106 protein-coding genes are annotated in these 114,216 nt (G+C 69.2%); 65 read left to right on the forward strand and 41 right to left on the reverse strand.

The window, feature by feature from the left end:
• The first annotated feature begins 127 nt into the window (after positions 1-127).
• Together nucS and APZ21_RS35295 are read left to right on the forward strand one after the other, a co-directional pair.
• A complete protein-coding gene (gene nucS / locus APZ21_RS00005) occupies positions 128-811 on the forward strand; it encodes an endonuclease NucS (protein WP_054811128.1) in 684 nt (227 codons plus the stop codon).
• A gap of 58 nt (positions 812-869) precedes the next feature.
• A complete protein-coding gene (locus tag APZ21_RS35295) occupies positions 870-1,172 on the forward strand; it encodes a hypothetical protein (protein WP_054811129.1) in 303 nt (100 codons plus the stop codon).
• Between the two features lie 189 nt (positions 1,173-1,361).
• On the opposite strand, the gene APZ21_RS00015 is transcribed toward APZ21_RS35295, so the two are convergent.
• Together APZ21_RS00015 and mce are read right to left on the reverse strand one after the other, a co-directional pair.
• On the reverse strand, positions 1,362-2,363 hold the full coding sequence (locus tag APZ21_RS00015) for a coiled-coil domain-containing protein (RefSeq protein ID WP_054811229.1): 1,002 nt from the start codon (positions 2,361-2,363) through the stop codon (positions 1,362-1,364).
• Positions 2,364-2,449: 86 nt separating this feature from the next.
• Positions 2,450-2,908 carry a methylmalonyl-CoA epimerase gene (mce, locus tag APZ21_RS00020; RefSeq protein WP_054811130.1) on the reverse strand — a complete coding sequence of 153 codons (459 nt, stop codon included), beginning with the start codon at positions 2,906-2,908 and terminating at the stop codon, positions 2,450-2,452.
• A 174-nt stretch (positions 2,909-3,082) separates the two neighbouring features.
• On the opposite strand from mce, the gene APZ21_RS00025 reads away from it, so the two are divergent.
• The 3 genes from APZ21_RS00025 (at position 3,083) to APZ21_RS00035 (ending at position 5,625) form a co-directional block, all read left to right on the forward strand.
• Positions 3,083-4,267: an acetyl-CoA C-acetyltransferase gene (locus APZ21_RS00025; RefSeq protein ID WP_054811131.1), complete on the forward strand. Its 1,185-nt coding sequence runs from the start codon at positions 3,083-3,085 to the stop codon at positions 4,265-4,267.
• A gap of 100 nt (positions 4,268-4,367) precedes the next feature.
• Positions 4,368-4,724 carry a DUF3817 domain-containing protein gene (locus APZ21_RS00030; protein ID WP_054811230.1) on the forward strand — a complete coding sequence of 119 codons (357 nt, stop codon included), beginning with the start codon at positions 4,368-4,370 and terminating at the stop codon, positions 4,722-4,724.
• A 61-nt stretch (positions 4,725-4,785) separates the two neighbouring features.
• The gene (locus tag APZ21_RS00035; protein ID WP_054811132.1) at positions 4,786-5,625 is read left to right on the forward strand and encodes a tetratricopeptide repeat protein; all 840 of its coding nucleotides are present in this window, start codon (positions 4,786-4,788) and stop codon (positions 5,623-5,625) included.
• A 39-nt stretch (positions 5,626-5,664) separates the two neighbouring features.
• Here APZ21_RS00035 and glgB read toward each other — a convergent pair whose 3' ends face one another.
• The 3 genes from glgB to APZ21_RS00050 all read right to left on the reverse strand — a co-directional run bounded on the left by glgB (position 5,665) and on the right by APZ21_RS00050 (position 10,123).
• Positions 5,665-7,839 (reverse strand): 1,4-alpha-glucan branching protein GlgB, encoded by a 2,175-nt coding sequence (gene glgB, locus APZ21_RS00040; protein ID WP_054811133.1) that lies wholly within the window; start codon positions 7,837-7,839, stop codon positions 5,665-5,667.
• The gene (locus APZ21_RS00045; protein WP_054811134.1) at positions 7,836-9,842 is read right to left on the reverse strand and encodes an alpha-1,4-glucan--maltose-1-phosphate maltosyltransferase; all 2,007 of its coding nucleotides are present in this window, start codon (positions 9,840-9,842) and stop codon (positions 7,836-7,838) included. Before APZ21_RS00045 ends, glgB begins: the two co-directional genes overlap by 4 nt.
• A 68-nt stretch (positions 9,843-9,910) precedes the next feature.
• Positions 9,911-10,123 carry a hypothetical protein gene (locus APZ21_RS00050; RefSeq protein ID WP_054811135.1) on the reverse strand — a complete coding sequence of 71 codons (213 nt, stop codon included), beginning with the start codon at positions 10,121-10,123 and terminating at the stop codon, positions 9,911-9,913.
• Positions 10,124-10,230: 107 nt separating this feature from the next.
• On the opposite strand from APZ21_RS00050, the gene glgP reads away from it, so the two are divergent.
• The 6 genes from glgP (at position 10,231) to APZ21_RS00080 (ending at position 16,837) form a co-directional block, all read left to right on the forward strand.
• Positions 10,231-12,807 (forward strand): alpha-glucan family phosphorylase, encoded by a 2,577-nt coding sequence (glgP, locus tag APZ21_RS00055; RefSeq protein WP_054811231.1) that lies wholly within the window; start codon positions 10,231-10,233, stop codon positions 12,805-12,807.
• Between the two features lie 375 nt (positions 12,808-13,182).
• Positions 13,183-13,404 (forward strand): hypothetical protein, encoded by a 222-nt coding sequence (locus tag APZ21_RS35300; RefSeq protein WP_239476418.1) that lies wholly within the window; start codon positions 13,183-13,185, stop codon positions 13,402-13,404.
• 169 nt (positions 13,405-13,573) lie between these two features.
• Positions 13,574-14,203, forward strand: a complete 630-nt coding sequence (locus APZ21_RS00065; RefSeq protein WP_054811232.1) for a DUF3558 domain-containing protein — start codon at positions 13,574-13,576, stop codon at positions 14,201-14,203.
• A 70-nt stretch (positions 14,204-14,273) separates the two neighbouring features.
• Complete coding sequence (locus APZ21_RS00070; protein ID WP_054811137.1) at positions 14,274-14,663, forward strand: hypothetical protein; 390 nt, start codon at positions 14,274-14,276, stop codon at positions 14,661-14,663.
• 3 nt (positions 14,664-14,666) lie between these two features.
• On the forward strand, positions 14,667-16,031 hold the full coding sequence (locus APZ21_RS00075) for a PPE domain-containing protein (protein ID WP_054811138.1): 1,365 nt from the start codon (positions 14,667-14,669) through the stop codon (positions 16,029-16,031).
• 44 nt (positions 16,032-16,075) lie between these two features.
• On the forward strand, positions 16,076-16,837 hold the full coding sequence (locus APZ21_RS00080; protein WP_054811233.1) for an ESX secretion-associated protein EspG: 762 nt from the start codon (positions 16,076-16,078) through the stop codon (positions 16,835-16,837).
• A 49-nt stretch (positions 16,838-16,886) separates the two neighbouring features.
• On the opposite strand, the gene APZ21_RS00085 is transcribed toward APZ21_RS00080, so the two are convergent.
• The 3 genes from APZ21_RS00085 to APZ21_RS00095 all read right to left on the reverse strand — a co-directional run bounded on the left by APZ21_RS00085 (position 16,887) and on the right by APZ21_RS00095 (position 20,447).
• Entirely contained in the window at positions 16,887-17,597 is a 711-nt protein-coding gene (locus tag APZ21_RS00085) for a class I SAM-dependent methyltransferase (RefSeq protein WP_054811139.1), read from the reverse strand.
• A 204-nt stretch (positions 17,598-17,801) separates the two neighbouring features.
• Positions 17,802-19,841 carry an ATP-dependent DNA helicase gene (locus tag APZ21_RS00090; protein ID WP_054811140.1) on the reverse strand — a complete coding sequence of 680 codons (2,040 nt, stop codon included), beginning with the start codon at positions 19,839-19,841 and terminating at the stop codon, positions 17,802-17,804.
• Between the two features lie 54 nt (positions 19,842-19,895).
• A complete protein-coding gene (locus APZ21_RS00095; protein WP_054811141.1) occupies positions 19,896-20,447 on the reverse strand; it encodes an isochorismatase family protein in 552 nt (183 codons plus the stop codon).
• Positions 20,448-20,546: 99 nt separating this feature from the next.
• Between APZ21_RS00095 and APZ21_RS00100 the strand changes: the two genes are divergently transcribed.
• A complete protein-coding gene (locus APZ21_RS00100) occupies positions 20,547-20,768 on the forward strand; it encodes a hypothetical protein (protein WP_054811142.1) in 222 nt (73 codons plus the stop codon).
• 111 nt (positions 20,769-20,879) lie between these two features.
• Here APZ21_RS00100 and APZ21_RS00105 read toward each other — a convergent pair whose 3' ends face one another.
• Positions 20,880-22,190 (reverse strand): nicotinate phosphoribosyltransferase, encoded by a 1,311-nt coding sequence (locus tag APZ21_RS00105; protein WP_156370500.1) that lies wholly within the window; start codon positions 22,188-22,190, stop codon positions 20,880-20,882.
• An 81-nt stretch (positions 22,191-22,271) separates the two neighbouring features.
• On the opposite strand from APZ21_RS00105, the gene clpS reads away from it, so the two are divergent.
• The 10 genes from clpS (at position 22,272) to rdgB (ending at position 29,156) form a co-directional block, all read left to right on the forward strand.
• Positions 22,272-22,592: an ATP-dependent Clp protease adapter ClpS gene (gene clpS, locus APZ21_RS00110; RefSeq protein ID WP_054811143.1), complete on the forward strand. Its 321-nt coding sequence runs from the start codon at positions 22,272-22,274 to the stop codon at positions 22,590-22,592.
• Positions 22,593-22,637: 45 nt separating this feature from the next.
• Entirely contained in the window at positions 22,638-23,207 is a 570-nt protein-coding gene (aosR, locus tag APZ21_RS00115) for an oxidative stress transcriptional regulator AosR (RefSeq protein WP_054811144.1), read from the forward strand.
• 38 nt (positions 23,208-23,245) lie between these two features.
• Positions 23,246-24,301, forward strand: a complete 1,056-nt coding sequence (locus APZ21_RS00120; RefSeq protein WP_054811145.1) for a P1 family peptidase — start codon at positions 23,246-23,248, stop codon at positions 24,299-24,301.
• Positions 24,302-24,424: 123 nt separating this feature from the next.
• Positions 24,425-24,847 carry a M67 family metallopeptidase gene (locus tag APZ21_RS00125; protein ID WP_054811235.1) on the forward strand — a complete coding sequence of 141 codons (423 nt, stop codon included), beginning with the start codon at positions 24,425-24,427 and terminating at the stop codon, positions 24,845-24,847.
• Between the two features lie 45 nt (positions 24,848-24,892).
• Entirely contained in the window at positions 24,893-25,165 is a 273-nt protein-coding gene (locus tag APZ21_RS00130) for a MoaD/ThiS family protein (protein WP_054811146.1), read from the forward strand.
• A gap of 8 nt (positions 25,166-25,173) precedes the next feature.
• The gene (locus APZ21_RS00135; RefSeq protein WP_054811147.1) at positions 25,174-26,136 is read left to right on the forward strand and encodes a PLP-dependent cysteine synthase family protein; all 963 of its coding nucleotides are present in this window, start codon (positions 25,174-25,176) and stop codon (positions 26,134-26,136) included.
• Positions 26,137-26,197: 61 nt separating this feature from the next.
• Positions 26,198-26,911, forward strand: a complete 714-nt coding sequence (locus APZ21_RS00140) for a rhomboid family intramembrane serine protease (RefSeq protein WP_239476419.1) — start codon at positions 26,198-26,200, stop codon at positions 26,909-26,911.
• Positions 26,912-26,980: 69 nt separating this feature from the next.
• Entirely contained in the window at positions 26,981-27,745 is a 765-nt protein-coding gene (locus tag APZ21_RS00145; protein ID WP_082392700.1) for a cyclic nucleotide-degrading phosphodiesterase, read from the forward strand.
• A 20-nt stretch (positions 27,746-27,765) separates the two neighbouring features.
• Positions 27,766-28,536, forward strand: a complete 771-nt coding sequence (gene rph, locus APZ21_RS00150) for a ribonuclease PH (protein ID WP_054811149.1) — start codon at positions 27,766-27,768, stop codon at positions 28,534-28,536.
• Positions 28,536-29,156 (forward strand): RdgB/HAM1 family non-canonical purine NTP pyrophosphatase, encoded by a 621-nt coding sequence (rdgB, locus tag APZ21_RS00155; protein ID WP_054811150.1) that lies wholly within the window; start codon positions 28,536-28,538, stop codon positions 29,154-29,156. The genes rph and rdgB overlap by 1 nt, the downstream gene beginning before the upstream one ends.
• On the opposite strand, the gene APZ21_RS00160 is transcribed toward rdgB, so the two are convergent.
• Genes APZ21_RS00160 through APZ21_RS00170 form a run of 3 tightly spaced genes read right to left on the reverse strand, consistent with a single transcriptional unit; the run spans position 29,144 to position 30,883 of the window.
• Positions 29,144-29,515 (reverse strand): DUF3817 domain-containing protein, encoded by a 372-nt coding sequence (locus tag APZ21_RS00160; protein WP_054811151.1) that lies wholly within the window; start codon positions 29,513-29,515, stop codon positions 29,144-29,146. The genes rdgB and APZ21_RS00160 overlap by 13 nt on opposite strands.
• A complete protein-coding gene (locus APZ21_RS00165) occupies positions 29,512-29,955 on the reverse strand; it encodes a hypothetical protein (RefSeq protein WP_054811237.1) in 444 nt (147 codons plus the stop codon). The genes APZ21_RS00160 and APZ21_RS00165 overlap by 4 nt, the downstream gene beginning before the upstream one ends.
• A gap of 52 nt (positions 29,956-30,007) precedes the next feature.
• On the reverse strand, positions 30,008-30,883 hold the full coding sequence (locus APZ21_RS00170) for an oxidoreductase (RefSeq protein ID WP_054811152.1): 876 nt from the start codon (positions 30,881-30,883) through the stop codon (positions 30,008-30,010).
• A 276-nt stretch (positions 30,884-31,159) separates the two neighbouring features.
• Between APZ21_RS00170 and APZ21_RS00175 the strand changes: the two genes are divergently transcribed.
• From APZ21_RS00175 to APZ21_RS00215, 9 genes are all read left to right on the forward strand, one after another.
• On the forward strand, positions 31,160-31,789 hold the full coding sequence (locus tag APZ21_RS00175) for a TetR/AcrR family transcriptional regulator (protein ID WP_054811153.1): 630 nt from the start codon (positions 31,160-31,162) through the stop codon (positions 31,787-31,789).
• A 203-nt stretch (positions 31,790-31,992) separates the two neighbouring features.
• On the forward strand, positions 31,993-32,244 hold the full coding sequence (locus tag APZ21_RS00180; protein WP_054811154.1) for a S1 RNA-binding domain-containing protein: 252 nt from the start codon (positions 31,993-31,995) through the stop codon (positions 32,242-32,244).
• Positions 32,245-32,382: 138 nt separating this feature from the next.
• Positions 32,383-33,060, forward strand: coding sequence for a PadR family transcriptional regulator (locus APZ21_RS00185; RefSeq protein WP_054811238.1), 678 nt, complete (start codon positions 32,383-32,385; stop codon positions 33,058-33,060).
• Between the two features lie 167 nt (positions 33,061-33,227).
• On the forward strand, positions 33,228-34,436 hold the full coding sequence (locus APZ21_RS00190; RefSeq protein ID WP_054811155.1) for an FAD-dependent monooxygenase: 1,209 nt from the start codon (positions 33,228-33,230) through the stop codon (positions 34,434-34,436).
• A 215-nt stretch (positions 34,437-34,651) separates the two neighbouring features.
• Positions 34,652-35,092, forward strand: a complete 441-nt coding sequence (locus APZ21_RS00195; RefSeq protein ID WP_054811156.1) for an AMP-binding protein — start codon at positions 34,652-34,654, stop codon at positions 35,090-35,092.
• A 327-nt stretch (positions 35,093-35,419) separates the two neighbouring features.
• Positions 35,420-48,670, forward strand: a complete 13,251-nt coding sequence (locus tag APZ21_RS00200; RefSeq protein WP_054811157.1) for a non-ribosomal peptide synthetase — start codon at positions 35,420-35,422, stop codon at positions 48,668-48,670.
• Entirely contained in the window at positions 48,667-49,641 is a 975-nt protein-coding gene (locus tag APZ21_RS00205; RefSeq protein WP_054811158.1) for a daunorubicin/doxorubicin resistance ABC transporter ATP-binding protein DrrA, read from the forward strand. The genes APZ21_RS00200 and APZ21_RS00205 overlap by 4 nt, the downstream gene beginning before the upstream one ends.
• Positions 49,638-50,456, forward strand: a complete 819-nt coding sequence (locus APZ21_RS00210) for an ABC transporter permease (RefSeq protein WP_054811159.1) — start codon at positions 49,638-49,640, stop codon at positions 50,454-50,456. Before APZ21_RS00205 ends, APZ21_RS00210 begins: the two co-directional genes overlap by 4 nt.
• Positions 50,456-51,268 carry an ABC transporter permease gene (locus tag APZ21_RS00215; protein WP_054811160.1) on the forward strand — a complete coding sequence of 271 codons (813 nt, stop codon included), beginning with the start codon at positions 50,456-50,458 and terminating at the stop codon, positions 51,266-51,268. The genes APZ21_RS00210 and APZ21_RS00215 overlap by 1 nt, the downstream gene beginning before the upstream one ends.
• A gap of 3 nt (positions 51,269-51,271) precedes the next feature.
• On the opposite strand, the gene APZ21_RS35305 is transcribed toward APZ21_RS00215, so the two are convergent.
• The 4 genes from APZ21_RS35305 to APZ21_RS00235 all read right to left on the reverse strand — a co-directional run bounded on the left by APZ21_RS35305 (position 51,272) and on the right by APZ21_RS00235 (position 54,448).
• A complete protein-coding gene (locus APZ21_RS35305) occupies positions 51,272-51,739 on the reverse strand; it encodes a hypothetical protein (protein ID WP_239476420.1) in 468 nt (155 codons plus the stop codon).
• A 20-nt stretch (positions 51,740-51,759) separates the two neighbouring features.
• A complete protein-coding gene (locus APZ21_RS00225; RefSeq protein ID WP_054811239.1) occupies positions 51,760-52,539 on the reverse strand; it encodes an HNH endonuclease family protein in 780 nt (259 codons plus the stop codon).
• A 240-nt stretch (positions 52,540-52,779) separates the two neighbouring features.
• Positions 52,780-53,322, reverse strand: a complete 543-nt coding sequence (locus APZ21_RS00230; RefSeq protein ID WP_054811161.1) for a YaeQ family protein — start codon at positions 53,320-53,322, stop codon at positions 52,780-52,782.
• 115 nt (positions 53,323-53,437) lie between these two features.
• Complete coding sequence (locus tag APZ21_RS00235) at positions 53,438-54,448, reverse strand: NAD-dependent epimerase/dehydratase family protein (RefSeq protein ID WP_054811162.1); 1,011 nt, start codon at positions 54,446-54,448, stop codon at positions 53,438-53,440.
• A 101-nt stretch (positions 54,449-54,549) separates the two neighbouring features.
• On the opposite strand from APZ21_RS00235, the gene APZ21_RS00240 reads away from it, so the two are divergent.
• The 3 genes from APZ21_RS00240 (at position 54,550) to APZ21_RS00250 (ending at position 56,585) form a co-directional block, all read left to right on the forward strand.
• A complete protein-coding gene (locus APZ21_RS00240) occupies positions 54,550-55,152 on the forward strand; it encodes a TetR/AcrR family transcriptional regulator (RefSeq protein ID WP_082392701.1) in 603 nt (200 codons plus the stop codon).
• A 442-nt stretch (positions 55,153-55,594) separates the two neighbouring features.
• Positions 55,595-56,026: a hypothetical protein gene (locus tag APZ21_RS00245; RefSeq protein WP_054811163.1), complete on the forward strand. Its 432-nt coding sequence runs from the start codon at positions 55,595-55,597 to the stop codon at positions 56,024-56,026.
• A 163-nt stretch (positions 56,027-56,189) separates the two neighbouring features.
• On the forward strand, positions 56,190-56,585 hold the full coding sequence (locus APZ21_RS00250; RefSeq protein WP_054811164.1) for a PIN domain-containing protein: 396 nt from the start codon (positions 56,190-56,192) through the stop codon (positions 56,583-56,585).
• A gap of 31 nt (positions 56,586-56,616) precedes the next feature.
• On the opposite strand, the gene APZ21_RS00255 is transcribed toward APZ21_RS00250, so the two are convergent.
• Positions 56,617-57,288 carry a phosphate signaling complex PhoU family protein gene (locus tag APZ21_RS00255; protein ID WP_054811165.1) on the reverse strand — a complete coding sequence of 224 codons (672 nt, stop codon included), beginning with the start codon at positions 57,286-57,288 and terminating at the stop codon, positions 56,617-56,619.
• Positions 57,289-57,388: 100 nt separating this feature from the next.
• Between APZ21_RS00255 and APZ21_RS00260 the strand changes: the two genes are divergently transcribed.
• Positions 57,389-58,192: a transglutaminase-like domain-containing protein gene (locus APZ21_RS00260; RefSeq protein ID WP_054811166.1), complete on the forward strand. Its 804-nt coding sequence runs from the start codon at positions 57,389-57,391 to the stop codon at positions 58,190-58,192.
• A 19-nt stretch (positions 58,193-58,211) separates the two neighbouring features.
• Here APZ21_RS00260 and APZ21_RS00265 read toward each other — a convergent pair whose 3' ends face one another.
• Positions 58,212-58,583 carry a DUF4377 domain-containing protein gene (locus APZ21_RS00265; RefSeq protein ID WP_162240286.1) on the reverse strand — a complete coding sequence of 124 codons (372 nt, stop codon included), beginning with the start codon at positions 58,581-58,583 and terminating at the stop codon, positions 58,212-58,214.
• Between the two features lie 384 nt (positions 58,584-58,967).
• On the opposite strand from APZ21_RS00265, the gene APZ21_RS00275 reads away from it, so the two are divergent.
• On the forward strand, positions 58,968-59,393 hold the full coding sequence (locus APZ21_RS00275) for a hypothetical protein (protein WP_156370502.1): 426 nt from the start codon (positions 58,968-58,970) through the stop codon (positions 59,391-59,393).
• Positions 59,394-59,430: 37 nt separating this feature from the next.
• The gene (locus tag APZ21_RS34920; protein WP_156370504.1) at positions 59,431-60,078 is read left to right on the forward strand and encodes a hypothetical protein; all 648 of its coding nucleotides are present in this window, start codon (positions 59,431-59,433) and stop codon (positions 60,076-60,078) included.
• Positions 60,079-60,131: 53 nt separating this feature from the next.
• Here APZ21_RS34920 and APZ21_RS00285 read toward each other — a convergent pair whose 3' ends face one another.
• Entirely contained in the window at positions 60,132-61,298 is a 1,167-nt protein-coding gene (locus APZ21_RS00285; protein ID WP_063125187.1) for a cytochrome P450, read from the reverse strand.
• Positions 61,299-61,708: 410 nt separating this feature from the next.
• On the opposite strand from APZ21_RS00285, the gene APZ21_RS00290 reads away from it, so the two are divergent.
• Together APZ21_RS00290 and APZ21_RS34925 are read left to right on the forward strand one after the other, a co-directional pair.
• Positions 61,709-62,158 (forward strand): hypothetical protein, encoded by a 450-nt coding sequence (locus tag APZ21_RS00290; RefSeq protein ID WP_054811172.1) that lies wholly within the window; start codon positions 61,709-61,711, stop codon positions 62,156-62,158.
• Positions 62,159-62,194: 36 nt separating this feature from the next.
• Positions 62,195-62,350 carry a DUF6131 family protein gene (locus APZ21_RS34925; protein WP_169812109.1) on the forward strand — a complete coding sequence of 52 codons (156 nt, stop codon included), beginning with the start codon at positions 62,195-62,197 and terminating at the stop codon, positions 62,348-62,350.
• 41 nt (positions 62,351-62,391) lie between these two features.
• Here the strand turns inward: APZ21_RS34925 and APZ21_RS00295 are convergent, their stop codons facing one another.
• From APZ21_RS00295 to APZ21_RS00305, 3 genes are all read right to left on the reverse strand, one after another.
• Positions 62,392-63,072, reverse strand: a complete 681-nt coding sequence (locus APZ21_RS00295; RefSeq protein ID WP_054811173.1) for a phosphoribosyltransferase — start codon at positions 63,070-63,072, stop codon at positions 62,392-62,394.
• A 133-nt stretch (positions 63,073-63,205) separates the two neighbouring features.
• A complete protein-coding gene (locus APZ21_RS00300) occupies positions 63,206-63,919 on the reverse strand; it encodes a VIT1/CCC1 transporter family protein (protein ID WP_054811240.1) in 714 nt (237 codons plus the stop codon).
• Between the two features lie 56 nt (positions 63,920-63,975).
• A complete protein-coding gene (locus APZ21_RS00305; protein WP_054811174.1) occupies positions 63,976-64,341 on the reverse strand; it encodes a hypothetical protein in 366 nt (121 codons plus the stop codon).
• A gap of 120 nt (positions 64,342-64,461) precedes the next feature.
• Here APZ21_RS00305 and APZ21_RS00310 point away from each other — a divergent pair, with 120 nt between their 5' ends.
• The gene (locus APZ21_RS00310; protein ID WP_156370509.1) at positions 64,462-65,196 is read left to right on the forward strand and encodes a hypothetical protein; all 735 of its coding nucleotides are present in this window, start codon (positions 64,462-64,464) and stop codon (positions 65,194-65,196) included.
• Here APZ21_RS00310 and APZ21_RS00315 read toward each other — a convergent pair.
• A complete protein-coding gene (locus APZ21_RS00315) occupies positions 65,193-66,200 on the reverse strand; it encodes an AraC family transcriptional regulator (protein WP_054811176.1) in 1,008 nt (335 codons plus the stop codon). The two genes, APZ21_RS00310 and APZ21_RS00315, sit on opposite strands and share 4 nt — an antisense overlap.
• A 69-nt stretch (positions 66,201-66,269) precedes the next feature.
• Here APZ21_RS00315 and APZ21_RS00320 point away from each other — a divergent pair, with 69 nt between their 5' ends.
• A complete protein-coding gene (locus APZ21_RS00320) occupies positions 66,270-67,778 on the forward strand; it encodes a flavin-containing monooxygenase (RefSeq protein ID WP_054811177.1) in 1,509 nt (502 codons plus the stop codon).
• Between the two features lies 1 nt (position 67,779).
• Here the strand turns inward: APZ21_RS00320 and APZ21_RS00325 are convergent, their stop codons facing one another.
• Together APZ21_RS00325 and APZ21_RS00330 are read right to left on the reverse strand one after the other, a co-directional pair.
• The gene (locus tag APZ21_RS00325) at positions 67,780-67,989 is read right to left on the reverse strand and encodes a hypothetical protein (protein WP_054811178.1); all 210 of its coding nucleotides are present in this window, start codon (positions 67,987-67,989) and stop codon (positions 67,780-67,782) included.
• Between the two features lie 116 nt (positions 67,990-68,105).
• Positions 68,106-70,724 carry a winged helix-turn-helix domain-containing protein gene (locus APZ21_RS00330; protein ID WP_054811179.1) on the reverse strand — a complete coding sequence of 873 codons (2,619 nt, stop codon included), beginning with the start codon at positions 70,722-70,724 and terminating at the stop codon, positions 68,106-68,108.
• Positions 70,725-71,073: 349 nt separating this feature from the next.
• Here APZ21_RS00330 and APZ21_RS00335 point away from each other — a divergent pair, with 349 nt between their 5' ends.
• Both APZ21_RS00335 and APZ21_RS00340 read left to right on the forward strand, forming a co-directional pair.
• Positions 71,074-71,490, forward strand: a complete 417-nt coding sequence (locus tag APZ21_RS00335) for a DUF7144 family membrane protein (RefSeq protein WP_054811180.1) — start codon at positions 71,074-71,076, stop codon at positions 71,488-71,490.
• Positions 71,491-71,642: 152 nt separating this feature from the next.
• Entirely contained in the window at positions 71,643-72,035 is a 393-nt protein-coding gene (locus tag APZ21_RS00340; RefSeq protein ID WP_054811181.1) for a hemophore-related protein, read from the forward strand.
• Positions 72,036-72,074: 39 nt separating this feature from the next.
• Here APZ21_RS00340 and APZ21_RS00345 read toward each other — a convergent pair whose 3' ends face one another.
• Together APZ21_RS00345 and APZ21_RS00350 are read right to left on the reverse strand one after the other, a co-directional pair.
• Positions 72,075-73,238, reverse strand: a complete 1,164-nt coding sequence (locus APZ21_RS00345) for a sensor histidine kinase (RefSeq protein ID WP_169812108.1) — start codon at positions 73,236-73,238, stop codon at positions 72,075-72,077.
• Positions 73,235-73,891 (reverse strand): response regulator transcription factor, encoded by a 657-nt coding sequence (locus APZ21_RS00350; protein WP_054811242.1) that lies wholly within the window; start codon positions 73,889-73,891, stop codon positions 73,235-73,237. Before APZ21_RS00350 ends, APZ21_RS00345 begins: the two co-directional genes overlap by 4 nt.
• 137 nt (positions 73,892-74,028) lie before the next feature.
• Here APZ21_RS00350 and APZ21_RS00355 point away from each other — a divergent pair, with 137 nt between their 5' ends.
• Positions 74,029-75,036 carry a TIGR03617 family F420-dependent LLM class oxidoreductase gene (locus APZ21_RS00355; RefSeq protein ID WP_054811243.1) on the forward strand — a complete coding sequence of 336 codons (1,008 nt, stop codon included), beginning with the start codon at positions 74,029-74,031 and terminating at the stop codon, positions 75,034-75,036.
• 11 nt (positions 75,037-75,047) lie between these two features.
• Here APZ21_RS00355 and APZ21_RS00360 read toward each other — a convergent pair whose 3' ends face one another.
• The 3 genes from APZ21_RS00360 to APZ21_RS00370 all read right to left on the reverse strand — a co-directional run bounded on the left by APZ21_RS00360 (position 75,048) and on the right by APZ21_RS00370 (position 77,886).
• On the reverse strand, positions 75,048-75,533 hold the full coding sequence (locus APZ21_RS00360; protein WP_054811182.1) for a hypothetical protein: 486 nt from the start codon (positions 75,531-75,533) through the stop codon (positions 75,048-75,050).
• Positions 75,530-76,606: a DNA polymerase III subunit beta family protein gene (locus APZ21_RS00365; protein ID WP_054811183.1), complete on the reverse strand. Its 1,077-nt coding sequence runs from the start codon at positions 76,604-76,606 to the stop codon at positions 75,530-75,532. Before APZ21_RS00365 ends, APZ21_RS00360 begins: the two co-directional genes overlap by 4 nt.
• A 224-nt stretch (positions 76,607-76,830) precedes the next feature.
• Complete coding sequence (locus APZ21_RS00370; protein WP_054811184.1) at positions 76,831-77,886, reverse strand: cation diffusion facilitator family transporter; 1,056 nt, start codon at positions 77,884-77,886, stop codon at positions 76,831-76,833.
• Positions 77,887-78,148: 262 nt separating this feature from the next.
• Between APZ21_RS00370 and APZ21_RS00375 the strand changes: the two genes are divergently transcribed.
• Positions 78,149-78,958, forward strand: coding sequence for an SAM-dependent methyltransferase (locus APZ21_RS00375; protein WP_054811185.1), 810 nt, complete (start codon positions 78,149-78,151; stop codon positions 78,956-78,958).
• A 31-nt stretch (positions 78,959-78,989) separates the two neighbouring features.
• On the forward strand, positions 78,990-80,285 hold the full coding sequence (locus tag APZ21_RS00380; RefSeq protein WP_054811186.1) for a sensor domain-containing diguanylate cyclase: 1,296 nt from the start codon (positions 78,990-78,992) through the stop codon (positions 80,283-80,285).
• A gap of 16 nt (positions 80,286-80,301) precedes the next feature.
• On the opposite strand, the gene APZ21_RS00385 is transcribed toward APZ21_RS00380, so the two are convergent.
• Positions 80,302-80,709, reverse strand: a complete 408-nt coding sequence (locus APZ21_RS00385) for a hypothetical protein (RefSeq protein ID WP_156370513.1) — start codon at positions 80,707-80,709, stop codon at positions 80,302-80,304.
• Between the two features lie 325 nt (positions 80,710-81,034).
• On the opposite strand from APZ21_RS00385, the gene APZ21_RS00390 reads away from it, so the two are divergent.
• The 3 genes from APZ21_RS00390 (at position 81,035) to APZ21_RS00400 (ending at position 83,700) form a co-directional block, all read left to right on the forward strand.
• Complete coding sequence (locus APZ21_RS00390; protein ID WP_054811244.1) at positions 81,035-81,928, forward strand: bile acid:sodium symporter family protein; 894 nt, start codon at positions 81,035-81,037, stop codon at positions 81,926-81,928.
• Between the two features lie 114 nt (positions 81,929-82,042).
• Positions 82,043-83,329, forward strand: coding sequence for a hypothetical protein (locus APZ21_RS00395; protein WP_156370515.1), 1,287 nt, complete (start codon positions 82,043-82,045; stop codon positions 83,327-83,329).
• 59 nt (positions 83,330-83,388) lie between these two features.
• Positions 83,389-83,700 carry a hypothetical protein gene (locus APZ21_RS00400; RefSeq protein WP_239476421.1) on the forward strand — a complete coding sequence of 104 codons (312 nt, stop codon included), beginning with the start codon at positions 83,389-83,391 and terminating at the stop codon, positions 83,698-83,700.
• A 65-nt stretch (positions 83,701-83,765) separates the two neighbouring features.
• Here APZ21_RS00400 and APZ21_RS00405 read toward each other — a convergent pair whose 3' ends face one another.
• On the reverse strand, positions 83,766-85,256 hold the full coding sequence (locus tag APZ21_RS00405; RefSeq protein ID WP_054811190.1) for an aldehyde dehydrogenase family protein: 1,491 nt from the start codon (positions 85,254-85,256) through the stop codon (positions 83,766-83,768).
• 27 nt (positions 85,257-85,283) lie between these two features.
• Positions 85,284-86,942, reverse strand: coding sequence for a GMC family oxidoreductase (locus APZ21_RS00410; RefSeq protein ID WP_239476422.1), 1,659 nt, complete (start codon positions 86,940-86,942; stop codon positions 85,284-85,286).
• A 109-nt stretch (positions 86,943-87,051) separates the two neighbouring features.
• On the opposite strand from APZ21_RS00410, the gene APZ21_RS00415 reads away from it, so the two are divergent.
• Positions 87,052-88,080, forward strand: coding sequence for an AraC family transcriptional regulator (locus APZ21_RS00415; RefSeq protein WP_204249020.1), 1,029 nt, complete (start codon positions 87,052-87,054; stop codon positions 88,078-88,080).
• Positions 88,081-88,083: 3 nt separating this feature from the next.
• On the opposite strand, the gene APZ21_RS33555 is transcribed toward APZ21_RS00415, so the two are convergent.
• The 4 genes from APZ21_RS33555 to APZ21_RS00435 form a co-directional block, all read right to left on the reverse strand.
• The gene (locus APZ21_RS33555; RefSeq protein WP_156370517.1) at positions 88,084-88,374 is read right to left on the reverse strand and encodes a hypothetical protein; all 291 of its coding nucleotides are present in this window, start codon (positions 88,372-88,374) and stop codon (positions 88,084-88,086) included.
• Positions 88,375-88,942: 568 nt separating this feature from the next.
• A complete protein-coding gene (locus APZ21_RS00425) occupies positions 88,943-95,029 on the reverse strand; it encodes a non-ribosomal peptide synthetase (protein WP_054811193.1) in 6,087 nt (2,028 codons plus the stop codon).
• 363 nt (positions 95,030-95,392) lie between these two features.
• Positions 95,393-96,115, reverse strand: coding sequence for a Mut7-C RNAse domain-containing protein (locus APZ21_RS00430; protein WP_054811246.1), 723 nt, complete (start codon positions 96,113-96,115; stop codon positions 95,393-95,395).
• A gap of 57 nt (positions 96,116-96,172) precedes the next feature.
• On the reverse strand, positions 96,173-98,185 hold the full coding sequence (locus APZ21_RS00435) for a putative bifunctional diguanylate cyclase/phosphodiesterase (RefSeq protein ID WP_239476423.1): 2,013 nt from the start codon (positions 98,183-98,185) through the stop codon (positions 96,173-96,175).
• A gap of 271 nt (positions 98,186-98,456) precedes the next feature.
• Here APZ21_RS00435 and APZ21_RS00440 point away from each other — a divergent pair, with 271 nt between their 5' ends.
• Complete coding sequence (locus APZ21_RS00440; protein ID WP_054811195.1) at positions 98,457-99,263, forward strand: SAM-dependent methyltransferase; 807 nt, start codon at positions 98,457-98,459, stop codon at positions 99,261-99,263.
• Positions 99,264-99,267: 4 nt separating this feature from the next.
• Here the strand turns inward: APZ21_RS00440 and trxA are convergent, their stop codons facing one another.
• Positions 99,268-99,600 carry a thioredoxin gene (gene trxA, locus APZ21_RS00445; RefSeq protein ID WP_054811196.1) on the reverse strand — a complete coding sequence of 111 codons (333 nt, stop codon included), beginning with the start codon at positions 99,598-99,600 and terminating at the stop codon, positions 99,268-99,270.
• Positions 99,601-99,717: 117 nt separating this feature from the next.
• Between trxA and APZ21_RS00450 the strand changes: the two genes are divergently transcribed.
• Positions 99,718-99,993 carry a DUF2277 domain-containing protein gene (locus APZ21_RS00450; protein ID WP_054811197.1) on the forward strand — a complete coding sequence of 92 codons (276 nt, stop codon included), beginning with the start codon at positions 99,718-99,720 and terminating at the stop codon, positions 99,991-99,993.
• Between the two features lie 45 nt (positions 99,994-100,038).
• Here the strand turns inward: APZ21_RS00450 and APZ21_RS00455 are convergent, their stop codons facing one another.
• On the reverse strand, positions 100,039-100,515 hold the full coding sequence (locus tag APZ21_RS00455) for an NUDIX hydrolase (protein WP_054811198.1): 477 nt from the start codon (positions 100,513-100,515) through the stop codon (positions 100,039-100,041).
• Between the two features lie 88 nt (positions 100,516-100,603).
• Here APZ21_RS00455 and ilvD point away from each other — a divergent pair, with 88 nt between their 5' ends.
• The 3 genes from ilvD to APZ21_RS00470 all read left to right on the forward strand — a co-directional run bounded on the left by ilvD (position 100,604) and on the right by APZ21_RS00470 (position 103,584).
• Positions 100,604-102,313 (forward strand): dihydroxy-acid dehydratase, encoded by a 1,710-nt coding sequence (gene ilvD, locus APZ21_RS00460; protein ID WP_239476424.1) that lies wholly within the window; start codon positions 100,604-100,606, stop codon positions 102,311-102,313.
• A 78-nt stretch (positions 102,314-102,391) separates the two neighbouring features.
• A complete protein-coding gene (locus tag APZ21_RS00465) occupies positions 102,392-102,994 on the forward strand; it encodes a ClpP family protease (RefSeq protein ID WP_054811199.1) in 603 nt (200 codons plus the stop codon).
• Positions 102,991-103,584 carry a ClpP family protease gene (locus APZ21_RS00470; protein ID WP_054811200.1) on the forward strand — a complete coding sequence of 198 codons (594 nt, stop codon included), beginning with the start codon at positions 102,991-102,993 and terminating at the stop codon, positions 103,582-103,584. Before APZ21_RS00465 ends, APZ21_RS00470 begins: the two co-directional genes overlap by 4 nt.
• Positions 103,585-103,594: 10 nt before the next feature.
• Here APZ21_RS00470 and APZ21_RS00475 read toward each other — a convergent pair whose 3' ends face one another.
• Both APZ21_RS00475 and APZ21_RS34930 read right to left on the reverse strand, forming a co-directional pair.
• Positions 103,595-103,963 (reverse strand): helix-turn-helix domain-containing protein, encoded by a 369-nt coding sequence (locus APZ21_RS00475; protein ID WP_054811201.1) that lies wholly within the window; start codon positions 103,961-103,963, stop codon positions 103,595-103,597.
• Between the two features lie 87 nt (positions 103,964-104,050).
• Entirely contained in the window at positions 104,051-104,623 is a 573-nt protein-coding gene (locus tag APZ21_RS34930; RefSeq protein WP_174553634.1) for an aggregation-promoting factor C-terminal-like domain-containing protein, read from the reverse strand.
• 186 nt (positions 104,624-104,809) lie between these two features.
• On the opposite strand from APZ21_RS34930, the gene APZ21_RS00485 reads away from it, so the two are divergent.
• The 10 genes from APZ21_RS00485 to APZ21_RS00530 all read left to right on the forward strand — a co-directional run bounded on the left by APZ21_RS00485 (position 104,810) and on the right by APZ21_RS00530 (position 114,001).
• Entirely contained in the window at positions 104,810-105,409 is a 600-nt protein-coding gene (locus APZ21_RS00485) for a sulfite oxidase-like oxidoreductase (protein WP_054811202.1), read from the forward strand.
• On the forward strand, positions 105,379-106,116 hold the full coding sequence (locus tag APZ21_RS00490) for a ferredoxin reductase (protein WP_054811203.1): 738 nt from the start codon (positions 105,379-105,381) through the stop codon (positions 106,114-106,116). The genes APZ21_RS00485 and APZ21_RS00490 overlap by 31 nt, the downstream gene beginning before the upstream one ends.
• A 2-nt stretch (positions 106,117-106,118) precedes the next feature.
• Positions 106,119-106,418 (forward strand): DUF6510 family protein, encoded by a 300-nt coding sequence (locus APZ21_RS00495; protein WP_054811248.1) that lies wholly within the window; start codon positions 106,119-106,121, stop codon positions 106,416-106,418.
• Positions 106,419-106,782: 364 nt separating this feature from the next.
• A complete protein-coding gene (locus APZ21_RS00500) occupies positions 106,783-107,328 on the forward strand; it encodes an MSMEG_0572/Sll0783 family nitrogen starvation response protein (RefSeq protein ID WP_054811204.1) in 546 nt (181 codons plus the stop codon).
• A gap of 8 nt (positions 107,329-107,336) precedes the next feature.
• A complete protein-coding gene (locus APZ21_RS00505) occupies positions 107,337-108,395 on the forward strand; it encodes an MSMEG_0568 family radical SAM protein (protein WP_054811205.1) in 1,059 nt (352 codons plus the stop codon).
• A gap of 1 nt (position 108,396) precedes the next feature.
• On the forward strand, positions 108,397-109,854 hold the full coding sequence (locus APZ21_RS00510) for an MSMEG_0567/sll0787 family protein (RefSeq protein WP_082392705.1): 1,458 nt from the start codon (positions 108,397-108,399) through the stop codon (positions 109,852-109,854).
• Positions 109,851-110,780: a carbon-nitrogen hydrolase family protein gene (locus APZ21_RS00515; protein ID WP_054811206.1), complete on the forward strand. Its 930-nt coding sequence runs from the start codon at positions 109,851-109,853 to the stop codon at positions 110,778-110,780. The genes APZ21_RS00510 and APZ21_RS00515 overlap by 4 nt, the downstream gene beginning before the upstream one ends.
• Positions 110,777-112,045, forward strand: a complete 1,269-nt coding sequence (locus tag APZ21_RS00520) for an MSMEG_0569 family flavin-dependent oxidoreductase (RefSeq protein ID WP_082392706.1) — start codon at positions 110,777-110,779, stop codon at positions 112,043-112,045. Before APZ21_RS00515 ends, APZ21_RS00520 begins: the two co-directional genes overlap by 4 nt.
• A gap of 13 nt (positions 112,046-112,058) precedes the next feature.
• Positions 112,059-112,910: a carbon-nitrogen hydrolase family protein gene (locus APZ21_RS00525; protein ID WP_054811207.1), complete on the forward strand. Its 852-nt coding sequence runs from the start codon at positions 112,059-112,061 to the stop codon at positions 112,908-112,910.
• Complete coding sequence (locus tag APZ21_RS00530; RefSeq protein WP_054811208.1) at positions 112,907-114,001, forward strand: MSMEG_0565 family glycosyltransferase; 1,095 nt, start codon at positions 112,907-112,909, stop codon at positions 113,999-114,001. The genes APZ21_RS00525 and APZ21_RS00530 overlap by 4 nt, the downstream gene beginning before the upstream one ends.
• The last annotated feature ends 215 nt before the right edge of the window (positions 114,002-114,216 follow it).

Here is a 114,216-nt window from a genome sequence, read left to right on the forward strand (position 1 = left end):
CTACCGGCGTTTGGGGCGTATTTCCGCCCGCACCACGCAGCCGCGTCCATGTTCGCGGTATTCCCCACTGGGGGAACGACACTGAGCGGATTCGGGTGCGCGGAGCGGAGGGCCTACACTCGTCCGGGTGCGCCTAGTGATTGCTCGTTGCCAGGTCGACTACGTCGGTCGTCTGACCGCCCATCTTCCGATGGCCCGCAGGCTGTTGATGCTCAAGGCCGACGGCTCGGTGCTCGTGCACTCCGATGGCGGCTCGTACAAGCCGCTGAACTGGATGAGCCCGCCGTGTTGGCTGGAGGAGCGCCCCGATGACATCCCCGAGGGCGCGAAGGCGTTCTGGGTGGTGACCAATAAGGCGGGCGAGGAACTGCGCATTACGATCGAAGAGGTCGAGCATGACTCCGCCCACGACCTCGGTGTTGATCCGGGGTTGGTGAAAGACGGTGTGGAAGCCCACCTTCAGGAACTGTTGGCCGAGCACGTCCATACGCTCGGCGCAGGCTACACCCTCGTTCGCCGCGAGTACATGACGGCCATCGGCCCGGTGGATCTGCTGTGCCGTGACGCCGATGGTGCGACGGTCGCGGTCGAGATCAAGCGCCGCGGGGAGATCGACGGCGTCGAACAGCTCACCCGCTATCTGGATCTGCTCAATCGCGATCCGTTGCTCGCGCCGGTGTCGGGCGTCTTCGCGGCCCAGCAGATCAAGCCGCAGGCGCGCACACTCGCCGAAGATCGCGGTATCCGTTGTCTCACTCTCGATTACGATGCCCTGCGCGGCACGGAGAGCAACGAATTCCGGCTGTTCTGATCAGGTTGTGGACGTGCGCGGTCGTCGGGCTGTGGGGCACGCCGCTTACCCTTGACGAATGCCCCGTCGGAAACCGCGCGCACATGACCGGGATCACCGGTCGGGAACCGTCCCGCTCGCCGACGTCTTCGGTCGCACCGAGCCGGGGCCCGATCACGACGAGACCTATATCGTGCGCACCGTGGCGGGCAGCCGCGCCGTCAAGACCTATCGCTGCCCCGGGTGCGATCACGAGATCGCACCCGGCGTCGCTCATATCGTGGCGTGGGCCGTCGACGGTGGGGAGGACGATCGCCGACATTGGCACCGGGGATGTTGGAATGGTCGCCGGACGCGGCGAATCACCCGTCGTTGGTCATAAAAGAAACTGAATCGATGCTGAAAAGTTATTGTTCGGCAATCTGTTCGGATCGTACATTTGTGCGCGCAATCCCGGGCGCTCGGGAGAAATCAGCCGGACCCCGGAATTAGGGAAGGCCGCTCCCGGACGGGAACGGCCTTCGGATGAACTCAGAACTGGTAGAGCGTCGTCGCCTGATGGTTTCGGACGTCAGTTGGAGATATCGGCGTTTTCGCGCTCCTCCGCGTCGATGTCCTCGTCGTCGTGGGCGACCTCGGGGATCGCCTTGGCGCGCGAACCGGTGACCGACTTGGTGGCGCCGCCGATGGACTTGCGCTGGTCGGGCATGCCGTCGAGCAGTTCGCTCTCCCGGTTGACCGCGGCGAGCATCGCGGGCACGGAGTCGAGCTGACCGCGAATGCCGAGCAGCTGGGCCAGGACGCGCCCCCGCAGCACGCGCATCTCCTCGGCGAGTTCCTTGGCGTGCGCGATCTTGCGCTCGGAGGTCTGGGTAGCCGAGGTGATGAGGCGGTTGGCCTCGTCGGTGGCATCCTTGATGCGCTGCGCGGCCTCGGCGCGGCTGGTGGCCTCGAGTTCTTCCATCGCGCGGGTCAGCTTGGTGCGCCGCTCCGCCATGGTGGCCTCGAAGTCCTGCTGGGTGGCCTTGCGCTTGGCATCGGCTTCCTTGCCGAGGCGATCGGCCTCGGCCTGGGCGGCCTCGATGATCTTGGCGGACTCGGTACGCGCGTTCGCGAGGGTCTGCTCGAATTCGATCTCGAGCGCCTCCCGCTTCTCCTTCGTCTCCGCGAGCAGCGACTCGTACTTGCCGCGCATCTCGGTGGCCTGCTGCTCCGCGATGGAAACCATCTCGGCGGCCTCGGCCTGCGCGAGCGCGCGGACCTCGGAGGCCTCGTCGGAGGCCAGGCGCAGCATGCGGGAGATGCGGTCGGACATGCCTTCCGCGGTGGTCGGCGGGACCGAGAGTCGATCGACCTCCTTGCGGAGTTCATCGATCTCGTCCCGCGCGTCCTCCAGTTGGCTTGCGAGGTTACGGGCCTGCGCCGCGGCGGCGTCGCGGTCGGTGGCGGTGACCCTCAGCTCGGCGTCGAAGCGGTCGAAGTAGTTGCGTACCTCGTCTTGCGCATAACCCTTGCGCACAACGGTGAAGGGCAGTGCAACGAAGCGATTGCGATCGGACTCAGGTGACGACATGGCACACAAACTACAGCCTATGGCTGGAAGATGGTGACTCGACCGCGAATGTGATTCGTATCAGTTTTGCAGGTCCGATCTTGATACTAGTGCGTAACGTTCGGATTTGGTTCGACCAACTCGATCAGCACACCGCCAGCATCCTTCGGGTGGATGAAATTGATGCGAGAATCGGCGGTTCCATGGCGCGGTGCGTCGTACAGCAAACGAATACCACGATCACGCAGGTGAGCGGACACGGCTTCGAGATCGGTGACGCGGTAGGCGAGTTGCTGGAGTCCGGGGCCGCTGCGGTCGATGAACTTGGCGATGGTCGACTCGGCGTTCAGGGGCGCCAGCAACTGGAGGGCAGTCGCGGAATCGGGTGCGCCGGGCAGCGAGAGCATGGCCTCGTGCACGCCCTGGCTCTCGTTGACCTCCCGGTGGGTCTCGATCATGCCGAGATTTTCGGCGTACCAGGCGATCGCGGCGTCCAGATCGGGGACCGCGATGCCGACATGGTCGACGGCGGTGACGTAGTCGCCGGGGATGATCGCGGGAGTCATTGCGGAAGTCTCTGTGGTGCTCACTACTCGACGGTAGCGCGGACCTCGGGGGCCACGCCCGCGACGGGACAAGCTACCGTTGAGTACGGAACGCTCGACGGCGCGCTCGCCGATGGCGGGCCGTGCCCGCTCGGCGTTGCATCGAATGCCTGAACTAGGAATGCGAGGCTCGTCGTGACCACAACCGTGATCGTCTCCGGTGCGCGCACCCCGGTCGGCCGCCTGCTCGGCGGACTCAAGGACTTCAGCGGCTCGGACCTGGGCGGATTCGCCATAGAGGCGGCTCTGGAACGGGGCGGCGTCGCGCCGGAGCAGGTCGACTACGTGATCATGGGCCAGGTGCTCACCGCGGGCGCGGGGCAGATACCGGCCCGCCAGGCCGCGGCCGCCGCGGGCATCCCCATGGATGTGCCCGCTCTCACACTGAACAAGGTCTGCCTGTCCGGCATCAACGCCATCGCGCAGGCCGATCAGCTCATCCGCGCGGGCGAGTACGAGATCGTGGTCGCGGGCGGCCAGGAGTCGATGAGCCGGGCGCCGCATATGCTCGAAAAGAGCAGGGAGGGATTCAAATACGGCGACGTGACGCTGCGCGATCACATGGCCTACGACGGTCTGCACGACATCTTCACCGATCAGGCCATGGGCGCGCTGACCGAGCGGCGCAACGACGACGACTACGTCAGTCGCGCGGATCAGGACGCGTTCGCCGCCGCCTCGCATCAGCGCGCCGCCGCCGCGTGGAAGAACGGACTCTTCGACGACGAGGTGGTTCCGGTCGCGGTCCCGCAGCGCAAGGGTGATCCGGTGCTGGTGAGCGCCGACGAGGGCATCCGTGCCGACACCACCGTGGAGTCGCTGGCGAAGCTTCGCCCGGCCTTCCGCAAGGACGGCACCATCACCGCGGGCACCGCCTCGCAGATCTCCGACGGCGCCGCGGCGGTCGTGGTGATGAGCAAGGCCAAGGCCGAGGAACTCGGCCTGAGCTGGATCGCCGAGATCGGCGCCGCGGGCGTGGTGGCCGGGCCGGATTCCACCCTCCAGGATCAGCCCGCCAACGCCATTGCCAAGGCGTGTGCGCGGGAGGGGATTTCGCCCGCCGACCTGGATCTGGTGGAGATCAACGAGGCGTTCGCCGCGGTCGGCATCGCCTCGACCCGCAAGCTCGGCATCGATCCGGCGAAGGTGAATGTCAACGGCGGCGCGATCGCCATCGGTCACCCGCTCGGCATGTCCGGCGCGCGGATTCTGCTGCATCTGGCGCTGGAGTTGAAGCGTCGCGGCGGTGGTATCGGCGCGGCCGCGCTGTGCGGCGGCGGCGGTCAGGGTGACGCACTGATCGTCAAGGTCGCCTCCTAGTCACGTGACACCGCCGCCGAATTCGGCGGCGGTGTCCGTTTCGCCCGAGTGTGATGTGTCCAACTACAGGTCGTCGTAGTGATGCGGCACAATGGACGGCATGGGTTTCTTCGATCTGCGCGGTGTCGCCGGTAGGTTCCGTTTCTTCGCCGTACTCGAGGCGCTGTCGTGGCTGGGCCTGCTGACCGGAATGGCGTTCAAGTACATTCCGGATCCGGGCAACGAGATCGGCGTGAAGGTCTTCGGGCCGATCCACGGCGCGATCTTCATTCTCTTCGTGCTGACCGCGCTGCTGGCCGCGCGCGAGCTGAACTGGAACTGGAAGACCACGTTGCTGGCGCTGGCCTCGAGCATTCCGCCCTTCTTCACCGTCGTCTTCGAGATATGGGCGGTGCGCACCGGCAAGCTCACCCCCGCGTCGACCGACACCGCGGAAGCCGTCCGCGCGGCCTCATGACAAACTGGAAACCGTGACTCGACCAGCCGCACGTCGTCCCTCGCCAGCCGTCGCCGCAGCCATGTCCGGTGCGGTGGATCTGTCCGGTCTCAAACAGCCGCCCGCGGGCTCGCCCGGCGCCGATCACGCGGTATCGGTGGCCGATTTCGAAACCAAGGTCCTGCGGCGGTCCATGCAGGTACCGGTCGTGGTCGTGCTGTACTCGCAGCGCAGCCCCGGCAGCATCGAACTGGTGCGCACCTTCGAACGACTCGTCGCCGAGGATCGCGGCGCATGGGATCTGGCCACCGTCGAAGCCGAGAGCAATATGCAGATCGCCCAGGCGCTGCGGGTGCAGGGCATCCCCACGGTGGTGGCCATCGCGGGCGGTCAGCCACTGGCCGATTTCGAGGGCGCCCAAGCCGAACCGCAGTTGCGGCAGTGGCTCACCGCGGTCGTGGACGCGGTCGCGGGCAAACTCGAAGGCGGAAGCGGCGAACCGCAGCAGGCCGAGGATCCCCGCTTCACCGCGGCCGAGGAGGCGCTCGACCGCGGCGATATGGCGGGTGCGGAAGCCGCATACGAGGCCATCCTCGCCACCGAACCGGGCAATGAGCAGGCCAAGAACGCGCTGCGGCAATTGCGTTTCCTCGCCCGCGCGCAGGAACTGCCGGAAACCGCTGTCGCGAACGCCGACCAGAACCCGGCCGATGTCGACCTCGCGCTCGACGCCGCCGATATCGAACTGCTCGGCCAGCGGCCGGAGGCGGCCTTCGACCGGCTCATCGCCGTCATCAAGCGCACCTCGGGCGAGGACCGCACCAAGGCGCGCACGCGCCTGCTCGAACTGTTCGAATTGTTCGATCCCGCCGAATCTTTCGTGGTGGCGGCCCGCCGCAAGCTCGCGACCGCGCTGTACTGACGCCCGACCTGCGTGAGGGTCGCCCGGACCCTCACGCGGTCAGGACGGCCCCGCCAACCAGACCGCGCTATTGGGCGCGAGCGCCACGGTGGCCGAGACCGGGCGTCCGTGCCACGGCGTCGGCGAGGTCCGCACCGAACCCATGTTCCCGACGCCAGAACCGCCGTAGTCGGCGGCATCGGTGTTGAGGATCTCGGACCATTCGCCCGCCACCGGCAGGCCGACACGGTATTCGCCGTGCAGCGATCCGGAGAAGTTGTGGACGCAGGCCACCACCGAACCGTCACTGCCGTAGCGCAGGAAGGCCAGCACATTGTTGTCGCGGTCGTCGGCCTCGATCCAGGAATGTCCGCCCGGGGTGGTGTCCTGACTCCACAGCGCCGAATGCGCGCGGTAGACGCGGTTCATGGCGCGCACGGCGTCGGTGATGCCGCGGTGCAGCGGGTTGTCCATCTCGCCCCAGTCCAGTCCGCGGTCGTGTGACCACTCTCGGAACTGCCCGAAATCCTGCCCCATGAACAGCAGTTGTTTGCCGGGGTGCGCCCACATGTAGGCCAGCAGCGCCCGCACGCCCGCGGCCTTGGCGAAATCGTCGCCGGGCATGCGCGTCCACAGCGTGCCCTTGCCGTGCACCACCTCGTCGTGACTGATCGGCAGGACGTAGGTCTCGCTCCACGCGTACATGAGCGAGAAGGTGATCTCGTTGTGGTGCCAGGCGCGGTGGATGGGGTCGCGGCGCAGGAAGCCGAGCGTGTCGTGCATCCAGCCCATATTCCATTTCATGGAGAAACCGAGTCCGCCGACATCGGTGCCACGGGTGACGCCCGGCCAGGTGGTCGACTCCTCGGCGACGGTGACCACGCCCGGATGGTGGCGGTGCACGGTGTCGTTGAGTTCGCGCAGGAAGGCGACCGCCTCCAGATTCTCGCGGCCGCCGTGCACATTCGGCTCCCACTCGCCCTCGGCGCGCGAATAGTCCAGATAGAGCATGGAGGCGACCGCGTCGACCCGCAGCCCGTCGATGTGGAATTCCTCGATCCAGTACCGCGCGTTGGCGACCAGGAAGTTGCGGACCTCGCGCCTGCCGAAATCGAAGATGTAGGTGCCCCAGTCGAGTTGCTCGCCGCGGCGCGGATCGGGATGTTCGTAGAGCGGTGTGCCGTCGAAGCGCGCCAGCGCCCATTCGTCGCGCGGGAAGTGCGCGGGCACCCAGTCCAGCAGGACGCCGATGCCCGCGTCGTGCATCCGGTCGACGAAGGCGCGGAAGTCGTCGGGGGAGCCGAAACGCGCGGTTGGCGCGTAGTAGGAGGTGACCTGATATCCCCAGGAGCCGCCGAAGGGATGTTCGGCCACCGGCAGCAGTTCGATGTGGGTGTAGCCGGTCGAGGTGACGTATTCGGCGAGCTGATCGGCCAGTTCGCGATAGGACAGCCCCGGCCGCCACGACCCGAGGTGAACCTCGTAGACGCTCATCGGCGCGCGCGTCGGGTCGATCCGCTCGCGCTGTTCGATCCACGCGCGATCCCGCCACACGTGGGCGCTCTCGGTGACCACCGACGCGGTCGCGGGCGGGACCTCGGTGGCGAAGGCCAGCGGGTCGGCGTGGTCGACGGTGCGACCGTCGGCGCCGTGCACCCGGTACTTGTATTTCGCCCCGGCGCCGATGCCGGGCACGAACACCTCCCAGACGCCGGAGGAGCCCAGCGTCCGCATCGGCGCGGTATTGCCGCTCCACCCGTCGAAGTCGCCGATCACGCTGACGCCGCGGGCATTGGGCGCCCAGACCGCGAAGGAGACGCCGTGCACCTCGCCGTCGAGGGTGGTGTAGCGGCGCGGGTGCGCGCCGAGGACCTCCCACAGCCGTTCGTGGCGGCCCTCACCGATCAGGTGCAGGTCGAGGTCGCCGACGGTGGGCAGGAAACGGTAGCCGTCGCCCGAGATGACGCGCTGGCCGCCGGGATAAGTGGTGACGACGCGGTAGTCCATCAGCTCCGTATAGGGCAGCGGCGCGGCGAAGACGCCGTGGCCCACCGAGACCAGCGGATGGTCGTCGCCGCCCACGCGCACCGCCACCGATTCGGCGTGCGGGCGCAGGACGCGCACCACCGTGCCCTCGGGATGCGGATGAGCGCCGAGCACGGTGTGCGGATCGCTGTGGGTGCCCGCCGCGAGGAGCATGAGGTCGCGGCGATCGATGGTGGCCGCACGGTTCATGCGAAGGACTTCCGGTAGGCCAGTTCGGTGCGCGCCTGCTGCGGCACCGCGGGCAGCGCGAGTATGTGCGCTACCGCGCGCGCCGGGTCAAGACGCACGTAATTCGTTTGCGCCCAGTGGTATTCCTCACCGCTGACCTCGTCGAACACGACCGGGTGGTCGTGCCATTCCCGGCCGATCGCGGGCAGGTCGACCGAAATGAACCCCTGTTCGGCGCCGTACGGGTTCAGGTTCACCACGACCAGGACCGCGTCACCGCTGATCGGATCGAATTTCGAGTAGGCGATGATCGCGTCGTTGTCGACGTGGTGGAAATGCAGGCAGCGCAGTTGTTGCAGCGCCGGGTGGTTGCGCCGGATCTCGTTGAGTCTGGTCAGCCACGGTTCCAGCGATTCGCCGCGCGCCAGCGCCCCGGCGAAGTCGCGCGGGCGCAGTTCGTATTTCTCCGAGTCGAGGTACTCCTCGCTGCCGGGACGCACCGCCTGGTGTTCGAACAGCTCGAAGCCGGAGTACACGCCCCAGGTGGGTGCGAGGGTGGCGGCGAGCACCGCACGGATGGCGAACATGCCCGGACCCCCGTGCTGGAGGCTCTCGTGCAGGATGTCGGGGGTGTTGACGAACAGGTTCGGCCTGGCCTCGTCGGCCTTGGCGGCCAGTTCGACGCCGAATTCGGTCAACTCCCATTTGGCGATCCGCCAGGTGAAATAGGTGTAGGACTGGCTGAAGCCGCGCCGCGCCAGACCGTACAGCCGTGCGGGGCGGGTGAACGCCTCGGACAGGAAGATGACCTCGGGGTCCTCGCGCCGCACCGTGGCGATCAGCCACTCCCAGAAGTCGGCGGGTTTGGTGTGCGGATTGTCGACGCGGAAGATCTTGACCCCGAACGCGATCCAGTGCCGGACCACGCGCAGCACCTCGGCGTAGATGCCGTCGGGATCGTTGTCGAAGTTGACCGGGTAGATGTCCTGGTACTTCTTGGGCGGATTCTCGGCGTAGGCGATGGTGCCGTCCGGCAGCGTGGTGAACCACTCCGGGTGCGCGCGCACCCAGGGGTGGTCGGGTGCGCACTGCAAGGCCAGGTCGAGCGCGACCTCGAGACCCGCGTGCCGCGCCGCCGCGACGAAATCCTTGAAATCGGCCTCGGTGCCGAGGTCGGGGTGGATCGCGTCGTGACCGCCCGCGGCCGAGCCGATCGCCCAGGGGGAGCCGACATCGCCGGGTTCGGCGGTCAGCGAATTGTTGCGGCCCTTGCGGTTCACCGCGCCGATCGGGTGGATCGGCGGCAGGTACACCACGTCGAAGCCCATCGCGGCGATCCGCGGCAGCTCTTTCGCGGCGGTGGCGAACGTGCCGTGCACCGGTTTGCCCTCGGCGTCGCGACCGCCGGTCGAGCGAGGGAAGAACTCGTACCAGGAGCCGTAGAGCGCGCGCCTGCGTTCCACGTACACCGTGTGCTGCGGTCCGCGGGTCACCATCTCGCGCAGCGGGGTGGCGCGCAGGATCTCGGCCACCTCCTCGGTGAAGGCGGGCGCGACCCGGGTGGGTAGCTGTTCCTCGCCGCGCAGGGCGACCGCGACCGCGCGCAGCCGTTCGAACTGTTTCCTCGGCACCCCTTGGGCGGCGCGGTCGAACAGCCGCGCGCCGAGTTCGAGATCGTTGGCCAGATCGGCGGCGCTCTGCCCGACCGCGAGTTTGGCCTCGACGGCGTGGCGCCAGGTCGCGATGGGATCGCTCCAGCCCTCGACGCGGAAGGTCCAGGTGCCGGGGGCGTTCGCGGTGAAGACGGCATCGAATACGTCGGGTTCGGGATCGGGGGTCATCCTGATCCGGGTGATCCGTGAGGATCCGGGCGCGCGTACCGCGAGCGTCGCGGCGACGGCATCGTGACCCTCGCGCCAGACCACCGCGCGCACCGGGAAGACCTCGCCCACCGCGGCCTTGGCCGGATAACGCCCCTGTCCGGTCGACGGGGCGGTGTCGTCGATGGCGATGCGGCCGGTCACGGGGACCAACCTACCGGCAGTGCGCCGCGACGACGTGATCGACGGTCCCGTCACGTCCGGCCCGCCGCTCAGCGCGCGTCGGCGGCGCGGCCGAAGCCGAGCGCGCCCGCGAGCGTCCGGTCGAACACGACGATCGCGTCGCCGAGGACCGCGGCCGGACCGGCGGTGCGGCCGCGACGCACCGATCGCCGGAGGAACGGCGCGGCGGCGGCCCCGGGTAGCGCGGCGAGCAGCAGACAGGCCAGGAGGAACTCGGGGAGTACGTCGACCCATTGCGGCATCAGCAGATGCTGTCACGGCGGCGGCCGTTCGGCCACTCGATTCCGGCCCCGCGTGACCTGCGTCGCCTGTCGCGATGGGTGCGTCGGTTTTCGGTATGGTTCGCCTGGTGAAGGCCCTCCGTCGATTCACCGTCCGCGCCCATCTGCCCGATCGACTCGCGGCGCTGGGTGAACTGTCCACGAATCTGCGCTGGTCCTGGCATTGGCCGACCCAGGATCTTTTCCGCGATCTCGATACGGGGTTGTGGCAGGAGGTCGGCCACGACCCGGTGCGCATGCTCGGGGAAGTGCCCGCCGCCCGGCTCGACGAGCTGGCCGCCGATCCCGACTACACGCGCCGGGTCGACGAGGCCGCCGCCGACCTGCGCGACTATCTGTCCGCGCCGGGCTGGTTCCAGCGCTCCGAACCGGATGTCGAAGGCATCGGGGGTATCGCGTACTTCTCGATGGAGTTCGGCGTCACGGAGGTACTGCCGAACTACTCCGGCGGCCTCGGCATCCTCGCGGGCGACCATCTCAAGGCCGCATCGGATCTGGGGCTGCCGCTGATCGGCGTTGGGCTGCTGTACCGGTCGGGATACTTCCGGCAGTCGCTGTCTGCCGATGGCTGGCAACTCGAGCACTATCCGGCCCTCGATCCCCAAGGGCTGCCGCTGCGGCTGCTCACCGCCGACGGCTCACCGGTGCTTGTGCACGTCGCCGTGCCCGATCAGCGGGTGCTGCGCGCCCGGGTGTGGATCGCGCAGGTCGGGCGCGTGCCCTTGCTGCTGCTGGATTCCGATATCGCCGAGAACGACCCGGAACTGCGCGCGGTCACCGACCGGCTCTACGGCGGCGACCAGGACCACCGGATCAAGCAGGAGATCCTGGCGGGTGTCGGCGGCGTGCGCGCGGTGCGCGCGTTCACCCGGGCCGAGGGGCTGCCCGATCCCGAGGTGTTCCACATGAACGAGGGCCACGCCGGATTCCTCGGCGTCGAGCGGATACGGGAATACGTCGCGGCGGGCGCCGATTTCGAGACCGGGCTGGCCGCGGTGCGCGCGGGCACCGTCTTCACCACGCATACGCCGGTGCCCGCCGGCATCGACCGCTTCCCCATGTCGCTGGTGCGCCGCTACTTCGGCGGCGCCAATGGCGAATCCGAATCCAGCCTGCTGCAAGGGCTTTCGGTGGACCGGATTCTGTCGCTCGGACGCGAGGCCGATCCAGCGGTGTTCAACATGGCGCATATGGGGCTGCGGCTCGCGCAGCGCGCCAACGGCGTGTCCAAGCTGCACGGCGAGGTCAGCAGGTCCATGTTCGCGCCGCTGTGGCCCGGTTTCGATCCGGCCGAGGTGCCCATAAGTTCGGTCACCAACGGCGTGCACGCCCCCACCTGGGCCGCGCGCGAATGGGTCGACAAGGCGCGCGAGTACATCGGCACCGAACTGGTCGAGCAGGCGCGCGGCTGGGAACGGCTCGAGGAGGTGCCGCTGGGTGAACTGTGGTCCACCCGCAACACGCTGCGCGCCGGACTCGTCGCCGAGGTGCGCCGCCGGGTGCGCGCGTCCTGGCTCGAGCGCGGCGCGGCCGCCGCCGAACTCGGCTGGGTCGATGACATCTTCGACCCGACCGTGCTCACGGTGGGTTTCGCGCGCCGCGTGCCCACCTACAAGCGTCTGACCCTGATGCTGCGCGATCCCGAGCGCCTGCGCTCCTTGCTGCTGAATCCGCAGCGTCCGATGCAGTTGGTGGTGGCGGGCAAGAGCCATCCGGCCGACGACGGCGGCAAGTCCCTCATCCAGCAGGTGGTGCGATTCGCCGACGATCCCGAGGTGCGCCACCGCATCGTCTTCCTGCCCGACTACGACATGTCGATGGCCCGCCACCTGTACTGGGGTTGCGATGTGTGGCTGAACAATCCGCTGCGACCGCTCGAGGCGTGCGGTACTTCCGGCATGAAGTCGGCGCTCAACGGCGGACTCAACCTGTCCATCCGCGACGGCTGGTGGGACGAGATGTACGACGGCGAGAACGGCTGGGCGATTCCGACCGCCGACGGCGTCTCCGACGAACACCGTCGCGACGATCTCGAGGCGGCGGCGCTCTACGAACTGTTCGAACGCACGGTCGCGCCCCGGTTCTACGACCGCGATGGCGACGATATGCCGGTGCGCTGGGTCGAGATGGTGCGCCACACCTTGCGGACGCTCGGCCCGAAGGTGCCCGCCTCTCGTATGGTTCGCGATTACGCGGTGGAGTACTACGCGCAAGCCGCGGCGGCCTATCGGCGCGTGGCCGCCGACGACTTCGCCGGGGCGCGCGCGGTCGCCGAATACCGGCGCCGGGTCGAGGCGGCGTGGCCCTCGGTACGGGTACTCCAAGTCGACAGCGCCGGCCTCCCCGACACCCCGGTCATCGGAGCCGAACTGTCACTGACGGCGCGGATCGATCTGGGCGGGCTGAGCGTGTCCGATGTCGCGGTGCAGGCCGTGCTGGGGCGGGTCTCGACCACCGACGACCTGTCCGACACCAGTGTCGTCCCCATGGAACACACCGGGTCGGACGCCGGTGCGGAGATCTTCGCGGTGCGCACACCCGTGCCGCTGTCGGGGGCGGTCGGCTACACGGTCCGGGTACTTCCGCACGAGGATCTGCTCGCCTCGGACGCCGAACTGGGTCTGGTGGTCGCGCCGAGCGCCTGATTCCGTTCGACCCCGAGTGTCGGCTGCCGCGCCTGGCGGAGACCGGGTCACCCTGACCATGCTGTTCGTCGACTTCTTCGACCGCGGCGGCACCTCATCGGTGTCGCCGATCGGGCCGGACTGCTCGACGAGGACGGCCGACTGCCGCGCGCGGCCAACGCCTTCGCCGCCGATTCGGTCGGCACGATTGTGGGCGCGGTCATCGGAACATCGACCACCACCGCTCCTAGGTCGAATCCACCGCGGGGCGCATCCGCGGGCGGGCGCACCGGTCTTACCGCGGTCTCGACCGCGACCTTCTGCTATCCGATCTTCGCCGTGGTCGCGGACTCCCCCCGAGGTGACCGCGCCCGCCCTCATCGTGGTCGGGTCCTCATGTCCCGCGCCCTCGGCGAAATCGACTGGAATCGAATGGAATACGCCATCCCCGCCTTCATCACGGTCGTCATGATGCCCCTGACCTACTCCATCGCCAACGGTCCGGCCATCAGCATGCTGTTCTCTCCGATCGTCTTGGTGGCCAAGGGTGTGTCCCGGGAGGTCCACCCGCCCGGTGTGGGTGCTGTTGGTGGTATTCCTCGGCCTTGCTCTTCGTGAGGTTCGGGCCGTGCGCCGAATCCGTTGTCCGCGTTCGGCTTGACGGGTCGTGCGCTCGTCTCGGATAGGGTGGGCGCGATCCGTGCACGTGCTCGCGTTCCGATCCGACCCATTGATCGTGTGGTCCGGTCCGATACGCTGAAACCACCACATGTGGAACCGATGGGGGATGCGGCGCGTCATAATCTGTGACTGGTTGCTCCAGGACTGGGAGAAAGGGCGAACGGCCGTGGTGGTGTCGAGGGGGATTGCGGGAGCGACGATAGTGGCCGGTATCGCGGTGACCTGCGTCGTTGCCGGGTGCGGCACGACGGTGGACGGGGCGCCTCGGACCGCGGGTCCTACTGTGCCAAGGGGGGACCGGAATGTGGTCTGGAATCCGTGCACGCAGTTGTCCGATGCGGCGCTGCGCGCCACACGGGTCGATCCCGCCACCAAGGATATGGTCAGCGATGCGCCGACCGGAGCTACATCGGCCCGCCTGTGTAACTGGACTTCGATCGAGGGGCCGTATCAAGTCGGGGTGGCGGCGACTGTTTACACCCCGGATGAAGCGCGACAGAACTCCAAACTGACGGTGGTGCGCGAGGAACGCATCGGTTCGAGGTCGGGATTCGTCCATACAAACACCGCCGACAGCGACAAGATCCGGTGCTACGTCAATATTCCGTCGCCCGAGGGCTCCTACGAGATTTCAGTCGGCTGGTATTACAGCGAACGCGCCAAGATGCCGGAAGCGCCGCCCTGTGGTCTGGCTGTCACACACGCGAAGGATCTCGAGCCGTATCTACCGAAGTAGGTCGCCCGGGTGGGCGCCGCGTGCCAATTGGCCATCAGGTGTTGCTTGTTCGCGAGGGAGGAGGCACAAGGTGAGCGAGCAGATACAGAACCTTGTGACGCAATGGAACGGCCTGAAGACAGAGGCCGAATCCGGGCAACTGAGAATGGATCCCGAGGTCTGCAATGCGCTCAAGGGGCACGCCGATCAGATGAAGATTCAGCTGAACCGGATGCTGTTCGCGGTGGGCCAGCTAAGTGAGCTCAGCGGGTTCGGCGCGCTGCGGACAGCCAAGATAATGCAGCAGAAATTCGAGAACAAGGCCGACACGGGGGATGCGTCGGCGGCAGAGCGGCTGAAACAGAGCATCGAGGTGCTGACCTTGATGGCGGAGACCTACGAGAAAGCAGTTCGCACGATCGAGGAGACCGACCAGTCGAATTCGCAAAAGCTGGCTGACGTCGACACGGGGGGGAAGTAAGCGATGGTCTCGTTCTCGGAATGGGCGAACGTCTACAACGCGCCGATGAATGTCGTGAAGACGATTACCGGGTCGCGTGAGGAGGCGTGGGACAACAAGACCGGTGATCAGCAGCGTGCCGACCAGGAGAATCGGACTTGGAATGAGGACCGGGCGATCGTCGGCGGTGAGTACGACAGTCTGTTGGCGGAGTCCGGCGCGGGTACCGATCCCAGGGTGCTCAACTTCGACGACTCCTTCCAGACTATGAGCCATCAGGAGATCTACGACGCGCTGAGCGGCGTCGAGCCCAATGCCGTCAACTTCGCCGCGAACGGTTGGCGCGATCTCGCACGCGAATCCCGGACCGCAGTGGATGAATTCTCCAAGTCGGTGGAGCAATCCATCACCGATCTGTGGAATGGCGAATCCGGCAGCAAGGCCATCGAGGCGACCCGTGCCTTCGTGGCCTCGTTCACCAGCCTGGCGGCGGGCTTCCAATTGGTCGGTCACAGTCTCGATCTCATGGAAGGCCACCTCGCGCAGGCCAAGGGTTCGGTGGGCAAGCCCGATGACTACACCTTGGGCGACAAGGTCATCGACGCCGTGCCGCTCCAGAACATCGTCAAGGGACCGACGTACCGGGCTCAGGAGGCCGAGGAGCAGGCCCGGTATGTCATGACGACCTACTACCAGCCGGGTGTGCAGGACGTCGACGGCCGCACGCCCACCTTCGCCGTACCGTCCAGCAAGACCGACGACAACGGCACGGGCGGGCCGAGTCTGCCCGGTGGGTCGCAAGGTCCGTCGGGGACGGGATCGCCGACCACTTCGCGGCCGGACAACGACCCCGCGACGAACGATCCGCAGCAGTCCGACAATTCCCGGACCACCGATCCTGAGTCGACCACAGACCCGGAGTCGACAACGCCGCAGAGCACGGATACGACCACCACACCGCAGAGTTCGAATTCGAATCAGGGTTCGGGTACGCCGAATTCGGCGAATACCAATACTCCGACGACACCGCAGTCGGCGACGCCGACGGTGCCGGGTTCGAACTCCAAGAGCAAGACGCCCTCGACGGGGTCGACGCCCAAGGGGAGTTCGGGGTCGTCGGGGTCCTCGTCGGGTACGCCGGGTGCGGGCAAGAGCGTTGCGGGTTCGGGTGCGCCGACCGCGGGCGCCGTTGGCACGACCGCCGCCGCGAGCCGAGGTGCGACCGGTCGAGCGGGCATGTCGGGTATGGGCGGCATGGGAGGTGGCCGTGGCAAGGGCGAGGACGACGACGAGCATTCGACACCGGATTATCTGGTCTACGACCGTGGCGACGAATTGCTCGGAACGCAGCCGCCCGCGCTTCCGCCCGGTGGGGTCATCGGTGGCTGACGCGCGGTCCGCGGGTACGGAACGGTGGACGGCGGATGTCGCGGGTGAGTGAGCGGCGGTGGCATCTGAGCGGTCTGATGTTCCAGATCGCGGTGGAGGGGTTCGGGCGGGATCGGCTGCCGTACCCCATCCGCTATATCGCCGACGAGACACCGGTGCGGACCGCGGAGGATTACGAGCGGCTGCGGGAGCGAACCGCGCGTGAGATGGCGGGATTCGCCGACCGGGCGCTGTTCGACGCGTTGACGGTGCTGTTGGAGCCGCGGGTCCGCGTCGAGGTGCACGGGTTCTACGGGCCCGAATTCGAGAAGGTCGTCCGGGTGCACGCGGGCATCGTCGGTGCGGTGGCCACGGTGGCCGTTCAAATGGCGGGGCCCACACAGGAATACGGACGCGATGTCATTCTCGTCGGTATGCCCGCGGCGGAGGTGGCGGCCCGGGTCGTATCGGCGCTGCCGCAATGCGCGCCGGGGCGGATTCTGCCGGTGACCGGCCGTCGGTCCGAGATGGAGCGTGCCGCCTACGGCGGTGATCCGTATCTCGAGTCGATCGACAGGATCGTGCGCCGGCCGCGTTCGGGGTTGGGGGAGATCAATGTCTTCCGCGGCGGCGCCGTCGACAGCAGGCCGACCGCCGATGGCCGGGGTTTCCACTGGATGGACTATCTGCCGGTCGACGGCCGCTATCTGCTGCACAATCACGACAGCGACGAGTTCACCCTGGCCCCCGGGCCGCGCGAGGAGGTCAGGGACAGGCTCGCGGAGCTGATCGCTTCGGCCCGTCGCGCGTCCGCGGGGATCCGGTAGCGGTGCCTACCCCGCGGAGACGGCCGCCTCCGCGAGGGCGGCGTGCGGATCAGCGGTCCGCGGGCGCGTGCAGGACCAGGATGGAGGTGGCGCCGGGGTGGAATTCGTAGTCGACATCGCGGATATCGGTGCGAATTCCCTTGTCGTGCAGTTCGGTGCGCAACTGCGCGACCAGGTCGTCCTGCGGTACGCCTCGATGGTCGACCAGCGGGTAGAGCCGGGTCTCGCGGCGCGAGACCCGTGACAGTTCCAGCAGCGCCATCAGGTGGAATCGCGCGTCGAGGCGGTCGGCGTAGGAGAACAGCAGATGAGAACTGAGCACCAGGTCGAAACTGTCGTCGGGGAAGGGCAGTGACGGCAGCGCCGCGGCGACATAGTGCCCCGGGTGCGCGGTGATATCCGTGCCGAATCGGGTGGCGGCGGCGTCGCGGATGCGTCGGTGCTCCTCGGGCGAGCCGTACCAGTCCCACCGGCGGCGGTCGTAATGTGTGCGGGCCCACATATTTCCGCGTTCCGCCTCGGCCAGGGCGAGCGCGCGCAGTTCGCTCGCGGGTCGGGCGTAGATCGGGTCGATCGCGGTCACGTGTGCTCCGAGTTCACTGGCCTCCGCGGTGAAACTCGCTGCGCCGCCTGGACAGTCCAGAACGCTGCGGTCGCGCAGTTCGGCGTCGGTGAGGGCGAAGATCGCTCGATACTCGGCCAAAGATCTTGCACTGATCAGGAATTCACCGAGTGCGTCGGTGTCGGTCGGGTGCGTCATCCGGAAACGGTCTCACGGGACGCCTGAGTGCGAAAGTGAGAATGCGACCCGCGCGGCGGTGACGCCCCGCGCGGGATGCGGGCGCGGGATGCGGGCGCGGGATGCGGGCGCGGGGCGCGGGCGCGACCGCCGTGGGAATCGGTGTACGGAATCGAATTCGCTTTCCGGGGCGCATCGATCCGGTCGCTGTCGGCCGTGTCACGACTACCGGCCGACGAGCCTCCGCAATGCCTTGGTGACGACTTCCCGATCGGAGGTCTCCCAGTACGGCGGCAGCGACGCCCGCAGGTATCCGCCGTAGCGGGCGGTCGCGAGCCGGGAATCGAGGATGGCGACCACGCCGCGATCGTCCACGCTGCGCAGCAGCCGACCTGTGCCCTGGGCCAGCAGCAGCGCGGCGTGGTTGGCCGCGACCGCGAGAAAGCCGTTGCCGCCGCGCGATTCCACCGCACGCTGCCGCGCGGCGAGCAGCGGATCGTCGGGGCGCGGGAACGGGATGCGGTCGAGGATCACCAGACTCAGCGACGGACCCGGCACGTCGACGCCCTGCCACAGCGACAGCGTGCCGAACAGCGAGGTCGCCTCGTCCTCGGCGAATTTGCGGACCAGCGCGCCGGTGGCGTCGTCGCCCTGGCACAGGATCGGGGTGCCGATCCGATCGCGCAACGCCTCGGTGGCCGCCTTGGCGGCGCGCATGGAGGAGAACAGACCGAGCGTGCGGCCGCCCGCGGCGTCGATGAGCCGTTCGATCTCGTCCAGGTACGCGGGGGACAGGCCGTCGCGCCCGGGTGCGGGCAGATGTCGGGCGACGTAGAGGATGCCCGATTTGGCGTGGTCGAACGGGGAACCGACATCCAGCGAACTCCAGCGGATGGTCTCGGTGTCCGCGGGCGCCTGCGCGCCGTTGGCGGTGCCGGTATCGGGCCGGTTCGCCGTCTGCGCGGGCAGGCCCCAGGTGATCGCCAGACCGTCGAACGAGCCGCCGATCTGGAGGGTGGCCGAGGTGAGGACCACGGTCGAGACCCCGAACAGTCGGGTGCGCAGCAATCCGCCGACCGAAAGCGGCGCCATGCGAAGGGTTTTGCGCGCGACACCGCGTACCTCGTCGGCGGACAACCAGATCACGTCGCGGCGGGCGGCCGGATCGGATTCCTCGAAGGCGGTGAGCGCCCGCACCGCGCTGTCGTGCACGTCGTCGATGGCGGACAGGGCCAGGGTGCGCGCCGCGGCGGTGTCGGGATCGCCCTGCGCACTGGAACTTCCGGGCGGATTGAGCGCCGTGCGGACATTCCAGGCCGCGTCGCGGACCAGCGCCAGCACCGGCGCGACCCCGTCCGGCATGGTGTCCCAGCGGGCCGCGGGCAGTTCGTCGAGGATCGCGTGCCACGCCTCGGCGGCCTCCTCGAGCCGGTCGACCTCCTGTTCGTCGACGAGATCGGCACAGCGGCGCGCGGCGGCGCTGATGGCGGTGGGCGCGATCTCCGCGGTGGCGACGCCGGTGACGCGGTCGACGAGTTCGTGCGCCTCGTCGATGATGACCACATCGTGTTCGGGCAGCACCTGGATGCCGCTGATGGCGTCGATGGCCAGCAGCGCGTGATTGGTGACCACCACGTCGGCCTGTGCCGATTCGGTGCGCGCCCGCTCGGCGAAGCAGTCCTGGCCGAATGGACAGCGCGATTTGCCCAGGCATTCGCGCGAGGACACGCTGACCTGCCGCCAGGCCCGATCGCTCACCCCGGGCGCGAGTTCGTCGCGATCGCCGGTCTCGGTGTCGGAAGCCCAGTCGTTGAGGCGCTGGACCTCCCGGCCGAGGCGCGAGATGGCGAACGCGTCGAACAGTTCGGCTTCGGCCGGCTCGTCCGGCAGTGCGCTGTTGATCTTGTTCAGGCACAGGTAGTTGTTGCGGCCCTTGAGGATCGCGAATTTCACCGTGCGGCCGAGTGGTGTGCTCAGCGCGTCGGCCAGTCGGGGCAGATCGCGATCGACCAGCTGGCGTTGCAGGGCGATCGTCGCGGTGGAGACCACGACCGTGCGGCCGGTGCGCACCGCGTGCCGCACGCTCGGCACGAGATAGGCCAGCGACTTGCCGGTGCCGGTGCCCGCCTGCACGGCCAGATGCTCCTTGGTGTCGATGGCGTGATCGACCGCCGCGGCCATCGTGATCTGCCCGCCGCGTTCCTTCCCGCCGAGGGCGTTGACGGCGGTGGACAGAAGCTCCGGGACGGGCGGCAGTTCGGGCACGGGAGTGAGCCTACTGCGCCGCACCGACACCCGGGATCGACGCCGTGCGCCGCGTCAGGCGAGCCGCACGCCCGCGGCGCGCAGTGTCTCGAGCGCGGCCGCGGTGGTGTCGGGAGCCACGCCAACGGTGAGATCCAGCAGGACGGTGGTGTCGAATCCGGCGGCCGCCGCATCGAGCGCGGTGGCGCGCACACAATGGTCGGTGGCGATGCCGACGATGTCGACGGCGTCGATGCCGCGGGCGCGCAACCAGTCCGCCGTCGCCGTGCCGTCGGCGCTCACGCCCTCGAATCCCGAATAGGCGGCGCGGTATTCGCCCTTGGAGAAGATCTCGCGCACGGGCGTCATATCGAGGTCGGGATGCCATCGCGCGCCGGGCGTGCCCACGCGGCAGTGCGGCGGCCAGCTGTCCACGTAGTCGGGCTCGTCGGAGAAGTGCGCGCCGGGATCGATGTGGTGATCGCGCGTGGCCACCACGGTGGCGTAGTCCGATCGCGCGAGATGGCGGCTGATCTTCCCGGCCACCGCGGCGCCGCCGGTGACCGCCAGCGAGCCGCCCTCGCAGAAATCGTTCTGCACGTCGACGATGATCAACGCCCGCTTCATGACGCACAACCTTTCGCGCGATGTAAACGAAGCCTACTCCGTCGGCGGATTACCATATGCCGCTCCGACCGGGCGGCGCGGGACGGAGGAATCGACATCGTGAACACCAGCACTCTCAGAGTCGCGTTCGCCGCATTGTTCGGCCTCGGCGCTTTCGCCGTGCTGAGCCTGCTGTTCGCGGAACCGCCGGACAGCGTGGGCGAATGGATCAACCGGGCGCTCAAGGCATTCCTGTTCGTCGGCATCGCGATCACCGCGGCGCGGTGGCGCAAGCGCCAGAAGGAGGAGGCGGCGGATTCGGCGAAGACACCCGAACTCTGACCGCGGTGCGCGTCGCGATCGGAGTCGACGCGTGCGGGCGGGTCCAGGTGGTGCTGCACTCGCCGCGGCGGCGCGCTCGTGCTCGGTGTGGTGGGTCGGCGATGTCCCCGCTCAGTCCGCGAACGTCGTCGGGATGGCTGGTTCGCCCGCGGAGAGTTTGAGCCCTTCCCACGGAAGACTGATCAGACCCCGCGCGACCAGGTCGCGGCTGTCGGCCAGCGTCGGCAGATCCTCGACCGCCTTGCCGTCGCGCACCAGCGGAACCAGCAGGTCGCGTGGTTCGAATTCGCCCGGATCGGGAGTTGGGCCCGCGGCGGGGTAGACGATCTCCTCCACGATCGTGCCGGTGCCGCGGGCCAGGCGCATGGCCTTCTTGGCGCCGCCGCGCGACTGTTTGTGGCTGCTGCGCTTGGCGACCGGCACGCCGTCGACCTCGACCAGCTTGTAGACCATGCCCGCCGTCGGCGCGCCCGACCCGGTGACCAGCGAGGTGCCGACGCCATAGGCGTCCACCGGTTCGGCCCGCAGCGCGGCGATGGCGTATTCGTCGAGGTCGCCGGAGACCACGATGCGGGTCCCGGTGGCGCCGAGCGCGTCGAGTTGATCGCGGACCTGGCGGGCCAGCACGCCGAGGTCGCCGGAGTCGATGCGCACCCCGCCCAGTTCGGGACCGGCCACCTCGATGGCCGTCGCGACGCCCCGCGTGATGTCGAAGGTGTCCACCAGCAGGGTCGTGCCCACCCCGAGCGCCCGGACCTGGCTGCGGAACGCCTCGGCCTCGTGCGCGCCGTCCGCGCCGCTGTGCAGCAGGGTGAAGGCGTGCGCGCTGGTGCCCGCGCCGGGGACGCCGAAGCTGCGCACCGCCTCCAGATTGGAGGTGGCGTCGAAGCCGGCGAGGTAGGCGGCGCGCGAACAGGAGGGGGCGGCCAGTTCATGGGTGCGCCGCGATCCCATCTCGATCATGCGGCGACCGCCCGCCGCGCCGACCATGCGCGCGGCCGCCGAGGCGACGGCGCTGTCGTGGTTGAGCACGGACAGGATCAAGGTCTCCAGCACGACGCATTCGGCGAAGTTGCCGCGTACCGCCAGCACGGGCGAGCCGGGGAAGTAGAGCTCACCCTCCCGGTAGCCGTCGATCTCGCCGGTGAACCGGTAGTCGGCGAGCCAGTCCACGGTGGCGTTGTCGAGGAACGGGGCGACGACCGCGAGTTCCGACGCGCCGAAGCTGAATCGTTCGATGGCGTCGAGCAGGCGCCCGGTGCCCGCGACGATCCCGTATCGGCGACCAGTTGGCAAACGTCGGGCGAATACTTCGAAGGTGCATCGGCGGTGCGCCGACCCGTCGGCCAGCGCCGCCGCCAGCATCGTCAACTCGTACTGGTCGGTCAGCAACGCGGTGCCGTCGATCTCCACGCGAGTCACTGTAGCCGGCTCGACGATTGCCGGGCACACGCCGCGGTACGGGGTGTTGTTCCGCCGCGCTCGAGTCGTACCCTTGAGGTCATGGGCTTGTGCGAAACAGAGATAACGCTGTCGGCGGCACAGGCGACTCCGGAGACGGTCGAGCACACCGAGATCCTGGAGGCGGAAGACCGTCCATGGGTGACGGTGGTCTGGGACGACCCCGTCAATCTCATGCACTATGTCACCTACATCTTCCAGAAGCTCTTCGGCTACACCAAGGCGAAGGCGACCGAGTTGATGCTTCAGGTGCACAACGAGGGCAAGGCCGTGGTCTCCTCCGGCTCCCGCGACAAGATGGAGCAGGACGTGCGCAGACTGCACGCGGCGGGCCTGTGGGCCACCATGCAGCGGGACAACTGACCGGCAGGACTACCCTCGACGCCGTGCCGAATTGGAGCCAGCGCCGTGCGTAAGTGGAGCCGAAAGAACTCGCTGAGCGGTCTCAAGCTGCGATCGGAAATGGACGCGCGTGAGGCCGGCGTCCTGCGTTCGCTGGTCGGCGCGGTCTCGGGACTGCTGCGCGAGCGCTCCGACTCCGCCCCCGACGACGAACTCGCGGCACTCACCGGCCTGCGCACCGGCAATTCCAACCCGCCCGAGGATCCGCGGCTGCGCAGACTGCTGCCCGACTTCCACCGCAGCGAACCCGGATCGCCCGACGCCGATCGCGCCGACCTCAACAGCGCGCTGCGCGGTCTGCACGAGCCGGAGATCATCGACAACAAACTCGCCGCGGGGTCGGTCGTGCTCGATACGGTGCCCGCCGACGGCGGCAAGATCGTGCTCACTCCCGAACAGGCCGACGCCTGGCTGACCGCGCTGACCGATGTGCGTCTCGCGCTCGGCACAGTACTCGGCATCGACGCCGAAACCCCGGATCAGCTCGATCCCGACGATCCGCGCGGACCGCATCTCGACGTGTACCACTGGCTGACCTGGATGCAGGATTCGCTGTTGCAGGCGCTCGCGCCGTGAGCGCCCGTCGCGACGCCCGGCGGGAAGAGATGTGACAGATGAACGCGATTGCGGGACCGCGTAATTCGCTGACCGACGTGGCGGGGCTACTGGTCGGCCACCACCACGCGCTCTCCGCCGCCGAACTCGGCGCGGGTGCGGCGACCGGCTGCACCGTCGTGCACGCCCCGGGCGGCGCGACCGCGGCGGTCGACGTGCGCGGCGGCGGACCGGGCACCCGCGAGACCGATCTGCTCGACCCGGGCAACACTGTGCGCCGGGTGAATTCGATCCTGCTCACCGGCGGCAGCGCCTACGGACTCGCCGCCGCCGACGGTGTCATGCGGTGGTTGGAGGAAGTGGGCGAGGGCATTCCGATGGATCCGGCGGATGCGAGCCGAGTGGTTCCGATCGTGCCGGGCGCGGTGATCTTCGATCTTCCGGTCGGCGCGTGGGATATCCGGCCGACCGCCGAATTCGGGTATCGCGCCTCGGCGGCCGCGGCCACGGAGTTCGCGCGCGGATCGGTGGGCGCGGGTGCGGGCGCGCGGGCGGGCTCGATCAAGGGCGGGGTCGGCAGCGCGAGTGTGGTGCTCGGCGCGGGGCCGGCGGCCGGGGTCACCGTGGCGGCGCTCGTCGTGGCCAATCCGGTCGGCTCGGTCTTCGATCCGCGCACCGGCCTGCCGTGGGGCGCGGGCACCGACGGCCCGGAATTCTTCGGCCTGCGCCCGCCGACCGCGCGGCAGTTGGCCCGCGCCGCCGCGCTGCCGGTGAAGGGCACCGTCCTCAACACCACCATCGGCGTGGTCGCGACGGACGCGCCGCTGGATCCCTCGGGCTGCCGCCGCATGGCGACGACCGCGCACGACGGTCTGGCCCGCGCCATCCGTCCCGCGCATTCCCCGCTCGACGGCGACACCCTCTTCGCGCTGGCGACCGGTGCGGCCGAGACCACGCCGGTGCCGCTGCCGCCCGCTTTCCCCGCCGATCTGCTGCTGCTCGACGCGCTGTGCACCGCCGCCGCGGTGTGCGTCGAACGCGCCGTGGTCGACGCGATACTGAATGCCCGCACGGTCGCGGGGATTCCCGCCTACACCGACCTGTTCCCGGGCTGATCCGCGCGTATCGGCGATCGGCGTGCGCGGTCCCGCGAATCGCCCGGGGGGAATAGCGGAATATTCTCACTCGTTGTCGACCACGAGAAGTCGACGCCGTTGGATCGTGGAAGGGTTGTGTTCGTGCTGGTGATAAGGTCCGACCTCATCGAGGCGATGGTGACGCACGCACGCGCCGATCACCCGGACGAGGCGTGCGGCATCATCGCGGGTGCGGAGGGTTCGGATCGACCCGAACGGTTCGTCGCCATGATGAACGCCGAGCGTTCGCCCACCTTCTACCGCTTCGATTCCGGTGAGCAGCTGAAGGTCTGGCGCGAGATGGACGACGCCGACGAGACGCCGGTGGTGATCTACCACTCCCACACCGCGACCGAGGCGTATCCGAGCCGCACCGACATCTCCTACGCCGCCGAGCCGGACGCGCACTACGTGCTGATCTCCACCCGCGATCCGCACGAACACGAATTGCGCAGTTACCGCATCGTCGACGGCGAGGTCACCGAGGAGCCGGTGCGGATCGTCGACGCCTACGAGCCCGCCTAGCTGTTTCCACCAACCGGCCACGACGGCCGAAATCGAGGAGTATCCATGTCGGTAACCGTGTCCATCCCGACCATCATGCGCGGTCTCACCGGGGGCGAGAAGCGCGTGCAGGCCGACGGCGCGACCCTGTCGGCGCTGATCGATAATCTGGACGCCAACCACCCGGGACTGGCCGAACGCCTGCTCAAGGACGGCAAGCTGAACCGTTTCGTCAATATCTACGTCGACGACGAGGACGTGCGTTTCGCGGGCGGTCTCGCGGCCGAGGTGCCCGAGGGCGCGTCGGTGACCATCCTGCCCGCCGTCGCAGGAGGCTGATCCCCGCCGTGGCGCGCTACGAATCGCTGATCGCCACCCTGGGCGACACCCCACTGGTCGGCCTGCGCACGCTGTCCCCGCGCTGGGACGGCGACGACCACGTCCGGCTGTGGGCCAAACTCGAGGACCGCAATCCGACCGGATCGATAAAGGACCGTCCCGCCCTGCGGATGATCGAGCAGGCCGAGGCCGACGGCCTGCTCACCCCGAGCTGCACGATTCTGGAGCCGACCAGCGGCAATACCGGGATCTCGCTGGCCATGGCGGCCAAGCTCAAGGGCTACCGGCTCGTCTGCGTCATGCCGGAGAACACCTCGGTGGAGCGGCGGCAGCTGCTGACCATGTTCGGCGCGCGGATCATCGATTCGCCCGCGGCGGGCGGGTCGAATCAGGCGGTGGCGCTGGCCAAGCAGATCGCGGCCGACAACCCGGACTGGGTCATGCTCTACCAGTACGGCAATCCGGCCAATGCACTGGCACATTACGAGACCACGGGCCCGGAGATCCTGGCCGATCTGCCGGAGATCACCCATTTCGTCGCCGGACTCGGCACCACGGGCACCCTCATGGGCACCGGCCGGTTCCTGCGCGAGAAGGTGCCCGATATCGAGATCGTCGCGGCCGAGCCGCGCTACGGCGAATTGGTCTACGGACTGCGCAATATCGACGAGGGATTCATTCCCGAGCTCTACGACGAGTCGGTGTTGACCACCCGGTTCTCCGTCGGTCCCTTCGACGCGGTCAAGCGGACCCGTGAGTTGGTGTTGGAGGAGGGCATTTTCGCGGGCATCTCGACCGGCGCCATCCTGCACGCCGCACTCGGGGTCGCGCGCAAGGCGATGCGGGCGGGCAGACGGGCCGATATCGCCTTCGTCGTCGCCGACGGCGGGTGGAAGTACCTGTCGACCGGTGCGTACGACGGCACACTCGAGGAAGCCGAGGAGCGACTCGACGGTCAGCTCTGGGCCTGAACGGGTACGGAATCGGTACCCTCGTTGGCAGCGGAGTGTCCCGCTGACGAGGAGGTTCACCATGGCCGGCGGTGCGGGCACCGGATCGTCCTTCGACCCGGATCGGATCATGGCGCCGCGCGCTCGATTCGGCGGTGCCGTCGGCGCGCCCGCCGCGCCGGGACCGCTCGCGGCGGTCAGGCGGCTGTGGCTGCGCGCGGGTGCGGTGATCGCCGGATTCGTCGGCAGCCTCTATGTCATCGAGGGCGTCGACCAGATCGACCACGGGCGACTCGACGCCGCGGGCATCGAACCGCGACAACTCGACGGACTGCCCGGCATCGTGTGGGCCCCGGTACTGCACGGCGGCTGGGATCACCTGATGAGCAATACGCTGCCGTTGCTCGTACTCGGTTTCCTCGTGCTGCTCTCGGGTATCTGGCGCGGTATCGCGGCCACCGCGGTCATCTGGGTCGTCGCGGGTGTGGGCACCTGGTTGACGGGCGCGGACGGCACCGTGCACATCGGCGCGTCCTCGCTGGTCTTCGGCTGGTTGACCTATCTGATCTGCCGGGGCTGGTTCGCCCGCAATGTCGGTCAGATCCTGGTCGGTCTGCTCGTGCTGGCGCTGTACGGGTCGGTGCTGTGGGGCGTGCTGCCGGGACAACCCGGAATATCCTGGCAGGGCCATCTTTTCGGGGCGGTGGGTGGAGTGCTTGCCGGCTGGGTACTCTCTGGAGATGCACGCCGAGAACGTCGCGAGGATCGAGTCGGACACAATGCGTCGCCACGTTGAGGGTGCGGCCCGCTCAGGAATATGGGGGATCCCTTCGTGACCGAGAATTCGTCGTGGCAGCATGGGGGGATGCGCCTTACCGTCCTCGGGTGCTCGGGCAGTGTGTCCGGCCCGGACTCCCCAGCGTCGGGATATCTGTTGTCGGGGCCGGGTATGAAACCGGTTGTCATCGATTTCGGGCCGGGCGTGCTCGGCGCGCTCCAGCGCTACGCCGATCCCGGTGAGGTCGACATCTTCCTGACCCATCTGCACGCCGACCACTGTCTGGACCTGCCGGGTCTGCTCGTGTGGCGGCGCTACCATCCGACGCCGCCGGTCGGCCGCGCCATCGTGCGCGGCCCCTCGGATTCGGCGCTGCGCATCGGCAACGCCTCCGCCGAGGTCGGCGGCGAGTGCGACGACTGGTCCGACGTGATCGACCATCGCGCGTGGGCCGAGGGTGAGACCGTCGAGTTCGGGCCGGGCCACACCGTGGCCGTGCGGCGGATGTACCACCCGCCGGAGTCCTACGGACTGCGCATCGTCTCCAATACCGGGCGCGTCTTCGTCTACACGGGCGACACCGCCATGTGCGACGCGGTCGAAGAACTCGCCGAGGGCGCCGACCTGCTCATGTCGGAGGCGTCCTGGACCCACGATCCGGCGAATCGTCCTCCCGGTATCCACCTTTCGGGTACCGAAGCGGGCCGGCTCGCGGCGCGCGCCGGTGCGAAGGAATTGCTGCTGACCCACATTCCCCCGTGGACCTCGCGTGAGGACGTGATCGCCGAGGCCAAGGCGGAGTTCTCCGGGCCGGTACACGCCGTGGCCCCGGGCGAGACCTTCGATTTCTGAGCACCCAGTACGATTGGCCCGTGTCGAGACGAGCCGATGGCAGGGCGGACGATGAGCTCCGCGAGGTACGGATCACCCGTGGATTCACCACGCATCCAGCCGGTTCGGTGCTGGTGGAGTTCGGCCAGACGCGGGTGATGTGCACCGCGAGCGTCACCGAGGGTGTGCCGCCGTGGCGTCGTGAGTCCGGACTCGGCTGGCTCACCGCGGAATACGCGATGCTGCCCGCCGCCACCCACACCCGATCGGGCCGGGAATCGGTCAAGGGCAGGGTGGGCGGTCGCACCCAGGAGATCAGCAGGCTCGTGGGGCGGTCGCTGCGCGCGTGCATCGACCTGGCGGCCATCGGCGAGAACACCATCGCCATCGATTGCGACGTGCTCCAAGCCGACGGCGGTACCCGCACCGCGGCGATCACCGGCGCCTATGTCGCGCTGGCCGACGCGGTCACCTATCTCGCCGCCGCGGGCAGACTCGCCGACCCGCAGCCGATCTCGTGCGCCATCGCCGCGGTCAGCGTCGGCGTGGTCGACGGCCGGGTGCGCTTGGACCTGCCGTACGAGGAGGATTCGCGCGCCGAGGTCGACATGAACGTGGTCGCCACCGATACCGGCACCCTGGTCGAGGTGCAGGGCACCGGCGAGGGCGCCACCTTCCCGCGCTCCACCCTGGACAGATTGCTCGACTCCGCGCTGGCGGGCTGTGAGCGCCTGTTCGCGGTGCAGAAGGAGGCGCTGGCACTGCCGTATCCTGGCGTGCTGCCCGAACCCGCCGAGCCGAAGAAGAAGTGATGTCGCGGGTCCTGCTTGTCAGCCGCAATGCCAAGAAGCTGAAGGAACTGCGCCGCATACTCGACGAGGCGGGCGTCGCGGGCATCGAGATCGTCGGCCTCGACGATGTGCCCGAGTACGCGGAGGCGCCGGAGACAGGCGCGACCTTCGAGGAGAACGCGCTGGCCAAGGCCCGCGGCGGCGCGGCGGCCACCGGATTGCCTTGTGTCGCCGACGATTCCGGGATCGAGGTGGACGCGCTCAACGGTATGCCGGGTGTGCTGTCGGCGCGCTGGTCGGGTATCCACGGCGACGACGGGGCCAACAATCGGCTACTGCTCGCCCAACTCGGTGATGTGCCCGACGAGCGCCGCGGCGCCCGCTTCGTATCCGCCTGCGCGCTGGTCGTACCGGGCGTGCGCGAGACGGTGGTGCGCGGGGAATGGCCGGGCGCGATCAATCGGGCGCCGGTGGGCGAGGGCGGCTTCGGCTACGACCCGCTGTTCGTGCCCGACGGCGGACGGATCACGGCCGCGCAATTGACCCCCGCCGAGAAGGACGCCGTCTCGCACCGGGGCCGCGCGCTCACCCTGTTGCTGCCCGAACTGGCCGCGCTGGCCGGGGCCGACTACAGGGCGTAGTCGGCCTTGACTTTCTTCGCGTTGACGTGTTCGACGAAGAAGGACAGCAATGGCACGGTGCCCGCGATGAGGGTGCCGACCGTGCGCCATCGCGACCAGCGGACCTTGACCGCGAGGTCGGCGGTGACCAGCAGGTAGACGAAGTACACCCAGCCGTGCACCATCGCGATCCAGTTGGGGGTGTCCACGTCGAAGATGTATTTGGCGATCATTTCGCCGGTCAGCAGGAGCAGCCAGATGCCGGTGAACCAGGCGAGTACGCGGTAGCGCAGCAGCGCGCCCGCGATCTTCGCGGACTTCGCGTCCGTGGCCGGTGCGGCGGGGGAGACGGCGGTCTCGGTGGAGTTGTCGGCGCTCAACCGGCGCTCCTCTCGGTGTCGCGAGCGGTGGGCTCGGCTCGGCGGATCTGGTCTTCGATATCGCCCGCGTGCAGCGCGGCCAGGTACCGGTTGTACTCGTCAAGGACCGGATCGGTTTCGCGGGGAGCTTTGGGCCGTTGCGGCAGGATGCCCGCCGGAATCTCACGCGGCGCGGCTACCCGCTCGGTCCGGTCGTCTGCCCGCGCCGCGTCGTCGTCGGACTCGCGTTCCAGCCGGACGAACCGGAAATAGGCGAAGATCGCGAATCCGGCGAACAGCGGCCATTGCAGCGCGTAGCCGAGGTTCTGCCCGGTTCCGCTCGCCGATTCGAAGCGTTCCCACTGCCACCAGCCCAGCGCCAGGCAGGTGATCGCGGCGACGATCACCAGGGCGATCAGGGCCGGGCGATTGTGTGCCGAGCGGCGCGGGGATGCGGACACGACTACCACGGTACCCGTCTACTACACGGCCCGTAGGAGCAGGTCGGCACGCTCAGAAGGTGTAGGTGACCCCCGTCATCCGCTCCGATTCCTCCCACAGCCTGCGCCACAGTTTCGTGTTCCGGGACAGTCCGGTCGACGGTGAGGCTTCCACCGGTCCCTGACTCTGCATGAGCCGGGTCGGACCCCAGTAGGTGTTCGGGTCGGCGTCGGGCATGGTGGCGGCGAAGAGGGTGGAATGGGCCGCCTTCGCGGGCGGGTGGCCGACCATGCGGATGAACGGTTTGCTGATCCGGTCCAGTGGCGTCTCGGTGCGGGCGAACAGGTCGGTGGCCGAGACACCCGGGTGCACGCCGTAGGAGCGCACGGCCGACCCGGCTTCGGCGAGCCGGCGTTGCAGTTCCCTGGCGAACATGAGGTTGGCCAGTTTGGCCTGCGCGTAGGCGAGATTGCGCTGGTACCGGCGGTTCTCGTAGTTGAGGTCGTCGACATGGAACTTGGCGGTCTGCTTGTGCGCGATACTCGACAGCGTCACCACGCGGTCGCCGATGCGATCGAGCAGCAGGCCGGTGAGGGCGAAGTGACCGAGATGGTTGACGCCGAACTGGGTTTCGAAGCCGTCCTTGGTGCGGGTGAACGGCACGTTCATCAGGCCCGCGTTGTTGATGAGCACGTCGAAGGGTTCGGCGTCTTCGGCGAAGCGGCGTACCGAGGCCAGATCGGCGAGATCCAGTGCGGCGGTGCGCACATCGCCCGGTACGGCGGCGGCGACATCCTTGGCCTTGGCCGCGTTGCGACAGGCCATGATCACGGTGGCGCCCTTGGCCGCCAGCGCCTTGGTGGTCTCGACGCCGAGGCCGCCGTTGGCCCCGGTGATCACGAAGATGCGCCCGGTCTGGTCCGGGATCTCAGTAGGTTTCCACGCCATGGCCAAACCTTACTTCGCAGTAAGTTCACAGGGAAGGTGTTGCCCCGGATTGACCGAATTGGCTCAGACAATACCGGCATACACCCTCGACGGCCCGCCGTTCGGCCGAACATCGAACTGCTTCCGCTGACCCTGTCGGTGGGTCTGCCCGGTCGCGAATCTCGGCGTATGCCACGAAGACGCTCGATCGTGACCTGAATCACAACATTCGCGGAAAACGGATGAACTGATCGCTACGCCCGGGCGGGTGCGGCCCTACTGCAATACCGTGAAGCCGTGACCATCGTGGGCAGGCAGTATGGCGGGCGCGCCGTCGCCGAACGCAAGGCCGAGCGCAGGCTCCGCTTCCTGGAGGCGGCGATCCGGCTGTTCGCCGAACGCGGCTACACCGACTGTTCGCTCGCCGATGTCTGCGCTGTCGCCGGACTGTCCAAGCGACAGTTCTACGAGGAGTTCGACACCAGGGAGGACGTCCTGATCGCGGCATACGACCGCATCCAGGACGAGGCCGCCGCGGCGGTGGTCGCAGGCATGCGCGAGTTGGACCCCGGCCTCGACCCCGTCGCCGCGATCCGGGCACTCGTCACCTCCTACATCGCCGCGATCGGCGCCGATCCGTATCGGGCCAAGGTCGCCTTCATCGAGGTCGTCGGCGTCAGTGAACGGATGGAACGGCACCGCCGCGCGCGCAGGCACGCGTGGGCCGCGGTGCTCGAGTCGACGGTGGTGCCCATGGTGCTGCCGGGCGGGCGCGTCCGCGGGCTGCCCGGCATGGCCTCGACCGCGCTCATCGGCGCGATCAACGGGCTGACCCAGGAGTGGTTGCTCACGCGGCCGCGGCCGCCGGTGGAGGCTCTCGTCGAATTGCTGGTGCCGGTCGCGCTCGCGTTGGTCGAGAAGCCCTGACCCGTCCGCCGTCGCCGATCGGGGCTTGCCCGCGACCGCCCGCGATGCCTATGGTGACTCGGTGACTGCCGGGTCGGCCTCGCGCCGCGCACAGACGGGTTTCCCGGCCGGCCGGTGATCCGGCGGCGGGCCAGGGCCCCGCCCCTCCCTCGCGATTTCCCAAGTACCGCAAGGTTTTCGGGACGCGAAAGGAGGTGAATCCCATGTCCCACTTCTCTGTTGAATCCTGGCGTCGTTTCATCGACGCGAACGGTGTCGGCAGTGTGCTCGACGCGACCGTGGTCCAGGTCGTGCCCTTCGGCGCCTTCCTCGAGGTCGCACCGGGTGTGCACGGCCTGTGGCACCACGCCGAATGGTCGCCGGAGTCGGCCGCTCCCGCTATCGGGTCGACCGTGTCGGTTCGAATCCTGGCCGTCGACGACGAGCGGCATCGCGTAAGCCTCGCCGCCGCGTAGTCGGCGCGGTTCGTCGAGCCGGGTGTGCGGAGGCAGTCTCCACCTGCCTCCGCACACGCCGGCGAGCCTAGTCCGCGAACACCGCTTGTGAAACGAATGCTCGTACACGTATATTCGTGGACGAGTAGGGAGGTGTTCGTGGCGGCCAAGCGCAAGGTCGACAATCTGCTGGCACTCGCCGTGCTCTCGGTGATCGTCGCGCGGCCGATGCACCGCTACGAGATCGCCTCCACGCTGCGCGAACGCGGCAAGGACCGCGATATGGACATCAAATGGGGCTCGCTTTACACGGTCGTGCAGAACATGGCGAAGGCGGGCTTTCTCGAGGTCGTGGGCAGTGAGCGCGACGGCGCCCGCCCGGAACGTGTCATCTACCGCATCACTCCCGCCGGACGCGCCGAATTGGCCGACTGGACAAGGGATCTGATCGCCTCGCCCGAATACGAGCTGCGCAGTTTCACCGCGGGGCTCTCCGTGGTCAGCGTCCTGCCGCCCGACGAGGTGATCGCCACGCTCGGCGAGCGGATCACCGCGCTGGAACGGGCGATCGCCGCAGGCGAGGCCGAACACGCGGCGCTGGCGGAGCTGCGGCTGCCCCGGCTGTTCCTGGTCGAGGCCGAATACGGCATCGCGATGCGCAAGGCCGAACTGGAATGGGTGCGGTCCTGGCGCGCGGAACTGGTCGAGGGCCGCTTTCCCGACCTCGAATTCTGGCGGCGTGTGCATGCCGAGGGCATCGAACCCGCCGAGGTCGTCGAAATGGTCGAAAGGAGGCAAGCGACCGAGCCGAATCCGCCCCGGCCGACGGCCGGATAATCACGAGACGAGCCCGGCGGAGGTGCGGCAACACCGCCGCCGGGCCCCATTCAACCGTCTCGAACCGTGCCCGCATGCGCGCACCCGGCCACGAGGCTGGCAACCACAGGATAACCGGGTGGCGCACGGGTCGGTTCGGGGATCGTTCCTACCTCTGGGAGACACCCATGTCCGAAACCACACGTACCGCCCTTGTCATAGGGGGTGGCATCGCGGGCCCGGTCGCCGCGACCGCCCTGCTCGAGGCGGGTATCGACGCCCGCGTCTACGAGGCGTATCCCGGCCCGTCGCACACCATCGGCAGCGGGCTCGCGATCGCGCCGAACGGTCTGGCTGCGCTCGACATCATCGGCGCGGGAGATCCGGTGCGCGCCATCGCCGTGCCGGTGTCGTCGATGCGCATGTCGCTCGGCGGCAAGATCCTGTCCATGCCCGCATTGGCGGATGTGCCGCCGTTGCAGGTCGTCGATCGCGGTGAACTGCACCGGACCCTGCACGAACACGCCGTGCGCGCGGGCGTTGCGTTCGAATACGGCAAACGGCTCGTCGATGTGGACGAACACGAGTCGGGGGTCACCGCGCGCTTCGCCGACGGCAGCACCGCGACCGCCGACGTGCTGATCGGCACCGACGGCATCCGCTCGACGGTGCGCGGTCTGATCGATCCGGCGGCGAAGGGACCCGACTACACCGGAATGCTCGGCTTCGGCGCGCTCACCGAATGCGATCTCGACCTCGAACCGGGCGTCATGACCTTCGCCTTCGGCAAACGGGCCTACTACCTGTACTGGCGCCACGACGACCGGCGCATCGCGTGGGGTGTGAATCTGCCGCACAAACGCTACCTTTCGTCCACCGAGGCGCGCGCGATCCCGGCGCAGCGGTGGCTGCGCACCCTCCGCGAGGTCTACGGTGACGACCGACCGGGCGGCGAACTGGCCCGGCGCACCACCGAGGACCAACTCGAGGTGGTGGGCGCACTGCACATCATGCCGCCGGTGCGGCACTGGTACCGGGGGCGGATGGTGCTGGTGGGTGATGCCGTGCACGCCCCGTCCAACAGTTCGGGACAGGGGGCCTCGCTCGCGATCGAGAGCGCGATCGAGGTGGCGCGCTGTCTGCGGGATCTGCCCGATCCGGAACATGCCTTCGCCGCCTACGAAGGTTTGCGGCGCGAGCGGGTGGAGGGCGTCGCCGCGCGGGCGGCGCGTGTCAACGTCAGCAAGACACCGGGACCGGCGGGCCGGGCCATGATGCGGCTGATGATGCCGCTGCTGACGCGCACGGTGATGAATCCGGAGAAGACGATGGGCCACGAACAGCGCTATCGCATCGACTGGGACGCGCCGGTGCGGGCGGCGTCGATCGGGGTGTAAGGATGCCCGCGCGGGGGCGGGCGGCGTGCGCCCGCCCCCGCGAAATTCCGGTCTCGCGGGCATATTCCCAGGTCGGGAGGGTGCCCAAGGGTGAGGTTTTGTTCACCCTCGGAGGGCGGGTGGGTAGCACTGGGGTTGCTGTTGGGAGGACTCGCGAGCGGCGAGAGTAGAGGCATACCAGAAATGCCGAGGACAACCTCCCGAGGGAGCACGCAATGTACACCCAGGCCGCATCTTCCGCCCGTAGCACCGCCGTCGCACTGGTCGAGACCACAGATCCGGCCGCCGTCGCGGTGTCGACCGTGGACTGCGACCTCACTTACCGTGAGCTCGACGCCTGGTCCAACCGCCTGGCCCGGGTGTTGATCGAACTCGGCGCCCGCGCAGGCGTCCGCGTCGCGGTGGCCGTCGAACCGGCCATCGAGGCCGCGGTCACCCGCATGGCCGTCGCCAAGACCGGCGCCACCGAGGTCGACGGCGAGCTGCCGCCCTTCGGCATCGAACTCGGCGTCACCACCGAGGCGACCCGGTCGCGGCTGTCGGATTCGGTGCGCTGGCTGGTGCTGGACGACCGCTCCACCCTGGTCCGCTACATGACCGGCTCGGACGCGCCGATCACCGACGCCGACCGCATGCCCGTGCGCCGGGCGTCCTGAATCCCCGCGCCGACCGCGGAATACCGACCGGGAATCGACCGACGGAATTCGTCCGTCGATTCCCGGTTTTCGGTGGAATTTCCGGCCGTCGCGCGGCCATGTCGAGACATCTCGCGGACACCGGAAATCCGAGTCGTCCGCGCGCCGCCCCGGGATAGAATTCCCCTCGGGAAGATACATGCGCACGCTGGTCGATTCACCGCCGAAAGCTCGTTCCCCCACGATCGAGCGGGTCTCCTGCGGCCGACAGCGCGCTCGCCCCGGCCCGGCGCGGCGCGCGTTCCGATTTGTCCTCATTGACCCCGCCTGAGCACGCAGGAATCATCTATGCCACAGCGATCTGCCTCGCCGGTTGTCTCGGACAGCCTCCCGTCCGCCGCCATTCCCCTGTCCGCCGCCCAGCGCGGCATCTGGTTCGCCCAGCATTTCGCGGGGGCCACCCCGATCTCCATCGCGCAGTACACCGAATTGGACGGGCCGATCGATACGGAACTGCTCGCCGCCGCCTCGCGCCGGGCCGGACGGGAATTCGGCACCGGATATCTGCGGTTGATCGAGGTCGACGGTATTCCGTATCAGACGGTGGATCCGACACTCGACGACGCACTCAGGATCATCGATTTCCGCACCGAAGCCGATCCCGAGGCCGCCGCCCGCGCGTGGATGCGCGCGGAGTACTCGGCGCCGCTGGATCTGCTGGCCGACCGGCTCGCCGCGGTGACCATGTTGCGGATCGGCGAGCAGCGCTGGTTCTGGTATCAGCGCATCCACCACATAGTGTTGGACGGATTCGGGGCCATGACGCTGTTGCAGCGCATCGCCGAGCTCTACAACGCCGAGGTCGAGGGCCGACCCGAGCCGCCCGCCAAGGCCGAGGACCTGCGCACCATCGTCGACGCCGACGCGGCCTACCGCGATTCGGACCGGTTCGCCGCGGACGGCCGTTACTGGCGCGAGCATCTGGCGGGTATGGCCGAGCCGGTGAGTCTGGCCGGTCGCGCCGCGGGTGTGGAGGCGCACCCGAATCTGGTGTCGGGCGAATTGCCCACGGCCACCGCGCAATTGATCGATACGGTGGCCGAGGCGGTGAACTCGGGCGTCGCGCCGGTGGTGGTCGCCGCCTTCGGCGCGTACCTGTCCGCGATGACCGGTGCGACGGAAGTCGTGCTGAGCCTGCCGGTTTCGGGTCGGACCACCGCGGCGCTGCGGCGCTCCGGCGGAATGGTCGCCAATGTCGTGCCGCTGCGGCTGACCCTCGATCCGGCCGCCACGGTCGGATCGCTCATCCGCGCCGCCCAGGGCGAGCTGACCTCGGCGCTGCGCCGTCAGCGCTACCGGCAGGAGGACATCGTCCGCGACCTCGGCTGGGCAGTGGACGAGGGCGCGTCATTCGGTCCCACCGTGAATCTGATGATGGCGGACACCCGGATCACGCTGGGGCCGGTGGTGGGGCGCATGCACGTGCTCACCTCGGGTGCGATCGAGGATCTGTTCCTGAACCTGTACCCGGGGGTCGGCGGGGAGAGCACTCATATCGACTTCCAGGCCAATCCGAAGCTCTACACCGACGCCGAACTCGCCGGTCAACACCGTCGGTTCCTGGCCTTCCTGCACCGGTTCCTTGCCGCGGGCGCGCACGCGCCACTGGCGACGGTCTCGGTGCTGTCCGAAGACGAGTCCGCCGAACTCGTGCCCGCCCGCGGGCGCGCCGATGTCGAGCCGCGTACGCTGGCGGCCATTCTCGACGACGGCGCGGCACTGGCGCCCGGCGCGGTGGCGCTGCGGGAAGGCGCTCGGGAACTGACCTACCGCGAGGTCGAGGAGTACACCGCGCGGCTTGCCAGGGTGCTGATCGAGCGCGGCGCGGGACCCGAACGGACCGTGGCGATCTCGATTCCGAGGTCCATCGAGTCGGTGCTTGCCATGTGGGCGGTCGCCCGCACCGGAGCCGCCTTCGTCCCCATCGATCCCGGCTACCCGGCCGACCGCATCGAATACATGGTCCGCGACAGCGCGGTGGTGGCCGGTCTGACCGTGCGCGCGGTGCGCGACGGGTTGCCCGACACGGTGACCTGGACGGTGCTTGACGACATCGAGACAGATAAGTCTGTGGCACAACGGGATTCGTCACCGATCACCGATGCCGACCGCACCGCTCCGCTGCGCCTCGATCAGACCGCCTATCTCATCTACACCTCGGGATCGACCGGACTTCCCAAAGGCGTGATGGTCTCCCATCGCGGTCTGGCGAATCTGGTGGCGAACTCCGGCGCCGGTTTCGGCGTGGACGCCGATTCGGTGGTGGCGCACGCGGTCTCACCCAGCTTCGACATCTCCATCGAGGAACTGCTCGTCGCCTTCGACGCCGGCGCCACCGTCGCGGTGGTGCCGCCCTCGGCCTATGCCGGTGACGAGTTGGCGCGAGTGCTGCGCGAGCACGGTGTCACCCATTTGAATGTCACACCGGCCGTGGTCAATTCGCTCGACCCGGCGACACTGCCCGCGCTGCGCACCGTGGTCGTCGGCGGCGACGCCTGCCCGCCGGAGCTGGTGACCGCCTGGGCGGGGCGCACCCTGCTCAACGGCTACGGACCCACCGAGACCACCATCACCGTCACGCTGAGCGCGGCGCTGTCGCCGGACGCCCCGGTCACCATCGGCGAACTCACCCGCGGGGTGCGCGCCGTCGTCCTCGACCCGTGGCTGCGGCCGGTCGCCCCCGGCGCTACCGGTGAGCTCTACCTCGGCGGCGCGGCCGTGGCGCGCGGTTACCATCGCCGCAACGGCCTGACCGCGAGCCGATTCGTCGCCGACCCGTACGTCCCGGGGCAGCGCCTCTACCGCACCGGTGACCTGGTGCGCTGGCGTCGCCAGGACAGCAGGCTGGAACTCGAGTACGCCGGTCGCGGCGATTTCCAGGTCAAGGTGCGCGGCTACCGCATCGAACTGGGCGAGATCGATGCGGCCCTGTCCCGGCAGCCCGGGGTCGATTTCGCACTCACCATCGGCGCGCGCACTCCGTCGGGTGCTACCGCGCTGGTCGCGTATGTGCTCGGCGCGCCCGGCGTGGACCTGGTGGCGGAATCGCTGCGCGCCGCGGTGGGGCAGACGCTGCCCGCCTACATGGTGCCCTCGGTCGTCATGGTGCTCGACCATCTGCCGCTGACCCCGGTGGGCAAGGTCGACCGGCGCGCGCTGCCCGCACCGGATTTCGGCGCGCGGGTAACCGTCCGGCGCGCGCCGTCGACGCCGCGCGAGCAGACGCTGGCCGATCTCTTCGCCGAGGTGCTCGGATGCGAAGCGGTCGGCGTCGACGAGAACTTCTTCACCCTCGGCGGTGACAGCATCATCTCGATCCAGCTGGTGTCGCGGGCGCGGGCGGCGGGTCTGTATTTCACCGCACGCGATGTCTTCGAACGCAAGACCGTCGCGGCGCTGGCCGCGGTCGCGACCGATGCCGCCGACCGCGCCGTGGCCGAATTGCCCGGCGGCGCGGTGGGTTCGGTGGCGCTCACCCCGATCGTGCACGCCATGCTCGACACCGGCCACTGGCGGCGCTATAGCCAAGCCGTCCTGGTCACCCTGCCCGCGGACACCGATCCCGCGGCACTGACCGGTGCGGTCGCGGCCCTGCTCGACCGCCACGACATGCTGCGCAGTTCGCTGCGGCGCGCCGAATCCGGATGGGAATGGGTTGTCGGCGAACGCGGTTCGGTGGATGCCGCCGAACTGGTCGAGGTGGTGACCGCGAGCGGCGACACCGAGGAGTTCACCGAGGCGGCCTTGCAGCGCGCCGCCGACCGGCTCGACCCCGCCGCCGGGATAATGGCGCGATTCGTGCTGATCCGGCCCGGTGTCGAGGGTGATCCCGCGCTGCTGTGGCTGGTGCTGCACCACCTTGTCACCGACGGCGTCTCCTGGCGCGTCCTGCTGCCCGACCTGGCGACCGCGTGGTTCGGGGGTGAACTCGACCCGGTCGGCACCTCATTCCGGCGGTGGGCGCACGCCACCGCCGAACAGGCCGCGTCGCGGCGTCGGGAACTGCCGCTGTGGCAGCGGACGCTCGCGACCCCGGACCCGGTGATCGGTGCGCGGGCCGCGGATTCCGCGGTGGACGTGGTGGCCACGATGGCGCAGGTCCGCACCACCGTGCCCGTCGACGTCGCGAGCGCGGTCCTCGATATCGCCCCGGCCCGATTCCACTGCGGCGCGGACGAGATCCTCTTGGCCGCACTCGCTCTGGCGGTGGGCCGGGTGCGCGGGGACAGCCGTGCCCTGTTCACCCTCGAGGGCCACGGCCGTGAGGAATCCGTGCTGCCCGGCGCGGACACGGCGCGCACCGTGGGCTGGTTCACCAGCGTGTACCCGGTGGCCATCGATCTGATCGGCATCGACGCGGACGAGGCGTTCGCGGGCGGGCCCGCAATGGGCGCGGCGGTAAAGGCGGCGAAGGAGCAGGTGCGCGCGGTGCCGGATCGCGGTGTCGGCTACGGAATGCTGCGCTACCTCGACGCCGAGGGTATCGCGGCACTGGCCGACGCCCCGGTTCCGCAGATCAGCTTCAACTATCTCGGACGCGCCGCGGGCGGGTCCGAGGAGGCGTGGCTGCCGCGGCGGTTCGCCGCCACCCAGGACGATCGCGCGCCGCTGTCGGCGATGATCGACGTCAATGCCATCATGGGCGCCGACGGGCTGGACGTGACCTGGGCCTATGCTTCGAAGGCGGTGTCCGCCGAGCGGGTCGGCGCATTGGCCGCGGCGTGGACCGAGGCGCTCGCGGCCATCGCGGCGCATATCGAGTCACCGGAGGCGGGCGGTCACACCCCCTCCGACTTCCCGCTCACCACCGTCACACAGGACCGGATCGACACCTGGGCGCGGACCTACCCGAATCTGGCCGATGTGTGGCCGCTGTCGCCCCTGCAATACGGATTGCTGTTCCACGCCTGGTACGACACCGACACCGCCGACGGGTACACCGTGCAGACCCGACTGGATCTCGCGGGCCGGGTCGACGCCGATCGATTGCGCCGCGCCGCACAGACATTGGTCGACCGCCACGACAACCTGCGCGCTGTCTTCGTCGAAACCGAGGACGGGCCAAGGCAACTGGTGCTGTCCTCGGCCGAGGTGCGCTGGCGGGAACTCGACCTGACCGCCACGGCGGACGCCGCCGAACGCGCGGCCGAACTGGCCAGGCTGGTCGCGGTGGACGCGAGCACGCGCTTCGATCTGACCCGTCCGCCGCTGCTGCGGTTCCTGTTGGTGCGCACCGGAACCGAGAGCTACACGCTGTTGATGACCAATCACCACGTCATCCTCGACGGCTGGTCCACCCCGCTGCTGGTGCGCGAACTGCTCACCGCCTACATCGCCGCCGGTACCGGCGCGACCGTGGGCGACGTGCTCGCGCCCGCGCCCTCCTATCGGGCCTTTCTGGCGTGGCTGGCCGAACAGGACGGCGCGGAGCAGACCGCGGTGCGGGTGTGGCGCGAGGCGCTGGCCGGTATCGACACCCCGACCAGGGCCATCCCGACACTCGCCGATATCCGCTCGACCGAATCCGGCACGGTGTCGGTCGACCTGCCCGCCGGACTCGTCGCGCGGCTGGAGGCGACCACGCGGGAGGCGGGTGCGACGGTCAATACCGCGGTGCAGGTCGCGTGGGCGCTGCTGCTGGTCATGCTGACCGGACGCACCGACGTCGTGTTCGGCGGCACCGTCTCGGGTCGGCCGCCGCAGTTGGCGGGCGTCGAGGACATGGTCGGGCTGTTCATCAACACCCTGCCGGTGCGCGTGCGGCTCGAGCCGTCCGAGCGGGTGCGGGACCTGCTCGCGCGCGTGCAGTCGGAACAGGCGCGGCTGCTAGACCACCAGCACATCGGACTCGCGGCCATCCACCAGGCCGTCGGTCTGGCCGAATTGTTCGACACGCTCACGGTTTTCGAGTCCTACCCGATCGACCGCGAGACGCTGTCGCAGTCGATGGATATCGCGGGTATGCGCATCCTCGACGTCGAGGGCACCGACGCCACCCCGTATCCGCTCAACCTCATGGTGATTCCGCTGCACGGACTCCCCGGTGGCGGCGACACCCTGCGCATCTCGGTGAAGTTCCTCTCCGACCACCTGGACGCAGCCGCGGCCGGGCGACTGCTGGACCGATTCGTCCTGCTGCTCACCCAGATCGCCGACGCGCCGGACCGTCAGGTCGCGCGGCTGCACCACTGCGACGACGCCGAACGCGCCGCGCTGGCGCCGGTGCGCGGCCCCGAATCGGTGGGTCAGCGCACGCTGCCGCAGGTGCTCGGCGCGGGCGCGGCCATCGATCCCACCGCCGTCGCGGTGCGCTCGGGCAACGACACCATGACCTACGGCGAACTCGACGCGTGGTCGAATCGCTTCGCGCGGGTACTGCTTCGCCGCGGTATCGGCGCGGAGGTCTTCGTGGTCCTCGCGCTGACCCGCTCGGTGGAGTCGGTGGTGGCGGTGTGGGCGCTGGCCAAGACCGGCGCGGCCTTCGCACCGCTGGACCCGAACTATCCGGTGGAGCGCATCGAGCACATCCTCACCGACTCCAAGGCGCCGATCGGCGTGACGGTCCGGGCCACCGGCGACACGCTGCCCGGCACCATCGACTGGCTGCTGCTCGACGACATCAACACCATCCGGCGCGTGATGACCGTCTCCGACGCGCCGATCACCGACATCGAACGCGGCGGCGCGATCCGCATGGACCAGACGGCGTATCTGATCTACACCTCCGGTTCCACCGGCAAGCCGAAAGCGGTGCTGCTGAGCCATCGCGGTATCGCGAATCTGGTGACCGCGCAACAGCGATCGCTCGACCTCGATCCGTCCGCGCGGGCCTTGCAGGTCGCCTCGCCCAGCTTCGACGCCTCGGTGTTCGAACTGCTGACCGCGCATGCGACGGGCGGGCAGTTGGTGCTGTCCCCGCCGCAGGTCTACGGCGGGTCCGAACTCGAGGCGCTGCTGCGGGAGCAGCGGGTCACCCACGCGGTCATCACCCCGTCGGTGCTGGCGACCATGGATCCCGCGGGTCTGCCCGATCTCCGGGTGCTTTCGGTGGCCGGTGAGGCGGCCACCGCCGAGTTGGTCGCGCAGTGGGCGGTGGATCGCCGCATGGCCAACCTCTACGGCCCCACCGAGTTCAGCATCTGGGCGACCGGTCCGGGTGAGCTGGTGCCCGGTGCGCCGATCACGATGGGCGGACCGATTCGCGGCGCGGCGGTCGTGGTGCTCGACGGCTGGTTGCGGCCGGTGCCGGTGGGGATCGAGGGCGAGCTGTACCTGGCGGGCCCGGCCATCGCGCGCGGGTATTTCAATCGTTTCGGCATGACCGCCGCGCGCTTCGTCGCCGATCCCTTCGGCGCGCCGGGGGAGCGGATGTACCGCACCGGCGATATGGTGCGCTGGGTCGAATCCGACGGCGCGTTGGAGCTGGAGTACCTGGGGCGCAGCGACTTCCAGGTCAAGATCCGCGGTCTGCGCATCGAACTCGGCGAGATCGACGCGGTGCTCGGCGCCGACGCGGACGTCGAATACGCCGCCACTATCGGATGTCCCGGACCCGCGGGCGAGACCGTCCTGGTCTCGTATGTGGTGCCGACCCAGCGTTGGCGCGAATCCGCCGGGCCGGACGCGGAATTCGACACCGAGCGCCTGCGGGTGCGCGTCGCGGGTGCGCTGCCGGGATACATGGTGCCCGGATATCTCGTCGCGCTGGACGACGTGCCGCTCACCCCGGTCGGCAAGTTGGACCGCAAAGCGTTGCCGATGCCGGACTTCGAGGCATTCCAGCGCCGGTACCTGGCTCCGCGCACACCGGTCGAATCGGCGGTGGCTCGGGTGTTCGCGGAGGTGCTCGACACCGAACGGGTCAGCATCGACCATTCCTTCTTCGAACTCGGCGGCAATTCGCTCAGCGCCACCAAGGTGGTGGCGCGGGTCAATGCCGCGCTGGGATCGACCATCGCACTGCGCGATCTGTTCGACGCGCCGACGCCGGCGCAGTTGGCGAGTCGTGTCGTGCCCGCGGGTGCCGGGCAGGGCGCCCGCTTCGGTCTCGCGCCGCGCATCCGCCCGGACCGGGTGCCGCTCTCGCCCGCACAGCAGCGCATGTGGGTGCTCAACCAGCTCGAACCCCGCTCCGCGGCCTACAACATCGCCGTGGCCCTTCGCCTGACCGGTGAGCTCGATGTCGAGGCCATGCGCTCGGCGCTGGCCGATGTGGTTGGCAGGCACGAGAGCCTGCGCACCATGTACCCGGCCGACGCCGAGGGACCGTGCCAGGTCGTGGTGAGCGCCGAGGTGGCCGCGCCGCGGCTGCGTCCGGTGCGGGTGGCCGACACCGCGGAACTGCGCGAGAGCATCGCCGCGCTGGCCGGCGTCGGTTTCGAACTCGCCACCGAGGCGCCGCTGCGGGTCGGACTGTTCCGGCTGCCGCCCGAGCCGTCCGCCGCCGGGGCCGTTCCCGTGCACGTGGTGCTGCTCGTGGTGCATCACATCAGCGCCGACGGCGCGTCCATGGCGCCGCTGGCCACCGACCTGATGACCGCCTACGCGGCCCGCATGCACGGTGCCGAGGCCGAATTCCCGCCGCTGCCCGTGCAATACGCCGATTTCGCGCTGTGGCACCGCGAGCTGCTCGGCTCCGAGTCCGATCCGTCCTCCACGGCCTCGCGCCAGCTCGATTTCTGGACCCGCTCGCTGACCGGCGCGCCGGACCTGCTGGAACTGCCATCGGACCGGCCGCGTCCGGCCGTGCAGTCGCTGCGCAGCGCCGATCTGGCCTTCGCGGTGGACCCGCGACTGCATCGCGGCATGGCCGAACTGGCCGCCTCCGCGGACGTGAGCCTGTTCATGGTCGTGCACGCCGCGCTCGCGGTACTGCTCGCCCGCATGGGCGGCACCGATGACGTGGTCGTCGGCACCGCGGTGGCCGGACGCGGCGAGGCCGCGCTCGACGGTCTGGTCGGCATGTTCGTCAACACCCTGGCCCTGCGCACGCCGGTCGACCCGAACCTCGGATTCCGTGAATTCCTCGGCCGGGTCCGCACGGGCGACCTCGACGCCTTCGCCAACGCCGACGTACCGTTCGAGCGGCTGGTGCAGGTGGTGAACCCGGCCCGCTCGACCGCGCACCACCCGATCTTCCAGGTGTCGCTGTCGTTGCAGAACTTCGTCGAACCGACGCTGGAACTGCCCGGACTGCGCATCGAGGTGGAGGATCTCGATCGCGATGCCGCCCAATTCGATCTCAGCCTCGACCTGCGTGAGCGTTTCGCCGACACGGAGCGCGTCGGAATCGAAGGCGTGTTCACCTATGCCACCGACCTTTTCGACTCCTCGACGGTGGCGGTGCTGGCGCAGCGCTGGCAGCGGATCCTGGCCGCGGTGGTCGCCGATCCCGACATCACGATCGCCGAGATCGACATCCTCGCACCGGGTGAGCGCGCGTCGCTGGTCCCGGTGCGCGGTCCGCGGGGAACCGGAACGGTGCCGCTGCCGTGGCTGCTGGCCGAATCCGCCGCCGCCCATCCGCACCGGCCCGCGCTGGTGGTCGCGGGCGTCACCACCACCTACCGTGAGCTCGACGCCCGTTCGAACCAGTTGGCGCGCAAGCTGATCGAGGCGGGCGCGGGTACGGAGACGGTGGTCGCGCTCGGGCTGGCCCGTGGCGCGGAACTGCTGACCGGCATCTGGGCCGTGGCCAAGACGGGTGCGGCCTTCCTGCCCGTCGATCCGCGACATCCGCCCGAGCGCATCGACCACATGCTCACCGATTCCGGTGCGGCGCTCGGTCTGACCGTCACCGCGCACCGCGACCGGCTGCCCGACCGGACGCGCTGGCTCGTCCTCGATGACACGGAATTCGATGCGGCCCTGCGTGACATCTCGGCGGACACGGTGTGCTCGACGCAACTGCGCGCCCCCATCCGGCCCGATCACCCGGCTTGGATGATCTATACCTCCGGGTCGACCGGTACACCCAAGGGCGTCGCGGTCACCCACCGCGGACTCGCGGATCTGATCGCGGCACAACAGGAGTCGCTGCGGGTCGACGCCGAGTCGCGAGTGCTCCAGGTGGCCTCTCCGAGCTTCGACGCCTCGCTCTTCGAGGCGCTGATGGCCTTCGGCTCCGGTGGCGCGGCGGTCGTCGCCCCGCCGGATGTCTTCGGCGGTGACGCGCTGGCCGAACTCATCGAGACCGAGCGGGTGACCCATATGGTCATCACGCCATCGGCGCTGGCGACGGTCGATCCCGCGCGGGTGTCGAGTGTGCGGGTGCTCGCGGTCGCGGGTGAGGCGGTCGGTGCGGAACTGGTCGGGCGGTGGGCGCCCGGTCGCACCATGCTGAACCTGTACGGTCCCACCGAATTCACCATCTGGGCGACGGGCTCGGCCCCGCTGCGGGTGGACGAGCCGGTGACCATCGGCGGCCCCATCCGCGGCGCGGCGGTGCTGGTGCTCGACGAGCGTCTGCGCCCGGCGCCGGTCGGCGTGGCCGGTGAACTGTACCTGTGCGGTCCGGCGCTGGCGCGCGGCTATCACGCGCGCCCCGACCTCGACGCCGCGCGCTTCGTCGCCGATCCGTACGGCGGCCCCGGCGAGCGCATGTACCGCACCGGAGACCTGGTGCGCTGGATCCGCGGCGGCGGCGCGGCGGATCTGCGTCTGGAATACATCGGACGCACCGATTTCCAGGTCAAGGTGCGCGGTCAGCGCATCGAACTCGGCGAGATCGACGCCGTGCTCGGCCGCGCCGATGGCGTGGAATTCGCGGTGACACTCGGCGTCGCGGGGCCGACCGGTTCGACCGCGCTGGCCGCCTACGTCGTGCGCGAGCCCGGCGTGACCATCGACGTCGCGGCACTGCGCGCCTACGCCGCGGACCGTATGCCGGGGTACATGGTGCCCGCCGCGATCATGGTCATGGACGCCATCCCGCTCAACGCGGTGGGCAAACTGGATCGAAAGGCCCTGCCGGAACCGGTCTTCGCCGAGGAGGCGACCGAATACGTCGCGCCGAGCACGCGCACCGAGGAGATCCTCGCGGAGGTGTTCGCCGAACTGCTCGGCCGCGAGAAGGTCGGCGCGCGCGATTCGTTCTTCGCCCTCGGCGGCGACAGCATTCTGGCGATCCAGCTGGTCTCGCGGGCGCGCGTACACGGTGTCACCGTCACCCCGCTTCAGGTGTTCGAACACCGCACGGTGGCGGCGATCGCGGCGGCGGCCGATGCCGCGGGCACGGCGGTCGTGCTGGAGGAACTGCCGGGCGGCGGAGTCGGTGACATACCGCTGACCCCGATCGTGCGGTACATGCTCGAACGCGGCGGCGACCATGATCGGTTCGCGCAGACCGCGGTGCTGGAACTGCCGGTCGGCATACGCGAGGATCAGCTGATCGCGACCATCGCCGCGGTGGTGGACCGCCACGACATGCTGCGTTCGCGCCTGTGGCCCGACGCCGACGGCGCGTATCGGCTCGCGGTCGGCGAGCCCGGTTCGGTCGATGTGGCCGCACTCGTGCGGCGGGTCGAGTTCGACGCCGACGCCGATCCGGTGGACCTGCGCGAATTCGCCGTCACGGCGTTGGATTCGGCCATGAACCGGCTGCGTCCGGCCGACGGCGCGGTGCTGCGATTCGTCTGGCTCGATCCGGTCGGTGACGCCGGATCGCGCAGCCGGGCCGGTCGTCTGATCGTCATCGCGCACCATCTCGTCGTGGACGGCGTGTCGTGGCGCATCCTTGTCCCCGATTTCATGGCCGCGTGGGCGCAGGTCTCCGCGGGGGCGGCACCGGTGCTCGCCGAGGTCGGCACCTCGATGCGGCGCTGGTCGCACGCGCTGGTCGAGGAGGCGCACACGCGAGATCGCGTCGCCGAACTCGACTACTGGCGTTCGGTCCTGGACGGACCGGATCCGGGTTTCGCGGCCCGCGAACTCGATCCGGCGGTGGATGTCGCCGCGACGGTGCGACAGATAGAGATCGAGGTGCCCGAGGACGTCACGGCCGCACTGCTCACCACACTGCCCGCGCTGTTCCACGGCGGCGTCGAGGACACGCTGGTCGCCACCCTCGCCCTGGCCGTGCGGCGGTGGCGGCACACCGACGACAGTGTGCTCATCCGCATGGAGGGGCACGGCCGTCAGCAGGAGGTCGTGCCCGGAGCGGACCTGTCGCGCACCGTCGGCTGGTTCACCACCGTCTATCCGGTCCGCGTTCCGGCCGCGGCGGGCGATCTCGCCGAACCGGACTTCGGCGATGCCATCCGCACCGCCAAGCACCGGCTGCTCGCGGTACCGGACAAGGGCATCGGCTTCGGTCTGCTGCGCTACCTCAACGAGCAGACCGCGCGGCAACTGCCGAGCCGTCTGCCCGGTCGCATCGCCTTCAACTACCTCGGCCGGTACTCGACCGGCGACATCCCGGCCGGCCTCGAAGGACTCGGCTGGCTGCCGACCGACGAATTCGGCGACCTGCCCGCCGCCGAATATCCCGACGTGCCCGTGCAATCGGAGATCGACGTGAACGCGGTGGTGATGGGCGAACGGCTGACCGCGAGCTTCGGCTACCCCGAAACCCTGCTCGACCGCGCCGATGTCGCGGAGTTGGCCCGGCTGTGGGTGGACACGCTGAGCGCCGCCGCGGCCTTCGCCGACTCGCCGCGCGGCCGGGAGGCGGGAGCGCGGGAGGAACAGGCCATGGCGGAGGCGGCCGCGGTGGCGCGGCGGCCGAGCGGCGGTCTCGGACTCGACGTCCTGCTGCCCATCCGCGTCGACGGTGACCGGCCCGCGCTGTTCTGCGTGCACCCCTCCTCCGGTATGGCCTGGAGCTATCTCGGCTTGGCGGAGGCGCTCGCGCCGGGTCGGCCCATCTACGGCCTCCAGGCCCCGGACCTGAGCGGGCGGGAACCCTCGGCGCGCAGCATCGAAGAATTCGCCGACCGGTACGTGCGCGAAATCCTGGCCGTGCAGCCCAACGGCCCGTACCATCTGCTCGGCTGGTCCTTCGGCGGACTCATCGCCCATGCCATCGCGGCGAGACTGACCGAGGCCGGACACGAGGTGGGCGTGCTGGCGCTGCTCGACGCCGACACCGCCGACATCGACGGCGACAGCATCGACGAGCTCACCGCGGGCGCCTTCATCAGTACGTTCGGTTCGGTGTTCGGCATCGATGACGTCCCCGCCGACGCCACCGCGCAGGAGGCCGCCGACATCATCGAGCGGCGGATGGGCGCGGCCCTCGTCGACGCGGCCACGCTGGAACGCATGGCCGGGTCCTACAACGCGTCGGCGCGGACCAGAACCGGGTACGTGCGACCGGTATACGACGGTGACGTGCTGTATTTCAGCGCCACCGTCGACAGTTCGGACATCTTCGGTCCGGGGGGCTGGCGCCCCTACGTCACCGGGGAGATCACCAATGTCGACGTCGAGGTGACCCACGACGAGATGACCGCACCACACGTACTGCCCATGATCGCGCGTGTGGTGGACGACCATATGACGGCGCGGAGCGAGCGCCCGACACAGGAGGCACTGCATTGAGCGCTGAGACCGGAGTAGTGGTGGAGGGCGTCGAGAAATCCTTCGGCGACGTCCACGCCCTGCGTGGAGTGGATTTCGCGGCCGCGCAGGGGGAGGTGCTCGGAATTCTCGGCCCCAACGGCGCGGGCAAGACCACCACCGTCAATATCCTTTCCACCCTGATACCGCCGGACAAGGGCCGGGCCGTGGTGGCAGGCCACGACGTGGTCGCCGATCCGGCCGCGGTGCGCCGCGCGATCATGTTGACCGGGCAGTTCGCCGCGCTGGACGATATGCTCACCGGCTTCGAGAACCTGGTCATGTTCGGCAGGCTCATGGGCCTGCGCAAGCGGGCCGCCCGCGCCCGCGCCGACGAACTGCTCGAGGAATTCGACCTGACCCGCGCGGCGGGCCGCCGGGTCGGCACCTACTCCGGCGGTATGCGCAGGCGCATCGATATCGCCTGCGGACTCGTGGTGCGCCCGGATGTGGTGTTCCTCGACGAACCGACCACCGGCCTCGATCCGCGCAGCAGGCAGGGGGTGTGGGATCTGGTGGCGGGCTTTCGCAAGCACGGCATCACCACCCTGCTGACCACGCAGTACCTCGAAGAGGCCGACGCGCTGTGCGACCGGATCATCGTGATCGACCACGGCGTGGTGATCGCCGAGGGCACCGCCGACGAACTGAAATCGCGGACCGGTGGCAGCTACTGCGAGGTGGTGCCGCTGCGCCTCGAGGAGCTGCCCGCCATCGTCACGGCGCTGGGGACGCTGTTGCCCGAGGACAGCCGGGCCGCGCTCACCCCGGACTCGGATCGCATCGCCATCCCCGCCCCCGACGGTGCGAAGACACTGGCCGAGGTGCTGCGCCGGCTCGACGCGGCGGGCCTGGAGCTGGTGGACATCGCGCTGCGCCGGCCCTCCCTCGACGATGTCTTCCTCCAGCTGACGGGCCATCTGGCGGAATCGCCGACCGAGGAGGTCGCGTGAGTACCGGAGCCTGGCTCGCGGAGGTAAGGGCCGCCCCCGTGCGGGCGCAGCAGTGGTGGGTGCTGACCTCGCGACTGGTGACGCCGTCGGTCAAATCCGGGGAGGTGCTGACCTCGATCTTCGCCCCCGCGGCCTTCACGGCCAGCTTCTATATCCCGCTCAAGACCGTGATGATGTTCTCGGGCAACGGGTTCAGCAGCTACGCGCAGTTCATGATGCCCATCGTGATCATGCAAGCCGCCGCGTTCACCGCGATCGGCGCGGCCTTCCGCTCGGCCACCGACGCGGTCGCCGGACTGGACCGGCGCTTCGGCTCCATGCCCATCGGTCCGCTGGTCCCGGTCCTCGCGCGCATGTCGGGCAATGTGTTCCGTCTGCTCATCGCTCTCACGGCGGCGCTGATCTGCGGGTACGTCATCGGATTCCGCTTTCACCTCGACCTCGCGCACACACTCGGATTCCTGGTCTTCGGCCTGCTCATCGGCATCGCGCTGACCCTCGGCGCCGACGTCATAGGCACCGCGTCGAAGAGCCCCGAGGCGACCACGCAGGCATTGGTGCTGCCGCCGTTGATCTTCGGCATGCTGTCCACCGGACTCGCGCCCGCGAGCCAGTTCCCGGACTGGATCGAACCGTTCGTCCGCAACCAGCCCATCTCGCAGTGGGTCATCGCGCTGCGCGCGCTGGCGGGGGACACCAAAGCGAACGCGGGTGTGGTGAGTTGGTCGCTGATGGGACCGCCGCTGCTGTGGGCGTTGGCGATCCTGGCGATCTGTGTGCCGCTGGCCATGCGGCTGAGCTCGAGGAGGGCGTGATGGTGCTGACGAACAGTCCCGCGCGCGGCGCGTACACCGAATCCGCGCCGGCGGCGCTCGTGCGGCACACCGCCGTGCAGACCCAGCGGCTGCTGCTGCGCTGGTCGCGTAATCCGGTGGCGCTGCTGGAGACCCTGATCATCCCGTGCCTGCTGCTGCTCATGCTCGATATCGTGATCGGCAGCCAGATCGAGAAGTTCGTCGGCAGCAACGCGCTCTACGGTTCGGTGCCGATGGTGGCGATCATCGGCGCGCTGTCGGGCGCCGTGGCGGGCGGTGTCATGCTCGGCCGCGAACGCGACGCCGGCCTGCTTGCCCGGTTCTGGGTGCTGCCCGTGCACCGGGCTTCAGGACTGCTCTCGCGCATACTCGCCGAGGGCTGCCGCATTCTGTTGGGCACGCTGGCCGTGGTGCTCGTGGGCTATCTGCTCGGATTCCGATTCCAGCAGGGGTTCGCGGCGGCCGTGCTGTTCATAGTGATCCCGGTCTTCTTCGGTCTCGCGTTCGCGACCATGGTGACCGCCATCGCGGTGTTCTCGGCCAAGGCCACCCTGGTCGAGGGCGTGATGATCCTGAGTTCGCTGCTCATGTTCTTCAGTACCGGATTCGTGCCGCTGGCCGCGTATCCGACGTGGATCCAGCCGCTGGTGCGCAATCAGCCGCTGTCGGTGGCGGTCGACACCATGAAGGCGCTGTCGCTGGGCGGCCCGCTGGCGCGTCCGCTCACCCTGACTGTGCTGTGGTCGGTCGGGGCGATCGTGGTCTTCACGGTGCCCGCCGTGATCGGATACCGCCGCGCCAGCAGGAGATAACCGCTAGGCCGACCCGGAGTCGTTCGGAGGCGCGGCCTTCGGCGGCTCCGCGGTCGGCGATTCGGGGGCGGAGCCCGCGACGTCCGCTGCGGGGCCGGGGGCCGCGGAGTCGGCGGGTGTCGCCGGGGCGGCCTGCACCGGCCGTTGTGCGGATTCGGCTGCGGTCTGCGGGTTCTCGGCTGTGGGCGGGGCGCTGTCTCCGGCCTGCGGAGTTCCGGCGGATCCGGCGGGCGGCGCCTCGAAGGGAATGGTGTTGCCCGCGGCATCGCGTTCGCCCGCCGCGGCCTCGATGGCGGTGACGAGTTCGGCGACGCCGGACCAGGTGCGCGGGGGTTCGGCGTCGAAATTGCCGATCATGTACCAATCCTCGGTCTCGCGGTAGCGGACCTTGCCCTTGCCGGACTCGTCCACGGTGACGTCGAGCTCACCCGACATCGTCCCCTCCTCTTCGGTGAGGATCGATGTCTTCACGGTGAGCTCGACTATCTCGTTTATCTGAATTCTCCTCGGCCGGCGCAGTCGTCGACCGCCGCCTTCAGTGCGGTACGCTCCGCGGGGTCGACATTCAGCGCGTATTTTACTTTGACCGTAACGTAGCGTTCGAGATAGACACACCGGAACTTGCCCGGCGGCAAATAGTTGGCGACGTCCTGGTCACCCTTGGAGCGATTCGCCGACGGGTCCGACGCCTCCAGGTTGAGCGCGTCGTTGGCGATGCGGCGGCGGGTGTCCTCGTCGAGTTTGCCCGCGCCCGAACGCCACGCCTCGGCGAGGGCGACGATGTGCTCGGCGTCCACACCCTGCGAATCGGTGATGAACTTGTACGGCTTGAGCCGGCCGGTCTTGGCGTCGAGGAATCCGTACTGGTCCTGCCAGCCGCCGCCGTTGCCCACCTTCAGGTCACAGGTCTTGGGGTCGAGGGTGACCGGGCCGGTGGCGTCGCGCAGCATCATCACCTCGCGGGTGGTGCACTTGCCGTACTGCGCGTATTCCGTGCCGAATCCGTGTTCGGGCTTGTTGGTGTCCCAGTGCGGGAACTTCTCTCGGCTGTAGCCGGACATCGACGCCTCGGGCGCGTCGAGGAGTTTGTCGATCTGTGCCCGGATCTCCGTGGCCGACATCGTCGTACTCGCCGAGACCGGGCCCTTGCCGTTCACCGCCGCCGCTGGTTCGTCGACCTTGTCGCACGCGGTCGACATCACTGCCGCCAGGCAGATCGGGGCGCACACCGCGAAAGCCCTACGCGCGGCGCGGGAGGAAAACCATTTCACTACGAACACTCCATCGAACAGGACCGCAACCATGCCGCGCACCCCACGATGCGTCAGAAATGCTGCACTCAACCAGGTACCGCGGCGTCAAGCTACATGGACACGGGCGGAGGTAATGGCCGCACCACGTATGAGATTCAGCACAATCGCGGTGATCCCAATTGTGGGGCAAGGCGACTCGGAGCGAAAGTCCGGCGAAATCCGAGCGCCCCCGAGCCGCCGTGGCCGCGTCGACGGTGATCAGGCGAGACGGTGTTCGGCGACGGTGGTGCGCAGAACGGTGCCGTTGAGTTCGAGGAAGAGTTCGCCCTCGGTGACCGACAGGGTGACCGCGTTGCGGCGATCCACCGCCTCGGCCGCGTCGGCGACGACTTGGCGATCGAAGGAGTACAGCGGGATCTCCTCGGCGCGGTGGATACGTTTGCCCGCGAGTTGGGCCAGCACTCTCGTCGGATCGCGATGGGTGTAGATCGCGGTGCGTTCGGCGAGTTTGCTGCCGCGGTGCACCCGCTCGGCATCCGGCGCGCCGACCTCGATCCAGGCGGTGACGCGCCCGGTGGCGTCGCGCGCCAGTACCGCGGGCTCGTCGGTGGAGGAGACCCCGCCCTCGCTGAAGGCGATGCCGTCGCGGTACTCGAGGCAATAGGCCAGCAGTCGCGTGACCATGAACTCCGCCGTCTCGGACGGGTGGCGGGCCAGGCGCAGCGACAGATCCTCGTAGACGCCGCGATCGATATCGGCCACCTGGACGGTGAATGTGTGCACGGTCGCGCTGAGAGCCATGGTGCGGCAGCGTAGCGCCCGGGTGATCGCCTACCCGAGCGGGTCCGTCGACGCGTGACCGTTGCCGAGCCATTGCGCGGTGGGCGCCGACAGGGCCAAGACGGTGCCGCGGTGCTCAGGCCATCCCGTGGGCGATCAGGCTGTGGGCGCAGTCCACGACGGTGTCGGCGGCGGGGCGGGCACGCCAGCCGAGGATGGCCCGCGCCTTGGCGGTGCTGTGACGGTCGCGTCTTCCCAGTGACGGGAGCAGCTCGCGTAGTCGGGGATCGCGTCCGGCGGCGAGGCGGACGAGGAAGTCGGGGGCCGGGCGCGTGGAGATGCCGCGGTCCGGCAGGTCACGGCGCAGGGCGCGGGCGATGTCGCGCGTCCAGACGAATTCGCCGGTGCCAAGGAAGCGCTGGCCCGCCGCCGACGGCGATTCCAAGGCGCGGATGTGCAGGTCCGCGAGGTCACGCACGTCGACGATCTCGAGGCCGACGCGCGGCACCCATGGCATCGTGCCCTCGAGCATGCGCGCGACGATGGACACCGAGCCCGTCGTGTCCGGCGAGAGGATCGGTCCGAAGACCGCGCCAGGCAGGACGGTGGTGAGTTCGGGCGCTTCCGGCGTCTCGGCGACGTGGTTCCAGGCGGCCTTCTCCGCCAATGTCTTGGCGCGGCGGTAGGGAATGATGCTCGGATCGTCAGGATCGGTCCACAGGGTCTCGTCGGTGATGTCGTCCACCGTGCAGGAGGAGTGGCTGGCCGCGTTGGCGGCGGAGGTCATGACCACGCGGCGCACCTTCGCCTCGGTCGCGGCGCGCAGCACGCGCAGCGAGCCGTCGACGGCGGTGCTGATGAGCGTGCGCGCGCCGCCGTCGGTTGGCTCGAGTTGCGCGGCGACGTGCAGGACGTGGTCGACGCCTTCCATCGCCTCGGACCAGTTCCGGTCGGACAGCAGGTCGGCGCGGGCGAATTCCAGGCGGCCGGTGTCGCCCGCGACCGGGGCGACCGCGGCGCGCACCGCCTCCGCGCGACCGAGGTCGCGCACGGTGGCGCGGACCCGGTATCCCCTGCGCAGCAGTTCGGCGACACACCAGCCGCCGATATAGCCGGTGCCACCGGTGACGAGTACGAGATCGCTCATGCCATGCCCTCCGGTACTGTGTGTGCCGAACGTAAGCGGAGAAGTCTCCGCTTGGTTCGCACGTTACCGGGGCCTCTCCGCTGAACAAGGAATGACACGGCATGAGTCCACGACAGACCCGCTCCGATGCCAAGCGCAATCGGGAACACCTGCTGGCTGTCGCACGCGACGCGCTCGCCGAGGACGCGGCGACCTCGATGAACGCCATCGCCAAGCGCGCGGGCGTTGGCAGCGGCACCCTCTACCGGCACTTCCCCAGCCGGGAGGCGCTGGTCATCGAGCTCTACCGCGCCGAGATCGCGGCGCTCGTCGACTTGGCCCCCCGCCTGCTCGAACAGCACGACGCCCTGACGGCGCTGCGCCGGTGGCTCGACGAGGTCCGTCGGTACGCCACGCTCGAATGCGGTGTGGCCGAAGTAGTGCACGCCGCCGTCGACAAGGGAGTCGAGGATCCGGCCTACGCGCCCTTCGTCGGCGCCGTCGACACGCTGCTGCGCGCGGGCGCCGCGGCGGGTGTCCTCAAGCCCGATCTCGATCCGGAGGATGTACTCCTGCAATTGAGTGTGCTGTGGCGCATCGATCCCGCCGTGGCCCCCGACCGTCCGGCCCGCGTCCTCGCCCTGGTCGTCGACGGCCTGCGGCGCTGTGAGCGCGTGCGCCCGATCGCGCCCGCGCGGGGGAATGTCGACAGCGCGCGGCTGTGAGAATCCGCGCACCGTTGGGGGCGGTTGTGGATGAACCCCGGTGCGCACCGCGTCGTGAACGGGGGTGACAATCCGGATAGCGAATCCCGAACATTTCGTCCGCTTTTATTTCGTGAAAGTCCTTGTGGGTCAACAGGAGGTCGACCCGTCGGTTCGGTTCGGGCCAGCGGGTGGGCGAATTACTCACTCTTAGCCCTTTGTTCGTGGGTTGAGGGCTGGTACGCGGGGGGTGGGGTGGCGCACGCTCGTAGGACACTCGGAAATGACGGGCAGGACCGCTCGGGTCGGGGCTCGGATGCGTGCGATCGCGTTCGGGTCCGGGCGGTTCGGCGCCGGGGCGCATTCGACTGATGCAGGGGAGACTGATGTTGTCGAAGGACAGCGGTCGCGGCTCGAGGGATCGGGAGTCGTAGTGGAACAGTGTGTTTCGCACTATCGAGCCGTGCGCAAGGGGGCGCTGCCGGACTGCTACGCGGTGCTGGCGGCATTCCGTGCCACCGACACCGACCGGCGGCACGGCCATTTCGTCCTGCGCTGCGCGTATATGCTGGCGCGGCTGCATCGAATCCGACTGGTGAGCAGCGGATCCGAGCGCGTCGACGCGCGGCGGGCCGAACTGATCGAGGCCATCGACCGGTGGATCGGGACGCATGTGCCCGCGCCGCCGCGAGTCTGTGTCCCCGGCGTGCGCCCGGGGATCGCGGTGGACGAATTGGCCTGCGCCTACGTGCGCGCCGAAGCGGTGCTCAACTCCGAGTACACGCGCGACGAACTCCATCACGCGTGGTCGCGGGTCGGCTATCTCGCGGCCCAGTGGTCGGATCTGGTCGCCGCGGTGGTCGACGGCCAACCGACTCCGCCGCGCGCGGTGTGACGCCGCGCCGCACCGTCACCGCGCCGTATTCGACTGTGGGCAAATAGATCACGGTGAAGGCGCGAGTCGGCGGTTCGGCGCGCCATCGCGAACGGCGATGACGACGACACGACCGGCGACCATTCGGCGCGCGTACGGCGGTGCGAGGGCGCACACTGTTGCGATGGCGACGCGTGCTGGACGACTGCTGGTGGTGGACGCCGCGAATGTCGTCGGCTCCCGCCCGGACGGCTGGTGGCACGATCGCGCCGGAGCGGCCCGGCGACTGCTCGACGACATGATCGAACTCGAGTTCCCGGACGAGGTCGTCGTGGTCCTGGAGGGTGCGGCCACCGTCGCCGCCGAGGACGCTCCGCGGCGCGTCGGAATGCGGGTGGTGGCCGCGCCCGGCTCGGGTGACGACGCGATCGTCGACGTGGTCGACGAGGCCGCGCGCTCGGGTGTCGGCCCCATCACGGTGGTCACCGCGGATCGGGGACTGCGGGCGCGCGTCGAGGAACTCGGCGCCGAGACGGTCGGCCCGCGGTGGCTGCTGGAGCGAATCGACGCGCGGCGGTGACGAGAGAGGCGGTGACGGGGAGCGGCGGTGATCAGCTGTCGGCGGGCGGTTCCTCGCGTTCCTGTGCGGTCGGCGGTACGCCGGTGTCGAGGAAGCGGATGAGCCGGTCGATTCGGTCGGTGTGATCGACGCAGCGTCGCAGGTGATCGCCGACCATCGCGAGATCGATGGCGGCGTCGGTGGACTGGGCCGGTTCGGCCTCGGCGAGCGCGGTGCGCAACTCGCGCTGGAGTCCGGCCGCCTCGCCCGCGGCAGGCCCGTGTTTGTCGATGTCGTATCCGCTCGCGACGGCCCGACCGGCGACGGCGGTGCGGTGGGCGGCGAGACGGCCCATGCCGGCGAGGATGTCGAGGATGGATCGCGGGCCGATGTGGTCGGGGTGGCTGCGGTAGATCCGGTCGGCGACCCGGCTGGACAGCGACCCGATATGGGACAGTTCGCTCGCGATCTGAATGGCTGTCACGACGTGACGCAGATCGCGAGCGACGGGGGCCTGTAGGGCGAGCAGCACCACGCCCCGTGCCTCGCAGGCGCCGAACATCATCTGTAGTTGTTCGTCGAGCGCGAATACCTCGTAGGTGGCCCTGAGGTCGGCGTCGACGAGGGCATCGACCACGCGCTCTCCGGCGTCGTGGGCGATTCGGCACATCAGCGTCAAATCATTCGTCAACGCGATGAGCTCGTGAGTGAACTGGGTCCGCACGCGCAAATTCTCTCCTATGCCGCCCGGGTCGAGAACACGAATCTCGTCCCGGATCGGAACGCGCAGGCAGGCAAGGCCGTATTCGGGCAGGATCGATGCCGTGAAGCGTGATGTCTCGGCGCACCTCGAGGTGGCGATCTCCGCACCGGCCACCCTCGAGTTCCAGATCGCCGTCGCCAGACAGCCGGGAATCGAGGTGAGCGAATCGCTGGTGTTCGACCTGGACGGAGTATGGCTCACGCCCCTCGAGATCGCCGGACCGCACGGCACCCGCATCCACCGATTCGACGCCGGACCGGGGACTCTGCGCGTGGACTACCGTGCGACGGTCTTCGGCGTCGCGCACGAGGATCCGGCCTCCGATTACGATCTCGCGCTGTACCGGCGGCCGAGTCGATATGCCGAATCCGATAGGTTCCATGTCTTCGCCGCCGCCGAATTCAGCGGTGGCGCATCGGAATACGAGCTCGCGGCGGAGGTGTCGGCCTGGGTGTCGCGGCGACTGCGATACGCCGTCGGCAGTAGCCGCCACACCGACGGCGCGGTGCAGACACTGCTGTCCGGCGCCGGGGTGTGCCGGGATTTCACGCATCTGACCGTGGCGTTGCTGCGGGCGGTGAAGGTGCCCGCCCGGGTGGTGGCGGCCTATGCCCCCGGATGCTGCCCGATGGATTTCCACGCGGTGGTCGAGGCGTATGTCGACGGTGGCTGGCGGGTGTTCGACGCCACCGGTCTGGCGCCGCGTTCGACCCTGGTCCGCATCGCGACCGGCCGCGATGCCTCCGACACCGCGTTCCTGGACAATCACGGCGGCGAGATATACGTGAACACCCTGTGGGTCAACGCCTTCGTGGAGGGACCGCTGCCCTACGACGACCGCTCGACCCCGGTGCGGCTCGGTTAGCGCTGCCCTCGGGCGGCGCTCAGTTCTCGGGCTGTTTGTCGAGCACCTCGACCAGCTTCCAGCGCACCGGCGCCGCGTCGGCGGGCGGATTCGGCACCGGAATCTCTTGCACCGTCAGGTGATAGCGAAATCCCGGCTGGAAGTCGAAACCCTCGATGGTGGCGTAGAACAACTCCCACGAGGCGTTGGGGGAACGGCGGATCTGGAGGCATTCGCGTGGGGCCACACCGACGCAGCGCATGGTCCGCGGCGCGACTTCGACGGGAAAGCTCACGGCGGCGTTCGCGGGTTCGGGTGCGGCGGCGGTGTTTTCGGAGTTCCGGGCGGAGCATCCGGCGAGTGCGGGGAGCAGAGCGCAGGCGGCGACCGCCCGTCGGAATCGCGAAGGCATTTCCTCGATCATACCGAACGAACCGGTGCGATCTTGATGTCCGATTTCTTGGGACGATGGTGTCGTGACCGTGTCCTGGCGCTCGGTCTCGGGCCGACCCGGATGGTGCTGTCGGCGATCACCGTCGTGGTCGGCGCGCTGACCGTGGTGCCCGGTCGCGCGGCCCCTGTCGCAGGGTGGTGTGTATCTGGCCCTTTCTCCGCCTTCGTCATCCTTGCGGCCCGTCCACAGGGCCTCTACCTGTGGAAATGCCGGTCGGCTCGGGGGTGGGCCGGTTCGGATCGTTGGCTAATGGTGATCTTCGAGGGGGTGGGATTCGGGTAGCCTCCGAAAAGATCGAGTCTTCTGACAGTAGGTATGCCGGAGCTGCGAAGGCGGTATTCGATGATGGAATCCGGCGGCGGGTCCCCTCCCGGGAACGGCGCGCCCGAGAACAGCACGCGAATCCTGGCCGCCGTGGCCGCGGTCGCCGCGCTGATCGCCGTCGTGGTCGCGGTCGGATCGGTGCTGCGCACCGACGATCAGGCCGATGGCGCTCCGGCCTCGACCGTGCCCGCCGCGCCGGTGTCGGCGCGCACGACCACGGTCCCCGGGCGGCCGACCGCGATTCCGCGGCCGACGCCGGTGCCCGCCTTCTCGGCGCCGAACACCTCGCCGTTGCCGACCCGGCCCGCTCACCGGGTGGGCGAGGACTGCATGACCGACGGCGTAACCGGTCGATGGGACGTGGTGACCGGCACCGGCTGGGTCTGTGTCCCGGTCGTCCCCAGCGCCGCGCCGTCGACGGTGCCGACTCAGGCAGGCCCCTGACTCCGTAGTTCCCTGCGAAGGTGAAGGCGGTGCGAAAGTGGAAACCGGTGCGACGACATCCGATGACGGTTCGCCCAGCGGTCGGGTCATGGCGGTGGCGATGACCGCGTGCACCTTCCTCGGTCTGGTGCTGGCCGTCGGTCTCATGCTGCGTACCGATCTCGGGTCGACGCGATCGCGGCCCGCGGCGGTGACCTCACCCACGAGCGTGGCGCTGCCCGCGCCGGTCTATCAGGTGGGCGGTGACTGTTCGGCCGGCGGCATCTCGGCGCAATGGGATCTGCGCGATGGTCAGTTGAACTGCGTACCGCGCGAGACGGTCCGGGATCTGCACCGGCCCGGCGAGGACTGCGCCCGCGACGGTGTCGCGGGCGCCTGGGAGTACCCCGACGGCCGCTGGATCTGCGCGCCGAAACAGGCCGCCGAGCCGGTGCCCGTGCCGCAGCCGCCGCAGGCGCAGGCGCCGGAACAGGCGCCCGAGCCGACGCGGGAGTACATGCCGCCGTCGAATGAGACCTATACCTACGTGCCGCCGCCCGCGTCGGTCTATGAGCCGACCGAGCAGGTCCAGGCACCCGAGCCTGCGCCGGAACCGGCGCCCGCGCCGGTTCCGGCGCCCGTGCCGCCGCCGCTGCCGTTCCTGCCTCCGCTCCCGCCGCTGCCGTTCCTGCCGCCGGGAGCCTGAGCGCGAGGCAATTCGGTGGACGCGACTGCGATGGCCCGCCTCCCGCGGGGGAGTCAGTCCAGGTGGACCGGCAGGGTGAGCGGACCGCGATGCCGGAATCCGGAGCGCCACCGAATATCTCGCTCCGAGACCGTCAGCGTGGTGGCGGGCCAGCGGGTGAAGACGTGGTCGAGTGTGCTCGCGGTCACCGTGCGGACCAATGCCGCGCCGAGGCAGGCGTGCACGCCGTGACCCAGACCGAGCTGGCGGTTGCGTGTGCGGGTCAGATCGAGTTTGCCCGGACCGTCCACCTGATCGGGATCGCGATTGGCCGCGGCCAGGCACAGCAGCACGGTGTCGCCGCATCCGATGTCGTAGCGGCCGATGGTCATGTCCTCGGTCGCGAAGCGCGGACCCGCGAGCACCTGTGGCGAGATATAGCGCAACAGTTCATCGACCATCGGCAGTTTGTTCGCGCCCCGGCGCAGCACTCGGATCTGATCGGGCCGGGTCAGCAGGGTCAGGATCGAGCCCGCGACCAGATCGGTGAGCACCTCGTACCAGACGAACAGCAGGTAGAACAGCAGGCCGGTGAGTTCGTCGGCGGTCAGTTCGGCCGCGCGTCGCGCGGCGACCAGTCCGGCGATCACGGTGTCGGAGTCGCGGGCCGCGCTGTCCTGGATCGCGAGGACGACCTCGCTCATGGTGGCGAGGGTGTCGCGGGCGCGGGTGTGGGTCGCGGTGGCGGGCAGGGTGGATTCGGCCCAGTCCAGCAGCGCCTCGCGTTCGGGGCCGCGCAGTCCGAGCAGTTCGCCGAGAACCGCGGCGGGCAGCGGAACGGCAAGGCGCTGCACCAGATCCGCGGTGTCCTCGGATTCCAGGTTCTTGGCGAGGGTTTCGATCAGATCAGGGATGCGGCGGGTCAGGTCGGTGAGCCTGCGCGGGGACAGTTCCGTGGTGACCACCGCGCGCATGCGGGCGTGATCGGCGGGCGCGCAGACCAGCAGCGCGTCCAGGGGCGGCGGCACCGTGAAGCCGCGATAGTCGCGCGGGCCCGCCAGCCGGGTGTCGGTGCTCAGGCGCGGATCGAGCAGTCCGGCCCGCACGTCGGCGTATCGGGTGATCAGCCACGCGGGTGGGCCGTCCGGGGTCCTGACACGGTGTACACCGCCCTGCCGGCGCAACCGATCGAGTACCGGCCACGGGTTCGCCGCGAAGGCCGCATCGAAGATCTCGAGCACCTGTGCACCCCCATTCACTTTGTCCGGCAATGAGTCTCGGTCCCGACCGACAGTGTTCCGTGCGCACCAACCTACCCGCCGCGTCGTCGTCTCGCCGCACGACGCACAGACCGTTCGGTATCTTCGAGTGGCGGTGCGCCCGGTAGCGTTTCGATTGCGCCGATTCCGAAGCCGGGCCGAGGGCGCGGGGCGCGGGATATGCGGGCGGGCGGGCAACCTCGCGCGATTCGGAACGAGATCATGGCCGTAGCGCGGGCAGCGAGCGCGAATGCCCGCGGACGTGCCGGGCCGGGTCTGTCCGCGCCCGTATCGGGCCATGCCGCCGAATTCGCGAAAACTCGGCTGTTTGGGTCCGGGAGAGCGGGGAATCTCGGTTCGCGTAATACAACTACGGCACAACGGGATCAGCCATGATCATACTCCTCGGACTATTGGTCCTGATCGCTGCGGTGGTCGTCGGGGTTGCCGGAGTCGCGGCAAATTCCGGCGAAGTACGCACCGACACCAGCGATTTCGGGGTCTTCGACTACCATTTCTCGGCTTCGGCCGGTGAATTGTTTCTCTACGGTATGGCGGTGGGCGCCATCGGAATGCTCGGGCTGAGCCTGCTGCTCATGGGCGTGCGGCAGTCCTCGCGACGCAACAGCGCGACCCGGCGGGAGTTGCGCAAGACCCGCAAGGAAGCCGCCGCCGCCCGCCGTGACACCGCCGCGCCGGACCCCGCGCGGTCCGAGAAGCCGATCCCGACCACCGAGGCGAAGCCGGCGGCGGATCAGAAGCCGGTGTGGAGTGTCAATCGCTTCCTGCCGAAGGCCGCCGCACCGGGCTCGCGTCCCAAGACGGACGTGTCCGCGAAATAACGATCGATCCCGATCGTCACCCCAAAGGATGGAATCATGATTGTTCTCGGACTCATTCTGCTGCTCGTCGGCTGGTTGGTCGGAATCCCATTGCTCACCACCGCAGGCATCGTGGTACTGCTCGTCGGCGCGGTCCTGGCGATCGCGGGTTCCGCGGGCCGCCCGGTCGGCGGACGGCGGCACTATTACTGACCCCGCCGCACAAGACCTCGAAAACCGCACCCCCGGTCGGATCATCCGACCGGGGGTGCGGCGAGTCCGGCGGCGCTGCGGTCGTCCGCGGCGCGATCGAGTAGGTCGACGATTCCCCGATCGGTCACGTCATCGAATTCCTTATACCAGTGGGCTATCGAATGGAACAGCTCCGGTGTCTCCAGGCACACGACATTGTCCACGTGCGCGGCCAGCACCCGAATGGCCCGCGGCGAGCCGACCGGTACGGCAAGCAGCACCCGCCTCGCGCCCTGGGCCCGCGCCATCGCGCACGCCGCCCGCGCCGAGGCGCCGGTGGCGACGCCGTCGTCGACGACGATCGCGGTCGCGCCCGCCAGTGGAACCGGCGCATGCGTGGCGCGATAGCGAAGCGCGCTGCGGGACAGGTCATGTCGGACCTCGGTCTCCACCCGCACCCGCTCGGCGCCGGAGACGAATGCCCGGCCCGCGGCCTCGTCGTCGATGATCCGCACCCCGTTCTCGCCGATGGCGCCGAAGGACAGCCGCGGCTGGAAGGGAACCGGAAGTTTGCGCACCACAGCGACATCGAGCGGAGCCCGCAGGGCGGTGGCGATCTCGTAGGCCACCGGGACTCCGCCGCGTGCCACGCCGACCACGACGACATCGTCGTCGGGGAATCGGAATCCCCGCAGCCGCCCGATCAATCGGCGACCGGCATCGCGGCGATCGTGGAAAGGCATGTCGGTCCTCCTCGCTCGAGTACCGGGGGGAATCGGAGTCACACCGTCGGGACCCGTCGAGGATTCGTACTTTACGCCCCTCGAACCCGGAAACGCACTGTCGCATCCGAATGATGACGTATGCACGTAGGCGTCATATTCCCGCCACATCGGCGATATGGCCGATGCCGTAGGTGACGGCCATCGCCAGCGCGCCGCCGGCTACCACCCGCAGCACCGCCCGGCCGCGCCTGCTACCGCCGAGACGGGCGCTGAGCGATCCGGTCAGCGCGAGCGCGACCAGCACCGCGGCGAAGGTCACCGGGATGCGCGCGGGCACCGGCGGTACCAGGATCGCCACCAGTGGCAGCAGCGCGCCGACGGTGAAGGCGACCGCCGAGGAGAAGGCGGCCTGCCACGGATTGGTCAGCGCGCGCGGGTCCAATCCCAGTTCCGCCTCGGCGTGGGCGGTGAAGGCGTCGTGCGCGGTGAGTTCCTCGGCGACCTTGCGGGCGGTCTCGGGCGAGAGACCCTTGGCGTGGTAGATGCCCGCGAGTTCCTCCAGTTCGAAGTCGGGTTCCTCGCGCAGTTCCCGGCGTTCCTTGGCCAGCAACGCGCGCTCGGAATCGCGCTGGGTGCTAACCGAGACGTATTCGCCCACCGCCATGGAGATGGCGCCCGCTGTCAATCCGGCTATACCGGCGGTGAAGATCTCGGTGGTCCCGGTTGTGGCCGCCGCCACACCGACGACCAGACCGGCCGTCGACACGATGCCGTCGTTGGCGCCGAGCACGCCCGCGCGCAACCAGTTGAGCCGGGAGGCGAAACCATCGCCGTGTGGTTCGTGCGGGTGGGGCTGATCGGGCATCGGGACGGTCGAATCCACCATGTGCCGAACCCTAGCCGCCCACGCCGTGGTCGGTTTCAGTACCTGCGTCGTGTCGGGACCGGATGCGGCAGCAACCTGCGATGGATCACCTGTAGGACCAGCAGCAGAAGTACCGACAACGCGCAGGTGGTGTAATCGCCGAATACGATTGCGAGCACTGCGAACCCGCCGAACAGCGGGATCTCGAGCAGGGCGCACCACGCCAGGATTCGCAGCCGGGTGGCATTGGTGTCCAGCCAGCGCACCCCGTCATCGATGATCTCCCCCGCCGTGATCGAACACACCAGGCCGTCGCCGACCTGGACGAACCGGTGCACGGCCTCGTCGCGGGTCAACTCGCCGAGCCAGGCCCGATCGATCAGCCGCTTGCCCTCTTCGGCAACCTCTCTGACCGTGTCCATGCGATCCCTTCCCGATATTCGGTCGTGAAGTCTATGACGCGCTCGCGGGCGTTCCTAGGGGCGATCGCGTGCCCGCGACGGGTGTCCGGTGCGGATTCGGCCGCCGTCACCGATTGCGGCATGCTGTCGGACATGATCGATCTGCTCGGCAGGGGCACGCGAGGTGTGATGGTGGTCGTGGCGGGCGCTGTGCTCGTCGCCGGATGCGGTGCCGACGGCGATTCCGCGGGCGGCGGGAACTCCGCGCCGGTCACCACGGCGCGTGAGCGATTGCTGCTCACCGCACAGGAATTCCCCGCGGGAACGGAGAAGGTCGACGTGCCGCAGGACCGCCTCCAGGCCGCCGCCGCCGACCTCGCCGGCGGCCTGCAGTCGGCCACCTTCGACCCGCCGGAATGCGCGAGCACCCAGCAGGATCTCAGCGACGCCACCAAGGATCTGCTCGCCCAGGCCGCGGTGTCGGCCGTGTCCGACGAGCGCACCGGCGTCATGTACACCGAATTCATCGCGGGGCGCGCCGGTGATACGAAGCGCATCGTCGCGGGCAATAACGCCTGTCCCGAGGTCGTGCTCACCTCGACCATCGAAGGCCGCCGGATCACCACCCGGTCCAAGGTCCAAAACCTCAGCGCGCCCGCGGAATTGAACGGCGTCGACGCGATCGTCTATCGCTCGACCACGGTGTCCGCGGTCGGCGAGGGCAAACCGCTGACCTCCACCGCCTTCATGGGCATCGCCGTGCTCCGCGGGGTCACGGTGGCGGTGCGGTCGAGCACCCTGCGCGACGGCGCGGACGAGACGGTGTTCACCAAGGTCTTCACCGACGCGGTCGACAAGGTGCGCGAGGCCGCCTAGCGGATCGCGCCGCGGCGCAGCGCGGTCGGGGTCGAACCCCACCAGCGGCGCGCGCAGCGGGTGAAGGTGGCCTGTTCGGACAGGCCGATGAGCGAGGCGATCTGACTCATCGGCATATCGGTGGTGGTCAGATAGCGGCGGGCCTCATGGCGGCGCACATCGTCGAGTATCGCGGCGAAGGTGGTGCCCTCGGCGGCCAGACGGCGCTGCACGGTACGCGGGTGCATGGCCAGAAGCGCTGCCACCACGCCGATTTCGGGCGGTGTCGTACCGAGCAGACGCTGCACGGTGGCGCGGATCTGCGGTACCAGGGAGGCGTCGGCGGTATCGGTCTGCTCGGCGAGAAAGGCCATCGCGAGACGGTGCAGATTCTCGTCCCCGCCCGACAGCGGCCTGTTGCCCAGATTGCTCGGCACCCGGAGCATGGCCGCGGGCCGGTCGACGCGCACCGGCGCGTCGAAGAACCGCTCGTAGGCCGCGACCGGCGCGGGCGGGCGGTAGGGCAGTTCCACCGACCGCAGCCCGTAGCGGTCCTCGACCAGCCGCTGGATCGCCCGGTGCACGAATCCGAGGCCGAGGTCGGTGCCCTGCACCGGACTCGGCCTACCCGGCGCGACACCGTAGCGCAGACCGATCACCCCGCGGTCGCCGTACGGGTCGGGTTCCATCGTCAGCCGCAGTGCGCGGGCGTGCACGAACAGGTAGCGCTCGGTGCATTCCAGCACGTCGGCCAGCGTGGGGGAGTTGCGGATGGCCAGCGCGAGCGGGCCGAGCATGTCGAGGTCCTGCCGGTAGGCGATGCGCAGTCCGAGATCGGGCCGCCCGAGCCGGTGCGCCGCCAGTTCCAGTACGGCGGCCACCGACTCGTCGGGTATCAGCAGATCGTCGGTGTCGAGCGCCGCGGGCGGCAGTCCGATGATCCGGGCGAGTTCCTCGGCGTCGCCGCCGAGTTCCGCCACGGTCGCGCGGAAGCCGCGCAGTCCCGCGGAACGAATCATCGACATGTCGCCCAGAATCAAATACTTGTCGCGTTAAGTCAAGTGAGACGGCGCTGAGCGCAGCACACTGGAGTCATGACCGAGACGGACATTGTTGCCGAGCACATTGATGTCGTGATCGTCGGCGCGGGACTTTCCGGAATCGGGGCCGCCTACCGGTTGCAGACCGAATGTCCGGGCAAGAGCTACGCGATCCTCGAGGCGCGCGACGCACTCGGCGGCACCTGGGATTTGTTCCGCTACCCGGGGATTCGCTCCGATTCCGACATGTTCACCCTCGGTTATCCGTTCAAGCCGTGGCGCGATGCCAAGTCCATCGCCGACGGACCCTCGATTCTGCGCTATGTCACCGAGACCGCGACAGAATCCGGCATCGACCGCCATATCCGGTACGGCATGAAGGTGCTCTCGGCCGACTGGTCGAGCGAACGGGCGCTCTGGACGCTGAGCATCGAGCGCCGCGACGGCGCGGGCGCGACCGAGCGCACCACGCTGACCTGCAACTTCCTCTACGCCTGCGCGGGTTACTACAACTACGATCACGGTCACGCTCCCGAATTCCCCGGTGTCGAAGATTTCCAGGGGCGGGTGGTGCATCCGCAGTTCTGGCCCGACGACCTCGACTACGCGGGCAAGCGAGTGGTGGTCATCGGCAGCGGCGCGACCGCGGTAACCCTGGTCCCGGCGATGGCCGAACAGGCCGAATCGGTGACCATGTTGCAGCGAAGTCCGACCTGGATCAGCGCTGTCCCCGGCCGCGACAAGCAGGCCGACAAGATCCGTGAACTGCTGCCGCCGAAACTGGCGCACCGGATCATCCGCACCAAGAACATCCTGTTCGGCATCGGCTTCTACCAGTACTGCCGCCGCCGTCCCGAAGCCGCGCGCAAACTGCTCACCGGGTTCGCCACCCGCATACTCAAGGACGAGAAGCTCGTCGCCGAACATTTCACCCCGAGCTATGACCCGTGGGATCAGCGGTTGTGCGCGGCGCCGGACGCGGATTTCTTCAGGGCGATGAAGAAAGGCAAGGCCGAGGTGGTCACCGACCGCATCGAAACCTTCGTGCCCGAGGGCATCCGGTGCGAGTCCGGGCGCGTGCTGCCCGCCGACATCGTGATCACCGCGACCGGACTGCGACTGCTGGCCTTCGGCGGCATCACCCCGCACGTGGACGGTGTCCCGGTCGAGCTGTCCGAACAGTTCGTGTGGCAGGGCGCCATGCTCACCGGTATCCCCAATTTCGCCGTATGCATCGGCTACACCAATGCCTCGTGGACCCTGCGCGCCGATCTCACCTCGCGCCTGGTCTGCAAGGTGCTGCGGTACATGGACCGCAACGACTACGCCGCGGTGGTGCCGCGTCCGCGCGGACCGCTGGACGAACGTCCGCTGCTCGACTTGGCCTCTGGCTATATCCAGCGCTCCATCGGCGAGTTTCCGCGCCAGGGCGATCGGCACCCGTGGAAGGTGCGCCAGAACTACGTGCTGGATTCGGCGACCACACTGCGCACCGACCTGTCCAAGACGCTCGTGCCCACCCCGCGCGCCGAGGTCGGCCGACCCGCCGCGGCGGTGCGCTGACTCAGTCCGGCATCTGCCGCATCTCCAGCAGCGTCAGCCCGAGCGCGTCGATGCGGGCCATGATCCCGCGCAGCGCGACCGTATCGGCGACGGGGCCGAAGAGGGTCGTCACATCGCCGGGGGCGCGATCGGAGGCGGTGAGTTCGGGAAATGCGGCCAGCGCGCGTTCGGAGAGCGTGCCGTCGATGATGAACTGATATCGGACCGGCATGGGCAACTCCTCTCCCGGACGGCGGGCTCGGGCGACGATCGTCGGCCCGGTGTCGAGCGTGCTCCGTACGGTGCGGTGGCGTCCTCACCCTGCGCGGATGAGATCGGCGCGGCGGATCACAGCAGCCCGATCCGGCGCGCACGCAACATCGCCTCGGCACGCGAATTCGCGCCGAGCTTGGCGTAGACGGCGCGCAGATGGGTTTTGACGGTATTGATCGAAACGCCGAGATCCTGGGCGATCTGCAAGGCCGTGCGCCCGCTCGGCAGTTGTCGGAGCACGGTCAGTTCGGCGTCGGTGAGCGCGGGGGTCATGGGCTGGGGCCGGGCGGCGGCGTATTCGCGCACGGTCTCGACGAACACGTTGCCGGTGCCGAAGCGGCCCGCGTGATCGTGCAGCAGCGTCAGAGCACCCGCGACCTCGAAGAACGGCCGCACCAGCCGGTCGGGGGCGGCCAGGCGCACGGCCTCGGCGAGCCCTTCGTAGGACTTCACCGGTCGGTCGAGCCGATGCGCGGCGCAGGCGTAGAGCAGCCACGCGGTGACCGCGGAATAGGCGGGCAGTGCGGCGGCGCGGTCGAGCAGCGGCTGTACCGCGTCGAGTATGTCCTGCGGTTTGTTCATCGCCTCGGCCACCGCGGCGCAGGCCAGCACGGCATCGGGTGCGCCGTGCAGCGTCCGGTGCGCGGTCGCGGCGAGCTGGGCGGCGAGATCACGTTCGTGCAGGCGCAGCAGTATCGACACCACCGGGACCAGCAGGCGCCCGTCGATCGGCGGACGCGGTGTCTCGCCGAGCAATCGCTGCATCTGCCCGTGCAGGCGCATGGCCGCCGCGTACTTGTCGGCGGCGGCGTCGAAACCCAGCAACAGCCCGACGATATAGGCGTGACGACCCGCGACCGGTTCATTGGCGCCGTCCAATCCGCGCCGGGTCTGCGCCAGACCGGCCAGATCCTCCGGTTCCACGGGTTCGCCCTGGAGATAGTCGGCCAGTGCGCGCAATGCGATCGCGTGCACGTGATCGGGTTGCCGGGTCAGGTCGTGCGCGAGTGCGAGATCGATGGCGCGGGTGGCGCGGTCGCGCATGAGCGGAATCGGCCCGGTCAGCGCCGAGGCCGCCGCGAGCCGGGTCACCGCGCGCAGTTGCAGCCGGTGGTTACCGGTGTGCTCGGCCAATGCCAGCGCCCGGTGCAACGCCTGCTCGCCCGCGATGACCGAGCCCGCGCACAGCCGTGCGCTGCCGAGCTGGATGGCCAGATAGCAGTCGAGATCGGTCTGCCCGGTGGTCGGCGGGTCGGCCGAGATCGGAAGGGTCGCGCGGTTTTCCGGTGATCCTTCGCCGCCGACCCCGATCGCCACCTCGACCGCCGCGGTGGCGGCCAGGCGCATCGCCGCCAACCAGGTCGCGGTGACGACCGCCGAACCGGCCGGGTCGCGGGCCGCGAACTGGTCGAGATAGGCCGCCGCCGCGGCATTGTCGCCGCGTTCGACCGCGTCGATCACCCGCAGCAGCACAACGAAGGGATCGTCGAGCAGTCGCGCGGTGGCGGCGTCGAGTTTGTGGAACAGGATCGGTCCGGTTCCCTCGAGGACCATGCGCAGACCGTATTCCCTTATGTAGGAGGACAATTGGGGCTGTCCGGGTTCGGCGAGCAGATGCGGAAGGGCCGCGGTCGGATCGCCAACGGTCAGGTACCAGCGGCCCGACCTTCGATGCAGTTCCGCGATCCGCTGCGGGGTGGCGCGTTGCAGTTCGGCGAGCAGATACGCGCGCAGCATCGGATGGTAGGAGTACCGCAGCCGATCCTCGTGCACGGTGTGCTGCACCGGGAAGTTGATGCGCGCCAAGTCGTCGAGGACGCGAGGGGTGCGCGGACCGGCCAACTCCTCGGCCAGCGCGTCGGTGAAAGATTCGGGTACGCAGGTGGCGAGCAGGAAGTCGCGCACGTCGTCATCGAGCACCTCGATCAACTCACCGACCAGGAAGTCCGAGATGGGATGCGGTGCGTGGGCGAGCATGGCCAGCGCCGTACCGCGTTCTGGTCCGTGCATGGCGGTGTAGAGCGCGGCTATGCGCACCAGCGCCGCCCAGCCGCGGGTGAGGTGATGGATCGACGCCAGTTCGTCCTCGTCCAGCGGGCATCCGTGCTCGACGAAGACCGAGGCGATGTGTTCGGCGTCGAAGGCCAGATCCGTCGGGCCGAGGCGCACCAGGCGGCCCGCCATGTCGAGGCTGTGCCAGCGCAGCGGCGGTTCGTAACGGCCGGTGACGATGGTGAGCATCGGCGCGGGGGCGTAGTGCAGGAAGTATTCGAGTCCGGCCAGCGCCAGCGGGTCGGTCAGCAGGTGCGCGTCGTCGAGCACGACGACCGCGGGTCGTTCGGCCGCGTCCTGCACCAGATCGATCACCGCGCCCATGGGATCGGTGGACTGGCGGGCGCCGTCCGTGGGAAGTCCGAGTTGGGCGCGGATCTCGGTCCACAGCCGGGCGGCATCGTCCATCGTCTCGGTGACGGTGATCCAGCAGTAGCGCGTCTTCGGATGCCCGTGTAGATGCCGCCGCAGCCATTCCGCCGCGAGCACCGTCTTACCGCTACCGGCGGGCGAACACATGAGGACCGTGCGTCCGGCCGCGGGTGCGGCGGCGGAGTCCAGCCGCGCGTGGGTGTCGCGCAGGATGAGCGGGGTGAACAGCGGCGCGGGTATGCCGCTCGACATCATCGCACCGGCGGTCACCGCCGGAGCCGGTACAAGGTGGAGTCGTCGCGAAGAGTGCACCCTAGCCTCCTGGGACGGTACTGCCTCATCTCTCGCCGTCTGCTGTCGGACATCCGAGCATACCGACCGAACAGGCTTTTTTGGCGCGTAGCAAACCATCCGCGACTCATACGGAGTGGATGAGGACCCCGCAGGTCCGCGCGCAGCCGTCGCGGACCGCTCGGCAGCGGATCGGCGCGAATGCGCGCCACTCGGTTACCGCACCGCAACCGGAGGCGGGCGGGTATCACCCGTAGCGGGTGAGGAAACCCGTGTCGCCGGTGGACTGAGATGGAATCCAGGTTCTTCTCTCGCGGAAGGGATAGCAATGACGACTCAGAAACCGGAGACCGGCCACCCGGTCCGTGCGGGGATCGCGGCGGGTACCTCCATCGGTGCCGCGATACTGCTGCTCACCGTCGGCGTCCTATCGATCTTCGAGGGCATTTCGGCGGTCGCCGACGACGACCTGTTCGTCGTCGGACCCGACTACATCTATCAGTTCGACACCACCGGCTGGGGATGGGTCCATATCGTGCTCGGCGCGGTCCTCATCGTCTGCGCCATCGGCCTCATGACGGGCAGCGCGTGGGGCAAGGTCGCCGCCATCGTCATCGCGGCGCTCACGATCATCGCCAACTTCCTGTCGCTGCCGTACTACCCGTGGTGGTCGATCCTGGTCATCGCCCTGAGCATCGTGGTGATCTGGGCGGTCTCGACCTGGAATCCCGACACCATCCGGTAGGTGTGTGCCCGCCGTCGGCGTCCGTGTTCCGGGCGCCGACGGTGTCGTGTTCGGAGGCCGCTCGCGTCCTAGCGCCGGCCCAACGCCCCGGCTGGTGGACTTGGGCACACGGGTCGACGACGAACCCGAACCGAACCGAAAGGGTCACGCTTATGGCACACACTCGTTCCGGAATTCTGCGCGCCGCGGTCGCACTCGGCGGCGTCGCGGCGGCCGCGGCGCTGCTCGCACCCGGCACCGCCACCGCGCAGCCGGGCGCGGCGGGCAGGCTGATCGAGACGACGTGCACCTTCGCCCAGGTCGACGCCGCGCTGCACGCGGTCGCGCCGGACTACGCGGCGAAGTTGGACGCCCACCCCGACCGCAAGGCGAAGTTGCAGGAATTCCTGTCGTTGCCGGTGGACCAGCGTCGCGCGCGTATCCAGCAGCGGCTCGACGAACACCCCGGCGCGCGCGAGCGTATCCAGCAGCGCGCCGACACCCCGGAGGGCAAAGCCGTCCGGGAGAAGTTGGGCATCGTCGCAGACACCTGCCACAACTACTGAGCCGAGCCCGCGGCGGTCGGGCGGTTGTCCGGCCGCGCGCTAGCCCGTGCGGCGGGGCAGATCCAGGGTGACGAGCAGTCCGCCCTCGGGTCTGGCGGTGGCGCGCACGGCGCCGCCGTGCGCGTGGGCGACCGATCGCACGATCGAGAGTCCGAGTCCCGCACCGCGTACGCGCGTCGAGGTCTCGGCCACGCGCTCGGCGGTGGGCAGCCGACGGAACGGCTCGAACAGTCCGTCCACCTCGTATGGCGGCACCATCGGACCCGTGTTCTCGACATTCAGCGTGACGCTGTCGCCGTGTGCGCCGACCCGCACCGCGACCCAGCCGTCGGCGCCGCGGTTGTAGCGCACGGCATTGTCGACCAGATTCTGGATCAGCCGTTCCAGCAGCAGTGGATCGCCCGCGACTTGCGCCGAGGTGATCTCGGTGCGCACGTCGATGCCCGCGCGCGCCGCGTCCGCGCCCGCCACGGCGATGGCGCGACGGGCGGTCTCGGCCAGATCGACCCGCACGCGGGTGGTCAGCCGCTGGTCACTGCCCGCGAGCACCAGCAGACCGTCGATCAGCTTTTCGTGCCGGTGATTGACCTCGAGCAGGGTGGCGCCGAGGGTGCGCAGCGCTTCGGGCGCGTCAGGGTCGTCGAGGGCGACCTCGATCAGCGTCCGATTGATGGTCAGCGGGGTGCGAAGTTCGTGGGAGGCATTGGCCACGAAACGCCGCTGCCCGTCGAAGGCGCGGTCCAGCCGTTCCAGCATGGCGTCGAAGGTGTCGGCCAGATCCTTGATCTCGTCGGCCGGACCGTCCAGCGCGATGCGTTCGTGCAGACTGCGGTCGGCCACCCGGCGCGCGGTCGCGGTGATGCGCTGCAACGGCGCCAGCGCGCGGCCCGCCAGCGCCCAGCCGAGCCCGCCCGCGGCCACACCGACCGCGCCGAGTGCCACCAGCGACCAGATCAGCATCCCTTCGAGGGTTTCCCGGCGATTCTGTTCGGCCTGCGCGGTGAGCACCGCATACAGGTCCCCCCGATTGCGGGATCCGTTCTGCACGAGGAAGTCCCGCACCTGCGCGCCGATCCCGGTGCGTCGTCCCAGGGATTGATCGAGGTAGAAGTACATGAGCGCGATGAGCACCGCGCCCGCGAGGAAGAACGCGCCCGCGTAGAGCAGGGTCAGGCGCAGGCGAATGGTGGAGCGGCGCCTCACCGGATGCAATATCCGACGCCCGCCTCGGTCTCGATCACCGGCGGGTCGCCGAGTTTGCGGCGCAGCATCATGATCGTGTACCGCACCACGCCGGTGAACGGATCGGTGTGCTCGTCCCATGCCTTCTCCAGCAGTTGTTCCGCCGACACCACCCCGCCGCCCGCCCGCAGCAGTTCGTCCAGAACCGCGAACTCCTTGCGTGACAAGGCGATCGGCGCGCCATCGCGGGTGACGGTGTGGCGGTGCGGGTCCAGCCGGATACCCGCGCGATCCAGGACCGGCGGCGGTGCGGGACGCGCCCGCCTGCCCAGCGCCTGGATACGGGCGACGAGTTCGGCGAAGGCGAATGGTTTGGTCAGGTAGTCGTCGGCGCCGAGGCCGAGTCCGGCGACCCGTTCGGCCACGGCGGTGGCGGCGGTGAGCATGAGGATGCGGCAGTCGGCGCCGGATTCGGCGAGTCCGGCGCACACGGCGTCGCCGTGGGTGCCGGGCAGGTCGCGGTCCAGCACGATGACGTCGTAGTCGTTCACGGTGGCGCGTTCGAGCGCGGCCGTACCGTCGTAGACCACGTCCACCGCGACGGCATGGCGGCGCAGACCGCTCGCGATGGCGTCGGCCAGCAGCTTCTCGTCCTCGACCACAAGTACTCGCACGCCGACCATCCTGCCGGTTCCCGCTGTTGGATCGCTGTGAGTTTCCGGTGGATCGGCCCCGGGCGGTGCTATCTTGCACTGGTTAGAACCTGTTCCAATTCGGAGCGGTCGAAGCTGTCGAGTTCATGGAGCGGCCGATGCGGGTCTACACCGCGATATACGGGCCGAAGGACGCGGCCGAACGCACTCGTGCCCTGCGCGATACGGGGGTGAACGGCGTCTTCACCTTCGAGGGCCCGCACGACGTATTCACCCCGCTCACCCTCGCCGCCACCGCGGGCGGGATGGACCTGCTGACCAATGTCGCCATCGCCTTCCCGCGCAACCCCATCCACCTGGCCCATCAGGCCAACGACCTGCAACTGATCAGCTCGGGGCGTTTCATCCTCGGTCTCGGCACCCAGATCCGTCCGCAGATCGAGAAGCGCTTCGGCATCGAATTCGGCCGCCCCGCCCGCCGCATGGCCGAATTGGTCGCGGCGCTGCGCGCGATCTTCGACCGCTGGAACACGGGCGCCCCCTTGGACTTTCGCGGCGAGTACTACCGCCACACCCTCATGACCCCCACGTTCGACCCGGGCCCCAACCCCTTCGGCCCGCCCCCGATCTATTTGGGCGGCCTCGGTCCGGTCATGACCCGAACCGCCGCCGAAGTGGCCGACGGGCTGCTCGTCATGCCTTTCAACACCGCCCGTTACCTGCGAGAACGGGTACTGCCCTCGGTACGCGCCGGTCTCGCGGCGAGCAATCGGAGCGCCGCCGAGTTCACCGTGGTCCCGGAGGTCATCGTCGCCGTCGCCGACACCGAGCGCGACCGAGAGGCCGCCGACGCCGCGGCCCGCAAGCTACTCGGCTTCTACGGCTCCACCCCGGCCTACCGTCCCGTCCTCGACCTGCACGGCTGGGGCGACCTACAACCGGAACTCAACGCGCTGTCCAAGCGGGGGCGCTGGCAGGACATGGCCGACCTGATCGACGACGACATCCTGTCCACTCTCGTCGCCCGGGGCACGCCCGCCGAGGTGGCCGCGGAGATCCGGGCACGGGTAGGCGGCATCGGCGACCGGGTCTGCTTCTACCAACCTCGCCCACCCGCCGACGAAACCCTCGCCAGGCTGGTCGAGCACCTGGCCACGCCCGCCTGAACCGGTAGCGCTCAGCGCGGGGCGCTGGGTCTTGGCGCGGTATCTCCGGCGGCGGCCGCGATCTCGAGCTCGTCCAGGATCGTGCGAATGAGTTCTCCGTACTCGTTGTCGGGCAGGTGGGCCAGCCGGTCGCGGGCCGCGCCGATCTCCCGATGAGCTGCCTCGAAAGCCCCGAGCCGCCGGTAATTGTCCGCCAGGTTCAGATGCAGCGAGGGATAGAACCCCCGCACGTCCAGACCGGGATGGTGTCGGGCGGCCCGGTCGCCGGTGAGCGCGTCGGCCGCGTCGAGCGCTCGCACATCCCAGGCCAATGCCTGTGCCGCGTCCTCCTGGAGATCGGCCATGTAATGCGCGAGCGTGCACCGGTGCAGGGCGTCGCCCATCGGCCCGACGGAGTTCCAGATGGCCGCAAGCATGGTGCGCGCGGCGATTCGGTCACCCGCCCGTCCGAGCGTGACGGCCTCGGTGATGGCATCCATCGTGGGATCGGTGGTCATGGACTGTCCTTCGTATCGTTCTCGGTGGCCGGGGCTCTCGGCATGACCAGACTGGCGAGGTCGCCGTCGGTGGCGGACCGGACCACCACCGGCTGATCGCATCCGGCGAGGTCGAGCATGATGTCGGGCCCCAACGCCGCGGCGACGGAGGGACGCAGGACGGCGGGGGAAAAGCCGATATCGACCGACGGCCCGGTGCCCGATGCCGGAATCCGCCGCGGTTCGGTGGATTCGAGCCCCGTCGTTCGCAGTGTGAGTTCCGTGGCGCAGGCCGTGCACCACACCGGTTCCCGCACCCCTTCGAGCGCGTCGAGGATCGCCGCGCGCCCGACCACGAGCCTGGTCGTCACCGGGGCCAGGCTCGCCCACATGGCGCGATAGTCCGGGTAGGCGCCATCGACGGTCGCGCAGCGCGCTTCGAAATCGTCGCCGCGCAGCGCGATACCGTCCTCGGTGCGCGAGAGGGCGACCGCGCCGCAGCGTCGCAGCCGCTCGCGCAGGGCCGCGAGTTCCCCCGCCGCGACCACCCGCTGCCAGGCGTCCACGCCCGGTTGGTCGGGGACCACGGTCCGGGTCGAGAGGCGATAGCGGTCGGTGGCGGTGAAGGTCACCGAATACACGTCGACCTCCACCAGGACTCCGGCCAGTATCGGAATCGCGCGGTCGCGGGCCGCCGCGTCGACCACCTGATCGATGGATTCCGCGATCACCGGGCCCGACAGAGTCACCGCCGTCGCGCCGATGACTCGTTTGACCGCCGCGGCGACCGCGGCGGCCCGTTCGGCCCGGCGGCTCAATGCCCGCACGTGATCGTCGAGTACGCGGCCCGCCGCGAGCGGGTCGCCCGCCAGAATTTCGGCCACTGTGTCCAGCGGAATCCCGATCTCGCGTAGCCGCCGGACGAGAATGGCGCGTTCGCACTGGTCGGGCGCGTAGTAGCGATAGCCGGTCACCGGGTCGACGCGGGCCGGGACGAGCAGACCGCCGTCGGCGTAGAACCGCAGCGCGCTGGCGGTGAGCCCAGTGGCCCGCGCCATCGCCCCGATCGTGATCAACTCCCGTGTCTCCGTCACCAGCCCAGCATGGGCCCTCAGGTAACTCGAAGGTCAAGTCGGCGCGCACCGGCCGGTGCCGAGCGCGCGCGGATATTCCGCCGCGCCGATGCGGCACGGGGTGGCGACGGTGTGGCGCACGGCGCACCCTCGGTCTCGTCTTCCACGACGCGACCTGAGGACGGACGGTGTGCGGTATCCCGCCCGCGGTGTATCGCCGGTGGAAGACGGGATGTGAGGCGATCTCAGGCGCGGTGGACGGGACCGTGCGCCTCGGCACAGTGGTCGATCGGGGGGCGATCGATATCGCCTGCGTGGTCGACCTGGAGGGTGGTGTGTTCGACGCCGAAGACATCGCGGAGCAGTTCTTCCACGGTCGAGCGGATGGCGTGGCAGTCGGCGCCGTCGTCGACCAGGATGTGCGCCGACAGGGACGGCTGGCCGGAGGTGATGAGCCAGACGTGCAGGTCGTGGACTTCGGCGACCCGGGGGATGGCGACGATGCCCGCGCCGATCTCGTCGGGATCGAGATGGGCGGGTGCGGCCTCGAGGAAGATTCGTCCTGATTCGCGCACCAGCGACCAGCCCGCCTTCAGCATGAGGGCGGCGACCACGAGGGCGGCGATGGCGTCGGCGCGGGGGTAGCCCGCGAGCCACACGACCGCACCGGCGACGGCCGTGCCGATGAAGGCGTAGAGATCGTTGAGGATGTGCTGGAAGGCGCCCTCGACATTGAGGCTGGTGCGGTTGGCGCGGCCGATGCTCCACGCGGCGACGATATTGACCACGATGCCCGCGAGCGCGGTGATCAGCACCAGCGGCCCCTCGACCTCGGGCGGGTCGATCAGGCGGGCGATACCCTCGTACACGAACCAGATCGCCAACAGCAGCAGGGTGATGCCGTTGGCCTGCGCCGAGAGGATTTCGGCGCGTTTGAATCCGTAGGTGTAGCGCCCACGCGCCGGGCGTTTGGCGAGGCGGATGGCGAGCAGTGCGAGCACGATCGATGCGGCGTCGGTGAGCATGTGCGCGGCGTCGGTGATCAATGCCAGGGATTGGGCAACGAGGCCGATGATCACCTCGGCGGCCATGAAACCGACGATGAGGACCAGTGCGATGGTGAGCCAGCGCGGATCGGAATCGGCGGAGACGCCGTGATCGTGGCTGTGATCGTGTCCGCCGCGGCCGTGATCGTCGGCGTACCCGTACCCGTACCCGTGCGCGTTGCGGTGCTCATCGTGCGCGGTCCGTGCCGGAACTGTTCCGGTGGACTGCTCCGGCGACACGCACTGTTCTCCCATGGGTCCATGCCTCTCGTCGAATGACTGTCGCGCCAAGCCTAGCCTACTGTGCAGACATGCGCATGTCTGCATTGATGGGCGGGTCTCGTCCGCCGGTACGGACCGCTGCCCAAACGTGATCAACCGCGATATGCCCGGATTCGTCGCCGCGATTACTATTCGGACAGCACGATCCGGGTGGTCGGTACCGACATCCCCGGAACGGTGGCGGGTCGCACCGGTCCCGGGCGACCCCAGGATGTGGCGGCGAAAAGAGTGTGGGATGAACAGGCCGGCGTGGGCGCCCGAGGGCGTTGACATGCACCAGGCGAGCCCGGCGCGAATGTACGACGCCCTATTGGGCGGCTCCCACAACTTCGAGGTCGATCGTCGGGCCGCCGAAATGGGGAAGCAGCTGGTGCCCGATCTGCCGCGCCTCGCGCTGAGCAATCGCGCTTTTCTGCGCCGCGCGGTGCGGCATCTGGCGGACGCGGGCATCACCCAGTTCCTCGACATCGGTTCGGGCATACCCACCGCGGGCAATGTGCACGAGATCGCCCAGGGCATCGATCCGGCGATCACCGTGCTCTACGCCGATATCGATCCGGTGGCCGTCGCGCACGCCAAGGCGATCCTGGCGGGCAACGAGCGGGCAGGCGCGATCGAGGCGGATCTGCGCAAACCCGAGGAGTTGCTGGCCCGGGTCCGCGAGACCGGACTCGTCGACTTCGGCAAACCTGTGGGCGTACTGCTCGTCGCGGTGCTGCATCTGCTCGCCGATAGCGATCGTCCGGTGGAGAAGGTCGCCGAACTGCGCTCGACGGTACCGGTGGGCAGCTATGTCGCGATCTCTCACCTGACCTCGGAGACGCGCCCCGAAGACGCCGCTCAGCTGCGCGCGAGCGCCGCCGACGGCAGTCGGGTCGGTATACACTTCCGGCCCCGCGCGGCGATCGAGGCTATGTTCGATGGATGGGAGCTGGTCGAACCGGGCGTGGTCGAGTTGCCGCTGTGGCGACCCGAGTCCGAGCGCGATCACCACGAGACCCCCGGGCGTTCGCTGGGTCTGGCGGGCGTCGGCCGCAAGAGTTGAGAGGGCCGGTTCAGCGGCAGGGAGTTGCCGAGTGGGTGTTGGTGAGGTAGCCGAGCGGTGGGCCGACGCGCTCGACGGCGTCGTCGCGCCGACTCTCACGCGCACCCAGGTCGAGCGTTTGCTCGATGAACTCGGAGCCGACCTGATCCGCGCGGTGCGCGGCGCGGCCGACCCCCGTATCGCGCAGAAGGCCGCGGCCGCGCTGGTCGCGGCCAATTACCGGGATCCGGTCGCCGTCAGCCGCTCGGTATTGGTGATCTGTCACGAGATGGTCGACGCCGTCTGTCCCGACCATTCCGATCCCGACTACCCGTCGGTGCGGGAGCGTTCGCTGGTGGTGGCCTCGGAGTTCGCCGCGGGATTCACCGGTGCGCTGCGCTCGGCGGCGCTGGGGGAGCAGGAGACCATGCTCATGGCCGTGCTCGCCGCGGCGCAGGAGGCCGAGGCGCGCCGCCAACTGTCGGAGGCGCGGTTCCAGGCGGTCTTCGCCGGGGCCTCGGTCGGCATCGGCACCTTGAACATTCGCGGTGAGGTGCTCGACGTCAATGCCGCCTTCGGGGAGATGCTCGGCATTCCGGCCGATGTCATGCCGGGGCGATCGGTGGCCGAACTGCTCGGCCCGGTCAATATCGGCTATGCCTTCGGTCAGATGCAGCGCATGTTGGCGGGGGAGACGGACCGGTTCCGGTTGGAGACCGAACACGTGCGCCCGGACGGCAAACTCGCCTATATCGACCTGTCGATGTCCGCGGTGCGCGACAGCGGCGGTGCGGTCCAGTTCCTGATCGGTGTCGCCGTCGACGTGACCGAGCGCAGGCTGTTGGCCGACCGGCTGTGGCACGACGCGCATCACGACAACCTGACCGGCCTGCCGAATCGCTTGCTGTTCTTCGACCGGCTCTCGGAGGCGTCGCCGCCGCTGGGCCTGTGCTATCTGGATCTGGATGGTTTCAAGTCGGTCAACGACGAATGGGGACACACCGTCGGCGACCGGGTGCTGCGCGATGTCGGTCTGCGGCTACGGTCGTCGGTCGAGCCGACCGGGGGTTTGGTGGCCCGGATCGGCGGTGACGAATTCATCGTGCTCATCGAGAGATGCTCGGGCCAGGACCAGTTGGCGGCCATCGCGGATCGGTTGCACCGTACTCTGGCCGCGCCGATCGAGGTGGCGGGTTTTCCGGTGGTCGTCGGCGCGAGTATCGGCACCGTATTCGTCGGCGATCAGCTGCCCGAGGTGGACGCGCTCATGCATTCGGTCGATTCGGCCATGTATCGCAACAAGTCGAGTGACGGGCACGAGCGGCGCGGGCCGCGCTTCCGAATCTAGGCCGGGGCCTACCCGATCAGTTCAGCGAGCGTCGGAAATGCGGGTGGTCGTCGGCGACGGTCCACCGGCCGTAGGTGGTGCGACCGGTGTCGTCGTCACGCCGGATCGGGCTGACCCAGGTGCGGCGCGGATGCTGTCCGCTGCCTCGGCGTCCGCGGCTCATCAGCGGCACCTCCCGTGCGACGAGGTAGTAGTCGCCGTCGTCGGGATGAGTCTCCGGTAGGTATTCGCAGAGTTGTTCGGCGGCGTCGCCGAGATCGGCGGCGGCGACGACGCCGTGGCGGGGTTCGAGGTCGTCACCTTCGACGACCACCGCCGAGACGGTCCACATATGGTTGGCGGGCGAGCGCACCGATGGTCCGCCGGGTGGGGCGCAATGTCGGAATTCGGGGGAGTTGCCCGATTCGTCCGCATACGAACCCACACCCATCCTGAACCTCCGGTCTCTTCGGGGTGCAGTGGTGGCCGCGTCGCCGACGCGGTGGATCACTCTGTCCCCCATTGTTGCTCGTACGGTCACCGGGACGCGGTCGGGATTCCGTGTCCGCCTCCCTCGAGTATTTGATAGGAGAACTGACCTTCAAATCAGTGTATCGCTGTCTCGAGCGGGGTGGGCGCGATTGTCGGTCGTGTCGATCGCCTCCCGCGTGGTAACTATCGAACTGAGGTAGTGATGAGTCGGATCCGACTACGGTTGTCGGCGATGTCGCCGCGTTGGTGGCGCGGCGACGGAGGGCGAGGTAGTGCCGATGGCGGATTGGCCGGTCACGATCGCATTGCCGATCGTGTTGGCGCTCATCATGTTCGGCCTAGGTCTCGCACTCACCCCCGCCGATTTCGCGCGCGTGGTGCGCTATCCGAGGGCGGCCGTGATCGCCCTGACCTGTCAGCTCGCCATTCTTCCTGTGCTGGCCTTCGGGTTGGTGGTCGCGGTCGATCCCGATCCCCGACTCGCGGTCGGGGTGATGCTGCTGGCTGCCGCGCCCGGCGGGGCGACCGCGAATCTGCTGAGCAACCTGTTCCGTGGCGACGTCGCGCTGAATGTGACCTTGACCGCGGTGAATTCGGTTATCGCCGTGGTCACGATGCCATTGGTCGCCAATCTCGCTCTCGCGTACTTCGCCCCCGCGGGCACCGAACAGCTCGGCCTCCAATTCACCAAGGTGGTCCAGGTCTTCGCGATCGTGCTGCTCCCGGTCGGCGCGGGTATGCTGACCCGCCGTCTGGCGCCCGGGTTCGCGCGCGGGGCCGATCGGCCGGTGCGCCTGGTCTCGATCGGATTCCTCGCGGCGTTGAGCGTGGCCGCGGTGATCGCCGAACGCGCCGACGCCGTCGCCTATCTGGTCGATATCGGGCTGGTCACGCTGCTGCTCGCGGCGGGGAGTCTCGGCATCGGTTATTGGGCGCCGAAGGCGGCGGGGGTGCCGGGACCGCAGGCCATCGCCTGCTCGATGGAGATCGGCATCCACAACAGCGCCCTGGCCATGACCATCGCCATCGGCGTGCTGGACGATCTTCGCATGGCGATACCCGCCGGGGTGTACGCCGTTGTCGTGCTCCCCGTCGCCTGCGCGGCGGGCGTGCTGATGAGCCGCGCCCCGGCGCGCGCGTTACCCCCGGCTCGGCGCGGCGAGCGCACCTGAGCGGGTCAGGTCGGGGGCGACCCGGTGTCGCGACAGGGTCTCGATACGGTCGAAACAGTCCATTTCCCAGCGCAAACGCTGGGTTGACGATCTCTGGTTGGGTAGGTTGAGCGAGTGCATCGGTGCACCCGGGTGGTCGAATTGGTCACGGTACTGGTATCCGCCGTGATCGGCGGGCTCGCGCTCGCGACCCCGATCTCGTTGTCTTGGGCCCGCGGCGGTTCGTCGACGGTGCAGATCGAATTGCTGGCCACCAATCTGCCGAGGGCGGCGGCGATCGGCTGTGTCGGCGCCGTGGTCGTCGCCGTGTTCGCCAGCACCGCGCAGTCGCTGATCGTGCCGTGGCTGTGCGCGTTGCTTGGCATGCTGGTGTTGCTGGCGAACCATCTCCTTGGCGGAAGCCTGTCCTCGATCGCGCCGCTGACCTCACTGAACTATGTCGATTCGCTGTCGGGCGGCGTGCTGCTTGGCGGATTGGCCGCCGCGGTGAGCGTGCGGCTGATGATGACATTCGCCTTCGTGCTCGGCGCCATCATCAGCATCGTGGTCGGTCAGATCGGTGAGGTGACCCAATACATCGGCGATACGCCGCGCGGTCCGGCCGCGTGGTTCATAGATTCGCCGCCGCTGTGGCTGATCTGGCCCGCGACCGTGCTGGTGATCTGGTGCGCGTTGCGCTATCGCCACGGCAGGCGCTACGCGACCATCACGGTCGACCTGCCGCTGAGTCCCATTCTCGCCGCCGTCGTCGGCATCAGCGTGCCGGTGCTCGGTTCGGAATGGATGGTGCGTAACGGCACGGGCGCGATGGACATAGTCCTGGCCACCGCCGCCACGCTGATCGCGGTGTACGCGGCCGGCCGACTGCTGCCGGGGCGCGACGGCGTGCTGCTGCAACTGAGTGTGGCCATCGCCTCGGTGGGCATCATCGTCGTGCCCATACCGCTGTCGGTCTGGATGGTTCCGATATCGATCATCGGCAATGCGACGGGCCTGCTCATCGGATCGCTGCGCGGGTCGCCGGTCGCCGGCATGCTCGCGGTCCTCGCGCTCTCGGCATTCGGCGCGCTTGCCAACAATCCGGCACATCCGGTCCCCGGCGCCGCGCTCGGTGGCACCGTCGTGCTGTCGGTCATCGCCGGGTACTGCTTCTCCGCGGCCATGCCCCACCACAGCCCGAGCCTCATGCTCGGCATCACGGTGCTGTACGTGCCCGGGGTGGTGATCGCGTTACGCGGGCGGATGTTCACCACCGATCCCGGGTTGACCCTGCACAACGCGGTACCGGGTGTGACCGCGATGGTGGTCGCGCTCGGCTGTCTGGTCAATCTGCTCATCCTGCGCCGTCGCCCGATCGTGCGCCCCGATCCGGTCGTATCCGTCGCCGCACCGGGGGAGTAGCGCCGTTCGGACGGGCGCGTGCGAGTATCGAAGCGCTACTTCGACATCGGAGGGAAATCGTGACATCCGGGGAACAGGCCCGCGTATTCGGTGAGCCATACGAAGCGGCCGACGGGTCGACCATTGTCACCGCGTCGGCGGTTTTCGCCGAGGAGGACGGCTACACGGCCACGCCGTTGGGCGTGTTCGTCGTGCGCGACGGCGAGGCCACCTGGCGGTCGGTCGACACCACCTCGCGCGCCGCGCTGTTCGGCGAATTCATCGGTCTGGTGACCGGTGTGATCATGACCCTGGTGCTGCTGCGCAGGCCGCCGTGGCCGGATCTGTCCGCGCGGGTCATGACGGCGCTGGCGAACCGCGCCGCGCGATAGGGCGCCCCCGACGACGCGAGCGCGCTACCGCTGGCGCGCCGATTCCACGCGTCGGCGGGATTCGCTCAGCCCTTGCCGTGCAGGAGATTGGCGAGGGTGGTCAGCGCCTTGTCATTGGCCGCGGTGCGGGCGAAGCTGGTCAGATTCATCAGCGCGGGCAGCCGCCTGCTTGCCACCGCCTTGGCATAGGTGAATTCGCGTAGGCCGTCGGGGCCGTGGATGCGGCCGAAGCCGGATTCACCGATACCGCCGAAGGGCAGGCCGGGTATGGCGGCGAAGGAGATCACCGAATTCACCGAGGTCATGCCCGAGCGGATGCGCTCGGCCAATTCCCGTCCGCGCTTCTTGGCGTAGACGGTCGCGCCGAGGCCGTAGCGGGAGTCGTTGGCCAGGGCAACGGCCTCGTCCATATCGCGCACCTTGGTGACGGTGAGCGTGGGGCCGAAGGTCTCGTCGGTATTGGCCAGCGAATCAGCGGGCACGTCCACCAGCACGGTCGGCTGGACGAAGCGCTCGCCGACCGCGTCGAGTCCGCCGACGACGGCGCGGCCGCCGCGCTCGATGGCGTCGGCGATGTGGCGGCGCACGACCTCGGACTGGCTCGGCATGGTCATCGGGCCGATCTTGGCCGCCGGGTCCGACCCGGCGCGCAGCGGTCGCACCAATGCGGTGACCTCGTCGAGGAATTCGTCGTACACCCGCTCGTGTACGTACACCCGCTCCACGCCGACGCAGGTCTGGCCCGCGTTGGCCATACCGCCCCACACCGCCGCGTCGGCGGCCTTGGCGATATCGGCGTCGGCGTCCACCAGCAGCGCGTCCTTGCCGCCGCCCTCGATGACCACCGGGGTGAGGGTGTCGGCGCAGGCGTGCATGATCTTGCGGGCCGTACCGGGTGAGCCGGTGAAGGCGATCTTGTCCACGCCCGAACGGCACAACGCCTCACCGGTCGCGCCGAAGCCGGTGACGAGTTGCAGCACAGGCTGTTCCGGCACCACCTGCGCGAAAGCGTGCACCAACCAGGCGCCGACACCGGGTGTGTACTCACTTGGCTTGAACACCACCGCGTTTCCGGCGGCCAATGCGTAGACGATCGAACCGAGCGGGGTGAAGACCGGATAGTTCCACGGGCCGATGACGCCGATGACGCCGAGCGGGCGGTACTCCACCGAGGCGGAATGGTCCGACATGGTCAGCCCGGACGATACGCGCTTGCGGCCGAGCACCTTTCGCGCGTGCTTGGACGCCCAGGCGATGTGGTCGAGCACCAAGGCGACCTCGAGGGTCGCGTCCGAATGCGGTTTGCCGGTCTCGGCGTGCACCACCTCGGCGAGCTGGTTGATACGCCGGGTCAGCACGCCCGCCCAGGCGCGCAGGCGCTTGCCGCGTTCGTCGAAACCCAGTCCCGCCCACCAGGTCGCGGCCTCGCGCGCACGGGCGACCGCGGCGTTCACCTGGTCGGCGTCGTGGATGGGATAGGTGCCGACGACGTCGCCGGTGGCCGGATCAAGCGAATCGAAGCTCGCCACCGCGGCGGTCTCTGTCGTTGCGGTCATCTCGGATCTCCTTCGTGCGTCGTGCGATCAGGCGGTGCGGCCCAGGATCAGGTCCGCGGCCTTCTCGGCGATCATGATGGTGGGCGCGTTGGTGTTGCCGCGCACGATTTCCGGCATCACCGAGGCGTCCACCACCCGCAGGCCGTCGATGCCGTTGACCTTCAGCGCGGGATCGACCACCGACTGTTCGCCGGTCCCCATCGCGCAGGTGCCGACCGGGTGGAACAGGGTCTGGGTCCAGGCGCGGATGTGGTCGGCCAGATCGTCGTCGGTGGCCCCCGCGAGGCGTTCGGGCAGGTAGGGCCGGTCCAGGTAGCGGGCGATGGCCGAATTCGCGGCGATGTCGATGGTGCGGCGGGTGCCCGCGACGGTCGCGCGCAGGTCGACCGGATCGGCGAAGTAGCCCGGGTCGATCTCGGGTTTCCAGGCCGGATCGGCGCGACGCAGACGCAGCCTGCCCCGGCTGGCGACCCGCACCAGTGTCACGCCCGCGGTGAACATGGGCGCGATGGGTTCGCGGAAACCGTTGTCGTAGAAGCCGGTCGGCGCGACATGGAGCTGGATGTCGGGTGCGTCCGCGCCGCTCGCGCCGCTCGCGCCGCCCGCGCCGTCTTCGGAGGCGAAGAACGCGCCCGCCTCGCCGACATTCGAGCACAGTGGGCCGCGGCCGGTCAGTTTCCACTGCATGAGCCGCGACGGGCCGAGGTAATCGGACAGGTCGGTCGTGCCCTTCGTGTACCAGAGCACCGGCGCCACGGGGTGATCGTGCAGATTCTCGCCGACCCCGGGCAGGTCGGCGACCACGTCGATGCCGAGTTCGCGCAGGTGCGCGCCGGGCCCGACGCCCGAAAGCATCAGCAGCTGAGGGGAATTGATCGCGCCGCCGGACAGGATCACCTCGCGCTCTGCGGTGGCGGTGTGCTCGAGTCCGTCGCGACGGTAGCGCACGCCGCGGGCCCTGCTGCCCTCGAACAGCACGGCGGTGGCGAAGGCGTGGGTGTGCACGGTCAGGTTGGCGCGGTGTTCGGCCGGGCGCAGATAGGCGTCGGCGGTGGACCAGCGACGGCCCTTCTTGCAGGTGACCTGGTAGCGACCCGCGCCCTCCTGCACCGCGCCGTTGAAGTCGTCGTTCGGTCGCAGACCGCTGTCTATGGCGGCGCGCACCCAGGCGTCGCTGAGTTCGTGGGTGTAGCGGCGATCCTCCACGTGCAGCGGTCCGCGCGAACCGTGGTATTCGCCGTCGAGCCGGGTATTGGCCTCGGCGCGCACGAAATACGGCAGCACGTCGTCGTAACCCCAGCCCGCGGCCCCGTGCTCGTCGCGCCAGCCGTCGTAGTCGGCGCGATTGCCGCGGATGTAGATCATGGCGTTCATGGACGAGCAGCCGCCGAGTGCCTTCATCCTCGGCCAGTACGCCTTGCGCCCGTCCATATGCTTCTGTTCGGTGGTCTCGTAGTTCCAGTCCCATTTGGTCTTGAACAGGCTGGAGAAGGCGGCTGGGATGTGGATCTCGTCCGCGTCGTCGGCCCCGCCTGCCTCGAGCAGCAGAACCGAGACATCCCCCGCCGCGCTGAGCCGATCGGCCAGGACGCAGCCCGCGCTGCCCGCGCCGACGATGACGTAATCGAAACAATCCTGTTCGGGCACCCACGTCTCCTCATCGAAGCTCGACGTGACCTGCGTCACGTCATACATCCAAATGTACGGCCGTCGGATGCCGGGAACCCAGGGTGCTAGCGGACAGTTTTTTGATAGATTCGGCCACCATCACCGGGTCGGCGACGGAGGTAATCGCATGGTCGAGGCGATGGCGACCGCGCGGAGAGCGCCGAGTGTGCGCCTGCTCGTCGAGTTCGCCGCCGAGCGCGGCGTGCCCGCGTCGGTCTGCCTTCGCCACTCCGGGTTGCGGGCCCGACGACTGGTCGAACTCGACGCGGTCGTCTCGCCCGAACAGGAACTGGCGGTGATCGCCAATATCGTCGACGCGCTGGCCGACCGACCCGGACTCGGCCTGGCCGCGGGCGACCGTTACCACGTCACCACCCACGGCATCTGGGGATACGCGCTGATCAGCAGCCGCACCCTGCGCGCGGCGATCACTCTCGGCCTGCGCTACCTCGACCTGTCGTTCTCCTTCTGCCGCATAGTCGCGCGTCAGGAGGGCGACGTGCTGACCCTGGTGGTCGATCCGTCGCCGGTGGCCGAACCGGTGCGCCGCTTCGTCGCCGAACGCGATCTCGGCATCATCGGATCGCTGCACCGCGAACTCGTCGGCGTCGGCGCGCGCGCCCGCCGCGCGGGCCTGGCCTACGCCGAACCGGATCCCTCGGCGCGCGAGCATATTCGGCGCCTACTCGGCCTCGCCCCGGATTACGGTGCCGGACGGTACTCGATCTCGTTCGACCTCGCCCGCATCGACGAGCCGCTGCCGCTGGCCGAGCCGCACACCGCGGCCATGGCCGAACAGCAGTGCCGCGAACTACTGGAACGCCAGGTCGGTTCGGGCCTGGCGGGACGAGTGCGAAATCTGCTGCTGGGCAACCCCGCTCGGCCGCCGACCGGCGATCAGGTGGCGGCCTCGCTGTTCATGACCCCGCGGACGCTGCGGCGCAGACTCATCGAGGAGGGCTCCTCCTACCGGCGCATCCTCGACGAGGTCCGCCGCGGCCTCGCCGAACAGTTGTTGGACGAGACGCGGCTGTCGGTGGGTGAGATCGCCGAACGTCTCGGCTACGCCGAGACCGCCGCCTTCACCCACGCTTTCCGGCGCTGGACGGGTGCGCCGCCGCGCGCCCACCGGCGCGCGCGTCCGCGCGGCGCGTGAAGTTCAGGCCGCGGGGGCGTCCAAGTGGGCGGCGATGACATCCAGCAGCAGTGTCAGCGCGGGCAGCGGTTCACCCTGACGGGGGGAGCGCAGCCAGTAGCGGTCTTCGCGGGTGACCGGCCCGAAGCCGGTCGGCAGGATGACATTGGCCCGGTGCGGACCCACGTCGACGCCGTGGCGGACCAGTCGCGCCACGAGTTCGGGTTCGGCCGGATGGTCGTAACGGGTCAGGAAGGTGTAGCGCGCGGGTTTGGCGCGCGCCAGCACCGGACCGTATATCCGCGCCGAGGGCATCAGACCGACGATCCGATCACCCAGTGCACCAGGGGTATTGACAGCGGTTACATCGCCGGTGAGCGGAAGTATGACGAATCCCGGTGCGGTGGAGTGTGTTCCGTGGAGTCCACACGAAACATACAGTTGGGCCCACTGCTCGGGCGTTCTCGCCTCCGCGATCATTGCGGTCACCTATCGACTAGCCTTCTCGATAAACACTTTTGGTCGCGGCGCGTATCGCGTGCCCAGCGCGACACTCGCGAACGCCGACTCGATCCGTGACCGCGTCCGCTGCGCCGTGACGACCCTAGCGGTTCGCCGGTGTCTGCGACACCTGTCGGGTGGCGGAAATGCTCACGGTGTGGCCGATGCCCATCTTCGGCAGCCTGGACCCTGCCTGAGCGTCTCGGCCGGTACCAGGGGACCACCCGCCGGATCGTGGCGGTGGACCGATTCGAGAATTCGATCGCAGGTGCGACGGCGACATCGGTGACCGGCCGGTCGGCCTCGCCGGTTCGCCCCCCGACCCGTCGTTGACCGGGTCGGGTGCGGGCCGTAGGCTGCGCGAACAGACTCTGAGCGCCGATCAGCGCTGCGGCAGGAACCCGGAGACCACGAACTCGCGGACATAGGCGTCGATCGCGGCGCGGTCCACCCGGGGACAGGCGACTGCGGTACCGCCGAGGGCGCGCACGCTGTTGTCGTCGGTCCATTCGCGCTGGGCGGCGAATCCCGCGTAGTTGCCGGTGGTGAGCGCGGCCCGCACCAGGGAGTCGTCACCCGCCGCATTGCGCAGCCGGGATTCGTGTTCGAGGGCGGCGTGTACGGTCTCCAGCGCTACCGTCTCGACCGGAATCCCGTGTTCGCGCAGACTGTCCAAGACCTCGCGCACCGGCACCGGAACCCGGTTGACCAGGTGATACACCGTGTCGTCGCGATCGAGTCGGGAGATCGCCACGATCGCGGCGGCCACATAGGTCACCGGAACCAGCGAGACGGCGGCCGAACCCGTCTCCGGTGCCATTCCAAGGATCGCGGCGGCGCGGATGAGATTCCAGAACGAGTCCTCGGCGCTGTTCACACCGGCCACCGGATCGCCGCAGATCGTGCCCGGCCGGTAGATCGCCACCGGAACGCCGCGGGCGCCCGCCTGGCGGACCAATTCCTCGGCCGCCCACTTGGACCGGGCATAGCCGTTGTCGGGCAGTTCGTCGGCGCGCAGCCGCGCGGCCTCGGTGACCGTGGTCGCGGTGTCGGGGCCGACGGTCGCGCCGATGGTGGAGACGAAGTGCACCGCCTTGAGTCGCCGGGTGGTCGCCAGGCGCAGCACGGCGCGGGTGCTCTCGACATTGACCTCGCGCAGGCGCGAGTACGGATCGACATGGTTGACCCGCGCGCCGTTGTGGTAGATCGCCTCCACCGTCGTGGCCAGCCGCTCGTGATCCTCGGCGCGCAGACCGAGTCCGGGGGCCGCCAGATCGCCCGGCAGCGCGACGATACGGTCCGCGAGGTCCGTATCCCATAGCCGGAATCGGGTCAGCGCCCGGCGGATTCGGTTCCCGGCGGATTCGGCGTCCTCGGCGCGCACCACGCACCACACGCGTGCCTCGGTGCGGTCGAGCAGTTCGCGCAGCAGATGCGCGCCGAGGAAGCCGGTCGCACCGGTGAGCAGCACCTCGCGCGAATTGCCGGTCGTGGCGGGCGTGCGGCCGTCGGCGGTGATATCGGGTTCAAGGACGGCGTCGCGGGCGGGTGACGGCGCGGTGTCGGCGGCCGTGCCCCCGGCGAGATGGGCGGCCAACGCCCCGACCGTCGAGTTCGCCAGCAGCGCCGACATCGGCACATCGCGTTCCAGACGCGCCGACAGTCGCTGGTGCAGGGTGAACGCCAGCAGCGAGGAGCCGCCGAGCTGGAAGAAATCGTCTTCGAGACCGATGGGCGACACCCCGAGCACCTCGGCGAAGACCTCGGCGACGGCGCGTTCCAGCGGCGAGGTCGGCGGTGCGCCGACGCGCGGGGCGAAGACCGGATCCGGCAGCGCCGCGCGATCGAGCTTCCCGCTGGTGTTGACCGGGAATTCGGTCAACACCACGACCGCCGCGGGCACCATATAGGCGGGCAAGGTGCGAGAGACCGCGCGCCGCAGGGCTTCCGGGTCGACGGCGGCGTCCGCGCCGGGCACCACATAGCCGATGATCCGGTCGCCCGCCTCCGAGCCGCGCACCGTGACCGCCGCCTGACCCACCGTGGGATCGGCGAGCAGGGCGGATTCGATTTCGCCGAGTTCGATGCGGTGCCCGCGCACCTTGACCTGGAAATCCGTGCGTCCCAGATAGTCGAGAGCGCCCTCGGGATTCCAGCGCACCAGATCGCCGGTGCGATACATTCGCGCGCCGCCAGGGGCGAGGGGGTGGGCGACGAATCGGCCCGCGGTGAGCGCGGGCGCGCCGTGATAGCCGCGGGCCAGCTGGATGCCGGACAGGTAGAGTTCGCCCACCGCGCCGATCGGCACCGGCCGCAGTCGCTCATCGAGGACGTGGCAGTCCGAATTCCATTCCGGCACACCGATAGGCACCGCCGCCGCGGCCAGGTCGGCGGACCGCACCCGATGTTCGGTGATACTCACCGCGGCCTCGGTCGGGCCGTACAGATTGTGGATCTCGGCGGCACAGATCGCGTCGAAGGCCGCCGCGGTCTCCGGCGGCAGCGCCTCGCCGATCACGAATATCGCCCGCAGCGAGGCCAATTCGGCGGCGGTGGCCTGCGCGGCGAACACCGAAAGCATCGACGGCACGAAATCGGTGAGGGTGATGTGGTGCTCGGCGATGGCGCGAGCCAGCGCCGCCGGATCGCGATGATCGTCGGGGCCCGCCAGCACCAGGGTCGCGCCCGCGCGCACCGGCAGGAAATACCCCCACAGCGAGACGTCGAAGGTCGCCGGGGTCTTGTGCAGATAGCGGTCGTGCGCGTCGACGCCGTAGGTCTCGTGCATCCAGACGAGCTGGTTGACGATGGCGTCGTGGGTCACCACGACACCCTTGGGCCGTCCGGTGGAGCCGGAGGTGTAGATGACGTAGGCCGGATGTCCGGCGCGCAGCGGCATCGTGCGCTCGGCGTCGCGAACGGGCTCGGGACTCGTCCCCGATAGGTCGAGGGCGTCGATCGCGACGGCCTCGGTCACGGTGAAATCGTCGGCGAGTGTGGTGAGTACGCGGCGCGGGGCGGCGGCGGAGAGCACATAGCCGATGCGTTCGGCCGGATGGTCGGGATCGATCGGTACCCAGCAGCCGCCCGCCGCGAGTACGGCGTACATCGCCACGACCTGATCCACGGACCGGCGCATGGCGATGGCGACGACGGTCTCCGGTCCGACGCCGTCGGCGATGAGCCTGCGCGCCAGGCGATTCGCGCGCGCGTGCAGTTCGGCGTAGGTCAACGACACCGAACCATCCGTGACCGCCGTGACATCCGGGCGGGCCGCGGCCTGACGCTCGAGTGCGGTGTGCAGGAATTCGGCGGGGACGGGTCGCCGTGAACCGGATGCCCAGCCGTCGAGGCGATCACGTTCGGCCGGGGTGATGATGTCGAGGTCACCGACGGCGGCGTCGGGGTCGGCGGCCACCTCGTGCAGTACCCGCAGATAGCCGTCCAGGAATCGCTGCACCGTCGGTTCGTCGAAAAGGTCTGTGGCGTAGCAGAACCGGATGACGATGGGGCCGGGTCCGCCGTCCACGCCCACGGTGTCGACCACGACGATATGCAGGTCGGTCTTGGCCGTCGTGGCCTCGACGTCGACGAAGGACAGATCCAGCCCCGGCAGTTCCAGGCCGGCCTGCGCGAAGTTCTGGAACGCGAAGCCGACCTGATAGAGGGGGTGGCGGCCGGGAGAGCGCACCGGGTCGACCGCGTCGACGATGTGCTCGAACGGCGCCTCGGCGTGGGCGAAGTTCGACAGGTCACGGTCGCGGGCTCGACGCAGCAGATCGGCGAAACCCTCCTGCGCCACGACCGTCGTGCGCGAGACCGTGGTGTTGACGAACATGCCGACGACCTGGTCCAACGCGGGTTCGGCCCGATTGGTCATCGGCACGCCGATGGCGATGTCGGAGGTGCCCGACAGGCGCGCCAGCAGCACCGCCAGCGCCGTGCGCATCACCATGAACAGCGTCGCGCGCTGTGCGCGCGCCACCGCGAGCAGATCGCGGTGCAGTTCGGCGGAGGTCGTGCGCTGGGCCGCGGCGCCGCGCAGTGACGCGACGGGCGGTCGGGGGCGGTCCGAGGGCAGATCCAATTCGTCGGGGAGACCGGCCAATTCGGTGGTCCAGTAGTCCAGCTGCCGGGCCAGGGTCGAGGTCGGATCGGTGCGCTCGCCCAATACCTCGCGCTGCCACAGCGCGTAATCGGCGTATTGCACCTCGAGCTGACGCCACGCGGGCGCGGCTCCCGCGCGCCGTGCGGTGTAGGCGGTGGCGATATCCGCGGCGAGCGGCGCCAGCGACGACCCGTCGGCGCAGATGTGGTGCACGGTGAAGACCAGGACGTAACCGTCCTCGGTGCGCAGCAGGTCGATGCGCAGCGGCACCTCGGCGGCGACGTCGAAGCCGCGCCCGAGGATTTCGCGCACCCGGTCGTCGACGGCCGCGGCCGCGATCTCCTGCACCGTTACCTCGCCGAGCACGTCGGCGACGTCGAGCACTTCCTGACGGGGGCCGTCGTCGTCGGCCGGGTAGCGGGTCCGCAACGATTCGTGGCGGGCGACGGTATCGGCGAATGCGGCGCGCAGCGCGTCGATATCGACCTGGTCGTGCGCGACGCGCAAGGCGAAGCCGATATTGTCCACCGAGGACGCGGTGTCGAACTGGTTGCGAAGCCAGAACCGCAATTGCGAGGGGGACAACGGAATACGGTCCGGCCGTGGCCGGGCGGCCAGCGCCGGACGCGCGCTGTCGAAGCGCTGCGACTGGATGGCATTGGCCAGATCGGCGACGGTGGGATGGTCGAAGACCAGCCGCGCCGGGATCTGTAGTCGGCAGGTCTCGCTCAGTCGCGCCGCGACCTGCGTCGCCAGAATCGAATTGCCGCCCGCGGCGAAGAAATCCGAATCGGCCCCGATCAGTTCGCGGCCGAGCACGTGGGCGAAGACGGCGGCGACCAGTTCCTCCCCGAGTCCCGACAGCCGGCGCGAGGTCCGCTGTTCGGTGACCGTCGCCCGCAGCGCGGCGCGATCGGTCTTCCCGGTGGGCGTCAGCGGAATACGGTCGACCACGGTGATCGAGGCGGGCACCATGAAACGCGGGAGCCGTCCCGCCAGTTCGCTCGCCAGGTCCGCGGGGACCGGGCGCAGGTCGGGCGCGGACTCGACGAAGGCGGCCAGTTCGGTATCGCCCGCGGCGGTCTTGCGGTCCACGGTGACCGCGGACCGCACCCCGGGCAAGGTGGCGAGCGCCGCGTCGATCTCGCCGAGTTCGACGCGGAAGCCGCGGACCTTGACCTGGTCGTCGCCGCGGCCGAGGTATTCGAGTTCGCCGCAGGCGTTCCAGCGCACCAGATCGCCCGTGCGGTACACGCGCGCGCCCGGTTCGCCGTGCGGATCGGCGACGAAGCGCGCGGCCGTGAGATCGGCGCGGCCGCGGTAGCCGCGGGCCACCGCGGGTCCGCAAAGATACAGTTCGCCCGCCACGCCGACCCCGACCAGCCGCAACCTGGTGTCGAGCACCCGCAGGCGCACGCCGGGCACCGCGGACCCGATCGTCACCGGCATGCCCGCGCTCAGCGGTGCGCTGATGGTGGCCGCGATGGTGGACTCGGTGGGTCCGTAGGCATTGTGGAACCGGCGTCCGCCGAAGGCCCAGCGGCGTACCAGCGCGGGCGGACAGGGTTCGCCGCCGACGATCACCACGCGCAACGCGGCCAGTCCGGCCGGTTCGATCGAGGCCAGCGCCGAGGGAGTCAGGAAGGCGTGGGTGACCCGGTGCTCGGTCAGCAACGACACCAGTTCCGCGCCGCCGTAGACCGTCGGCGGCGCGATCACCAGGGTCGCGGACGGGCCGAAGGCCAGCAGCATCTCGAGGATGGAGGCATCGAAGCTGGGGGAGGCGAAGTGCAGCACCCGGTCGGCGGCGGTAACGGCGAAGCGGCTGATCTGTTCGCCGCAGAGCGCGGCGAGTCCGGCGTGGGTGACCGTGACACCCTTCGGGTTGCCGGTGGACCCCGAAGTGTAGATGACATAGGCCGGGTTGGCGACCCGTGCCTGCGCGGCCTGGTCGAGGTAGGACAGCGGACTTGTCGGTTCCTCGGCGCAACGGGCGAGCAAGGCGGGATCGTCGAGCCCCAACCACTCGATATCGGCGGGCAGGGTCTCGCGATGTGCGTTCGTGGTCAGTCCCAGTGTCGCGCCGCAGTCGCGCACCTGGAATTCGATCCGCGCGCGGGGGAAGCCGGGATCGATGGGGACGAACGCCGCGCCGGTCTTGGCCACCGCCCAGATCGCGAGTATCGATTCGATCGAGCGCGCCACGGCGACGACCACGGCTCGCTCGGGACCGGCATCGAGGGTCAGCAACACTCTGGCAAGCTGTGAGGAGCGGGCATCGAGCTCACGATAGGTGAGCGTGCGTTCGCCATCGATGACCGCGACGCCATCGGGATTGGTCTCGGCGGCAGCGGCCAGCAATATTGCGAGGGTCGGTACCTGCGCCTCCGCGCGGCGCCGCGGTCGGGCCCGGCGCGACGACGCGGCTCGTTGCACACCACTTGTCACGTTGTGTCCCGCCTAGAACGAACTGCTGAGCGGGCCGATGCTACAACGCGCGGCGGTGTGATGTCATCGTCGGGGCGGTCCGTTCAGCCGCCCATACCGTTTCCGTTCAGAATTTCGGACCGAGTCGGTGCGCTCCGCGACGACCCTCCCACGCTCGGTCGATCGCATCCCGACCGCCGCGATCACCGTCACCGACAGCACGGTCACCGGTTCGAGCGGATCCCCGCGGCGGGGTCTGTGAACGGCTTGTCCGAATCCGGATCGACCGCGGTGGAATCAGATTCCGTATTTCCGCGTGGCGTGCGCGACGATCTCGTCGAGCCGCGCGTGGTGCGCGCCCTTCCAGTACGCCTGTCCGCATTCCACGCACTGGGCGAAGGTGTCGTAGGTCGCCTCGGTGCTGCCGGGCAGCTGACCGCGCATGGACTCCTTGTCCGCCGCGCGCAGCGCCCCGTTGCAGGCCGTGCAGCGCGTCCACGGCGCCAGCCGCGGCGCGAACCGGGACAGTACGTCGTCGAGTTGTTCGGCGGGTCGGTGGCTGTAGATGTAGGCGCCCGCGAAGATTACGCGTCTGCGCAGCAGTCCGCGGTCGCGCGAGAGCAGCACGCGGCGTTCGCCCACCGACCGCGCGGCCAGCGCCGCGTCGCCGATATCGGGATTCTCGTAGGCGGCGTCGACACCGAGCAGCCGTAGCCGCCGCGCCAGCGTGCCGAGGTGGATGTCGAGCAGGAAGCGCAGCGGTTCGGCGCGGCGTTGTGGACGGGTGACCGCGCGCACCAGAATCGATGTGCCCGCGGCGGGGATGTGCGCCGGGCCCGTCGCGCGGCCGTCGACCACGAGTTCGCCCACCTCGGTCAGCGGCACGCCCAGCGACTCCACCAGATGTCCCAGCGTCGAGACCCCGTCCGAGCGGACCGTGATCACGCGCCCCCGCCGCGCCGCGCCGAGGAACAGCTCCAGTTCGCTCGCGAAGCCGATGGTGATCTCCCCGGTATCCACCACGCCAGCATGCCGGCGCGGCGGCGTTCGCGCTCTGTCTATTTTCGCACGGCGGCGTCAGCGCGAGGACTCGACCGCGGGTTCGGCGAGCAGGTCGGTGATGCGGTGGGCGGGCATGGGCCGATGGAAATGCCACCCCTGGGCGGTATCGCATCCGAGCGCGTGCAGACGTTCGGCCTGGAAGCCGGTTTCCACGCATTCGGCGGTGACGGTGAGCCCGAGCGCGTGGGTGAGACCGATAATGGTTTCCAGCACCAGCAGATCGGTGCGATTCACCGTTTCCGGCGTGCGGATGCGCTGGACGAACGGGCCCGCGAGTTTGACCACGTGCAGCGGGAGTTGGCCCAGATAGGCGAGATTCGAGTACCCGGTGCCGAAGTCGTCGATCGCGATGCGCACGCCATCCTCGGCAAGGGTGCGCAGTGCCTCCAACGGTCTGCCGGTGGTCTCCATGAAGGTGCGTTCGGTCAGTTCCAGCTGGAGCCGGTCCGGGGGGATGCCGGTATCGGCGATGATCCGCTGCACCCGGTCCAGCCAGGTCGGATCGGAGACCTCGGCGGCGGAGACATTCACGCTGACGGTCGGGGCGTGCTCGGGGAAGCGGTCGTACCAGCGTCTGCTGTCGTGGCAGGCGAGTTCGAGGACAAGGGCGCCGAGCGCGTCGATGTGGCCGTTGTCCTCCGCGAGGTCGACGAAGCGGCCCGGCGGCAGGACTCCCAGTTCAGGATGTCGCCAGCGCACCAGCGCCTCCACGGCGACCAGCCCGCGATCGGGCAGCGACACGATCGGCTGATAGTCCAGGAAGAATTCGCCGCGAGTGAAGGAGGCGGGCATGGCCGCCGACAGTTCGGCGCGGGTGTGCTCGCGGCGACCGCGATCGGGATCGAACACCGCGAAACGGTCGCGCCCGGCGGATTTGGCCCAGTACATGGTGGTGTCGGCGGCCTGGAGCAGTTCGTCGGCGGTGGCGTGCTGATCGCGATCCTCCACCACCCCGATGCTCGCGGTGACCGTCAGGTGGCGGCCGTGCACGTCGAACGGTCTGGCCAGCGCGTCGAGTACGGTGCGGGCCAGCCCCGCGACCTCGCCCGGCGTTCGCGGATACGGAATGAGGATGACGAATTCGTCGCCGCCCATGCGCGCCACGAGCTGCCCCGGCAGCGCCGCGCAGGCGCTGAGGCGGGCCGCGGCCTGCACGAGCAGTTCATCGCCCGCGGCGTGGCCGAAGGTGTCGTTGACGCTCTTGAAGTGGTCGAGATCGACGTAGCATAGGCCGACCCGGGCGGCCGGATCGGCGTATGCGGCGCGCAGCGCGTCGAAGAAGCGCGAGCGATTGGGCAGGCCGGTGAGCTGATCGTGGTTGGCGCGGTAGTCCAGGCGCTCGCGCAGGGCGCGGCGTTCGGAGATGTCCTCCACCAGCACCAGCGTGTACTGCGGTTTGCCGCAGGTGTCCCGGATGAGCGAGACATTGAGATTGGTCCACACCGCGTGCCCGTCGCGATGCGCGTACGCCTTCTCCACCTGGACGTTGTCGACCTCGCCGCGCAACAGCGCCGAATACAGCTCCCACATGCCGGGCGCGTCGTCGGGATGGGTGAGGTCGGCGACCGACATCGCGCACATGTCCTCCGGCCGGTAGCCGAGCATGCGCGCGAAGGCGGCGTTCACCTCGATGATGCGCCCCGCCATATTGGACAGCCCGGTGCCGATGCCCGCCTGGGCGAAGACGGCGCGCAGGCGGGCTTCGCTGGCGCGCAACTGTTCTTCCGCGGCGCGGCGCGCGGTGATCTCGGCGGCGCGCACACTCTCCTGTTCGGTGAGCAGCCAGCCGCGGAACGCCCGGAGGTAGCCGGTGCTGAAGGCGGCGAGCAGATCGGCGCGCCCGGTCCCGAAGTACTGGGCGAGGACCGCGACGCTGCGGCCGAGTACGTCGTTGCCGACGAAATGCGAACCGGCCAAACGCGCCCCGACCGCGGCGACCCTATCGGTGGGGGTCGGCGCGCAGGCCGCGGACTCGACGAGTTCCCGTGCCAACTCCGTCAGCAGCTCGTGTGCTTCGGCCGCGCTCATCGGCACGATGTGATCACGAGCCCCTTCTCGCAGCGCTGCCGACCAACGGCCTGCGAGGTCGGCGTGCGGGCCGACAGGATGTGGTGCGGGCCCGGCATCCCATCCCATGGGGAAACATACTAGTGGACATATTCGGTCCCGGTGGACCGACTGTGTCATGCGGTACTCGCGCGCCCGCCGCGCCGCCGGATCGACCGAGGTGGGATACGATGCACACGCCGATGCGCGGCATCGGTGAAACAGGGGCGGCGCGAGAGGATTTGGCGATCCGATGACCAGACCGAGCTGGGCGCCCGACGGTATCGACACCGAACGCCCCAGTGCGTCGCGGGTGTACGACTACTTCGTCGGCGGCATGCACAACTTCGAGATCGATCGGCAACTGGCCCAGCAGATCGCGGCTTTCACGCCGAATATCGCGGAAACCATGCGCGCGAACCGAGAACTGTTGCGCCGCTGCGTGCGTTTCCTCGTCGAGGCCGGTATCGATCAGTTCCTCGACATCGGCTCCGGCATACCGACCGTCGGGAATGTGCACGAGGTCGCACAGGCGGGCAATCCCGCCGCGAAGGTCGTGTACGTCGATATCGACCCGGTGGCCGTGGCGCACAGCAGCGCCATCCTCGACGGTGATCCGAATACCGTCGTCATCCAGGCCGACGCCGCCGACCCCGCGCGCATCGTCACCGATCCGACCGTGCGGGGTCTGCTCGATTTCCAGCGCCCGATCGCCGTATTGATGCTCGGGGTCCTGCATTTCGTCGCCGACGACGCCGATCCCGCCGGATGCGTGGCGCGATTGCGCGAGGCCGTCGCGCCCGGCAGCTATCTGGCGATCACCCACGCAACCGCCGACGGTCAGCCCGAGGAAGTGCTCGAGGCGCAGAAACTGTCCGGCCGCACCGACACCGAGATCGTGCTCCGCACCAAGGACCAGATCGCGGCCTACTTCGACGGATGGTCGCTGGTGGAACCGGGTCTGGTGCACCTGCCACTGTGGCGGGCCGACAATCCCGACGATGTGCCCGAGAACCCCTGGGAATCCGGCGCGTACGGCGGCGTGGCCCGCAGGATCTGATCGCTCAGATCAGATCCTCGATCTCGGCGAGCAGCCGTTGCTTGGGCCGCGCGCCCACCACGGCCCGCACCGGCTCGCCGTCGCGGAACACCATGAGCGTCGGCATCGACAGCACCCGATACGTCCGGGTGACTTCGGGATTGTCGTCCACATCGAGCGCGACGACCTTCAGCCGGTCCCGCTGTTCCTCGGCGATCTCGGCCAACACCGGCGCGATCATCCGGCACGGCGGACACCACGAAGCGGTGAACTCCACCAGGACCGGTCCTCGCGCCTCGAGCACCTCCGCCCCGAAATCCCCGTCGGTCACCGTACCCACCGCACCCGTTCCGATCATGGCAACCTCCCGCTCTCCATCCCGGCGAGCCCATACCCGCCGCGACCTCCGAAGCTAGACCTTGACGCCGAGGTCAACGCAAGCTCTTCTGTCGGAGGGGCGCGCTAGCCTCGGGATATGTGCCGGAACATCACACCTCTGCGCGGGCTGGAGCCTGCGGCGACATCGGCGGAGATCGAGGCCGCCGCGCTGCAATACGTACGCAAGGTGGGCGGGTTGTCGAGCGTGTCGGATGCGAATCGCGCCGTCGTCGAGGAAGCGGTGGCGGAGATCGCGGCGGCCACGCATCGTTTGCTCGACCGGTTGCCCGAACGGAAGTCGCCGCCGAAGACCGTGCCGCCGCTGCGGCGGCCCGAGGTGCGCGAGCGGATGGCCGCGCGCGAAGGGGGATGAGCGTGACCGAATCGCCGCCGGTGGCGCCGCCTTTTGCGGCGCTGATCAGTGCACCCGGTCGAACCAGGCCGCGGACTCGCCCGCGAGCGTGCGTTCGATACGGAATCGATCGTGATCCCGCAGTTCGGGCAGCGCGTCCGTCTCGAACCAGCCGACCTCGAGCGATTCGTCGTCGTTGACCCGCGCGGCGCCGCCGACCGCCCGACAGGCCAGGGTGATGTCCATGAACTGGCAGACGTCGCCATTGGGATAGGTGTGGGCTGGCAGGGCGCGCACGAGAACGACGCGTTCGACCACGCAGTGCACGGCCGTCTCCTCGTGGACCTCGCGGACCGCGCAGGCGGCGGGTTGTTCTCCGGGTTCGGGAATGCCCGCGAGCACCGACCATCGGCCGCTGTCGGCGCGGCGGCCGAGCAGGATGCGGTCGGCGCCGTCGAGGACCACCGCCGAGACCCCGGGCAGCCAGAGCAGTTGCGTGCCCGCGTCGGCGCGAATGGTGCGGATGAAATCGGGAGTCGCCATGCCGACGACGGTATCCGCATCCCGGAGAATCCGGCGTGACGGCGGTGAATGCCTCTCGCCCGGGCGCGGCGGGAGTAGGTTTGCCGTCATGACCACCGTGAACCGGCCTCACGCCGACATCAAGCCGCGCAGCCGCGATGTCACCGATGGACTGGAGAAGACGGCGGCGCGGGGCATGTTGCGTGCCGTCGGCATGGGCGACGACGATTTCGCCAAATCGCAGATCGGGGTGGCCTCGTCGTGGAACGAGATCACCCCGTGCAATCTCTCGCTGGACCGCCTCGCGAAAGCCTGTAAGGACGGTGTGTTCGAGGGCGGGGGATATCCGCTGGAATTCGGCACCATCTCGGTGTCGGACGGCATCTCCATGGGGCACGAGGGCATGCATTTCTCGCTGGTCTCGCGGGAGGTTATCGCCGACAGTGTGGAAACGGTGATGCAGGCCGAGCGTCTCGACGGTTCGGTGCTGCTCGCGGGATGCGACAAGTCCCTGCCGGGGATGCTGATGGCCGCGGCGCGGCTGGATCTGGCGAGCGTGTTCCTCTACGCGGGTTCGATCCTGCCGGGTGTCGCGAAAATGTCGGACGGTACCGAACGTGAGGTCACCATAATCGACGCCTTCGAGGCGGTCGGTGCGTGCGCGCGGGGGCTGATGTCGCGCGAGGACGTCGACGCCATCGAACGCGCCATCTGCCCCGGTGAGGGCGCCTGCGGCGGGATGTACACCGCCAACACGATGGCGAGCGCGGCCGAGGCGCTCGGCATGTCGCTGCCGGGCAGCGCCGCGCCGCCCGCGACCGACCGCAGGCGCGACGGCTTCGCGCGCGCCAGCGGTCGCGCGGTCGTGGAACTGCTGCGGCGCGGCATCACCACCGGCGACATCCTGACCCGTGAAGCCTTCGAGAACGCCATCGCGGTGGTCATGGCCTTCGGCGGGTCCACCAACGCCGTCCTGCATCTGCTGGCCATCGCCCACGAGGCGGGCGTGCCGCTCACCCTGGACGATTTCGCGAAAGTCGGTGCGCGCGTACCGCATCTGGCCGATGTGAAGCCCTTCGGCAGCTATGTGATGACCGATGTCGACCGCATCGGTGGGGTGCCGGTGGTCATGAAGGCTTTGTTGGATGCCGGTCTGCTGCACGGTGATTGCCTCACCGTGACCGGTAACACGGTGGCGCAGAACCTGTCATCGATCGCCCCGCCCGATCCCGATGGGAAAGTGCTGCGGGCCATGTCCGCTCCCATTCACCCGACCGGCGGCATCACCATCCTGCGCGGCTCGCTCGCCCCCGGCGGCGCGGTGGTCAAATCGGCGGGGTTCGATTCGAGCGTATTCACCGGCACCGCAAGGGTTTTCGAACGCGAGCGGGCCGCGCTCGACGCGCTGGAGGACGGCACCATCACCGGCGGCGACGTGGTGGTGATCCGCTACGAGGGCCCAAAGGGTGGTCCGGGCATGCGCGAGATGCTGGCCATCACCGCCGCCATCAAGGGCGCGGGACTCGGCAAGGAGGTCCTGTTGCTGACCGACGGCCGTTTCTCCGGCGGCACCACCGGGCTGTGCGTCGGTCATGTGGCGCCGGAAGCGGTCGACGGCGGGCCCATCGCGCTCGTCCGCGACGGTGACCGCATCACCCTCGACGTCGCGGGCGGCACGCTGGACCTGGACGTCAGCGCGGAGGAACTGGCGCGGCGGCGCACCGGCTGGGAACCGTTGCCACCCCGCTACACCCGCGGCGTCCTGGCCAAATACACCAAACTCGTCGGTTCGGCGGCAGGCGGTGCGGTCTGCGGCTGACCTGCTCGCTGCCGTGAGCAGATCCGCTCACGGCAGCGAAGCGCGCATTCGGCGCGGTGACCGGTGCACGGTGGAGGCATGGCTCACGACGACAAGACTCCGCTGTTCGGTTGGCGCGCACGGGAACAACTGCTCGGGCGTCGCATACTGGTGCTCGACGGTCCGCTCGATGACGACAACGGCACCCTGCTGACCACCCAACTGCTCACCCTGGCCGCCGAGGACCCGGAGGCGGGGATCGCGCTGTGGATCCATTCACCGGGCGGATCGGTGCCCGCGATGCTCGCCATCCGGGACGTCATGCGCCTGGTGCCGTGCCCGGTGTCCACGCTGGCGCTCGGATTGGCATGCAGCGCCGGGCAATTCCTGCTCTCCTCGGGGACCGGGGGCAAGCGGTTCGCGCTGCCGCATGCGCGCATCCTCATGCACCAGGGCTCGGCCGGAATCGGCGGCAGCACCGTCGATGTCGAGGTGCAGGCCGACGACCTGCGCTACACCGTCGACACCGTGCTCGGCATCATCGCCGAGGACACCGGTCAGCCATTCGACCGGATCTACGAGGACTCCCTGCACGACCGCTGGTTCACCGCGGCGCAGGCCCGCGAATACGGCTTCATCGACCACATCGTCGACTCTTTCGCCCAGATCGTGCCGCAGCGTCACCGGATCGGAATCTCATGAGCGCCTATACCATTCCCAATGTCATCGCCCAGCATCCGCGCGGCGGCGAGCGCATCACCGACATCTACTCACACCTGCTGGCCGAACGCATCGTCTACCTCGGCACGCCGATCGATTCGGGGGTGGCGAACGCGCTGATCGCGCAGCTGCTGCATCTGGAATCGGAGAGCGCGGAACAGGAGATCCAGCTCTACATCAATTGCGAGGGCGGCGATCTGTCCTCCATGCTGGCGGTCTACGACACCATCCAGCACATCGCGGCCCCCGTGCAGACCACCTGTGTCGGCCAGGCTATCGCGGTGGGCGCGGTCCTGCTCGCGGGCGGCGCGCCGGGCCGTCGGGCGCTGCTCCCGCACGCCAGAGTGGTGCTGCACCAACCCGCGGCCCGCGGACAGGGCGCCATACCGGATCTCATCATCCAGGCCGACGAATTGGTGCGCATGCGCGCGGAGATCGAATCGGTGCTGGCCCGCCACACCGGGCAGACGGTGCAGCGGTTGCGCCACGACACCGACCGGGACCGGGTCTTCACCGCGCACGCGGCCGTCGAATACGGGCTCGCCGACCGCGTGCTCGACCCGCGCGGCTGAGCCGCCGAGCTCAGGCCGCGAGCAGTACCGGATTCGGCGCGCCGAAGGCACGGGGTGCGGCGGGCCGCGCTGTCCGCCGCGCCCGCAGGTCGTCGGCCACCCGTTCGGTGAGGTCGCCGAGGGTGAGGCCGAACGCGCCCGCCAGCGCCGCGATCATCTCGCTGGAGGGTTCCTTGCGCCCGCGTTCCACCTCCGACAGGTACTGCGGCGAAATACCCGCCCGCCCAGCGGTTTCGGCGAGTGTCTCGTCGTGCGTGCCGCGCAATTGCCGCAGTTGCGCGCCAAGTGCCTCGCGCCACAACGGCTCCTGCGGTGTGCTCCGCGCGCGTTCTCGCTCGCGCCCGCCGGGAATCGCGTGCAATCGCGGATACTCGCTCATGTCCCGATGGTATGGGGCGCGGCCCGGCCACCCGGCCGGTTTACGCTCTGGGCGGAATCCGGTGCGCGGCGACCCGGCTCGCCGTGACTAGTACCAGTGGTTGCGTTGCCAGAAGGCCCACGCCTGGTCGGGTCCGCCGTAGCGGGCGACCATGTAGTCGTAGGTCCAGCGGATCTGGGTGAGCGGGTTGAATGCCCAGTCCCAGCCGTGGGTGAACATCTTGGCCGCGGGCAGCGCCTGGCCGAGTCCGTAGGCGCCGCTGGTCGGGTTGACGGCGAAGACGTTCCAGCCGCTCTCCCTGGTGATGACGGCGTCGAAGGCCGGGAACTGGTGCAGCGGAACGACAGTGAGGGCCAGACCGCGCAGGCCGTTGCGTGTCAGGAAGCCGGCGGAGTCGGTGCGCTGGAGGTCGGTCGCGGTCATCGGCTCCGCGTCCGCGGGCGGCGTCCCGGCCCGGGGGGCGTCGACCGGAGGGCCCGCCGTGGACGGGGGCTCGTTGGCCGGAATTCCCTTCTCGGGCAGTGGAGTTCCCGATTCGGGCCAGGGGATCTCGGTCACGACCGGGGACTGCGACGGCGCGGCTGTCGCGGTGGCGGCAAGCCAGACGCCGCCGAGTGCGGCGGCGCTGACGGTAATCGCGGTGAGCAGGAAACGCTTCATGCGAACGCTCCTTTCGCGAAAATCCATCTTCGAGCAAATTAATGGTTATCCAGAATGAGCCCCGAGTGGCACCGACGTTGTCACTACGAAATGCGGGTGAAACCGGGGCGTGATGGAAGAGTTTCACTTTGTCGGCAAACCGCGCGCGAAAGCCTCGGCGGGCTTAGTATGTCGAACATGCCGCCGATGAGTGTCTTCTCACCCGGGTTCCGGGGCCACGCGCGCCCCGCGGACGACCGGCTCCCGCCGGGGCAATACCTGACCGAGGACTTCCCGGTGCTTTCGGCGGGACCGACGCCGCGCGTCGACCTCGACACCTGGACCTTCACCATCGTCGACGAGACCGGCGGGCGGCACCGCTGGAGCTGGGCGGAATTCCTCGACCTGCCGCAGAGCGGCCCGCATGTCGACATCCACTGCGTGACCAGGTGGTCCAAGCTCGATACCGACTGGGTCGGTGTCTCGATGGACACGCTGCTCGAGGACGTACCGACCCAGGCCGATTACGCCTTGGCGGTGAGTTACGGCGGGTACACCACCAATGTGCCGCTGGAGGACCTCACCGACGGCAAGGCGTGGATCGTGCACCGCTTCGACGGTCGCGAACTGGCCCCCGAACACGGCGGCCCGGCCCGGCTGCTCATACCCCACCTGTACTTCTGGAAATCGGCCAAATGGGTCACCGAGCTGCGTCTGCTCGACGAGGACGAGCCCGGCTTCTGGGAGAACGCCGGTTATCACGAGTACGGAGACCCGTGGCGCGAGCAGCGGTATCAGGGCGACTGACCGGCTGGCGGGCGGCGGAACTGGTCGCGTCGCGCTTCGAGACGGCCGCCGCGCGCACGCTGACCCTGCGCGTGGCGCAGTGGCCGGGCCATCTGCCCGGGCAGCACGTGGACGTGCGCCTGACCGCCCCGGACGGCTACCGGGCCGAACGCAGCTACTCGATCGCCGCGCCCGCCGAGGACGACCTCATCGAGCTGACCGTGCAGCGGGTGCCCGACGGCGAGGTCTCCGGGTATCTGGTGGACGGACTCGAGGTGGGCGAGAGCATCGAGATCCGCGGTCCGGTGGGCGGCTGGTTCGTGTGGAATCCGGCGGACGGCGGCGCGGCGCTGCTGGTGGCGGGCGGTTCCGGTGTCGTGCCGATCATGTCCATGCTGCGCGCGCAGCGCCGCTGCGCCGTTCCCCCGCCGGTCAGGACGATCTATGCCATGCGCGATCCGGGGCAGCTGTACTACCGCGACGAGCTCACCGCGAATCCCGATCTGTTCCTGGCCTATTCGCGCGCCGCGCCGCCCGGTGACCCGCGTCCGCCCGCGCGCCTGAGCGCCGCGGAACTCCTCGAGCACGGCCTCGCCCCGTCGGCACAGGTGACCTGCTATGTCTGCGGGCCGACCGGATTCGTCGAATCCGTCGCGGCCGCACTGGTCAGCGTCGGGCACGAGTCCGCGCGCATCAGAACCGAACGTTTCGGCCCCGGTGGGAGATGACCATGCGTGAACAGCCCGCACCGTACCTCGCGGACGACAACCACGTCGACGGCAACGCGCTGGCCGGTCCGCTGTCGGAGATATTCGTCGGCGACGTGACGGTGTGCGCGTGCCGCTGCGGGGCGTGCGGTGCCGTCGCGCCGATTGCGCACGCCCTCGTCTATCCGCACGGTCCGGGCGCGGTGGCGCGGTGCGCCTCCTGCGCGGCGATCGTGCTGCGGCTGACGACGACTCCGTCGGGCCGCTGGTTCGATCTGGGCGAGGGTGCGTCGCTGTGCCTGCCCGTGCCGGACGGTTTCTGATCGAACCGCACTGTTTCGTGCCGGTAACTCGGCGTCGCGCGCGTGTGCGGGCCGTGTTACCGCCGCCGGGTGAAACGCCAGCTAAATGGTTAACCGGTGGCAACTCGTGTGTGTCGGGTATCGGCGACCCGCGGCCGATATGCGTACTGGAACTGTTCTAGCACAACAGATTTCGAACATCCCGGCATACGTCGACACGGTGAGTGTCCGGTAATGCCCAATTCGTCCCGATGTGACCAAACGGAAATGGCGGGGGCGTGAACTCTTATGCATCGGCTCGCGCGGACGCGCATCGGAGCCGGACATTTCCACCGCCACAGGCATCCATGCCGTCCGCATCGGCATTCGAACATCAGGAGCACTCATGGCCGCACCCACGACCTCGACGTCGGAGATCGACAAGCAGATCGAGGAGAACATCGCCAAATCCCTCGGCGAGATCCCGCATCCGGCGCTGCCCAAGGGCACCAATATCTACGGTTCGACCAAGATCTTCCCCGACTACCGGGCCGAGGCGGGCGAAACCTACTTCACCCTCGTGCACGGTATCGCGCACGAATCCTCGGTGAGCTTCGTGGCGATACTCCAGGCCACCCGCGCGCTGCGCAAGGGTTTCGATTCGGCGATCTACTTCTACGGGCCCGGCGCGATCAATTGCGTTGCCACCCGCGGCTTCCCGACCACCGGCGACAGCGGATTCCCCGGCGAGCAGAACATCAACCAGGCACTGGCCACCTTCATCGAGGAGGGCGGCAAGGTCTTCGCGTGCCGCTTCGGCCTTGCACTGCACGGCGCGCGCGAGGAGGACCTCATCGAAGGCGTCATCCCCGCGCATCCCCTCGACGTGCAGGACGCGCTGATCCATTACGCGCGCAAGGGCGCGATCATCAACTCGACCTACCAGATCTAGGCGCGACCATGACCGACCTGTCCACACGAGTAGATCTGGCGCTACTCGGAATTCGCGTCGAGGTGCCGGTGCAGCGCCGCTACGGAGCCGGACCGAGCGATGACGGTCATGTCCTGATCGGGGGTGACGGCGTTGCCATCCCCATCCGCTCCGACAGTCCGTACGAGATCCGCGCCGACCGGCTGCTGTTCGACGGCGCCGACGCCGGGGTCACGGTGCGGCCCGTGCGCCGACCGCGCTTCTATGACCTGAGCACCGCCGACGGCATCGCCTACGACAAGATCGCGAAACTGCACGGCGCCGACGTGCTGGCCACCACCGTGGTGCAGACCTGTATCCGCTACGGCGAGGAGCAGCGCTGCCGGTTCTGTTCCATCGAGGCGTCCCTGCGCGCGGGCAGCACCATCGCCGTCAAACGCCCCGATCAGCTCGCCGAGGTCGCCGCGGCCGCGGTGGCGCTCGACGGAGTGCGGCAGATGGTCATGACCACCGGCACCTCCGCGGCCGCCGACCGCGGTGCGCGTCATCTTGCCCGATGCGTGCGCGCCGTCAAGGCCGCGGTACCGGGACTGCCCGTCCAGGTACAGTGCGAACCACCCGGGGATCTGCGCACGATCTCCGAATTGCGCTCGGCGGGCGCGGATTCCATCGGCATCCACGTCGAGTCGCTCGACGACCGGGTGCGGGCGCGGTGGATGCCGGGCAAGGCGACGGTCCCGCTGGGCGAATACCGCGCGGCGTGGGCCGAGGCGGTGCGCGTATTCGGCCGCAACCAGGTCTCGACCTACCTGCTCGTCGGACTCGGCGAGGACCCGGAGGAGCTGGTCGCGGGCGCGATCGAACTCATCGAGATGGGCGTGTACCCGTTCGTTGTGCCGTTTCGCCCGCTCGCGGGCACCCTCGCCGTCGATGTCGACCGCGCCGAGGCCCCGCCCGCCGATCTGCTGGCCGATGTCAGCCGCCGGGTGGCGCGGGAACTGCGTCGCGCGGGCATGCTCGGCGCGGACCAGAAGGCGGGCTGCGCGGCCTGCGGGGCGTGCAGCGTCCTGCGCACGGCGGGAGGCTGACATGCGTCGCCACGCGCCCGCCGCGACCTGGGCCGACCATTCGGCTTCCGCGCCCGAGGCATCGCTGGACTACTGCGTGCTCGCCGGTCACCCGTATCCGGCCGCACCGGGATCGGGATTCCTCATCCGGGTCGCCGACACGCGGCTGCTGACCCGGTACCGGGCGCTGCGCCGCGAGAACTTCGTCCTCCGACAGGGCCTGTTCGCGGGCTCCGATCTCGACGACATCGACGACGACCCGCGCGCTCGCGTGCTGGTCGCCGTCACCCCCGAGGGCGACCTGCTCGGCGGGGTGCGCCTGGCGCCCGCGACCGAGCCCGATCTCGGCTGGTGGACCGGCAGCCGACTCGTCGTGGACTGCGGGGGCCGCACCCGCGGGGTCGGGCAGGCGCTGGTCCGCGCCGCCTGTGCCTTCGCGGAGACCGAGAACGTGCTGCGCTTCGAGGCGACGGTGCAGGCCAGATACGCCCCGATGTTCGGCAGGCTCGGCTGGACAGACCTGGGAGCGTGCGTATTCGGCGGTGTCGAACACCGTCGGATGCGCTGGCCGATCGACCGGATCGGCCGACTGGTCGAGGCCACCAAGGCCGTCCTGTCCGAAGCGCTGGCGCCATTGCGGGGACACGATTCGGCATTGGGCGGCAAAGGTTTCCGTGGCGACGACGGCGCGCCGGTGCCCGGCAGCGATCTGGTCGCCGCCTGCGACGCCATCATTCCCTCGATGGTCGAACGCGATCCCGAGTGGGCCGGATGGTGCGCGGCGCTGGTCAATCTCAACGATCTGTCCGCCATGGGCGCGCATCCGGTGGGCCTGCTCGACGCGGTGGGCGCGCCGACCCGCTCCCTGCTGACCCGGGTGCTGCGCGGTCTGGCCCGCGCCGCCGAGACCTGGGACGTTCCGGTGCTCGGCGGGCACACCCAGCTCGGGGTGCAAGCCGCGCTGTCGGTCACCGCGCTCGGCCGCACCGCGCGGCCGGTGCCGGGCGGCGGCGGGCAGGTCGGTGACGAGCTGCGCCTCACCGCCGACCTCGGCGGTGGGTGGCGTCCGGGATATGCCGGGCGGCAATGGGATTCGTCCTCCCATCGCAGCGGTTCGGAGCTGCGCGAACTCGGGGGGTTCGTGGCGCGCACCGCGCCGCGCGCGGCCAAGGACGTCAGCATGGCCGGACTCGCGGGCACGGCGGGCATGCTCGCCGAAGCGAGCGGAGTCGGGGCGGAACTGGAAGTGGCGCGGATTCCGCGTCCCTCCGGCGCCACGGTGGGCGACTGGCTCACCTGTTTCCCCGGCTTCGCGATGATCACCGCCGACCGGCCGGGCGCGTCCGCCGCCGCGGCCGGACCGGCCACCTCCGCGACCTGCGGAGCACTCACTTCGACACCGGGGGTCGGCCTGCGCTGGCCCGACGGGACGACAACGGTCGCGGTGCCCGGCGCCGTCACCGGATTGGGAGAATCATGAGCGAGCTCACGATATCCGTCGCCGCCGCGGAATTCGGCCGCGACATGGATACCTGCTACCGCACGGTCGAGGCGTTGATGGCACGCGCCCGCGACCGCGGCAGCGCGCTGCTGGTACTGCCCGAGGCGTGCCTTGGCGGCTATCTGCCCAGCCTCGGCGGGGGCGAGGAGAGCGAGGAGGCCAAGCGGCGCAGGTTGCGCAGCCTGCCGCCCGCGCTCGACCTCGACGGACCCGAACTGCGCCGCGTCATGTCGATGGCGGGTGATCTCGTGGTCACCCTCGGCTTCTGCGAGGCCGACGGCGAGACCCGCTACAACGCCGCGGTCACCCTCAGCGGTGACGGCATCCTCGGCTCCTACCGCAAGGTTCACCAGCCGCTCGGCGAAAACCTGTGCTACGCGGCAGGTTCGGCGTATCGGGCCTTCGATACGCCGATCGGCCGGATGGGTATGCAGATCTGCTACGACAAGGCGTTCCCGGAGGCCGCGCGCAGTCTCGCGCTGGACGGCGCGCAGATCATCACCTCGCTGTCGGCGTGGCCCACCGCGCGCACCGCCACCGTCGAACGCATGGAGGAGGACCGCTGGAAGCAGCGCTTCGACATCTACGACCGTGCCCGCGCGTTGGAGAACCAGGTGGTGTGGGTGGCCTCGAACCAGGCGGGTTCCTTCGGGTCGCTGCGATTCGTGTGCAGCGCGAAAATCGTCGGACCGGGCGGCGAGATACTGGCCGACACCGGTATCGAGCCCGGATTAGCCACCGCCACAGTGGATGTCGACCACGCCTTGGCCCAGGCTCGCGGCGGCGGCATGTACAACCTGCGCGACCGGCGGCCCGAACTGTACGGGCGTGTGGTGCAGTGCGACGGTGTGGTCGGCAGGCCGGAGACCCCCGCTCGGGTGCCCGCGCTCGGGAGCATCCGGTGACCGCCCCGAATTCCGATGCGGCCGTGGAACGTCGAGAGGTCGTCGTGATCGGCGGCGGCCAGGCCGGACTGTCGATGAGCTGGCATCTCACCGCGCGCGGCATCGATCACGTCGTCCTCGAACGCGATACCGTCGCGCACGAATGGCGCGATGCCCGCTGGGACAATTTCACACTGGTCACGCCGAACTGGCAATGCGCGCTGCCCGGATACGCCTACGCCGGACCCGACCCGGACGGCTTCATGTCCCGCGCCGAGGTGTACGACTGGGTGCGCGGCTACGCCGACACCTTCGGCGCGCCCGTGCGCGAACATGTGGAGGTGTGCGCGGTGACCCGTTCGCCCGAGGGCGGATTCGATGTCGACACGACCGCGGGGCCGCTGCACTGCGAACAGGTGGTGGTCGCAGTCGGCGGCTATCACATTCCGACGATCCCGCGCTTCGCCGAGAAGCTGCCCGCCGACGTGACCCAGCTGCATTCCGCCCGATATCGCAGCGCCGCGGCTCTTCCCGACGGCGGCGTGCTCGTGGTCGGCACCGGGCAGTCCGGCGCGCAGATCGCCGAGGACCTGCACATCGAGGGCCGCGCCGTGCACCTCGCGGCCGGTGACGCGCCGCGGGTGGCGCGCTTCTACCGCGGCCGCGACTGCGTGGCATGGCTGCACGATATGGGTCACTACGACATACCCATCCAGCAGCAACCCGGCGGACTCGGCAAGCGCGAGAACACCAATCACTACGTCACCGGCCGCGACGGCGGCCGCGATATCGACCTGCGCCGCTTCGCCCTGGAGGGAATGTCGCTGTACGGGCGAATGATTGACGCCGACGGCACGCGAGTGCGATTCGCCCCGACCCTGGAACGCTCGCTCGACGCCGCCGACGCCGTCGCCGAGGGCATCAAGGACAGTATCGACGCCTATATCGCCCGCTCGGGGATCGAGGCGCCGCCCGAACCCCGCTACCGACCGGTGTGGCGGCCCGAACGCGAGGTGACCGCCATCGACCTGGCCGAGGCCGCGATCTCCACCGTCATCTGGTCGGTCGGCTTCCGTACCGATTACCGGTGGCTGCGGGTCGGCGTCTTCGACGGCGCGGGACATCCCTGCCACAACCGCGGCGTCACCACCGTCGCCGGGCTGTATTTCCTCGGACTGCCCTGGTTGCACACCTGGGGATCGGGCCGTTTCGCCGCCATCGCGCGCGACGCCGAATACCTGGGCGAGCGAATCGCGGTCGGCGCCAAGGAAATCGCAGCCGCCTGAGAAGGGAACGCGGATGGCTCTGACCCGAATCGCCGCGGTCGCCGGACATTTCGGCGCCGATATCGGCCGCGCGCTGGACAAACTGTCCGGCATACTGGAACGGCTCGCCGCCGACGGGGTGGATCTGCTCGTCCTGCCGGACGCGACTCTCGGCGGCTATCTTGGCGATCTGCGCAATCCCGATCCGGCCAGTCTGCCCGAGGCCATCGACCCGGACGGGTCCGAGATCCGCATGCTGTGCCGGATGGCCGGGAACATGACGGTCTGCGTCGGATACGCCGAGGCGGACGGACCCCGCCGCTACAACGCCGCGGTCTGCCTGACCGGTGACGGAGTCCTCGGCCGTCACCGCAAGGTGCACCAGCCCGCGGGCGAGTATCTGGCCTACGCGGCGGGGGACCGTTTCACCGCCTTCGACACCCCGGTCGGCCGCCTGGGCATGCTCATCGACTACGACAAGACCTTCCCCGAGGCCGCGCGCACCCTCGCCCTGGACGGCGCGCGCACCATCGCGGCACTGTCGGCGTGGCCCGCCAGCGTCACCGATCGCGCCTCCCGAATGCCGAACGACCGGCAGTCACGGCTGTTCGACCTGTACGACCAGGCCCGTGCCGCGGAGAACCAGGTGGTGCTCGCCTCCTCCAATCAGACCGGTGTCACCGGCTCCCTGCGCTTCCTCGGACAGGCCAAAGTGGTCGGGCCCGGCGGCGACATCCTCGCCAAGACCTGGTCCAAGGGCGGTCTCGCGGTGGCCGACATCGATATCGGGGCCGAGGTGGACCGCGCGCGGCGGGTCCTGCGCCACCTCGATGAACGCCGCACCGAGGCGTATCACAATCTGTTGCGCGACAAGGCGGGCCGATGACGAGAATCGCACTACTGACCTATTCGACCAAACCGCGCGGCGGCGTGGTGCACACCCTGAATCTGGCCGAGGCGCTGGCCAGGGCGGGCGCGCGGGTCACGGTGGTCACCCTCGGACGGGGCGGCGACACCGCGTTCTTCCGCCCGGTCGATCCGGCGGTGCGGGTCGAGGTGGTGCCCTTCGCGGCGGTCGACAACGAATCGGTCGGCGCGCGGATCATGCGCTCCATCGCGGCCATGCGCGCCGAATTCCGCCCCGGCGACCACGACATCGTGCACGCGCAGGACTGCATCACCGCCAATGCGGTCGACCACTGCGTCCGCACCATCCACCACCTCGACGACTTCACCACCCCGGAACTGGCGCGCTGCCACGAACGGGCGATCGTGAAACCGTACGCGCGCATCTGCGTCTCGCGGTCGGTAGCCGAAGCGGTCCGCGCCCGTTGGGGTTTCGCGCCCACCGTCATCCCCAACGGCGTCGAATACGAACGCTTCGCCCGCGCCGCGGGACCCGAGGGCGAAGGGGCGCGGCGGCGGTGGCGTGATCGTCTCGGCCGTTATGTGCTCGCGGTCGGCGGAATCGAACCGCGCAAGGGCAGCATCGATCTGCTCGAGGCGTTCGCGCTGCTGGACGAACCCGGTCTGCGGCTGGTCGTCGCGGGCGGGGAGACCCTGTTCGACTACCGCGACTACCGCGCCCGATTCGATTCGCGCGCGGCCGAACTCGGCGTGGAGGTGACCGTGCTCGGCGCCGTCGCGCACGACGAACTGCCCGCGCTCGTGGCGGGTGCGGCGGTGCTGCCGTTCTTTTCGACCAGGGAGGGGTTCGGGTTGGCGGCGCTGGAGGCGCTGGCGGCCGGAGTGCCCGTGGCGGCGCGGGATCTGCCGGTCCTGCGCGAGGTGTTCGGCACGGCGGTGACCTACGCGAACACCCACGCCGAGATGGCCGCACGGCTGGCGGGGGCCCTGCGCGCCGACCCCGCGCGGACCCGACGCGGTCGAATCGTGGCCCGCGGATACGACTGGGATCGCGCCGCACGAGCCCACTTGCGGTTCTACGCCGAGGCAGGCCGGCCGGTCACCGTGTGAGCCGAGCCACAGCTATCGGACAGCGATCATGTTTTGGTAACGATCCCTCGCGACGAGCGCGGGCGGCGGCCGTGGACCGGTGCGCCGAAGTCTCGATACAGCCGCGGAATCGGGTATTCGTCCCGCATCGGCGCCGGTTCCGACGCGGTTCCGCCGGGATTGCACCGGAGTTGACCGGGAGTACGCTCGACCCGGGCTCTGCTCGCTGACGCTCG

Source organism: Nocardia arizonensis, from assembly GCF_001310275.1.
GTDB lineage: Bacteria > Actinomycetota > Actinomycetes > Mycobacteriales > Mycobacteriaceae > Nocardia > Nocardia arizonensis.

What these genes read in the sequence shown, in the direction of transcription:
- APZ21_RS35295 (WP_054811129.1), top strand. Translation starts at nt 870, where the DNA reads ATGCCCCGTCGGAAACCGCGCGCACATGACCGGGATCACCGGTCGGGA.
- APZ21_RS00015 (WP_054811229.1), bottom strand. Translation starts at nt 2,363, where the DNA reads ATGTCGTCACCTGAGTCCGATCGCAATCGCTTCGTTGCACTGCCCTTC.
- mce (WP_054811130.1), bottom strand. Translation starts at nt 2,908, where the DNA reads ATGACTCCCGCGATCATCCCCGGCGACTACGTCACCGCCGTCGACCAT.
- APZ21_RS00030 (WP_054811230.1), top strand. Translation starts at nt 4,368, where the DNA reads ATGGGTTTCTTCGATCTGCGCGGTGTCGCCGGTAGGTTCCGTTTCTTC.
- APZ21_RS00035 (WP_054811132.1), top strand. Translation starts at nt 4,786, where the DNA reads ATGTCCGGTGCGGTGGATCTGTCCGGTCTCAAACAGCCGCCCGCGGGC.
- glgB (WP_054811133.1), bottom strand. Translation starts at nt 7,839, where the DNA reads ATGAACCGTGCGGCCACCATCGATCGCCGCGACCTCATGCTCCTCGCG.
- APZ21_RS00050 (WP_054811135.1), bottom strand. Translation starts at nt 10,123, where the DNA reads ATGCCGCAATGGGTCGACGTACTCCCCGAGTTCCTCCTGGCCTGTCTG.
- APZ21_RS35300 (WP_239476418.1), top strand. Translation starts at nt 13,183, where the DNA reads ATGTCCCGCGCCCTCGGCGAAATCGACTGGAATCGAATGGAATACGCC.
- APZ21_RS00065 (WP_054811232.1), top strand. Translation starts at nt 13,574, where the DNA reads ATGCGGCGCGTCATAATCTGTGACTGGTTGCTCCAGGACTGGGAGAAA.
- APZ21_RS00075 (WP_054811138.1), top strand. Translation starts at nt 14,667, where the DNA reads ATGGTCTCGTTCTCGGAATGGGCGAACGTCTACAACGCGCCGATGAAT.
- APZ21_RS00085 (WP_054811139.1), bottom strand. Translation starts at nt 17,597, where the DNA reads ATGACGCACCCGACCGACACCGACGCACTCGGTGAATTCCTGATCAGT.
- APZ21_RS00095 (WP_054811141.1), bottom strand. Translation starts at nt 20,447, where the DNA reads ATGAAGCGGGCGTTGATCATCGTCGACGTGCAGAACGATTTCTGCGAG.
- clpS (WP_054811143.1), top strand. Translation starts at nt 22,272, where the DNA reads ATGGGCTTGTGCGAAACAGAGATAACGCTGTCGGCGGCACAGGCGACT.
- APZ21_RS00120 (WP_054811145.1), top strand. Translation starts at nt 23,246, where the DNA reads ATGAACGCGATTGCGGGACCGCGTAATTCGCTGACCGACGTGGCGGGG.
- APZ21_RS00130 (WP_054811146.1), top strand. Translation starts at nt 24,893, where the DNA reads ATGTCGGTAACCGTGTCCATCCCGACCATCATGCGCGGTCTCACCGGG.
- APZ21_RS00140 (WP_239476419.1), top strand. Translation starts at nt 26,198, where the DNA reads ATGGCCGGCGGTGCGGGCACCGGATCGTCCTTCGACCCGGATCGGATC.
- APZ21_RS00145 (WP_082392700.1), top strand. Translation starts at nt 26,981, where the DNA reads ATGCGCCTTACCGTCCTCGGGTGCTCGGGCAGTGTGTCCGGCCCGGAC.
- rdgB (WP_054811150.1), top strand. Translation starts at nt 28,536, where the DNA reads ATGTCGCGGGTCCTGCTTGTCAGCCGCAATGCCAAGAAGCTGAAGGAA.
- APZ21_RS00170 (WP_054811152.1), bottom strand. Translation starts at nt 30,883, where the DNA reads ATGGCGTGGAAACCTACTGAGATCCCGGACCAGACCGGGCGCATCTTC.
- APZ21_RS00180 (WP_054811154.1), top strand. Translation starts at nt 31,993, where the DNA reads ATGTCCCACTTCTCTGTTGAATCCTGGCGTCGTTTCATCGACGCGAAC.
- APZ21_RS00190 (WP_054811155.1), top strand. Translation starts at nt 33,228, where the DNA reads ATGTCCGAAACCACACGTACCGCCCTTGTCATAGGGGGTGGCATCGCG.
- APZ21_RS00195 (WP_054811156.1), top strand. Translation starts at nt 34,652, where the DNA reads ATGTACACCCAGGCCGCATCTTCCGCCCGTAGCACCGCCGTCGCACTG.
- APZ21_RS00200 (WP_054811157.1), top strand. Translation starts at nt 35,420, where the DNA reads ATGCCACAGCGATCTGCCTCGCCGGTTGTCTCGGACAGCCTCCCGTCC.
- APZ21_RS00215 (WP_054811160.1), top strand. Translation starts at nt 50,456, where the DNA reads ATGGTGCTGACGAACAGTCCCGCGCGCGGCGCGTACACCGAATCCGCG.
- APZ21_RS00230 (WP_054811161.1), bottom strand. Translation starts at nt 53,322, where the DNA reads ATGGCTCTCAGCGCGACCGTGCACACATTCACCGTCCAGGTGGCCGAT.
- APZ21_RS00235 (WP_054811162.1), bottom strand. Translation starts at nt 54,448, where the DNA reads ATGAGCGATCTCGTACTCGTCACCGGTGGCACCGGCTATATCGGCGGC.
- APZ21_RS00240 (WP_082392701.1), top strand. Translation starts at nt 54,550, where the DNA reads ATGAGTCCACGACAGACCCGCTCCGATGCCAAGCGCAATCGGGAACAC.
- APZ21_RS00250 (WP_054811164.1), top strand. Translation starts at nt 56,190, where the DNA reads ATGGCGACGCGTGCTGGACGACTGCTGGTGGTGGACGCCGCGAATGTC.
- APZ21_RS00265 (WP_162240286.1), bottom strand. Translation starts at nt 58,583, where the DNA reads ATGCCTTCGCGATTCCGACGGGCGGTCGCCGCCTGCGCTCTGCTCCCC.
- APZ21_RS00275 (WP_156370502.1), top strand. Translation starts at nt 58,968, where the DNA reads ATGATGGAATCCGGCGGCGGGTCCCCTCCCGGGAACGGCGCGCCCGAG.
- APZ21_RS00290 (WP_054811172.1), top strand. Translation starts at nt 61,709, where the DNA reads ATGATCATACTCCTCGGACTATTGGTCCTGATCGCTGCGGTGGTCGTC.
- APZ21_RS34925 (WP_169812109.1), top strand. Translation starts at nt 62,195, where the DNA reads ATGATTGTTCTCGGACTCATTCTGCTGCTCGTCGGCTGGTTGGTCGGA.
- APZ21_RS00295 (WP_054811173.1), bottom strand. Translation starts at nt 63,072, where the DNA reads ATGCCTTTCCACGATCGCCGCGATGCCGGTCGCCGATTGATCGGGCGG.
- APZ21_RS00300 (WP_054811240.1), bottom strand. Translation starts at nt 63,919, where the DNA reads ATGCCCGATCAGCCCCACCCGCACGAACCACACGGCGATGGTTTCGCC.
- APZ21_RS00305 (WP_054811174.1), bottom strand. Translation starts at nt 64,341, where the DNA reads ATGGACACGGTCAGAGAGGTTGCCGAAGAGGGCAAGCGGCTGATCGAT.
- APZ21_RS00310 (WP_156370509.1), top strand. Translation starts at nt 64,462, where the DNA reads ATGCTGTCGGACATGATCGATCTGCTCGGCAGGGGCACGCGAGGTGTG.
- APZ21_RS00315 (WP_054811176.1), bottom strand. Translation starts at nt 66,200, where the DNA reads ATGTCGATGATTCGTTCCGCGGGACTGCGCGGCTTCCGCGCGACCGTG.
- APZ21_RS00320 (WP_054811177.1), top strand. Translation starts at nt 66,270, where the DNA reads ATGACCGAGACGGACATTGTTGCCGAGCACATTGATGTCGTGATCGTC.
- APZ21_RS00325 (WP_054811178.1), bottom strand. Translation starts at nt 67,989, where the DNA reads ATGCCGGTCCGATATCAGTTCATCATCGACGGCACGCTCTCCGAACGC.
- APZ21_RS00335 (WP_054811180.1), top strand. Translation starts at nt 71,074, where the DNA reads ATGACGACTCAGAAACCGGAGACCGGCCACCCGGTCCGTGCGGGGATC.
- APZ21_RS00340 (WP_054811181.1), top strand. Translation starts at nt 71,643, where the DNA reads ATGGCACACACTCGTTCCGGAATTCTGCGCGCCGCGGTCGCACTCGGC.
- APZ21_RS00355 (WP_054811243.1), top strand. Translation starts at nt 74,029, where the DNA reads ATGCGGGTCTACACCGCGATATACGGGCCGAAGGACGCGGCCGAACGC.
- APZ21_RS00360 (WP_054811182.1), bottom strand. Translation starts at nt 75,533, where the DNA reads ATGACCACCGATCCCACGATGGATGCCATCACCGAGGCCGTCACGCTC.
- APZ21_RS00370 (WP_054811184.1), bottom strand. Translation starts at nt 77,886, where the DNA reads ATGGGAGAACAGTGCGTGTCGCCGGAGCAGTCCACCGGAACAGTTCCG.
- APZ21_RS00375 (WP_054811185.1), top strand. Translation starts at nt 78,149, where the DNA reads ATGAACAGGCCGGCGTGGGCGCCCGAGGGCGTTGACATGCACCAGGCG.
- APZ21_RS00390 (WP_054811244.1), top strand. Translation starts at nt 81,035, where the DNA reads ATGGCGGATTGGCCGGTCACGATCGCATTGCCGATCGTGTTGGCGCTC.
- APZ21_RS00405 (WP_054811190.1), bottom strand. Translation starts at nt 85,256, where the DNA reads ATGACCGCAACGACAGAGACCGCCGCGGTGGCGAGCTTCGATTCGCTT.
- APZ21_RS00415 (WP_204249020.1), top strand. Translation starts at nt 87,052, where the DNA reads ATGGTCGAGGCGATGGCGACCGCGCGGAGAGCGCCGAGTGTGCGCCTG.
- APZ21_RS33555 (WP_156370517.1), bottom strand. Translation starts at nt 88,374, where the DNA reads ATGCCCTCGGCGCGGATATACGGTCCGGTGCTGGCGCGCGCCAAACCC.
- APZ21_RS00435 (WP_239476423.1), bottom strand. Translation starts at nt 98,185, where the DNA reads ATGAGCGCGGCCGAAGCACACGAGCTGCTGACGGAGTTGGCACGGGAA.
- APZ21_RS00440 (WP_054811195.1), top strand. Translation starts at nt 98,457, where the DNA reads ATGACCAGACCGAGCTGGGCGCCCGACGGTATCGACACCGAACGCCCC.
- trxA (WP_054811196.1), bottom strand. Translation starts at nt 99,600, where the DNA reads ATGATCGGAACGGGTGCGGTGGGTACGGTGACCGACGGGGATTTCGGG.
- APZ21_RS00450 (WP_054811197.1), top strand. Translation starts at nt 99,718, where the DNA reads ATGTGCCGGAACATCACACCTCTGCGCGGGCTGGAGCCTGCGGCGACA.
- APZ21_RS00455 (WP_054811198.1), bottom strand. Translation starts at nt 100,515, where the DNA reads ATGGCGACTCCCGATTTCATCCGCACCATTCGCGCCGACGCGGGCACG.
- ilvD (WP_239476424.1), top strand. Translation starts at nt 100,604, where the DNA reads ATGACCACCGTGAACCGGCCTCACGCCGACATCAAGCCGCGCAGCCGC.
- APZ21_RS00465 (WP_054811199.1), top strand. Translation starts at nt 102,392, where the DNA reads ATGGCTCACGACGACAAGACTCCGCTGTTCGGTTGGCGCGCACGGGAA.
- APZ21_RS00470 (WP_054811200.1), top strand. Translation starts at nt 102,991, where the DNA reads ATGAGCGCCTATACCATTCCCAATGTCATCGCCCAGCATCCGCGCGGC.
- APZ21_RS00475 (WP_054811201.1), bottom strand. Translation starts at nt 103,963, where the DNA reads ATGAGCGAGTATCCGCGATTGCACGCGATTCCCGGCGGGCGCGAGCGA.
- APZ21_RS34930 (WP_174553634.1), bottom strand. Translation starts at nt 104,623, where the DNA reads ATGAAGCGTTTCCTGCTCACCGCGATTACCGTCAGCGCCGCCGCACTC.
- APZ21_RS00485 (WP_054811202.1), top strand. Translation starts at nt 104,810, where the DNA reads ATGAGTGTCTTCTCACCCGGGTTCCGGGGCCACGCGCGCCCCGCGGAC.
- APZ21_RS00495 (WP_054811248.1), top strand. Translation starts at nt 106,119, where the DNA reads ATGCGTGAACAGCCCGCACCGTACCTCGCGGACGACAACCACGTCGAC.
- APZ21_RS00500 (WP_054811204.1), top strand. Translation starts at nt 106,783, where the DNA reads ATGGCCGCACCCACGACCTCGACGTCGGAGATCGACAAGCAGATCGAG.
- APZ21_RS00505 (WP_054811205.1), top strand. Translation starts at nt 107,337, where the DNA reads ATGACCGACCTGTCCACACGAGTAGATCTGGCGCTACTCGGAATTCGC.
- APZ21_RS00510 (WP_082392705.1), top strand. Translation starts at nt 108,397, where the DNA reads ATGCGTCGCCACGCGCCCGCCGCGACCTGGGCCGACCATTCGGCTTCC.
- APZ21_RS00515 (WP_054811206.1), top strand. Translation starts at nt 109,851, where the DNA reads ATGAGCGAGCTCACGATATCCGTCGCCGCCGCGGAATTCGGCCGCGAC.
- APZ21_RS00525 (WP_054811207.1), top strand. Translation starts at nt 112,059, where the DNA reads ATGGCTCTGACCCGAATCGCCGCGGTCGCCGGACATTTCGGCGCCGAT.
- APZ21_RS00530 (WP_054811208.1), top strand. Translation starts at nt 112,907, where the DNA reads ATGACGAGAATCGCACTACTGACCTATTCGACCAAACCGCGCGGCGGC.